This window comes from Ekhidna sp. ABH4_415, assembly GCF_056161305.1.
Map to the genome: position 1 here is coordinate 342,881 of NZ_JBSWYW010000002.1, position 115,343 is coordinate 458,223.

Here is a 115,343-nt window from a genome sequence, read left to right on the forward strand (position 1 = left end):
GTCTGGCTATAGAGACAGTTCTCTCTGACTTTATGGGTATTTCCAATGGAGACACCCTTCACATGGAATGGGTTGATACCCTAACCAGCAGATTGTCAAATGTATTTCCTTCAACCGAAGAGGCACGGCTCGATATCAATCTTTTTGAGGGTACTTACACCTTCAATCCAGCTGATACTTCATGGATCAGAACTGCAGATCAGAATGCAACTATTGTTTTAGCATTTGCAACTAGTCCGGATCTCACGTCTAATAATGCAACACTTACAATTGGAAATTACTCAGATACTGAGGTAACCATCGATGCGAGTACATTGTACCTTCCTACATCTGTTGATGTTTCACTTGTGGTTGATGGCCAGGATGTGATAGGTGTTAATTTAAATAGTATAGAATATGCAAGTAATGCTAGTTTTCAAATTCCGATAGCAATTGACTTGGGTGTATACGTGAATCCATATTCATTGTCATTGGTGGTAGAAAATAATGGACCAACAGCGTTTGTTCTTGATATAGATTTTGCGGATGATTCAGATATTTGCGCAACAGGCGTCCATGCCGAAGTAGAATTAGCAAGTAGTGATTATCAAAATCTAACTGAACAAGATCTTCTTAAAGCGACTTTTGCTCTAACTACGAATGACATGACTATGCAATCCGATGGTGGACTAGCTGAAATACTACAAATCACAGATCCAACTATTGCCCAGATAAATGCATTTCTAAATCTGGAAGTACACATGGATGATATTAAGATAGCTGATGTGCTCTTTGATGAAGATGAAATGCAAAACACGATCATTTTGCTTGAGTTTAAAGACGGAACTTCAGAAGATGCTGCTAATTACTATGACAGTTTTGTCACTGAGGTAGAAGCTCTATTTAACTCCTACTTCGGCACAGGTAATTAGTAAGTAAGATGAATCAATAAAAAAGCCTCATTTCAATATTGAAATGAGGCTTTTTAAATGTTCTACGCCTTAATATTTAGCAGAACTCTGCATACACCTGCTCCAGATGGTCAGCAATCATCTCTGCTGATCGTCCTTCAATGTGGTGTCGCTCCACCATGTGCACCAACTCCCCATCTTTAAACAATGCGATAGATGGTGAAGAAGGAGGGAACGGAAGTGTAAACTCTCTTGCTTTTTGTGTCGCCTCTGTATCAAAACCTGCGAATACCGTAGTAAGGTTATCAGGTTTTTTCTCAGACTTTTCCAATGAAAGAAGAACACCTGGTCTACATGTTCCAGCTGCACATCCACACACTGAGTTGATTACCATCAGGGAAGTGCCTTTATGGTTTTTTAAATGATCCTCAACCTCGCTTGCTGAAGTGAATTCTTGGAATCCATTTTCAGTAAGCTGTGCTTTCATCGGCGCTACTAATTCCGGTGGGTACATATTCGTTTATATTTATTTAGTTATTTAAAATCAATTACATAAAGCCAAGCTCCAACTTTGCCTCCTCAGACATCATGTCTGTAGCATAAGGCGGATCGAATGTAAGCTCTAAATTCACTTCATTGACGCCCGGTACTGCTTTCACATTAGCCTCTACCTCACCAGGTAAACTCTCGGCTGCAGGGCAGGAGGGAGAGGTCAGTGTCATTATGATCTCTACATTATTTACCGGCAGGATATTAATCTCATAGATCAATCCGAGCTCATACACGTCCACTGGAATTTCAGGGTCATACACATTTTTGATTGCGCGGATGATATCCTCTTTCAGTGCCAGGGTATCGTTATTTGTTTTTGTTTCGCTCATGACTCTTGTTTTGCTGTTAATGCCAGCGCGTACATTTTCATTTGCTTTATCATCGCTGCAAATCCATTGGATCTTTGAGTGCCAATGAACCGATCCATCCCAATTTGTTTTGGGAAGTAGATTTCTGCATTCATAACATCTTGTGGTGCCGATTGATTCAATACACGTACCAACAAGCTGACAAGACCTTTCGTAATAGCTGTATTGGAATCAGCTTTAAAATGAATGCGATCGTTTTCCAAACCAGCAGTCATCCAAACTTTGGACTGGCAACCCTTCACTATATTGTCTTCAATACGATCTTCTTCAGGAAAGGCACCTAGTTCGGCACCCAACTCCATGATGTAATCAAGCGTCATTTCCATGTCGCCATCCAACATGGAGAATTCTTCGATGATTTCCTCCTGTCTTTGCTTGATTAGGTCCATCAGTTAAATTTTTTTACAATGCTCTCCAATGCCTCAGAAAACACATCGATCTCTTCTTTGGTGTTGTAAACCGCAAAAGAGGCGCGTACAGTTCCATCGATTCCTAAATGATCCATCAGTGGCTGTGTACAATGATGGCCTGTGCGAACGGCCACTCCTCGAACATCTAAAAGCTGTCCAAGATCATACTGGTGTACATTTTCAATGAGGAAAGAGATTACACTGGTCTTTTGGTCAGCAGTACCTATTGCCTTAAATCCCGGTATACTTTCGAGTCTATTATTTGCGTACTCAAGTAGCTCGTGTTCGTAGGCCTGAATGTTTTCGTGCCCAAGTTCATCGATGAAATCCATCGCATATTTGAAAGCGATCACATCTCCAATGTTGGGTGTCCCAGCTTCAAACTTGTAAGGAATGTCGTTATAAGTGGTTCCTCTAAATGATACATCTTTGATCATCTCACCACCACCCTGGTAGGGGGGCATAGCCTCCAATAAATCTCTTCTGCCATACAAAACGCCTACACCGGTTGGTCCATACATTTTGTGACTGGAAAAGGCAAGAAAATCACAGTTGAGTTCCTGAACATCAATTTGAATATGAGGAGCAGCTTGTGCTGCATCAATAAGTATGATGGCTCCCACATTCTGAGCTGCCTCTATGATCTCCTTAACCGGATTAATTGTTCCTAGCGAATTAGAGATATAATTGACTGCTACTAGTTTAGTTTTACTGCTGAGCAGCTTTTTATACTCGTCTAGCAATATTTCACCCTTATCATTGATTGGGATCACTTTGATCACCGCGCCTGATCGCTCTGCTGCTAGCTGCCATGGCACAATATTGGAGTGATGCTCCAACTGAGAGATAAGTATTTCATCTCCTTCGCTTAAAAATTTAGATCCCCATGATTGCGCGACCAGATTTATGCTTTCAGTAGTGCCTTTGGTAAAGATGATTTCATCAGCTTCTCCTGCATTAATGAACTCACTAACTCTTTCACGGGTCTCCTCATAGGCTTTTGTAGACCGCTCTGCCAGGGTATGAATCCCACGGTGAATATTCGCATGGTCCTTCTCATAAAAATGAGTCAATGCATCAACCACTGACTTTACTGTTTGAGAAGAAGCCGCATTGTCGAAGTAAATCAACGGTTTTCCATTTACCTCCTGCTCAAGAACCGGGAACAGGCTCCTGATTTTTTGGATATCAATACTGGAAGTTACCGTTGGCATTTATACTAGTTTTTGATCAATCAATCCTTGAATCTCCTCTTTTACGGATGAAACTTTTACATGCTCCATGGTCTCAGCAGCAAACGCATTCAGAATCATCGCCTTTGCATTTTTCTCATTGATGCCTCTTGTCCTCAGATAAAAAATGGCATCCTCATCCAGCTGACCCGAGGTACATCCGTGAGAGCATTTTACATCATCTGCCCAAATTTCCAATTGGGGCTTGGTGTGAAGAGTAGCATCCTCAGAAAGAAGAATGTTGTTGTTTGATTGGAATGCATTGGTTTTCTGCGCATCCTGTCTCACATAGATTTTACCGTTAAATACACCTGTTGATTTCTCATCAAGTATTCCTTTGTAAAGCTCATTGCTAAATGAGTTTGGTTTCAGGTGATCAACGGATGTGTTGTTGTCCACATGCGACTTTTTATCCAATAGAAAAAGTCCATACATGTGTCCCTCACAGTGTTCAGCGTTCAGATTAATGGTTAGATTATTTCTAACCATTGCTCCCTCAAATGAGAAAGTGTTATTGTAAAACTGCCCATCCTTATCCACATGCGCAAACACTGTTTCATGACTGTATGTATGGTCATTGTAGTTCTGAACTTTTGTGTGGTATCCAAAAGCATTTTTCCCCACAGTAAACTCGACATATGAGTTCGTAAATGTTTTAGCATCTACCGGAGTGATCAGTTTTTCTACTACACGGAATGTGTGACCGTCTTTTACATTGACCTTGATTCTTGGATTTGTAAATCCGTTTGAATTGAAGTGGTAAATAAAGACTGGTTCTTCATAACCGGACTCAATTCTCAACTCTTCTTTAGCATAAGCAGCGTTAAGTAAACTGAATGGGTCATGCTTTCCTTCGGAAATTTCTGCAACCTCTAGTTTTAGACTATCAGAAATAGACGAATGCTCTTTAGCAAGCTCTCCATTGATAAACACTAAGTGGCTTCCTTCCTCTTTATACAAAAGGGAAGAGTCGACGGTATTCTCACCTTTGGTTTTAAAATCAATGTTTTTTTCAAGGAGCGAAGTGACAGGAGTAAACTTGTATGCTTCTGATTTACGATGAGGAAGCCCCACTTCATTCAGCATATCAAGTGCTTTTTTTTGCACTTCATTACCCTTAAAAGTACTTTCGATATTTTCTAATATGGCAGGTGCACTCATAATCATACGGCAGCTACTTCTTCTTTGATCCAGTCGTATCCTTTTTCCTCCAATTCTAAAGCCAGGCTCTTATCACCAGACTTAACAATCTGGCCATTGTAAAGCACATGTACAAAATCAGGTACGATATAATCCAGCAATCGCTGATAGTGTGTTACCACGATCGTCGCAGTTTTATCGCTTTTCAGTTTGTTGACGCCATCAGCGACAATTCTTAAAGCATCAATATCAAGGCCAGAATCTGTTTCATCCAGAATTGAAAGCTTAGGCTCAAGCATCGCCATCTGGAAAATTTCATTTCTTTTTTTCTCTCCTCCGGAGAATCCTTCGTTCAGTGATCGGCTCAATAATGCCTGATCCATATCAACCAGCTTCATCTTCTCTTTCATGAGCTTGAGAAAGTGAACAGCATCAAGCGCTTTTTCGCCACGAGCTTCTCTCACCTGATTGATGGCAGTCTTAAGGAAATTGGTAGTTGATACTCCGGGGATTTCTACTGGATATTGGAATGCCAGGAAAATTCCTTTTTGAGCGCGTTCTTCCGGACCTAGCTCAAGCAAATCTTCATTTTCATATGTAATAGAGCCATCAGTTACTTCATAGTCCTCTCGTCCTGCAAGCACTGAAGCTAATGTACTCTTACCGGAACCATTCGGTCCCATGATCGCATGTACTTCGCCTGCCTTTACATCCAGGTTTATGCCTTTTAGTATCTCTTTGTCCTCAATTGAGGCGTGTAGATTCTTAATTGAAATCATTATTTCAGTTCGGTCTTTGTTATCTAAAAATTTCTTAATTCTTACCCTACGCTTCCTTCTAGAGTAAGGGCCAATAGCTTTTGAGCTTCCACTGCAAACTCCATCGGGAGTTTGTTCATCACCTCTTTTGCAAATCCATTTACAATCAGTGCAACCGCTGTTTCTTCGTCTATTCCTCGTTGCTGACAGTAAAAGATTTGGTCTTCTCCAATCTTAGAGGTGGTAGCTTCGTGCTCTACCTGAGCCGATTTGTTTTTAATGTCTATGTATGGGAAGGTGTGAGCACCACATTTATCTCCCATCAGGAGTGAGTCACACTGTGAGAAGTTTCTGGCATTTTCTGCACGCTTCATGATCTCCACCTGACCTCTGTAGCTGTTTTGCGATTTTCCAGCAGAAATTCCTTTGGAAACGATTCGCGATCGGGTGTTTTTACCCAAATGAATCATTTTCGTTCCGGTATCAGCCTGTTGGTGATTGTTAGTAACTGCTACTGAGTAAAATTCACCAACCGAGTTGTCTCCTTTAAGAATACATGATGGATACTTCCATGTAACTGCAGATCCGGTTTCTACCTGTGTCCAGGAGATTTTAGCATGGTCTCCTGCGCAGATCCCTCGCTTGGTAACAAAGTTGTAGATACCACCTTTTCCATTTTTATCGCCTGGGTACCAGTTTTGTACCGTTGAATATTTTACTTCTGCATTTTTTGCAGCATATATTTCCACCACCGCTGCGTGAAGTTGATTTTCGTCTCGCATTGGAGCCGTACAACCTTCCAGGTAGCTGACATAGCTATCATCTTCTGCCACGATCAGGGTTCTTTCGAACTGTCCTGTATTTGCCGCGTTGATACGGAAATAGGTAGATAGCTCCATAGGGCATCTGACTCCTTTAGGAATGTAGCAGAAAGACCCATCAGAGAAAACCGCAGAATTGAGTGCAGCAAAGTAGTTGTCATTAGCAGGAACAACCGACCCTAAATACTTTTTTACTAATTCCGGATGCTCATGAACAGCCTCACTGAATGAACAGAAGATAACGCCCAATTCAGATAGCTTTTCCTTAAAAGTGGTAGCTACTGAAACCGAATCGATCACAGCATCTACAGCTACACCTGTAAGTCTTTTTTGCTCTTGGAGTGAAATCCCCAATCTTTCAAAGGTTTTCAAAAGCTCAGGATCTACTTCATCCAGACTTTTTGGTTTCTTATCCTGCTTGGGGGCAGAATAGTATCGAATGGATTGATAATCTATTTTTGGGTACTTGACGTTGGCCCAATTTGGCTCTGTCATTTTCTGCCATTGGCGGAAAGCTTTCAGCCTCCACTCAAGCAACCATTTCGGCTCCTCTTTTTTAGCAGAAATGAAATGAATAATATCTTCATTGATCCCCAAAGGAGCCTCGTCAGCCTCGAAATCTACCGACCAGCCATGCTCATATTCTTTGGAGGTGAATTCTTCTAATATTTGTTCGTCAGTACTCATTTAGTCGCCTTCAATTCAAAGTGCAAAGGTACACCTTATTTATAGTAATTCTAAATAAGAACAATGAAGTTATTAGAAGGTTCAGGATAAGTATAAGAATTCCTTATTTCACTATTAATTTTTTAAATATCTATGTCTTATCCCTTGAGAAGGGGTTTAAAAGGTTAGGTGCTTATTCACACTTTCTTCTAGCGAGATGAAGGTCTCTGTGCTTTCAATCCCATCTACTTTCTGGATTTTATCGTGTAAGACATCTCGTAAATGTTGCGTGTCTTTGCAATAGATTTTACAGAAAATATTGTAGTTACCTGTAGTATATCTGATTGTAGCTATCTCACTGATCTCTTTTAGTTTGGCCACCACCTCATCATACATTGAGCTTTTTTCCAGATAAATACCGAGAAAACATGTGATGTCATATCCAAGTTTCCCATAATCAATTTTTAAGGTTGTACCTTTCACTATGCCCATTTCTTCGAGTTTCTTCATACGCACGTGTACGGTACCGCCAGAAACAAAGACTTTTTTTGCTACTTCCGTGTACGGCATTTTGGCATCCTCCGATAGGATATTCAATATCTTCAGATCCACATTATCAATTTCATAATTTTTACTCATATCTTGCTGTTATATTTAATAATTTACTATTTAAAACGTTATAAATTGAATTATATGTAAATATTATTCTAAATTATTGAAATTATTTTAATAAAACTATGATTCTGTTAAATTTGAATCATCAAGCACACTGTAGAGTGGTGAAACTGGCAGACATGCCCTCCTCTCTCGGGGGTGGAGATAAGGGATAAATCCCTGTATGTTCTCTCGCGGACAAGAATCGGGAGAGAACGCACGGGACTAACTGCTCCGTGGAGGTTCGAATCCTCCCTCTACAGCTTTGGGTTAATGTTGTTTATTTTGAGGTCTTGGTAGGGGTGCCAAGGCCTTTTTTTTTTGGTCTATTCTTTTTCAGTAAAGTGCATACCTTATCTTTATCAGCTTTAAAAAATAACCCAGCCCAAAATATGAAAAATCACGCCTGGCATGCCAGTTATCCTGATGGAGTACGTAAAGAGATTAACCCCGATACGTATAGATCATTATCTGAAATGGTCGATGAACGGATAGAGCAATATAAAGATCTGGTAGCATTTGAAAATATGGGTAAGGAAATGACCTTTTCTGAATTAGGTCAGGCCGTAGATCAGTTTGCCTCCTATCTGCAAAATCATACGAACCTAAAACAAGGTGATCGTGTAGCTATCCAGATGCCAAATCTTCTACAGTATCCTGTAGCACTTTACGGAGTTTTAAAGGCTGGAATGGTCGTGGTAAACACTAATCCACTCTATACCCCGAGTGAGATGCTCCATCAGTTTAATGATTCAGGAGCGAAAGCTATTGTGATAGTTGAAAATTTTGCCAGCAATCTGGAAGAGATTCTGAAGGAAACACAGATTGAGACAGTTTTAGTAACAAAGATTGGTGATCTGATAGGGGGACTGAAAGGGAGTATCGTCAACTTTGTGGTGAAAAGCATCAAAAAGATGGTGCCTTCATACAACCTTCCCGAGTCTGTGAAATTCAAAGACGCTTTGAAGCTAGGAAATGAAAAACCAGCTACGAAAGTAGCATTGGAAAGTTCAGAGCTCGCTTTTCTTCAGTATACTGGAGGCACCACAGGTGTATCTAAAGGGGCCATGCTGACACATCGCAATGTAATTGCCAATATTGAGCAGGTTTGTGAGTGGATGCTTCATGGCGGACTGGAAGAACGAAAAGAAATATTCATTACCGCATTACCAATGTACCACATTTTCGCATTGACATGTAATGCATTAATGACAGTTAGGATAGGAGCAAGAAATGTACTTGTGACCAATCCTCGCGATATGAAAGCATTCCTGAAGGACCTGGCAAGACATCAGTGGTCTATTCTCACAGGAGTTAATACCCTTTTCAATGGACTCCTGAATCAACCAAAGTTTAAGGATTTAGATTTTTCAAAAGTGAAATTTTCCTTTGCCGGGGGGATGGCCTTGCAGAAGTATGTGGCTGATAAATGGTCTGAGGTGACTGGCACCCCGGTTTCAGAAGGATATGGGCTGACAGAGACGTCACCAGTGCTTACTGCCAATCCGCTTCGAAAGGATGCCGAAACCGGATTCATAGGGATGCCGATTCCGAGCACAGAGGTGGTTATTTTAGATGATGATGGGAAAGAAGTAAAAACAGGTGAGCGCGGAGAACTATGTGCAAGGGGTCCGCAGGTATTTCAGGGGTATTGGAACAGACCAGAAGAAACAAAGAACTGTTTTCATGAAGATTGGTTTAAAACCGGAGATATTGCTGTCATGAATGAACAAGGATTCTTCAAGATTGTTGATAGGAAGAAAGAAATGATTTTGGTTTCCGGTTTTAATGTGTACCCAAACGAAATCGAAGATTGTATTGCGCTTCATGATAAGGTTCTGGAAGTGGGAGCTATTGGTGTTCCGGATAAAAAGTCAACCGAGGCAGTCAAGGTTTATATAGTTAAAGCTGATGAAAGTCTGACTGAAGATGAAGTTAGGGCTCACTGCGAAGAGCATCTAACGGGGTACAAAAGACCTAAGTATGTTGCATTTATAGATGAGCTACCAAAATCAAATGTTGGAAAAATTTTAAGAAGAATACTTAAGGAAAACGATCTAAAAACAAATTCATACGATTAAGAATGAAATTAAAAATTACCGCACTTTTAGTAACGCTATCTATTTCATCATTTGCTCAAGACACTAATCCTACTGATACCACCTATTGGAGAAAAGGCGGAACCGGCTCAATAACCTTTTCGCAAGTTTCGCTTACCAATTGGGCAGCAGGGGGACAAAATTCAGTGGCTATTAACTCCAACCTGAGCCTTTTTGCTAACCGGGTGAAGGGAAGAGGTAAATGGGAAAATTCATTGGATCTTGCTTATGGATTGATCCGGCAAGGTGATGCAAGCTTTACTAAGTCTGACGACCTAATAAATATTGTAACCAAGTATAGCTACCGAATGAATAGGGAAAGTGGTAAGTGGTTTTTTAGTGCACTCATGGATTTTAAAACCCAGTTTTACGAAGGGGTAGATGAGGAAGGTAATTTCATTTCTGATTTTATGGCACCAGGCTACTTAACAGTTGGGTTGGGGGTTTCTTATGATCCCACGGATCAGTTAAGTTTTTCATATAAACCCGTTACTGGAAAATTCACCTTTGTAAGGAATCAAGGGTTGGCTAATCAAGGTGCGTACGGAGTAGATCCGGCTGAGTTTGCTAGTGATGGCACTACAGTAATTACACCTGGTAAAAAATCAAGAGCTGAGATAGGTTCGTTTTTCAGAGCCAAATTCAAGAATGATATTTTTGAAAGTAGACTTGAGTTGTTCACAAACTATATTGAGAATTTTGGCACCATAGATGTGAATTGGCAGAATGCATTAGTGATGCAACTTACTAAGGTGCTTTCAATGAATGCATTCGCTCAACTGATTTATGACAGAGATATTAAAATTGCTGCAGACGATAACGGAGATGGGATGATAGATGAGTCCACTGAGCTCAAAGACAGGGTTCAATTCAAAAGTGTGATTGGAGTTGGGCTTACGTACAAATTCGGTAAACAAAAATCTGAATAATCATTTAACATATAATTCAAGATTACCTATCATTTTTGATGTAATCTTGTCAGTTCAAATAAATATTAAAGTACAAATTTTAGAAATATGCCAGAGTTTAATGTAGGAGATAACATGATCTACATATTCCCAATTCTACTAGCCTTCATGGTGGTAGAGTTTCTAGTTGCAAGACATGATTATGAATTGAAAGATTCATTGGCTGGGTTTGGGATCGCGGCAGGTGCGGCATTGATTTCATTCTTCACTAAAGCATTTACTGTTGTTGTAATCTTTCAGGGCGTTTTTAATTTCTTTGAACCACTACGAGCTGAATATTTGGGATATGCCACTATTGGTTGGGCTTGGTGGGCATGGGTCCTTGCCATTTTAGCTGACGATTTCAACTTTTATTGGCATCACCGTTGGAGTCATACGGTAAGACTACTTTGGGCAGCACATGTACCTCATCATTCATCAAAGAACTTTAATTTGGCGGTGAGTATTAGAAACGGATGGTTCATTACGCTTTATAAGCCTATTTTTTGGCTTTGGATGGCTGCTGTTGGATTTGAACCAATCATGATTGGGTCGGCATTAATCATCAATGCGACTTATCAGTATTTTCTTCATACCAAGTTGATTGGTTCTTTGGGATTTTTTGGAAAAATATTCAACAACCCACATGTGCATGCGGTACATCATTCAAGTAACATTCAATATCTAGATAAAAATCACGGAGGAATTCTTCTCATTTGGGATCATCTTTTTGGGACGTGGCAAAATACAATCAAGGGAGTACAACCACACTACGGTATTTTGAAGAGCCCGGATACGTATAATCCAATAAAGCTTAATACGCACATTTTTGTAGATATTTTTAATGATGTAAGAAAGGCAAAGAGCTTTAAGGAAGCCTTTATGTACATCTTTGGCCCTCCTGGATGGAGTCCGGATCATAGCTCTCTTACAGCAAAACAAATACAAGAACTGTATTATGCAGGTAAAATCAGCGCTGACATGCAGTTTGAAGGTGTAAGTCTTGAAAAAGAACTCAGCTCCATCAAAGAAGAAAGCAGCAACAAAAAAGAAGGTGCTGAAAAAGCTGCTTAATTAAATTCTAACAACATTTAAGAAAAGGGGTATGCGAATACCCCTTTTTTTGTTATCATACTGAATGAATGGGTAGACTAAATTTGAGAGTGCCCAACGCTATTAATTATTGAGTGACAAATACCTTACTCTTCCAGCTTCGCAATTACTGGCTGAGTCTTGACATGTATATCTCTTTGAGGGAATGGAATTTCTATTCCCTTTTCTTTGAACTTATTGAAGATCTCAAAGTACAATTCTGTCTTGAGTCGTCGAGGTTTATCCGTATGGGTGGATGTCCAGATAGCGAGTGTGAAGTTGAGTGAACTGTCGCCGAATTCATCAAAAAATACATGAGGGGCAGGGTGTTTAAGTACATGGTCATTTTCCTCAGCTACTTTAATGAGGACATCCCTGACTTCTGCCGGGTCCTCTGCATAACTCACGCCAACAGGGATGTCAAACCGAATGTTTCGGTCATTGTGACTCCAATTGATCACACGTGAAGAAATAAATTCTGAGTTCGGTACAATGATGGAAACATTTTCATTGGTCAGGATCGTAGTGGCTCTCACAGAGATGTTAATTACATCACCTTCCGTATCACCAACGACAATTCTATCTCCAACCTTGATGGGCTTTTCGAACAAAATAATGATGCCTGAAATGAAATTGTCAGTAATGTTTTGAAGACCAAAACCAATACCCACTCCAAGAGCTCCTGCCAACAGGCTCAATGAGCTCATATCTATACCTGCACTCTGAATAATAAAGATCGCTCCAACAAAAATCAGCATGACTTTGGCGATCAACCCTATGGAGTTTCTTGCGCCCTGTTCCATTCCTGCCCTTGCCAGAACCTTGTGTACCAATAGATTTCTAAATCGTTTGGATAACCAAATTAAGACGATGAAACTTAGGATGAAATACAGGATGGTTCCCATACTTATGTCGCTCTTACCCAGGCTGAAGAGTGTGGTTGTGAATATCTCCCCAACTTTGGTAAGAAATTCAAAAATGCTTTCCCAAATTGATTTTACAGATTCCATTTAATGATGTTCTTGAATCAAATATGAATATAGAGAAATATTATGGAAGCAACAGTTTAGAATTTTATTCGAAGCATTGCCTTCACCTCTGATGAATTACTACCATCGGATTCATTCAGTCCTGAACCAACTGAGTTACGATCTCTAAATGTGAAAAGAGCATATCTAAGCCACATTGAGATATCCCTAGCAGGGTCAAATCGCACCATCGCATAGGTTCTCGCTCCCGTTCCATTATATGCCGGAATTGAAAAAGCGTAAAGCACGTCACTTTCATAAACATATTGGGCATTGTCAAAATCATCTGTTTCAAAGAGCGCCATCCGTGTGTTGAATTTGAGTTTCCACCATGAAAAATTCACATCCTGTACAATAGCAAATCCTTTGGTTAATTCAGCTCCTTCATCTTGGGTACTGCTTTGAACTTTGGTTTTCAATTTCAACCAAGGTAGCAATTCATAGTCTACGTTGAACATATAATTCCTTTTTACCTGATCCACGAGTTGATTCAGGTTTTCATTGGGTACAGTCACCTGCCGTGTTTGCTGTCTGGCCTGGGCGTAGAGTGTTACCTGCCTGGATGGAAAATGTGAATAACGTACCAACCACTCACTGCCTACAGAGGGCGCCTCAGTTCTGTACTTGAGCCATGGAAACTTGAATCTATCATAATAGACATTCAGCTTATGTCTTCGATTAGGTTTGATAGAAAGTCCCCAATAGGTACCGCTCTCATTGATATTTCGTGAGTTTTCAGAAAAAGCATTCCCATAAAATGAATGAAAATCACGGTCATAGTTTCTAAAGACCATGGCCATATCAACCATACGAGACAGGCTTGTTACAAGTCCTCCAACGGCTCCAATTCCCCCACTTTTGGATCGGGCTGCCTCGCCAAAAAAGGTAAAATTCTGCCAGGTATAATGTGCGTATGCCGAAGTGATGAAGTTGTGATCTCCCTTGAATTCAAACTGATTATAGTTATTTGGTCTTCGTTGAAGCGGCCTACTGTATTGACTGTTCAGCCCTGAAATGCCTACAGTAAACCTCCGGTGAGGAGAATACACTACGACTGCTCCAATAGACACCTCTTCAATTTGATCTTTGGACGCCAGCTCGGTGGGTGTTCGGTGAAATCCGGTGATTTGGATGGAATTGACAAACTCCTCAAATTCAGAAAAGGTAGTATCAGACTGAATGTTTCCATCTTGTTTCAACTTCGAATAAAAGACAGTTAGTTCAAAATCTGAGAACGATTTGGTGATGCCTGCTCCTCGAAAAAAACCTGATTCGAGTACGGAGGTATATGGTCGCATTCCTAAACTGTTTCGCTTGGTGGTGTTGACGGTCTCAGCACCTTTACCGGCATTGAATCCCGCACCAAATACGATCCCCTGTCCAATCTGAAGCTGAAAATCGCCTAACATGATTTTATCAAACCCCCACTTGTTTTCTAACATGAGATGATAAGAGTAAAAGTCAAATCCTTTTTGTCCATCCTCAAAAGAGAAAGCTTCTCCATTATCCTTTTCAAACGTAAATCCCAGGCTGAAATCATCCCGATGGCTAGTCCGAAACCGACCATATATTTTATCAGGTGATCCAGCATAACGAGATGGTTCTGTGGTGACTGTATCAGTGATGTTGTTACTTTCATCACGCACGAAAGTGGTATCAAGAGGAAGGGCAGTAGTATAGCCTTTTTGCTCTTCGAGTCGTCTGGAATATCGCAGCAGAAAGTAATTGTTTTCTTCCTGAATAATGCGTTGAAGCAATGGACGGGTATCCGTAACTGACTCTTCTACTGCTATGAAGGGTTGTAATAAACGGATGGTTTCAAGATCCATCTCAGGAATGGCTTGAAGCTCATTGATGGACAGAAAATCCCCAAATTGATCACGATAAATAAAGAAATTAGAAAGCTGAGCTGGGTTGAGGATATAAAGGGAAGCCAGTTCCTCAGGCTCTACTTTATTAAGATTGAGTTTGTTGGTGTAATAAAGAAGCAGTGACTCGTAGATGTCCTCATAAGCTACATTCTCATCCTGAATCTGAAAGAGTCGTTCCGCAAAAACTTCCAGATCTATCTCGTCATTCTGCGCGAAGGAGCAAAATCCCACCGAAATACATATTATGGTGAGGCATCTTTTCATTGAAAGGAGTAAGCCACTGAAATTTCATGAATGCTTCCCAGGCGTGAATCGTTAGAAAAAGCATAGTCGAATTTGAGGTTTTTTGGATGGAATCCAACACCGAAAGCACCCAGGAAAGGCTCTGTGCTTATACCCGTTCTTAAATATACGCTTTCAATGATCTGATACTCAATCCCAGCTTTAAATACCTCATCAAAATCAAGGTCTTTTTCTACTTCTGCATTCAGTATCAGTTCCTCAGATGGCAAGAATGAAATTCCTGCTTTCATAACCGTAGGTGCTTTTTCGCCTGTCTCTGCGTTGATCTCTGCTTGGTTGAGATTAAAGATATGCGCTCCAAATCGGAGCTGAGGCGTTATTTCGGCAATCCCTCCAAACTGGATAGCCAATGCCCTGTTGGTGCCCACTGTTGATACATTGTATTGGAGCAGATCCAGTCCAATTCCCAGGCTAACCATCTGTATTTTGTTCCCAAATGCCAGGTGTAGTCTTTGCTCACTGTAGAGGTCATCTCCAAATTTGTAGAATCCTACACCTGCATTTCCAATATCGGCGGAATAAACAGCACCAGCACCAACCACCTGAAATTCACTTACACCATAACGATTTTGATAGGCAGCAAAAGCGGAATGATTTGCTACCCTGCCCAAGCCTCCAATATTGTTGAACAAGCTGTACTCGTCACCTAGGGTAAGTGATGCACCAGCCATTCCGGCACTTCGTCCTCCCAGATTGAATGATCCGGTCTGTGCCTGAGTAGCAAAACAGATCAGCAAGGTGATTAGGCGTGCGATTTGCTTCATATATGCAAAGTATGCATTTGGTAGCTTTAAGTCAATAATTGTAAATTATGTAGCGATGAAATTAGCGATCGTCATCTTTGGGTTTTTGCTTATACACCACCTGGCTGGACAAGGCTATGATACACTACATTTTACAGATGGCGGAGTGAAGGCTGTTGGTAAAGTGACTAATGGATCAAAGCATGGAGTTTGGAAATATCATTATCCCAGCGGAGAGTTAAATGCGCTATTAACCTACAAGCATGGATTGATGAACGGGACTCAGAAATATTATTCTTTCAATGGGGTACTAATTGCCAGGGAATTTTGGGAAGAAGGTCTATTAGAAGATACTGCAAACTATTTCTATCCATCCGGTCAGCTGGAGAAGGCAGGGAGGTATGAAAAGGGCTTGTATGAAGGAAGGTGGATTTTCTTTTATGAAAACGGGAAGTTGAAACGAGCGGGGTATTATGAGCAGGGAAGCCCTGAGGGTCAATGGGAGTTTTATTTCGAAAATGGACATCTCAACCAAAAAGGGGTGCTAAAAAACGGACTTGAAGATGGTCTGTGGGTTTACTACGATGAGGATGGAAGCCTATTGTACGAAGGGAATTGGGACGAAGGAAAAAAGGTGGGACAGTGGTATTACTTCAAAAAGGGCAAGCCTAAAAAATGGAAGGATTTTGACTAAAATACTTGACTTTGGTAGAGTCATGAATAAACAAAGTAATGCCTAAAATCTTCTCCTTGGAGGAGAAAAAGAGGGTGGGTTCTAAAGGATCCTATTTGAGTTATTCTGAAACAGAGTTATAAATTTTGTTATAACCCACCCCAACCCCTCCCAGGAGGGGAATCAAGATTTTTATTTTTCCTGTCTAATTAGAAAAGAGAGAGGATATTGATAAAGAAGTTTGTTTCATCCTCTCCATTTCGTGAGAACTCAAATCGAAAAGTAACATCATTAACCAGCACCAAATCGATTCCGGTACCGATACTGTATAGATATTTATCAGTGAGCAACTCACTTCCTTCATAATTTGGGAAGCCTACCGCATAACCCTGATCAAAGAATACCTTACCATAGATGGTGATCGGGAATGTTTGAAACTGCCGAAGAGGCATCACTTTGCTGATGTCATATTTCCGTCCGAATAGTTGATGCTTTAACTCATTTCGTTGCAAGACATAAGAGCTAGCTTCGATGATGCGCAGGTCGTACCCTCTGATGACTTCTTTTAGAAAACCAATAGAGTTATAATTAAAGTAAGCACGATCTTTTACTGGATAAGTGCTAAGCACTGAAAGATTATTGACGAGAAACCAGTTATCTTTAAATGCCGTGTATTTTGTGAGTCGAGCCCTGGCTCGCCAGTAATCAACTCCGTCATCGTAAAGTCCTAAACCCACCTTTGTTAGACCCAGCCGGTGAAAGGAACCTTTAGTAGGATAATTTACATTATTTCTTTTATCCCAAACGTACGTGTAGCCCAACGTTAAGTATTGCTGTTGCGTTTGTCCATCCCCTAAATAATTTTCGTTTATGCGGGCCACCGTATCGGCTATGTCTACACGAATATGACCAATGCCCGTGCTATGATAGGAGTAAAAGGAGCTTCGATAGGAGTGAGAGATTGTGTTTGTATATGCGCGTCTTAGCACCTCCTCTTGTGAAGAAGTAAATCGTCTAACATTTTCCCGAGTGATCACAGGGACGTTTTTCGCTTCAAAATAACTGGAGCTGATGAGTAGCCCATTGTTTTGCTTTTTGTCGATGTAAGGAACCTGGTAGTAGAGATTAATTACAGTCTCAAAACCCGTTTGCAGCCATAATCGTAAAACTTCACCTCGCCCACGAAAATTGAATTGAGTGACCTTGAGACCATAATTAACGCGACTCAAGTCACGGTCGCGGTTTACCCACCAGTCGTTGAAATTCCTATCAATTAATCGAAAGATAGGGAAGGGGTAAATGTACCAGCGTTCATCAACAGTAATTTTTACATCTACCCGACCACCCTGCTTATTGACCAAGTCAATCGAAACAGCATTGAAGAGGTTAGTGTTATAAATTCGGTTTCGATTCCAGACAAACATGCTATCGAGCTGGTAACGCATGTATGAGCTATCAGTAGAAAAACTCAGCTCTCTGGTGATGATGTGAGGTTTTGTTTTGAAATTCCCCTCGATGAAAATTCGATCGATGGTGAGTATCTCCGTAGAATCAGTTTGGGCACTTGCCAGCAGGACAAATCCGTAAAGAACGAAGAATACCTGAAATTTTTTCACTCACTTAAATGATCTACTCGTCTAACTCGATGTAAGAAAAAAGAAAACACTATAAATCCCCTCCTCGGAGGGGTAGGGGTGGGTACCCAAAATCGTTTTCTTTTTAGTCAATTTTTAAAAAATGACAGTTTGGTGAAGACCCACCTCTAGCTCCTCCCAAGAGGAGACTATTGGAGTCATTTTTTAATAAAATTGACTTTCTTACACAGAACTGGTTTTAGCTTAATGGCTAACGCACAAACAGAATGAATTTTTGGTGAGCGTCCAAATTTTGGATGGTACTTTTGTTTAAGTGAATCGCATCTTAAAGAAAATCCTCATTTTTCCGGTATTGATCTATCAATATTCGATTTCACCTCTGTTTCCTAATAGTTGCAGGTACACGCCCACCTGCTCTCAATACACAAAGGAGGCCATCCAAAAGCACGGACTAAAAGGGGTGTGGATGGGAATCAAACGAATCAGCAGATGTCATCCATGGGGTGGGAGTGGCTATGATCCGGTGGAGTGAGGTTCATGCAAATATATTACGGTGAAGTGGAAAATTTATAGACATAAGTCAAGCATCTAAAGCAATATATTCGCCGGATTTGATGATTGGCTATTCATCAATTAAAGCTCCTCCAACTCATCTCTATACCCACCACTCAAAATAGGGAAGCGATACCATGAGCGAGGGTCGATGTTAAAATCGTCAAAATGGAAACTTGGGGCATAGCGTTCCCGTTTCCACTGGTTTCTTGTCCAGAGCCTGTAGAATTTTTTAATCCAATCTTTGAGTATATCGGGATCGTATTCACTTTTCAGCGCTTCAAAAACCTGCTTTGGAGAATTACCATTTAAAATAGCTTCTCGTTCTATTTTCATTAAGACCTCATACGGCATCAAGTCTTCTTCATCTGTTTGGTTCTGTTCTTCCGGTCTTAGCTCTGCAGTAGGAGTTAGTGCGTTTACATCTTTCAGTCCGGTAAAACCCAGCTCATATTCCGCATATTTTAACCATTGTAGAATAAAGTGTTTGTCCACCCCAGCGATGGGAGAGATGCTACCGCTTGTGTCACCATCCATGGTGGCATAACCAACATCTCCTTCGCTTCGGTTGGATGTAGCCATGAGCAGCTTGTTTTCCAGGTTGGCCAGCATCCAAATAATTGGTGCGCGCGAACGGGCCTGGATATTTTGCAGGGTGATGTCGTCCCGCTCCCAGGTTAGTTTCCTTCCTATGGCGCTTTCGATGGTGGATTGGTAATGATCTACTCCCTCATCGATTTGCCAATTGTAGAACGTTGCTCCCAGGCTTTCAGCAAGGTTTTTGGCAGAATTAAATGTTGCAGATGAGGAATTTTTGGTAGCCTGATATGCAGTGGTTAATAACTGATTGGTGATGGCCTCTGGTGTATCACCATCTAATTTAAATCCGAGCTTGGCCTCCAAACCATCTTTACCTCGCTGCTCAAGGGCTGTGCGTACCGCAAAGGCAATCAGCGTAGCAATGGTGCTGGAGTCTGCTCCCCCGCTGAGTGACAAGACAAAACCTTTGCTTCTGCTTTTCCTGCAATAATCGAATAGCGCCAATCCGGCAGCATGAGCAAACTCTTCTTTTTGATCACTGTAGTGAGGCTTGATGTTTTCTGTGGCGGTATCATTTCCAAAATCAACCGCTACGGTCAGCAGACGATAATCATTGTACCACAAGCGATGATTGCGACCAATAAGCTTTCCTTTTTGAGCGATGAGCACATCACCATCGTAGATCATTCGGCCTGCCTCATTACCAAGGAGGTTGGCATATAAATACACGCAATCAAATTTTTTAGAGCTCTCTTTGACGATCACATTTTCTCTGAAAATGGATTTGCCAAAAGCAAAGTGAGAGGCACTTGGGTTAAGCACCAGATCTACTTTGCGATCCAGGTGCTCAATCGGGCGATCAGGTTGCCAGGCATCTTCGCAGATTTCAAAGCCTATTGTAAGATTTTTATGAGTAACAGTTACATGCCCTATCGGGATTTGAACACTGTCTATTTCAAAAATTTCAACTACTCCTGAGGGCCATGGAGCGAACCAGCGAGGTTCGTAATGCACACCATCGTTAGCTAGCTTTTGTTTGGCATAGATGCACTTAATTTCACCATCCGAGATAAAAGCAGTGGTATTGTAATTCTTTCCTTCTATTCGAATGGGCAACCCTACACAAACTGCGATTCCCTTTGTATGAGGGATGATTTCCAACAGCTTTTCCATGGCTGTTTGTGGTAGCCACTGACTTAAAAAGAGGTCTTCGCATCCATAGCCGGTGATGCAGAGTTCAGGCAGACAAAGGACATCTACACCTTCCTTTTTGGCATCATCGATTGCATTTTTGATGTTACCAATGTTGTTTTCCCAATCAATGGGGGTTTGATTGAGGCATGCTCCGGCAAGTTTTAGCTTTTGACTCATTCGTCTAAGTTAAGTTGCTCATAGGTCTTTCTGGCTGCATCCTGCTCAGCTTTCTTTTTACTAAAACCAAAGCCCTGAGACATAGGTGAATCATTCAAAAATACCTGAGCGGTAAACTTTCTATCTTCCTCATCTATAATCTCAAAACGGAGCTCTTTGTTCTCTTTTTGCGACCATTCCAGCAACCGGCTTTTAAAATTGGTGGTTCTTGAAATCAATTCCTCCAGATCGTAGTGAGGTTTAATCAGTTTACGAATGACAAATTTTTTACAGTATGGAAATCCATGATCCAGGTATACAGCTCCTATAAGCGCTTCCATACAGTCACCATATACTGAGCGATGGGCACGGGACCCTTGATGATATTGTACGAGTTCTTTTAGTCCGATCTTTTGTCCCAAACGATTGAGAGATTCACGATTTACAATCTTCGCACGAATTTCAGTAAGAAATCCTTCCTCCTTAAAGGGATAAGTCCGGTACAGGTATTCCGCAATGATCATTCCCAGAATGGCATCACCCAGATACTCCAATCGTTCATAGGAGTTTTTAATGCCTTGCTCATTCGTAGAAGCCACGCTGCTGTGGCGCATGGCTTGTTTGTAGAGTGCAAGGTTTATGGGAGCACGTCCCGTGATCAACCGGAAAGACTGTCGGAGTTTTTTTTCTGATTTAAGAGAATTAAGAAGACGGCCCGATAATCTTTTCGGAAACGATGACACTAGCCGTTGTATTTGCCTATAATAATGGAGGTGTTATGTCCTCCAAACCCAAAGGTATTGCTCATTGCGATGTTGACTTCACGTTTTTGGGCCTCATTGAATGTTAAATTTAGGTTCGGATCTATATCTGGATCATCCGTAAAGTGATTAATCGTAGGAGGGACAATGCCTTTCTCCAGTGCCATCAGGCAGGCGATAAATTCAACAGCACCTGCAGCACCCAGTAGGTGACCTGTCATGGACTTTGTTGAACTGATGTTCATTTTTTCAGCATTTGCTCCGAATACTCGCTGAGCTGCTCTGATTTCTCCCACATCGCCTAGTGGGGTAGATGTACCATGTGTATTCAGGTAGTCAATTTTGTCAGGTGTCAACCCTGCGTCCTCCAACGCATTTCTCATCACAAGCTCAATACCTGTACCATCCGGGTGAGGTTGAGTAATGTGATATGCATCAGCAGACATGCCGCTACCCAGTATTTCCGCATAAATTTTGGCTCCACGAGCCTTCGCATGCTCCAGTTCTTCCAGCATGATTGCGCCGGCACCTTCACCAAGAACAAATCCATCTCTGTCTTTGTCGTACGGGCGGGATGCGGTTTCAGGCGAGTCATTTCGCTCAGAAAGTGCTTTCATAGCATTGAATCCCCCAATGCCTGATTCAATAACGCCTGCTTCTGATCCACCGGTAAGAATAGCGTTGGCTTTTCCTAACTGAATGTAAGCATAAGCATCAGTAATGGCATTGTTAGAAGATGCACACGCAGAAACGGTTGCGAAGTTTGGTCCCATAAATCCATACTTGATGGATAATAGCCCAGGTGTAATATCCGCAATCATCTTTGGTACAAAGAATGGGTTGAATCTTGGGGTGCCGTCTCCCTGGGCAAAGCTCATCACTTCGTCCTGGAACGTACTAAACCCACCGATTCCTGACCCCCAGATCACACCGATTTTGGACTTATCTACACTGTCGAGATCCATTCCTGAATCAACGATAGCCTGCTCCCCAGTAACCATTCCGTACTGGGTATTAGGGTCCATTTTCCGTGCTTCCTTGCGGTCCAGATGGTCAGTAGCGTTGAAGCCTTTAACCTCACATGCGAACTTTGTGCGGAATTTTTCAGTATCAAAACGAGTGATAGGAGCCGCGCCACTTACTCCTTTGGCCAAAGAATCCCAATATTCATCTTTAGTGTTACCCAAAGGGGTAAGTGCACCAATTCCGGTTACTACGACTCGCTTTAATTCCATAGATATCTAAGCTAAGTTGGTTGTTTACTTAACGTTTTCTTCAAGGTAAGAGATAGCATGACCTACAGTGGCAATATTTTCAGCCTGGTCATCTGGGATAGAGATGTTGAATTCTTTTTCGAACTCCATGATCAGCTCTACAGTATCAAGTGAGTCAGCTCCTAGATCGTTGGTGAAGCTTGCCTCTGGAGTTACCTCAGACTCTTCTACACCTAGTTTGTCAATTATGATTGACGTTACTTTTTGTGCTATTTCAGACATTTTTGTAATGTTTGGTTAAAAATGAGATGCAAAGAAATATATTCTCAAACTAAAATCAAATTAGTCGTTGAACACATATCTCTTGCGAATTTAGGACTTAGCTTGCACATTCTATGAAGAAAAATAAATTAGATGGTGGGTATGCCATTGATTTTGAATTATTCGGGCTTGTTTGCAATAAAAAAGAATACAAGCTGGCATGGCATTTAAATGAAGCTATGGACATTTCTCTGGCTAAACAGGATGATATTAAAATTGAATATGCTGATAATACCTCTATTCTGATTTCAAATTACTTGTACGAGACAGACTATCTGATAATAGAGTTGCTTCAAAATAAACTGGTAGGTAGTGGCAATCTTTCAAAACAGCTGCTAATGCCTGAATTAAAGCAGTTTGACTACTTATTGAAGTTTAAAGACGAAACCGATGAACTATCTTCCGAAAACGTTAACGCAATTATCAAAGAGATTCCTATCATTGAGTACGCTGTGAAGCTTAATTTTGAAACGTTGAAATCCAAAGAGAATTTACTCTACTAGAAAACACTGAAACCTCCAATAAATGACTTCATCTACAAAGCGTACGAAAATAGTAGCCACATTAGGTCCGGCAAGCAATAGCAAAGAAGTAATCACCAAACTAGCAGAAGCAGGCGCAAATGTTTTTCGTCTAAATTTTTCGCATGGCACGCATGACGATCACAAGAAAGTGATCCAGATGATTCGTGAAGTCTGTGAAGAGAAAGATTATCGAATCGGGATGCTGCAGGATTTGCAGGGGCCAAAGATCCGAATTGGCCTAATGAAAGATGGGGGTGTCGAGATCAAAGAAGGACAGAAGCTGATCATCACCACAGAAGAAGTAGAAGGGGATGCGGACAGGGTGAGTACCGTTTATAAAGAGATCGTGAATGATGTAGAGGTAGGTGATACGATCCTGATTGATGATGGCAACCTGGAGTTGAAGACCATCGAAGTGAAGGATAAAGAAGTGGTGACAGAGGTTGTTTATGGAGGAGTGCTTAAGTCAAGAAAGGGAATAAACCTGCCAGATACGGTTGTTTCCGCACCGTCGCTGACTGAAAAAGACCTTGAGGATCTGAAGTTTGGACTATCTCAAGATATTGACTGGGTGGCCCTTTCATTTGTTAGAAAGCCAGAGGATATCATCCAGCTTAAAGATATCATTAAGGAAGCTGGAAAGAATACAAAGGTGGTGGCAAAGATCGAGAAGCCTGAGGCACTTAGGAATATTGACGCCATTATAGAAGAGACTGACGGGGTGATGGTAGCTCGTGGGGATCTTGGAGTGGAGATACCGATGCATGAGGTACCGATTTGGCAAAAGAAAATTGTGCAAAAATGTAATGAGCTGGCTAAGCCTGTGATTATTGCTACTCAGATGATGGAAAGTATGATCGAGAATCCAAGACCAACACGTGCAGAAACCAATGACATTGCTAATGCGGTGATGGATGGAGCTGATGCATTGATGCTGTCTGCAGAGTCTGCGGCCGGAAAGTACCCGGTGGAAGCTGTGCAGAAAATGTCTGAAACAATCAGAGCTGTGGAGACAGAGGCTGAATCTATCTACAATAAATATTACGATAAGCAATTTGAGTCCAGCACCCGAATGAACGATCTGTTGATCCGGGCGGCTTGTCGATTGGCGGAAAATACCAATGCCAGAGCACTTGTCTGCATGACGAAATCAGGATATACAGGTTTTCGTACAGCAATGCACCGATCGAAATCGGAGATTTACCTGTTTACCAACAACCATCAGTTGCTGAATCAGATGTGTTTGGTATGGGGTGTGAAAACATTCTATTACGACTCTCAGGAAAATATTGACAAAACCCTGGAGCAGATGGAAAAACGGTTAGTAGATACAGGCAACCTGGGTAAAGGTGACATTTTCATCAATACGGCTTCCATGCCACAGCACTGGCAGGGTCACACGAACATGTTGAAGATTCACGTGGTAGAGTAGTGCTTTTACGATGCTTTTTCGGTTATTTCTTAACTTCCTTCTGTCAATACGTGGTGCTGATTTGTCTCAGGGTTCAGATACTTATCTATTTGACCGGATGGCCACTCCACAATAAGGGAGTCGATTGTTGTTTCGTCACCTATCCCAAAATGCAATTCATAATCATTTTGGCTTCCATAGCCGGTTATGGTGTACATCCACCGATGCATTTCTTTCTTTGGAGTATGAATTCTTAAATGTGCACCGATAGCAAATGCATTTGATTTTGTTCCTTTAAGCCTGAAGGCTACCCAGTTTTTTCCTGTGGTTTGATTGATATAAAAACGATTGATCTGATCTGCTGACCCCCAATTTGCTATGAATAAATCTAAATCTCCATCCCGATCGAAATCTGCGTGGGCAACACCAGCGGTTGTGTCTGCATGCTGGCTGATCACTCCTTCTTCGTAGGAAGTAAACTCACCATCTCCTTCATTTAAGTAGAGAAAGTTGTGCATATCAGGGCCGTAGGTGCCATTTCCAATGAAAATATCCAAGTCACCATCATTGTCATAGTCGCCCCATGAATGACCTTTCGATGCACCTCCTTTTTCTGTTACTATGATGCTCCCGATCATCGGATTAAGGGTTCCTTTTCCATCATTTGCAAAGAGTAGGTTTTCCTTATCGAAATTGGCAACAAATAGATCCAGGTCGCCATCATCATCAAAATCTGCCCAGGAAGAACCGTATGCGTACCCTTCGTCTTCAATGATTGGTCCTGTGCTATCTTGTGCAAACTGCAGGTTCCCAAGATTTCGATAATACAGGTTGGGCTCCCTTGCATTTCCAATGAATATTTCCGGAAGCCCATCGCCATTTGCATCGGCGCAGGCGCATGTTCGGGCTGTACCATTGCCACTGATGAGTAGGTGGTCAGATAGGCGTCTGAATGCACCTTTTCCCTCGTTTTCATAGAATAGGTTTCCATTTAACCGATACCCAACCAATAACACATCCAGGTCGCCATCCAGGTCATAGTCTGCCCAGCAGGCCATTGAGGTGCTAATGCTGTCCCTGGTTAAGGCATGGTCAGTAATCTTGGTGAAACGTTTGAGGCTATCATTACGAAACAGCTGATTGGGCTCTTTGCCCCGGCTGCATAGGTAAAGGTCCAGGTCACCATCATTGTCATAATCCACCCAACTAACGCCTTCCGAAGTGCCGCCCTCTCTGATCAATTCAGCAAACACATTACCCAATCTGATTTTTTTGAGTCCTCCCTGGCCATTGTTGCTATACATGGCATTCCATTGACCGGCTGAGTTAGCAGTGTATAATTCAGGAGCGCCATCCTGATTGACATCTCCCCAGGCCACTCCTCGGGTAAACCCTCCGTCTGTGGCAATCCTTCCATTCTCATTAAGAATGAAAAGCGGTACGTCCTTATTAGAAGCAGATTGCTTGCATGAATAGCATAATATTAACGTGAGGATAAAGTAAGGAAGGAAGGAAGGTTTGAGCATAATAGTGAGGTTGCGGGTATTTTCAACGCAGCAGGTGATGAATAGGTTTTAAAAAGCGAGTTGCACTCAGGCTTTGCTGTTTCTAGTATTCCTCGCTCAATAAATGACTTTACGGCGATGTTCTCATTAATGCTATTTCTATACCAAGGGACTTGCTCCACACCCATCTTAATGAAGATGGGTTGACTAAGTGGCCAATTTTTTAGTGCATACCAATTAGTACGAATGGGAACCAATCAGACAGGATGTCATATTTCTTGTTTTTTATCACTTTGAGTCTTGCTTTTTGAAAACCTTTATAAATGTCCTGTTTCTTCTTTTTCGCATAGCGGCTGTAGAAGTTTACAGCCATCTCGGCAGTGGATTCGTCACCCACCTCCCACAAGCTTACAATAATGAATTTTGAACCAGAAAAGAAAAAACCACGACTAAACCCAACAAGGCCCTCACCTCGAAGCAGCTGGCCTAGCCCGGTTTCGCATGCACTGAGTATTACCAGCTCTGCCTTTGTGTTAAATCCGTAAATTTCACCTAAGGTTAACAATTCAGATTTGGCCGAATCAGTGAAGACAATTCCTGAGAATTGTGGTCTATGTTCGTCTAATATTCCGTGTGTTGCAAAATGTAAAAATCGACTGTTTAGTGACGTGCTATCGAACAAACTATTTTTCGAAGCTGAGTTGAAAAAGTATGCATTTGATTGAAATTTTCTGGCTGATACTTTTTTGTAGATGCTTGCAAGTTCCTGTTCGGATGCAAGCAGAGTTTTGTAATTGTTGGAATGGTTTGTAGAGTCGACCAAAACGTATTCAATCGAACGCTGTTTGTCATTGGATAATACCTTGTATTCCTTTCTATTATTAAAGACGGGGGCAAATCCTGTAAATGAGTTGTTATTCGCACTATAGTCATAAGGAGTTTTTGCCATTTCTACAGAAAGCGTAAGTGAGTAGCTATAGGAGACACTCGCATGATTAATTAAATACTTCTGTTTTCGAAGCGGCTTTCCATTATACTCCGGGAGCAAAGACTCAAAAGGAATGTAGCTAAGCAAGCCATCGGGAACTATCATTAAATGCATCTTTTTCTCAATAGGAATTGGAATTAAAAGATCAAATAGTTCCTGGGAAGAACTGATGAATACTTCCTCAGAATTATAGAGGATCGAATTTCGAAGACCTTTTATCAATCGGTCGAAATTTTCGGGTTTTTTATTGATAAAAAGCTGAAAGGTATCTTTATCAATATGGAAAATATAAAGTGATTCCTGCCCGATGAAATATTCCAGAATATGATATTGTTTTTTATCCTTTTTATTGACTGGGTTAAGAATGTTTTTCTGAATATCCTTTACAGATGCAGAATAGCTATCATATTTCAATTGGAAATAGTTGTGATATTCTTTTTCAAGAAATAAGATAAAATCAGAGTACGAATTCTTAAGGTTGAAAAGCTGGTTTTGGTATGTCTCTACCACCGAGCGACGAGCTCTGGTACCCTTATTTAGCTCATCAAATAATTCAATTTCTTTGTCTGCAATTAATTGAATCAATTCTTTTTCTCTCGTCAAAAGGGAATCTGGTACTCCTGCTACCTTTTTTGCATTGGCATCTTTGATTCCTGACAGCAATATACCCGCTCTGCTTTTTTCGGAAAAGAAGAAGGCATTTTCTACGTAGCTCGCAGATCCGCTAATTTCAGCCATTCGCATACATAGTTGCATGGCATGTTCGTAGAGGTAAGAGGTCTTTTCTCCTAAGAATCGTTTTGACTCCTCGGAAACATAGCCTGTTCTTAATTTATCAATAAGATTAGCAATTAAGTTATAAGTGTCCAGAGCGGCAGTGAGTAGTTCAAAGTCCAGAGTTTGATCGTAATAATTTTCTAACGCTTCAACTTTTCCAGTCAGGGATTGCAAAAGAATGAAGTCTGAAACAGTATTATCTAGTTGCGGATTCGATAAAATGGTGGTATCTGTGAATCCGAAAATATTACTTACCAGGGATATTTGGTAATTTTTTAGAGCATTATAATAATCTCCATTTTTAGCATACAAGGTTCCAACATTGTAGTATCCTGTTCCCAAATGTGGGTGTACCGTTCCAAGCAGGTTTCGATAAATCCTTAAGCTCCTCAGGTAGTCGCGTATAGAGTTTTGATCAATTTCTTGATACTGATACACCTTGCCCAGATCATTAAAAACTTTAGCCAAGTAGATATGCTGCTTGTTGGGAAGTTTACGATCCAAAATCTTCCAGGCTTTTTGTAAGTATGTCACCGCAGAATCCATCTGGTCCATATGAAAGAATAATACTCCTTTCTGGTTATAGCATCTGGCAAGAAAGATTCCCTCTTCCTCTCTATACTGCAGTGTGATATTAATAGCTGTATCTAAGCTGGTATAACTCTGGTCATAGGATTCCAGAGCAGATAAAAGTCTGGAGTATTCATAATATGATTCTGCCTTTAGTGGGTGACCTTTGTCGAGAAGTCTATCCATTCCATAGATGGATTTTTCAATAAATTCTCTGGCGGCACCATAATCGCTCTTTTCGTAATAGATTCGGCATATTAGTTTATGATAACCTGCTGAAATAGGATGACTTACAGGGTAGTTTTTCTGAACCAGCGGTAAGTACTTTTTAGCGATTGCCAGACTTTCATCGAACTCACCTTTTTCCAATAGCAATAAACTATTAACATAGTTGTATTTCAATATGACCGCAGCAGAGGTCGTGCTATCTGATTTGAATTCTATGCTGCTAAATTGTTTGAGAGCCTGTTCCAGTTGGCCACCACTATATGTTTGAAGAGTGGCGAATACATCTAGAATTACTTTTTTTTCGGGAAAATTTCTTCTGAATTTATTTAGTTCATTCAGTATGGTTTGATCATTCAGTAATAGACCGTATTCTAGATATTCAATCCACATTTCGCCCATTTTGCTCTCAGACGAATTAGTTTCTATGGATAACCTCATCCATTTAGCTGCTTCGGAAATCTTACCATCAAAGAAATCGATCAATGACTGCATGCGATATAGCTCAGAATTTTGAGATGATCTCCTGCCATAATTTCTTATGACAGCCGGTAAAACATTGTTTATTACAGATTTGGTGCTGTCAATGTTTTTCTTGTTGAAATAGTACTTAGCTAATGATTTCTTCAGGTCGAGTATAAGTTTATTGTTTCTATACCTAGATATAGTTTTGGTAGAATCAAAAACAACCCGCATGTAGTAATGTGTAGAGTCAACATATCCACTATCGGATAGGTACTTCTCCATAGGCCGATATGCAATGGTGGCGGATGCATAGTGCTTTTGTATGACATACTGGTGAAAGGCAGAGTCATAATAGATCATACCGCTATCAAATTGTTGTTTTTGATCATATTGTATGGCCATTGATCTAAAGGCGGAACCCGATTTTTGGGCGTTTAAAGATCCAGTAAGTAGAAGTAGGCCAATAACCAGGGGTATGAACTTAATCGAGAAATAATGTTCAAAAATTAAGAATTGGTGGTTGATAGTCATGAGGGTTTAGCTTTAGGTAACTGTAATGTTATGTATTTAATAGCAAGAGTATCATCGAAATAACTAATAGGATAGCTATCCATTTGTGGCTAGTCTTGGTCTCAGCAAACTCATACTTACAGATTGGGCATGTTTTTGAGGTGATGTCTACTTCCATTGCACAGGATGGGCATTCTTTTGTTTTCATCACAGTGACTTTAATGCAGTGACCAACAAAAACAACCACCCGGCGATAAATAGTAAACCTCCAATCGGTGTGATGGCTCCCAGCCATTTCATTCCTGTGAAGCATAGGACATACAATGATCCCGAAAAAATCAGGATGCCAAATGCCATACTATACCCGGCATAGTTGAGCCACTGGCTCTCATATTTAGTCATCAATAAAGCGATGGCTAACAGCGCAAATGTGTGATAAAACTGATACTGAACAGCAGTCTGGTAGGTGGCCAGTGTACCTTCAGACTGAAGTTTGTCTTTGAGAGCATGAGCACCAAAAGCGCCTAAAGCAACGGATAGTATACCGGAAATGGAGGAGATGATGAGAAAGAGTTTATGCATTACTTCTGTTCGTTATAGTATTCGGGCAAAGTAAATAGGATGGGGTTGGGTGATACATCCAGTTTGATATTCGTAGCGGTGGTCACTATCTGCTTGTCACCTAGTTTGGCTTTTCTTTTCAAAACCACACCATTCCATACCCATAACTCCTGAATTGCCTTTCCTTCAAAGGTCCAGACCTGGCATTTTTTATCCATCAACAGAGAGTCACCTTGCTGGGTACCACCGATCGCAAATAGGATAGCTTCAGATAGCTGGGCAGGAGTTTTATAGCTGGCCTGCTGGCTCCACTTCAAATCTTTTCTTACCTTATACGTCGAGTCTTCCAGGTTCAATCGATATACAAAATCACCATCTGTGATTTCGTGAATATCCTGCGTACGAGTGATCCCATATAATTCAAATGTCATGGTTTGCTGACGTAGGCTGGTCCAGCCGTAATCAGTGAAAACCATCACTTCCTCTCCTTCGGCATCTCCAGTGATCGTGTAGTTGATTTCAGCACTTTTTAGCGAATATTTTTTTAGATCTTGAGCACGTAATTCCTCGGCCGTTTGGGCCTGAGAAAAGGTCAGAAATGGAATCAGAAAGAGGAAATGAATGAATGTTTTCATGCAAATAGAATTTGCTTTAAAGATATAAATAAAAAGCCCCCAGACGTATCGTCTGGGGGGTCAACCAGCAATCAACTTATCCTGAGTGATTTTTGGACAAACAGATTCAGGATAGATGATTGATTTTCTTATGAAAATGTTTTTGGAATAGAATTATTAATGGATTGGCTGAGCGTTGTGCTTATTCATTTCATCTACAAGTTGATCCATGATGTGATTGGGAATATCTCTAAGTTCCTCTACTTTAACAAGTTCACCGGGAATGAGTGAAGTTTGGCATATATTTTCAAATTCATTTTTGGATGAGTAGCCATACTCATTAGATATTGTGCTAAACCAAATTACTTTCATAATTCAAATATTTTTCTTTAAATCAAAAGTGAAATACATGCACTTTAAAATCCTGCACGAATACTTTCAATTTCTGCATATCAAGTGATAAGTAACCCCCTAGGCAAATCATTCAGGTTTGCCAACTAGCTCGTGTGAAAATAATATGGCTTTAACCTGAAAAAGAGATCATAGGAATATCTGCCATTGTTCTAAGCCCCGGATTACTTTTTAATAAGCTTCTCACCGCATTAATGGTAATAGCACAGGTAGCAATATCTCCATTTACCCCATCATTGATTTTGGACTTAATGGAAGGGCATCCTTGTATCAGGACTTCATCATATGATTCTTCTTCACCGATTGTAGCCTGAAACACCAGTTCGATTTTTACTGTACCATTGACATAGCCAGAACCTATCTGGCAAACACCTCTGGCATTTCCTTTTGTAACAGAAATTCCGTTATTGTTAAAGTCTGTTTCGGCAATGACCGGGGAGATTTCATCGGTGACTTTATCAAGTTTCCAACCAAGTGAATTGGCAATCAGCTGAATGGATTCAGTAAGTCCCACGTGTCTCAAGGTTCCTGCCTGTTTTTTAGCCTCAAAATCATCAACCGTAAGTCCGGCACCTATTTTTTTTTGAAAGGGAATTCTTCTGTACGACGCATTCTGAAATCTTGAAACCTTAACAGAGGTAACATTTTGACAAATTCCGGTCAGGAAAGAAGGTAATGCATCCATCAAAAACCCAGGGTTAACTCCTGTTCCTAATACAGCTACATTATTTGCTGAGGCGGCTGCATCAAGCTTTTTAGCCAGCTCCGGATTGGCTTCCCACGGAAAGCTAAGTTCTTCACAAGTCGACACTACCGGGATGCTATGTTCGATGATGTCCATTATTTGTGGAAAGATTCCATTCATGCTTGATACAGTTGTGAGAATGACTGCATCGGGTTTTTGATCTCTCAATACTTCGTCAATGCTTCCTTGTATGATTACTGCTGACGAAAGGTTTTCATTCAACTCTCCGAGCGATTTGCCAATTAGCTCTGGATCCTTATCCACCGCCGAAACAGTCTTTATACCTTTCCTAGACTGTATAAACTCAGCTATCTTAACACCAAGTGGGCCTAGGCCCACCTGACAAACCTTGATTTCCTGCATTTGCGTTTACTTTGCTTTACGTAAAGTTATTCATAGAATTCAGCTACTTCTTCAAGTGGTTTCCTTTCCAGGTCAGGTACGTACACTTCATCTTTTGGGTAGCCAATTGGTAAAAGGAGATACGGTCTTTCATTATCCGGTCGCTTCAGAATTTTAGTCAGAAAATTCATAGGAGAAGGAGTATGAGTCAAAGTAACCAGCCCAGCTTTATGAATAGCCGAGATGATCATACCGCAGGCTATTCCCACAGATTCATTGACATAGTAGTTGTTGCTTTTCTCCCCGTCCACCATTTCAAACACTCGCTTAAAAATAACGATCAGCCAAGGAGCTTCTTCCAGAAAGGGTTTGTTCCAATCCGTGCCAATTGGTGCCAGATCTTTCAGCCACCGCTCACTCATTCGTCCATGGTAGCTATCATATTCTTCCTTTTCTGCTGCCTCACGGATGGCCTTCTTAATTCCAGGGTTGGAAATAGCACAGAAAGTCCAGGGCTGCTTATGAGCCCCGGATGGTGCCGTAGATCCTGCCATGATCAGGCTTTCGATTAGTGCTTTGCTAACCGGTTTATCAGAAATATCACGAACGGTCCTACGTGTATCTAGCCACTCATAGTATTTCTGAGCGCGTGATTCAGCTTCGGTTAAATCGTAAACATCCCGTGTATAAGCAATATGAGGATGGCCATTAATTTCTTTTTTATCCATTACAATCCTAAAACTTCTACTCCTTGCTCAAATACAATATCTACAGGGATATTTTGCTCAGAAAGGCGATCCAGTTCTGTCTGAAGTACCTCTCCAATTTTACCTTTTTCTTCAACCAACTTAGCCACGCCTTTATAGTCTCCATTGCCTTGTAGAGTTAGGATTTTTTCAGAAAGAGCGTTCATTGCTTCTTTCATCTTGTCAAAATCCACCATGTAGGTGCCTGTTTCTTCGTCTTTAGCAAATGCTCCGTACTCATTAAAGAAGTTGAATCGGATCATATTGGCTTTTCCGTGTGAGCTGGCCGCTCCGAATCGGACGGAACGGAAGATGCCCGCCATAAAAGTCACGTAGTAGTCGTTCAGGTTTCCTTCAATTTCTCCTTTCTCATGCAGCTGTGTGATCATATAAAGACCAAGGATATCTGCTTTTCCTTCTTCCAGTGCAGAGGAGTGCTCTTTCAAAGCGTTTCTCACCGTCCCTTTATCATTGATGGTGTTTTTGATACCTAGTCCATGAGCTACTTCATGGAACATGGTATTTGCGAAAAATGCATCAAAAGTGATATGCTTGCGCTGATCCGGGTGAATCAAAACCTCTGAAATTGGGAGAAGAATATGATCAAACTTGGCCTGCATGGCATTCTTAAGTTGCAGTCTGCGAGAGCCTTTTGCTAATTGCACTTCCTCATCATTTGGCAGATTGATGGCAATCGTTTTTGATCCGGCATTGCAGTCTCCGGCATAGTACACCACATCATAGGCATTCAAATCTGCATCCGTTCCCGGTGTTTCTGCTTTGTATTCATCAGCTACAGGTAGTCCGCGCTGAAGCTCAGGTAGAAACTCAGCGTACTTGGCCAGGCGTTCACTCCAGCTTTTGTCTTTTACCAGCACATATGCTTCATGAGCAGCTTTGTAGTTATATAGTTTGTCTTCATAGTTTTCAATCGGCCCTACTACGAAATCCAGGCCATTCGTTTTCATGTCCATCCAGGCCATGTCAGACGGTTGGTAATTGTCCGTAACCAAGGCTTCTGCTCTTAATGTTAAATAGTTTTTCAAGCCTTCATCTTCTGCGAGTTCAGCACATTGCAACATCAGTTCTGAAGCACGTTGCACTTGCTCAGCAAACATCTCCTTGTAAGGCACAATGATGAGGTCGCCAGCATCATTTCTTCGAATGAAGGTGTACAAACTGGTTTTTCCTTCCAGATCAGCGGCTTCAAACTCTTCCCTGGTCATATCTGTAGGATAGAAATTAGCTCCCTCAGGTTTTGGACCTATTCCATCAATAAACGGTTTATTGTCATCCAGCCGATCCCATGGACCGTAGTTGATGTAAATATATTTTTTAGTTGCAGGATCCGTAAGTGAGGCAAGTAACGAGTCTTTTTTTCCGTATGCTTCATACCAAAAAAGCTCATCCATAATCTTGGATACCTCGATCATTAGAGGGATCATTTGTTTTTCATTTTCACTCAACTTGCTGATATCTGTGGTGAGTTTCACGCTTTTGTAGATATCCACCTTCTCCTTCATTGGAGACGTTTCCGATAAAGCATCTTCCTGAGATGACTTTTCGGGAGTAGAACATTGACTTAGAAAAAGTCCAATGAGGCTTATAGTTAAGATTCTTTTCATCATGGTATTTATTACTTCTGGTTAGTAACTCCGAAGTTAAGAAGATTCTCGTGTTCTTGAATTTGAATTAAATTGGCAGGCTAGAAAAATACCCAACTATGAAGAAAAATTTTATTCCATTACTACTTGGAGCAATTGTGTTGTCTTGTCAAACAACAGAAAACATCAAAGATTCTATTTCCGAAGAATCATTAAAGGCACACATTCAGGTGCTGTCTTCAGATGATTTTCAGGGTAGAAAGCCATTTACAGAAGGGGAGACGAAAACAGTAAACTACCTGATTGATCAATTCCAAGATTACGGTCTGGAACCCGGAAACGGTGATTCGTATACGCAGGAAGTCCCTTTGGTTGAGCTTACTGCCATTCCATCAGAGACGATGACCATTGAAGGGAATGGGCAAAAGATTGAGCTGAATGTGCTGGATGATTTTGTTGCCTATACGGAGAAAGTAGTTGAGCAAACTTCACTTGATGCCTCGCAACTTGTATTTGCAGGATATGGAGTGGTTGCGCCGGAATATGGATGGAATGATTATGAAGGTTTAGATGTGGAAGGCAAAACAGTAGTGGTGTTAGTAAACGATCCGGGATTTGCCTCAGGAGACTCAACATTCTTTAAGGGAGAAACGATGACCTACTACGGACGCTGGACATATAAATACGAAGAAGCAGCAAGACAAGGGGCAGCCGGATGTCTGATTATTCATGAAACAGTTCCAGCTGGCTATCCCTGGTTAGTCGTGAGAAATTCCTGGTCAGGCGCAAGCTTGTATCTGGATCAGTCGGGAGGAAATTACCAACCCGATGTACTGGGATGGATCACACGTGATGCGGCTATTAAAATATTTGAAGCTTCCGGCCAGGACATGAAAAACTATGCTGAAATGTCAAGAAGCGATGACTTTAAGCCATTCAGTTTGGGGCTCAATGCCTCTGTAACTGTGAGAAATGAAATTAAGCGAGATCAATCTCAAAATGTGATTGCAAAGATTACTGGTTCTGAAAAACCTGATGAATATATTATTTACTCTGCGCACTGGGATCACCTGGGCGTGGGTCAGGAGATAGATGGCGATAGTATTTACAATGGAGCACACGACAATGCATCCGGGACTGCTACGATGTTAGGAATTGCTGAGGCGATGGCAAAAATGGAGCAGAAGCCAAAACGTACTGTTGTATTTTTAGCTGTAACCGCTGAGGAGCAAGGTTTGCTTGGATCTAAACATTATGCGCAGAATCCAATTTATCCACCGGCACAAACTGTCGCTAACATCAACATGGATGGCATCACGGCCTGGGGTCCGATGAAAGATCTGACAGTTGTTGGTTATGGACAATCGGAGCTTGAAGATATCGCCGAAGAGGTTGCTAAAGATCAGGGAAGATACATCCTTGCCGATCCTGATCCGGGTAAGGGCTACTTCTTTCGGTCGGATCATTTCCAGTTTGCAAAAGTGGGAATTCCAGCATTATACGCATCTGGAGGATATGAGCATATGACCAAAGGTGTCGATTATGTAGATAGCTTAAATCAAGTTTACCTTACTTCACAATACCACCGACCACAAGATGAGTATAACGCTGACTACTGGACCTTTGACGGAATGGTATTGGATGGTGAGTTATTGATGGAAGTAGGATTAAGGGTTGCTAATTCCAAAGAATGGCCATCATGGAAAAAGGGTTCGGAGTTCAAGGCCATTAGAGAGAGTAGTAAGAATTAATTGTCACTTTGTCATCCTGAGTGAAACGAAGGAACTCATAATTTAAATAGATCCTTCACTGCGTTCAGGATGACACTCCTTAAAATCAATACACAATGAAAAACCTAATCTTAACCCTTGTGCTTTCCGCACTTTTCTTTGGATGTCAACCTGTTCATGATCATCCCCATGAAGATCAGCCGAAAGAGCAAGAAGAGCTTTACAACTATAATGTAGAGGAGAAAATCACTTCTATGGGTATTGAGCTTGTGGAGCCTTCAGCGCCTGTGGCCAACTATGTGAATGCAGTGCGAACTGGAAACCTGGTTTTTATGGCTGGTAAGGGCCCTAATCTACCTGAAGGAGGATATGTTACGGGAAAGGTAGGGGTGGACCTGACTGTGGAAGAGGGCTATGAGGCAGCCAAATTAGTAGCTGCTGCACAGCTTTCAGCACTCAAAGCAGAGATTGGTGATTTGAACAAAGTAGTTCGAGTTGTGAAAGTATTGGGAATGGTCAATTGCACGCCTGAATTTGGAAATCAGCCGGAAGTAATCAATGGTTTTTCTGACACGATGGTGGAGGTTTTTGGAGAGCGAGGTAAGCATGCGCGAGCTGCAGTTGGTATGGGTTCCCTTCCTCGAAATATAGCTGTAGAGATTGAAATGATTGTTGAGGTGCAGGAATAGGTAATGAAGAAGGGGTTATTTTCAATTTTCCTGCTTGGTCTATTTCTTTCACAAGCGCAAGAGTCAGATACTATTGGTAAGAAAAACTCTTTTGTTGTTTTTCCTGCTATTAGCTACGCTCCGGAGACTGATCTTCAGCTGGGTGCTGTAGGAATCTGGGTGCTGAACAATGAGGATAACTTTCAGTCTGGTTTTCAGAGACAGTCTACACTCACACCATACTTTGTGTATACGTTGAAGAAACAATCCATAGCAGTCGCTAATCTCGATTACTATTTCCCTGAGGGACAAAATCTGAATACATCAGTCAGGTACTACAACTTCCCGGATTCCTACTTTGGAATCGGGAATGATAATGATCCGGATATTTCAGAGAAATACACCAATCGATTTTTTCAGATTGATGGTCAATACCTAATCCCAGTTAATGATAAGATATTCCTTGGCGGAGCTTTCGACTTGCACCTTACTAGCATTGTGAACGTCCAAGGAGCAGGCCTGCTTGATAGCCAGAGTCCTGTAGGAATTGATGGTGGAAATCTGTTTGGAGTGGGACCTGCATTTCGATATGATACGCGTGATTATACCGTTTACCCGACCACAGGATATTTCATTTCCAGCCGCATTGTCTTTAATGCGTTAGGTGATTTTGACTATACTACATACGTTACTGATGTTCGTAAATTCATCAACCTCAAAGACAAAAAGCACATTTTAGGCTTTCAATTCAGGGCACAGTTCACTTCAGGAACAAATGTGCCTTTCTACAAACTACCGCAGTTGGGAGGAGATGAACGATTACGTGGAATTGCAAATGCCAGTCTTTACCGAGATAGGCAAATGATGTATACTCAGGTTGAGTATCGTCGACCACTTTTCTGGCGTTTCGGGATGACGGTGTTTGCCGGTGTTGGGGATGTCGCTTATAGTCCTGGTGATTTTACTATTTCTGAATTTAAGTACATAGCCGGGGTAGGCGGACGCCTATCTCTTATTCCAGATAAACAACTCAATGCACGATTGGATATCGGTATCGGAAGAGGTGGACAGAAGGGTATTTACATCGGGGTGAGTGAGGCGTTTTAGTTACTTCATCAAGTATTATTTAAGTGCTGGAGAATTACTTCTTCAATTCCACCGGAAGGCCTTTTTGCATTCTTGTCAATTATTTTTCCTTCCTTATCGAGCAGTATATAATGTGGAATACCCATCACAACGAAATGTTCTATGATTTCAGATTCCCAGTCTCCTTTTGCATAAAGATGAGTGCCAGCAAGATTGTTCTCTTCAACCATTTTTTTCCAGGGTTCTATTGAAGAATCGATTGAGATGCTGACAAATTCAATAGGTTCTTCTTTATACTTATGAATTAAGGTCTCCATCATTGGTTGTTCGGCAATGCAGGGCTTGCACCAGGTAGCCCATAGATCTATATAGACCAATTTTCCCCTGAAGGCTTCAAATGAAGTACTATCTCCATTCATGGTATAAAAGATTAGATCAGGAACCTGAGATCCAGGTTGAAGATTTTTCAACCTTTCTATATCTTTCTCTAGTGAACTTATGAAAGGAGTGGGAAGTATCGTTTTATACCTATTCAAATGGTATTCTAAGTCCGAAACTTTCATGTTTAGTTTTGCTCCATTTAAATGATACTGAACGACTTCAGACAATACTGATTTGTTCTCAATCATTGTATCAGCAATAGCTAAAAAGTCATTGCTAAAGTTTGGGTAGTTGTTATAGACTTTGTAACTGTAATTCCCATCCTTCGCAATTGTTGATATTTCTCTGTAGAGCAGGTCAATATATGCGTAGAATGAGATTAAATCTTCTCTGTTGAAATCAATGTTTTTATTGAAATCATAAAAGTTGTCTGGGATTTCCTCATCACCATATTCATCATAGAAAAGGTATATTCCCATGAAAGCTTTCCTTTCATATTTTAGCTTGTCTCTTTCAATTTTTTTGAATTCTATTGGGAGATTTTCATATTTATCTAATAATGTGGTTTTGGCACTAATTACCGAATCAAGTTTGGAGATAAATTTATCTGGAGGAAGATTGGTGTGATCAAAGAGTGCGGGTAAGTTTTCATCCAGTAGGTATTGATCAAGTAAATAGTTGGAAGGTTCTGAATTGGTACCGGTTAATGCAATTGTTTCATCGAACTCCTTCGTGTCAATTGTCAGGTTTAATTTACTATCAGGCATCAAGTAGATCAATGAAGATTCATTACCATGGCTGAATCTTACAAACTCAGGTGATTCAATTGAAAGCTCGAGATTGAATGTGTTACTACTATCCAGAGAGGCTGTGTAGGTGGTGTCTGGGAATATGAGTCGAACTTCCCGTTCTTTAGGATTTGTAATTATCCCTTTTAAGTTAACGTTTGTCGATAGCGAACCGCATGAATAAAATACGATTGCAATACATCCGAAAAGGAAGCTTTTAAAATTCATTATATGCATTATTGATGAAGATTAGACTAAACTATGTAAAACATTACCTGCAATATAGATAGTTGATCTGTAAAGATTAATGCCTATAATTGAATGTTAACTTATTAAGTTCTTTGAGCTATTGCGATTATTAAAAAAATAAGCCCAACAGCAATCAGTCCGTACGCCAGGATATGAAAGTAAATGATTGATGTGACTAGTGAAGCAGTGACGAAAAAGATCAGCGTTGTTAACATGGCGCCATCAAACCTTTTCGCATGGAGTAAAAGAAACATTCCTAAAGTGATCATGAATAGCCCTGTCATGATACTGAATCCAAGATGGAATGAAAGAAGCGTATGCGTGCCGAATAATTCTATTTGATATTCCTTCATTTGCAGGATTACTTCCGGTACACGCTCACTACCTGAGCCCATAAAGTGTGCAAGTAGGTGAAGAACACCAAGAAGAGCAAACGAGATTCCTGCCGCTTTGATCCATTTAGTAGTGCCAGGCTTCATAGTAATTTTTTTATGAAATTACCGAATACTGGATTTATTCAAACCAATTCCTTCACTTTTTCTTTAATGACATGGAGCAGTAGATCAATCTTGTCTTTGTGAGTTCTGAATACCACAATTGCCACACGTATCCAGAACTTTCCATTTATAGTTGTTGATGAGAGAAATATTCTTCCATCATCCTGAATTGCTTTGATTAGTCGTTCATTAAAGGCATTGGCATCTCCATGAGCAGGTACATATCGAAACATGGTTATGGATAAATCAGGGACAGGAGCCACTTCAAATCCCTCTTCCTTTTTGATCTGTTCACGAAAATATTGAGCCAATAGCATCTTTTCTTCCAGTGCCGCTCTGAATGGCTTCAAGCCAAACAGTTTGAGCGGGAGCCACATGCGCAATCCTCTAAAATGTTTAGTGAGCTCAGGAGATACATCCGCAGCATTCACTTCGCTTTCAGAATCAACTAAATCCTGTAGGTAATCTGCAGTATAACGATGCGCTTTGTAAAGCGATTTTAGGTCCTTGATCAGTACGGCACCAGTTCCAAATGGCAGGAATAAGCTTTTATGAGGGTCTAATGTGACAGAGTCTGCTTTTTCAACCCCATTGGTTTTTTCCTGAACTTCCGGAAGCATACGAAAGAATCCGCCATAGGCAGCATCTACATGAAACCAAACCTTGTGCTTTTGTGCGATTACAGCCATGTCATCTATGGGATCGATGGTGCCGGTATTGGTGGTTCCCAGAGAGGCATTAATGAAGAATGGGATCAATCCGGAAGCTTGATCTTCTTCGATTGTATGTTCTAATGTGGAAATATCGAGACGAAAATCATCGTCTATTGGTAGGTATCTAATCTTGGCTTCACCCAATCCGGCAATCCGAAAGGCCTTTTGAAGCGAATGATGCGCCTGATCTGATAGGTATACGACCAGTTTGTTAAAATCCTTCGCTTTTACTTCGGCCGCCTCTCTTGCGGTAACCACCGCAATGAGATTTGAAATGGATCCACCCGAGGTTAGATTTCCGGTAGCATCTGATGGAAAGCCCATAAGTTCATTCATCCAGCGTATGAGCATGTTTTCCATGCGCGCAGCACCCGGTGCAGGAAAATAGATCCCTGCGTATTTGTTGCTTACTGCAGCCAGAAAATCACCAAGTGCTGAAGGATAAAGCCCTCCGCCTGGCACATAGCCCATGTGCCCACCTGATGCTGCATTGATACCATCATGCTCCACTCGGGTACGGAGAAACGCTAGTAGCTCATTGATTTTGGTAGGTGTCTCTGAAAGCTGATCTTGATTTCCAGGTTCAGGATTTTGGAAGTAGGCATTATCGCCTGGTAGATTGGAAAGAAAATCATCCACATGGTCAATGACCTTTTTAGTAAGCTCCTGCTGCTCTTTTTTGTCAGGCTCAAGTTGACGAGCGATTTTTTCTAAGACTTTGATTTTTTCGATCATAGGTGATTCAAATCTAATGAGAAGCGTGTGGTTATGACCCCAATTATTGGATGAATGAATGAAGGCTAATTTGAGTCCGTAAGCAGTTTTTAAGCATTACTCAAACTTATGCATTGGAATACGTATCTTAACAATGATTTCAATCTGCTATGTCTTCACTACGTGTTTATTCATCTCTAAAGTTATTGGTCCTGATCATATCATTCTTAATGGTGCTTAGGTTTCCATCATTGGCTGCTCAGCTGCCACATCCTGTGGTTATTGTTGATGGTATGAATCTGGTCTTGGAAGAGGATCACTTAATTGAATTTACCGGAGCAGATACCTTGCATTATTCTTCATTCCGAATAGATAGTCTAATCCGAACAACGGGATTAAATCTGGATCAAACCTACCACACAGATCCGATTTGGATGATTTTTTCAATCAGAAATCCATATAGTGAATCCAGGGAGTTGGTCATCCGATTTACCAATGATCATGCAAAATTGATTGCAATTGACTCAGTGGATCAATCCAAAGTGATTACTTCTGGCATTTATCCTGCCCCTTATGAATTGTCATCCATGCAGCAGCTCAAACCTGTCTTTGATCAAGCCAGCATGCATGTTTCAATAGGTGCTAATGAAACACAAATCTTTGCCTTGTGGGCGGGTGGAACTGCACTGGTGGGAGCCAAGGGAAGTATTGAGATACTGGATGATCAAACGTATGTTGCGAGGGTACATGATCTGAATAGAACGCATCATTTTCAGTTAGTACTCAATGGAATGTTTCTACTGCTTGCCGTCTTTAACTTTCTAATTTTCCTCGGTAACAGGGATAAAACCTATCTGTTTTATTGTCTTTATGTGTTGGCAATAGGCAGTTATTTTCTTTCATCATATGGATTGGATCGGCTATTACTAAGCCCCAATAGTTCATTCAGCTTATTGAAACTAAATATCGATTGTTATGGGATTATCATTTTTTACCCACTGTTTTGTTGGTACTTTCTTCATAAGAATGGTTGGAAACCTGGCATTCGAAAAGCGTATCAAATTCTGTCAGTTGCTAGCAGTATTTTTTGCCTTGTATCCTCCCTTTTTCTCATATTTATTCCATCATGGAGATATGAAGGAGCTTTTTACCTGAATATGATTTACACTCCTATTGCCATAGTGGCTATGGGAATTTTCATCTATACCTTCTTCACCTATATTTTCAGCAAGAGAATCCTCGCAAGGTATATAGGATGGGGTGCTTCTGTGATGGTGCTCTTTGGGCTTTTGCAGATTACGAATGCCATGCTTACTTCATTTGGGATTTTGGAAGAAGGGTTTCTAAATACATTGGATTATGTGTCCTGGCTACAAATCGCCTGTTTTATTGAGGCTTTCGTATTTGCATTAGCGCTGAGCTACCGAAGCAGGAAGATTGAAATGGAGAGCAAGGCACTTGCAGAAATTGATCAAACAAAAACCCGTTTTTTTTCCAATATCTCTCATGAGTTTAAGACCCCTCTTACACTCATTCTGGGTCCTGCTCATGAACTGATGCAGAAAGTATCTGATGCAGCTAGCAAGAAGTTGCTTACCAATATTTCACATAATGCCAATCGATTGCTTGGTCTGATTAATGAAATTTTGGACTTGTCCAAAATAGAAGCAGGCCATCTAAAACTTAACGATTCAGCTGTGGAGCTGAATCAATTTGTGCGAATCATACTTGAGCAGTTCAGATCTTTCGCAGAAAGCAAAAATCAACATCTCACTTTTGATTGTGACTTTGAAAATGCATGGGTCTATCTGGATAAGGATAAGTTGGAAAAAGTTATGGTCAATATCATTTCAAATGCTTGCAAATACACGCCAGAACGTGGTGAGATTCAAGTGCATTTGTCATCAGATAAATCTCATATTCAATTCGAAATAATAGATACGGGTATAGGGATAGCAAAAGAAGATGTTCCGAAAGTTTTTGATAGATTTTTTCACACCACCTCAGTTTTAGATAATAACCAGACTTCAACCGGTATTGGGCTAGCACTTACGAAAGAGTTGGTTGAACTGATGGGAGGTAGCATAACGCTCGCAAGTGAGGAACAAGTTGGGACACAGGTATTTGTCCGTTTGCCATTTGTACCTATTAAACCGGAAACGGATGATGGTAAAAGAATGATTGAACCTACACACGCTGACAATGGGGAGGGACCAACGGTTTTAATCATTGAGGATAATCATGAACTTCGATCGTTTATCAAATCTTGTTTTAGTAATGATATTTATATCATAGAAGCAGCCGATGGAGCGGAGGGGTTAACACAGGCGTTGACACATGTTCCTGATTTGATTATCACAGATGTGATGATGCCTAAGAAAAACGGTCTGGAAGTATGCAGAGCTGTGAAGAGTAATCACGCAACGAATCATATTCCGGTGCTGGTGCTCACGGGAAAATCTTCTCAGCGGAGTAGGATAGAAGGTTTGGAAGCTAATGCCGATGCATATCTCTCAAAACCTTTTGATCCAAACGAGCTTAGGCTTACCGTGCGTAATCTTTTAGCAACGAAGGAACAGCTTCGAAAACACTATAGCCAGACGCTAATGCTGGAGGCATCTAAAGTGGAAGTTGACTCTCGTCAGGAAGTATTTATAAAACAAGCGATTGAAGCAGTCGAAAAGAATATATCGAACGATGATTTTACGGTGGAGGATCTAAGTGATCAGGTGGCGATGGACCGGACGCAATTATTCAGAAAACTTAAGGCTTTAACAGGACACAGTCCGAGTGTTTTCATCCGCAATATTCGATTGCGTAGAGCCAGGCAACTGCTTGAGTCTGATGCAGCTTCTATTAGTGAGGTGGCTTATAGTGTTGGGTTTAATAGTCCCAGCTATTTCATTAAATGCTACAAAGAATTGTATGGTTTCAGCCCTGGTGATGCTATCAAAAAAGAAGTTGAAAAGTAGCTCTAAGTGTGTTAAAAGAGTGCTTACAACATATGTGCTACCTATTGCAACATGTGTTTTATCCTTAGAGAAGGGATTGCGATAAGCTTGCATGGTAATCAAACATTTATCTCATGAAAGTCCACGCAAATTTCTGTCGTCTGATTTTACTGCTAATCGTAATTGGTACTACTTCATGTAAGGAAGATGAGCCAACCTCTGCATGCAAGAAAGAAAACACTGGAACAGTTATAATAACGAATAACTACGAAGCAACTGCCAGTTCAAGTCGATCCATTATCATTTTTATAAATAGGGATCCTCTCAGCTCTAATTCATCCGGAGATCTTAGTGTTGCAGCTGGTGAAACAGGAAGTATTACTCTTCCGTCGGGCATACATGCCTTTAAAGTCTATTTAAATACAGGCTCCTGTTCAGGAAACCGGTGCTCTGTGAGTAGAGAATATTTAGGAGAACGTGAAGTTGACCTGGACCAATGTGAGGAATTGAATTTGGCTTATGGTGGTTGAGACCATCCTTAGATATAATAAGGGAGAAGCGTATATGCTACTCCCTTGTTAATCGATAAATCAAAAGGGCTGCTCTTTGAGTAAGTTCTTCGACTGTTCTTAAGTCTAAATATTCTTCAGGAGTATGTGCGCCACGACCCATCGTGCCCAAGCCATCTATTCCATCAACATACTCAGCCACAAATGAGATGTCAGCTGCGCCTCTTCTTCCAGGATCCCATGCTTCTACTGGACCATGGCCCATATCCTGGCTTACTTCGCTCAACGCCTCCAATACCTTCATGTTACCACTGGTTGGAGGCATAGCTGGGTAGCTATCAATGAAGGAAATCTCTGCGCTGGTTTGAGGTAGATTGTTTTTAACAATCTCACTCATTTTGGCACGGGCATTTTCTTTTTGTTCTTCGGTAATGAAACGTAAACCTCCTGTTACAATCACTTCCTGAGCTACTACATTCGACTTACCAAAAGCTGTACCTCTTTCTAAAAGTTTATCAAAATCTACTTTTGTCCCTCCTAATATTACCCCCGGATTGAAGGTTAGATACTCTTCTCCTTTTACTTCTTTATAGAATTGATGTAGGATTCTTGCAGTTTCAAAGATTGCACCTGCGCCCACTCGTTCACTAAAGATTCCTGAAGAATGAGCTCTTTTGCCTGTTACTTTCAATTCCCAGCCACTGGACCCTCTACGAGCGACAGTGGCATAGTTAAATCCGGTGGACGTTTCAAATCCCAATGCAATGTCACTGCGTTGTGCTGCTTCACGGATGTGTTTTCTACTCTCACTGATTGGCTTACCGCTAGCTTCTTCATCTCCATGTAGTGCTACAATGATTTGTCGATCTTTTAACGCTCCTGCTTCATGTAATGCTTTTAGTGCATAAAGGATGATTACATTTCCACCTTTCATGTCATTGGCGCCTGGCCCCCATGCGATGCTGTCTCCTTGTTCTATCCAGGTTTGAAATGGACTGTCTTTAGGAAAAACAGTATCGAGGTGGCCGATCAAAAGTAATCGCTTCCCTTTTGTGCCTTTGTTTTCTACAAATAGATGACCTGCTCTATTTACTTCCTCCGGCATGCTATACCAGGTAGTAGTCATGCCTATCTCCTTAAATTTCTCCTCAAAGGGAATTGCTGCTGCCCTAACTCCTTCGAAGTTCATGGTTCCGCTATTGATGTTGACATTTTCTTGAAGAAACTTCATCGCTTCAGTGTGGTTGTCTGAAACGATCTTCATGATTTTCTTTTCTGTTTTACTAAGCTGAGCATTGCTCAAAAAGCCAATAGTGAATAGTAATACTCCTATTAATGAAGTGTAAAACAATCGATTCTTCATAGTTGATAGATTTTGGATTCTGTTAAAAATAACAAACCCGAACCAACTGGTCCGGGCTTGATTCTTTACTATTCTAGAATAAGTTTTAAGATTACTCCTCTCCAGGTAAGCTCATGCTATCCGGTCCATCTTTCACCCAGTAGAAATCTGGAGCTTTCTTTTGTCTTGGATACACTTCATCTAATGTGTTTCCATCATAGAGTCTGCCATTTTTCATTACATGTGTGATCGAGTTGGAATTGCGAATGTTATCCAAAGGATTTTTATCCATAATCACCAGATCGGCAAGCTTGCCTGCTTGGATAGATCCAACATCCTTGCTAAGGCCAATCGCCTTGGCGCCAAGAATAGTTGCTACTTTCAATGCATCAAGTTCTGGCATACCACCCGATTGAGTAGCCCATAATTCCCAGTGATAGCCAAGTCCTTGTAGCTGGCCGTGAGAACCTACACCGGCAATTCCCCCGGCTTTAACAAGGTCTCCAACGAACTCACTGTGTCGAGGGAAAATATGCTCTTCCTCAATGAACCAGGCTCTTCTCCTCCTGGACTTACCGTCTAACTCTCGCTTCGGAGTAAAGAAGTTGATCTTAGCATCTCCTTGTACATCTTCTGTTGAGTAGTAGTACTCTTCTGCCCATGGCCCTCCATAGGAAACCAATAGAGTAGGTGTATAAGCCATTTGTGCCTCAGCTGTTAATGAAAGCACATCATTATATATCGGATAGATAGGGAAGGAGTGCTCATGTCCCGGATACCCGTCAATCAGCTGAGTCATGTTGAGCTTCATATCCAATGCACCCTCAGTAGTAGGCATCAATTTTTGTTCCTTGGCCGCCTGAATGATCCACTGTCTGTGCTGCCTGTTACCTGTGATGTACATTTTAATGGTCTTGGTATTGAAATACTCAGAGTATTGCTTCAGTATATTCTGCGCATGTTCCAGGCTTTTGATATTGTAATACCAGAAGCCTACGCCAGGACCTGTTGAGTATACTCTTGGTCCAAGTATGTCTCCGGTCTCAACCATGTCAGAGTAGGTAAGCACATCTGTAGTTGCAGTTTGTGGATCACGCGTTGTAGTCACGCCATATGCAAGGTTGGCAGCATATACCCATACCTGATTTTTATGCAATCCCCAGTTGGGCCACATGTGTGCGTGCGTGTCTACAAACCCGGGTGTAATAGTCTTGCCACTCATGTCCAAAACCTGTGCATTGCCAGCATCAATAGTACCTGAAGCTCCGACTGCTTTTATTCGAGCATCTTCAATCAGGATGTCTCCATTCTCGATTACCTCATCGCCGTTCATGGTAATGATGCGCGCACCTTTTAATAAAACTGTACCTTCAGGAATATCCTTCTTCACTTCAACTTTGATTCGGATTTCGTTTGGTTTGTATCCTTCATCTTCCTCCTTTTCTTCTTTGTCTTCGTCTTTTGAATCTTCAGCTACCGTTTCATTGTCGTCTTGCTCATCATCAGTATCTCCCTCTTCCTCATCGTCATTACCCTCGTCTCCATTTTCATCTTCGTCAGATTCTTCTTTCTTCTTCTTTTCCTCTTCTTCTTTTTTCTTTTTCTCTTCCAGTTCTTTTGCCACACGTTTGGCCTCTTCCAGGTCATAAGCGAAATAGGCATTGCCTAACGTGAAATTCACTGTATTTCCATCTTCATTCCAATGGGCAAATTCACCACCGAAGGTGGTAAGTTTCCAACTTGGGAAAGCTGCATTGTCCGGATTAGATACTGAAATTTTCACTGTTTCCGCACCAACAGGAGGCACGGTTACCACATATACGTCATTGTTGATTTTGGCCAGTGCTTTGTCGCCTTTTGGTGCCATGATCACATATTCAGCATTACTTGGTTTTCGCTGTGGTTCGGTAGGTCCACCGTTCATTAGCATGCTGTGATCGTGATCATGTATCAGGGCAGGGTAAGTCATGATACCGGATACTTTCAAGTGTTCTTTTTCATCCGATCCATCCCATCGCATCGAGATTAACCCTTTCCCTCCGTGGTACATGTAGATTCGGTCATCCTTTTCTACAAAATGAGGGAGATTCCTACCACTGGCTGCTTTGATCTTATTTACATTGCCACCATCAGCGCTGATCCATCCAATGTTTTCCTGAGCTCTAAATGCCCAGGGGCCAATTGCCTCTTCATATGCTTTTGCAGTACCATAGAGGAAAGCAATACGATTTGTCTTTTTATCCCATGCCATTCGGCTGTAAACACCTCCTAGGTTTGTGAGTTTTGATTGGCGGCCACCTGAAGCTCGCACTTTGTAAATGTGTCCTTCAGTGCCCTCCCATGATGAGAAGACGATGCTGCTTCCATCTGGTGACCATGTAGGCCATGCCTCTGTGAAGTTATTATTCGTTACACGTTTTGGAGTGCCATTTGGGTAGTCCATCACATACAAGCGATTGAGTACTGTGAATGCAATTTTAGATCCATCAGGAGAGCGCTGTGCATCTCTTATCTGATTAGCAATCATTTTGGTGCTGTCATAGATGGGGTAATCGAACTGTACCATTGGACCAAAATCCAGTTCTTCGTCTACTTCGAATGGAATTTCAGTAGCTTCTCCACCATTAATAGGAATGCGCCAGATTTTGCCCCCATAAGATGCAATTACTGACTGGCTATCAGGTGTAAATGACATAGCAGGATAAACGCCCATCCTCGCTCTGGACTCCTGATCGTCTCTTCTCACGGGATAGGCTAACCAGCTTTCCTCCCCGGTTTGAAGGTTTCTTTTTCTCAGTCCGGTTTCAGTATTGTATCTGGAAGCATACACCAGCCACTTCCCGTCAGGGGAGAGGGTAGGAGCGAATGCTGACCCATATTGATTGGTTTGTGTAGCAATCTCACCTGTTTCCCGATCATATGTTGCAATTTGGTATTGTGGCATCTGAGCATTGTAATTCCAGGCGCCATTTCTTCGAGAGAACCAAAGGTATCGATCATCTTTTCCGAATGCAGGTTCAATGGTTTGTAACCCGTCTGGCTCCTTAATGAGCTGGATGCCTCCACCACCATCTTTGTGGTACATATGCATTTTTAATGTTCGGATGCCTTTTGCAGCGAAGATGTAATTTCCGTCGTTCGACCATTCAGCTGCCTGGTAGTACTTGTCTTTGTCTTTGGTGATCTGATTAGGTTCTGCTTCTTCATCCGTCAAGTCCAGCGTCCAGATGTTCTCTGAGCCGCTTCGGTCTGATGAAAAGACGATATAATTCCCATCTGGGCTATAGCGAGGATGGTCATCAAAAGCCATTCCTTTCGTGATTCGTGTAGCTTTACCACCGGTGATTGGAAGGGTGTAAAGGTCACCCATCATATCAAAGATGATCTTCTGTCCGTTTGGGTGTACATCAAGTGAAATCCAGGTTCCCTCGGTTGTTTTTAGTCTTAAAGAACGCTCAGGTTCCAAAGGAAGCTCTTTTGTGGCTTTCTTTTCTTCAGTTGAGTCTGATTCAGATTTCTTTTCGTCCTGCGCAAAGAGGATTGTTCCTCCAAGAACGAGTAGGGTTATTAGTAAATTTCGCATCTAATTAAAATTGGATTAAGACTCCAATTTATCGTAAAAATTGAGATGACTGGAAATAAGTTACATGAATGGTCGTCTTTGGACACTGTTAAAACCTGTCGAGATAGGAGACAAGGTTAACATCTCTATTTATTCCCAGCTTTTTTCTGAGTCGGTACCTGGCTAGTTCTACGCCCCGAACTGTAATGTTCATCAGGTTAGCTATGTCCTTAGTGCTCATATTCATTTTTAGGTATGCACAAAGCTTCGTTTCTTGTGGCGTTAAACTTATTTCTTCTTTGAGCCTTTGTAGAAATTTTCCGTGCACCTGGTCGAAGTGATGAACGAATGTCTCCCAAGCCTCATCTTCATCAATATTCTTATCAATCGATTTTACAATTTTTTGTAAGGAATCATTATCAGTCTTAGTGTTAGATGCTACTTCATATAGTTTTTTCCTGATGGACATGACAAACTCATTTTTGCTGAGCAAGTGCATGGTTACAGATGCGAGCTGACTGTTTTTGTGGTCGATTTCCTTTTTAAGATTTTCGTTTTTTAGTTGCTGAATTTGTTGGCTTGTTTTTTCAGAAAACTCAGATATTTCACGTTCCTTCGATCGAATTTCTTCTTCTTTACTTTGATGGATGATTTCTTTTTCAGACTTATGTTTTTTCTCTCGAGTGTAAAGAACCGAAGTAAATACCAAAAGCACAACAAGGGTATATATGGCAACAGCCGTACTTGATTCATACCATCTTGGATTTACTGAAAAAGCGTATTGGCTTATTTCACTTTCAACACCGTATATATTTATTGCTTTTATCTCAAAGGTGTATTCACCAGAGGAGAGATTCGTATACTCTTTCCAGTTGGTGGCACTCCAATCAGACCAGTTATCTTCATATGGTAACAATCTGTATGCGAAGCGAATGTTATTTAGTCCATCATAATAAGGAGCCGAATATTCAAGCCGTATCCGTTTTGGTCTTTTTATGTTGACAGACTGAAAAAATGGACCAGATATCACAATGCTTTGATTCGAGTGATCAGTAACAGATGCCTGCTTCAAATAAGTTTTAAAGGATTCTTCAAACTGATTGTCGTGAAGAGGTTGGTAATGAATAAATCCTTCTTTGGCACCTACAAGAATATCTCCATCATTGCTTAAACTTATATTCTCAAGGTCATCACTGATGTAACTGTTGATTTTTTTAAACTGCTTTTCTTTAGGCTCATAGACACCAATAGATACTTTTTTGAGGAATCCTAACTGTCCGTCGGCGATGTAGAAAATATCACCGTTATCGAGCTCCTTTATTTTACTAACATGCCTACTTCCAAACCATCGATTAAGAAATGGATGTCGTTCAAAACGATCCGTTTTATCATTGTATTGATAAATACCCGTTTCTGCTGTAAAGATTAACTGTCCACTAACTTTATAGACACTAATCAAGATATCTGAAGGGAAGCCTTTATCTGCTCCATAGTGATTAACGCTGTAAATGCTATCATTTCTTAGACGCACCTTGAATACTCCTTTATAACCATGAGTCATCCATAAAGTGCTATCATTAATGAACTCAAATACACGTGATGATTCATTGAATTGGTTTGGGCTTTTATCTGTCCATGGCAAACCAGAATGTTGATTAAATAGTCGAAATCCTTCATAAGTTCCACCTAGTAGCTTATTATCAGATAACTTTTTAAAGGCCCAAACACCAGTTTTATCAAAAAATTGCCTAAATCCATTAGATGTTAGTATGAATGCGCCCTCATGATGACTCAATAAGATCTTGTTATCTATTGATTGAACGTTGTTGACGAGTCCCTCACTCCCAGATATCAATTTGTACCCTGCGATTCTATCTGTTTGCGTGATTGAACCGTGCGCTTCAAAAAGTCCACTGCTCGTACCTAAATAAGTTTTTCCATTCTGAAAAGCTGCTGCATAACCTGTCCCTTCCAATCCTATATCTTCATTTATCAGTGAAAATGGAGTGCCCAGCTCAACAACGCAAATCCCGTTATTTAATCCTACCCATAAATTCTTAAAATCATCCTCATATAATGCCGTAACAGTCCGGTGATTCAGCCCTTTATTTTTAGTCAAGTGAAGAATGGACTCCATCTGCTGATTAACAATTAGTAAGCCATTATTTTGAGTTCCGATAACAATATTGTTGTTCTTCAGTGTGAGTACCTTATTGATTTTGGCATCTCTGAGAAATACTTCAAATGGAGTGGTAATCCTCTTTAATTGATTGTTTTCGTAGGTAAGAACGTCTCCATCGTAAGTAAAAAACAAAAAGGAATCCGAGCTACTCTTTGAAACTCCTCTGAAGTTATAACCTTCACTGTTTTTTAATGCGATTAGTTTTTGATTGGATAAACGAAATAATCCCTCCTCAGACCCTGCTAGCAACTCATCATCATAGATGGTAATAAAATCAGTTGAATTCATACCTGGAAGAGGAATCAATTGTTCCTGATCTAATCGTGCAAGTGTTCCGTCAATATTGGCATAAATAGTGTCCTTGAACATGACAATGTCCCAAACTTCATCATAGCTAATGGAGTCTGGTATTAAATGCACAAGGCTTTTGTATGTGATTCCTGATTGAATTCTTTCGAAAACACCCAATTGCTTTTGCCCTCCAACAAAAATGCGGTTAGTCCGGTTGTCTACTAATACAGATCTTGTTTTAGTGGAACCTTCGATTGGGTAGTTATTCCAGCTAGCTCCGTCAAACTCTAGTAAACCATAATTATTGGCTATGTAAAAATAGCCGGAAGTGTCTTGAGTGATTGACCAATTCTGTATACCTGCGTTGTAGTCGGATGGCTTATATGTAGTAATTAAAGGGACAGAATTTAATTGAGTCTTCGAATTGTTTATGTGCTGAGATAAACTAGACTCTATTGAAAGATTTAATAAAATCAATATAAATGACAACCTCATAGTAGAGTTTTCATTTTTTAAGTAAGAAATTTTTGAGAAATTAAAAATAGCCCTAATTATTCAAAAACAAATATTTACTAAACCATTGATGTATTGAATAGTTTCTCATGATGAGTTTTTGATGTGGTAGATAAATTAGATTTTGGACTCTATACCTGTAGATTAGTCTAACCGATCTGCGGAAATAAGAAATCACGGATTGTAATCATACATTTAAATAATTAACCAAATGAAAAATTTAAAACATTTAAAAATGCTAAGTGTCATTGTGGCTTTTTCCACATTGGCAATTTTGATGTCGTGTTCTAGTGATGATGATGCCGCTCCTCTAGAACCAATCGCTAGTTTCCAATTTGAAATAAGTGAAGAAAACTTTTCAGAAGTTACGTTTACTAACTTCTCTACCAATGCTGTTGCCTATGCCTGGGCATTCGGAGACGGTGCAACCAGTATAGAAGTAAATCCTGTTCATACATATGCAGAGGCTGGTACATACACCGTTACTTTGATTGCTTCTAATGAGTCAGGTATTACTTCTGAGTTTTCAACCGATATTACAATTACCGATCCACTGGCGGCTCAGCGTGCATTGATTGGTGATAATGGTAAAGTATGGCAGCTTGTTGCTGACAATTCTACTGGTGTTAATCCAATTGAAGTGGGTCCAACAGATCGATCTGCTGTTTGGTTTGCTATTGCAGATTTATGTTCAAGAGAGTGTATTTTCGATGATACCTGGACATTTAATACTGATGGCACATTTACATATGAAAACAATGGTGATTACTGGTATGAGGGAGGTCTTTTTGCCAATGGATCAGAAGAGTGTTTTGCTGCTACAGATGCCGAATATGTTGGTCCTGCTGGCGAAGACCTTACAGACTGGAATTCAGGGACTCATGCATTTACGTACGATCCAAGTACTTCAACACTTACTATAGAAGGCGGTTTTATCGGGCTTACAAAAGCAGGAACTGACAAAGAATACACAGAACCACAACCTACCGTAACATATACTGTGGCGAAACTAGTTGAAGTTGAAGGTGCCGCTGATACCTTGGTATTAGAAACTAACCTCACAGATGATGCTGGTGCGGTATTTGGTTATTGGGGTTTCACGCTCGTTAGTTACGAAAATGCATCAGATGCAATCGTAGTTGATGAGTGCCCTCCAGTAGAGAAAACACTTATTGATGTTGTAGATATTGATTTTGAAACAACCTCTGCTACTTTTAGTCCATTTGGAGGAACTGATGATGCAGGAGGAGGAATGACTTTTGCAGAAATCACAAATCCAGATCAATCGGGAATCAATACCAGTGCAACGGTAGGAGAACTTGTGGAACCTGACGCAAGTAAATTTTACTCTGGAGCTTCTACGCAGCTAAGTGGATACATAGACTTTTCAGTCAAGAAAACCATTAAGTTTAAAGTTCGGTCTCCAATAGCAGGTGCTACGGTTAAGTTTAAGCTTGAGGATAGTGCAGACTCAAATGTAGCTACTGAAACAGACTTTACTGTAACTGCAGCAGACACATGGGAAGAGTTTGAGGTGCTTTACACAAGCAATGATCAGGCTTTATATGATGTGATTGCAGTCTTCTTTGACTTTGATCCAAATGGGGATCAATCAGACAAATCAGGAGCACGAACTCACTACTTCGATGATATCGTATTAGTAGAGTAATTTTAGGTTAATGAAATCGCGTCATGATGAAAATCTGACGCGATTTTTTTATACATAACAAAATGAAAACTAAATTTATCTCTCTGCTTTTCCTTGTAATATTCAACGTTTTTTCATGCAATGATTCATCTCCAACCAAATCCAATGATGAGCCAGCAAATCTCCAGGTAGAGGTTACTGTATCTGAGGATTCCAGAGCTATTTCTATTGTTGCAACAGCAGAGAACATCGTTGACTATGAGTTCGATCTGGGCGATGGAAGCGATATAATTTCAAATACGACAGGTCTTTTAGATTATACTTATTCAGATGATGGCACTTATAATATAGAAGTGAAAGCAATAGGTGCCTCAGGGAAATTCCTACGGGAAGAAAAATCGGTCTCAATCGGGCTGAATACAGGTCTCGGACCAATAGATGATACTGGGTATTCAACACCGACATCATATAGTGGTATGACATTGATCTGGAGTGATGAATTTGATGATACACTGTTAAATGAGGAAGATTGGAATTACGAAATTGGCACAGGAAATAATGGCTGGGGTAATAATGAACTTCAATATTATCAAGAGGATAATACTACATTAACAGAAGGATATTTAGTTATTGCGGCTCGAAGAGAATCAATCAGCAATAGCTCATATACATCTTCGAGATTGACCACAGAAAATAAATTTGAATTTCAGTACGGGAGGGTTGATATCCGTGCTAAGTTACCAAAAGGACAGGGAATATGGCCAGCATTATGGATGTTAGGCGCAAACTTCAGACAAGTCGGATGGCCAGCTTGCGGAGAAATTGATATTATGGAATTGGTGGGACAAAATCCTGACGAGGTATTTGGTACTTTACATTGGGCAGGGCCAGACGGAAATCGACAATGTACATGCGGGGATTCAAATTCCTATTATTCTTTATCCAACAATACATTCAATGATCAATTTCATGTTTTTACCCTGATTTGGGAGGCTGATCAAATTAGATGGTTAGTCGATGATCAACAATTTTATGTCATAGACATTACACCAGAAAATTTATCAGAATTTAGAAATCAATTCTTCTTCATATTTAATGTGGCAGTTGGAGGAAACTTACCAGGAAACCCTGATTCTACAACGGTATTCCCACAGCATATGATAGTAGATTATGTACGTGTGTTTCAAGATAATCAGTGACAAATAAATACTAAAATTTAAAAACACCTTCCAAATGATCAATAGATTAAAAATATTTTTAGCCACTGGATTGATGCTATTATTCTCTTTGATAGTTCAAGCCCAAGTTACCGTTTCTGGAACCGTTACAGATCCGAACGGCGAAACTTTACCAGGAGTTACTGTACTAGAGGTCGGAACTTCCAATGGAGCCATAACGGATATAGATGGAAATTACACGCTTAATGTCTCATCAACTGAAGCTGTTGTTTCATTTACCTATATCGGTTTTGAAAAACAGGAAGTATTAGTTGGTCAACGATCTGTTATTGATGTTACGCTTTCGGAGGATATGGATGAATTGGAAGAGGTTGTTGTTATTGGATATGGAACAAGGAAAAAGAAAGTATTAACAGGAGCGATTAGCAGCGTAAACTCTGAAGAACTTAACAAGCAGCCAGTAGCTCGAATAGATCAAGCGATACAGGGTAGAGTATCCGGTGTACAAATCTTAAATCAATCTGGACAACCGGGGGAAGCGCCTCAAATTCGAATAAGAGGAATTGGTACGAACGGCGACAATAGCCCGCTTATTTTGGTTGATGGAATCGCTGTTAACAGTATTGATAACCTGAATGCAGGTGATATTAAATCAGTTGAAGTATTAAAGGATGCTGCATCTTCTTCCATTTATGGAGCTCGAGCTGCAAATGGAGTAATTCTGATTACTACTAAATCTGGGACACCAGGTCAAACATCGATCACTTACTCAGGTTACATTGGAGTTCAGAATGTGGCAAAAACAGTAGATGTTTTGAATGCCTCCCAATATCAGCAATTAATGGCGGATGGGGGTGCCACCAACCTCAATGGGGTACCATTTGATGAAAATGAGATACCTCAAAACAATACTGATTGGCAAAAAGAACTTTACAGCAGTAACGTACCCATTGAATCGCATGAAATTTCCTTGTCAGGAGGTAATGAGAAGGCAACTTTTGCGGCAAGCGCATCTTACTTCAATCAGGAGGGAGTGATTGGAGGAGATAAATCGAAATTGGAGCGTTACGTTGGAAGACTGAAAGGATCGTCTAAACTAAATGATTATGTCAAAATAGGGGCGAGCGTGAATTACACTCACCTGAAAACCAGAGGCGTCACTAGTAATGGATCTTTCAATAGTGAACTAGGAAGCGCACTGAATCTGGATCCACTTACTGCAGTATTTGAAACTGATGCAGACGTACTAAACGATCCTACCAGGTTTTACTTAAATAATCCAGTCGTTAGGGATGAGTTCGGTAGGGTTTATGCTATTTCAAACAATGTTGGGCAAGAGGTAGTGAATCCGCTTGCCCAGTTGGAGTTGCAAAATGGAAGCTTCAGTAAAGACCAGATTCTTGGTCGAATGTATGCAGAAGTGTATCCCATTGAAGGATTGACATTCAAAACGGATGGAGGGATTGATTTAAGCTTGTTAGAAAATAATAATTTCAATGATACGTACTTCCTGTCGGCTACCAATAACAGGCCTTTCACGCAATTGTCGAAAAGCTTTGCAAGAAATATAACTGTTCAGTGGGAGAATACGCTAATGTACGAAAAGGAGGTAGGTGATCACAGGTTTAATGGCCTTGTAGGAACTACGGCAGTCGAAAGACGCTTTGAAGACCTCTTTGGTTCAACTCAGGGGGCCCCTGTTGAGAATCCAAATCTGAGATATTTAAGTTTAGGAGTTGATTCCACCTTTATAGCGGGTAGTGGAGCATTCAATAGCTCATTATTTTCCTATTTTGGCCGAATATTATATGATTATAAGGATCGAGTTTCTCTTTCGGCTACTTACAGAAGAGATGGTTCTTCAAACTTTGGTGCAAATAATCAATTCGGTAATTTTTGGTCTTTTGGTGCTAGTTGGGTGATTAATGAAGAACCTTTCTTTCCAGAGATTAACAACTTAAGCTTCTTAAAAATTAGGGCATCATGGGGACAAAACGGGAACGACCGAATTCCAGGGTTTGCATTTGAGTCGCCTGTGGATTTTAACATAGCCTACAACCTGCAAGGAGCGCCATTTCAAGGAGCCACTCCACAATTCTTTGCTAACCAAGATATAAGGTGGGAGTCGTCGAATCAACTTGATATAGCCATTGAAACCGGATTGTTTGATAACCGACTTACTGCGACATTAGACTATTATAAAAGAGTTACAGAAGGATTACTGCAATTTGAACGACTGCCGGGGACTTTAGGAATTCCAGGTACATTCAATAATGTAGGAGAAATGCAAAATGAGGGATTTGAGATTGAATTGGGCTGGAGAAACACCTCTGGAGATTTTAATTATTCGGTTTCAGTCAATGCTACCTATAATAAAAACACTATGACTAAAATTGCCGATGAGTCAGGATTCATTCCAGGGGCCACTTGGGCTTTGGCCGGGGAAGTGACCCGAATCATTGAAGGGCAACCGGTGACTAGTTTCTTTGGATACAAGACAGATGGTATTTTCCGAAATCAAAGTGAGATCTTTTCTTACATTGGAAGTACAGGAAATCCGATACAACCAAATGCTCAACCGGGTGATATAAGATACGTTGACGTTAATGGAGATGGTACAATTACAGATGATGACCGAACGGTGATTGGAAGTCCGCTACCGGATTGGATTCTAGGTTCTAATTTATCTGTTAATTACAAGAATTTTGACTTTAGTGCTTTATTGGCTGGTTCATTCGGTCTAGAAGTGTTCAACGGAATGGGTCGACCAGATATTCCAACTTCTAACCGTCACACAAACATTCTTGATCGTTGGTCAACTGACAACCCGACCGGAAGTTACCCAAGGTTTGCTGTTAGTGATCCTAATCGGAATTACACGCGTGTGACCGATATGATAAATATCAGAGATGGATCCTTTGTGAGGGTAAGAAATGTACAAGTCGGATACACTTTTTCTTCTGACTTGATTAATCGGTTTGGAGCTACTAACTGGAGAGTGTATTTCTCGGTAGAAAACTTAGTAACAATAACTGGGTATGAAGGGGCTGATCCTGAAGTTGGTGGACCAACTGTAGTGGATACAGGAATAGATCGTGGAATCTATCCACAACCGAGAATATTTAGGGTTGGAACAAGTATCTCGTTTTAATTAATCTGAAGTAAAAAGCTATGAAAATTTTAAATATGATAATCAACAAGAGATTAGCAATATTGCTCTTGGCAATCAATGCTATAGGCTGCAGTAGTGACATTTTGGATGTTGAGCCGCAGGGTTCTGTATTTGCAAGTAATTATTTTACTACACCGGAGAGAGTTGAGGAATCTCTTATATCAGCTTATGATGTTTTAGGTCATCAAAAGGGGAGAGACCTTCCATGGTCGCCATATCTGGTCATCTCGGAAGTTCTCTCGGATGATGCTTATGCGGGTGGTCAGGATGCCGGGGATGGTGCAGATGAAGATGAATTTAATCTATTCCAAATCGGTACTGCTAATGGAATTGTTCAGTCAATTTGGACAAGGAACTACACAGGTATATACAGAGCAAATTTTACTATTGAGAAAGCTGAGGAACTGGATGATATTTCTGATGATGAGAGAAATCAATTAATTGCCGAAGCACGATTTTTAAGAGCTTATTTCAATTTTGAACTTGTAAGGTTCTTTGAGAATATCGTACTATTGGATTTTACACCGACAAGTGCATCTGATGTAAAAATCCCTCAATCTGACCCTGAAGAAGTTTATGATTTTATCGCGGCTGATTTGGTATTTGCACTCAATAACTTACCACAATCTTACAGTTCAGGATTAACTGGTAGAGCTACGCGCTGGGCTGCAAAAGCACTGTTGGGCAGGGTTTTCTTGTTTGAGCAAGGCGTTTATGGGAATGGCATGAATGCAGATGGTACTGCAATCGATGATTCTTATGTTCTCACTCAGCTGGAAGATGTAATCAATAATAGCGGACATGCTCTGGAACCCAACTTTGGGGATTTGTTTCTTTCGTCTACAGAATTTGGAGTTGAGAGTGTTTTTGAAATTTCATATGCAGGTGAGCCTGTTGGTGGAGACTGGGGCACTGAACAATATGTTGAAGGTAATCTGGCAGCACAAATGATGGGTCCAAGAATTACCAATTCTGCCATTTATTATAGAGGTTGGTCTTTTGCTGTTCCTTCACATAAATTATTTTCTGATATGAGCGGTGATCCAAGAAGACCATTGACAATTCTTCAACAGTCAGATCTTGAAAGTGAAGCAGGTATAACATTAAATACTGGAGCTTATCAGCATACCGGATATTACAACGCAAAATATACAACGAGATTGGTTGACAGAGGAGGTCAAGGAACACCAGAACTACATAACATGAGTAACTATCGGGCTATAAGATTTGCTGATGTCTTGTTAATGGCCGCCGAGATTGGGAGTAACGTCTCATATATTAATCTTGTTAGACAAAGGGTTGGATTATCAGATCTTGGTAGCTACTCGGAAGATGCGCTTTTTGATGAACGGAGAATGGAATTGGCTGGAGAGGGAATACGGTATTGGGATCTTCTAAGAAGAGGACAGTCTGTTGCAGCTCAAGAGCTAACAGTTACAGGGGTTATCGGTCCAAATTACACAGGACCAGCACAAGTTTACGATCATTCGTTTAATTCTGCTACGAGAGGTTTTATCCCAATTCCTCAAACAGAGATTGATTTGTCTAATGGAGTTTTAGTCCAAAACGAAGGGTATTAAATAGTCCGATGTGTTGGGAAAAGTGTTTTGCCGGTGTTTTTGTCGGCATCACTGTACTAACTGTGCCCTAACCTGGATGAACAATAGATTAATACGTAGAAAAATTTGAAACTAACCGACCCAAAAGATATAGTCCCCTTTGGTCAGAAAATGGCATATGGTACAGGTAATTTGGTATTAAACCTTTTACCTGCATCATTGCAAATTTTCATGTTCTTTCTGGTTACAGCCTTTGGAATGGATCCATTGATGGCTGGTTTACTTGGTGGTCTTCCACGATTATTTGATGCGATAACCGATCCCATCATGGGCTTCATCTCAGATAATACGAAATCAAAATGGGGTAGAAGAAGACCATACATCGTAATAGGAGCAATATTAAGTGGTGTCATTTTCGCCCTTCTGTGGCAGTTAAATGTTGCCAATTCACAGGATTACAACTTCTGGTACTTTCTAATATTCTCATTGATTTTCACCCTTGGAAATACCATGTACGCTACGCCATTTGTTGGATTAGGGTACGAAATGACAACCGATTATAATGAACGTACACGCCTGATGGCATTCGCTCAGACGATGGGACAAATCGCCTGGATGGTGGTACCATGGTTTTGGGTAGTAGTAGCAGACCCTGACCTCTTCGCAACACAGGATGAGGGTGTACGAAAGATGTCAATTATCGTAGGTGGGACTTGCATTTTACTTGGCATTCTACCAGGCTTGTTTTGTAAAGGTCTCGATGCAAGTGAGATGAAGAACCGAGCAGAACTGAATTTTGCCAATATTTTCAAGAATTTAGCTAAGCTCTGGAAAAGTATCATAGAGATATCGAATAATGGACCTTTTCTCAGATTGTGTGGTGCCACATTTCTGGTTTTCAATGGCTTTCAGCTAATAGCAGGATTTGCCTACTTCATCATTGTCTTCCACATGTTTAATGGTGACTATGGGCTCACGGGCACATGGCCTGCCTGGTTTGCAACCATGAGTGCAGTAGCTACAGCGTTTTTGGTAATACCTATTATCTCGTTCCTGTCAGATAAGTTTGGAAAACGCAACGCCTTCATCATTGCAACGATTATTTCAATCGTTGGCTATTCTCTCAAATGGTGGGGTTTCAATCCATCGAATCCTTGGCTATTATTCATGCCAATTCCTTTGATGTCCTTTGGTATTGGAGGCCTCTTTACCTTGATGATGAGCATGACTGCCGATGTGTGTGATTTAGATGAATTGAGAAATGGCATGCCTCGGAAAGAGGGAACTTTTGGTGCCATTTATTGGCTCATGGTCAAAATAGGTCAGGCAATCGCTCTGATCCTCGCTGGTTTAGTTCTTAAACTGGTTGGATTTGAGTCAGGTGCGCCTACTCAAACGGTGGAAGCAATGACCAATTTAAGACTTGCGGATATTATTATACCTGCGTCCACAGCAGCACTGGCTATATGGGTAATGTGGGGGTATGATTTAAATGAAACGCGTGTCGAGGAAATAAAGGCTGAGTTAATAGAAAGAAGAGGGGATATTCATGAATAAATATTTGATATGGAAAAGCTCCTTAAGTATGTACTGGTTCTATTTATTTCAATCGTAATAGTGAGTTGTACTGATAATAAATCTATGAAGGCATCAAAATCGGCATCTGAAATATTAGGAAATCCGGATTATCCAGGCATGTGTTTTGGCGGTTTTCGAGAATTGACCCGGGATTCAGTGCCTTCGGTTGCTGACCTGAAGGAAGACCTGAATATACTCTCAGCAATGGGAGTGAAGATACTGCGTACATATAATACCACGGGAGATGAGCAGGTTGCTAATCTGTTGCAGGCCATTCGGGAGAAGAAAAACGAAGATGCTGATTTTGAAATGTATGTGATGCTCGGCGCATGGGTTGCCTGTGATATTGTAGATGATACTGCTGTGCATAATCAAGGAAACCTTAAGTGGATCAAATCAGAAATTGATGAAGCCATTCGGCTTACCAATGAGTATCCTGACATTGTCAAAATAATTGCTGTTGGAAACGAAGCAATGGTTCATTGGCAGGGATACCACGTAGCACCGAATGTTATTCTTAGGTGGGTGAACCTGCTTCAGGAATTAAAGAAAGAGGGCAAGTTGCCAAAAGATCTTTGGATTACCAGCTCAGATAATTTTGCTTCCTGGGGTGGTGGAGATCATGTGTACCACAAAAGAAATCTTGAGAAGTTGGTGAGTGCGGTTGATTTCATCGCCATGCACACTTACCCATTCCATGATACCCATTACAATCCACATTTTTGGTTGCGTCCAAATATTGATTCGCTATCTGCAGCAGAGAAAAGCGAATTAGCTATTCAGCGTTCAGTGGATTATGCTATGGCTCAATATCAGAGTGTAAAGAATTATGTCACCAACATTGGTTTTCCTGATAAGCCGATTCATATCACAGAAACAGGATGGTCCAGTAAAACCAATGATTGGTACGGGCCTAAGGGCTCAAAGGCTGCAGATGAATACAAACAAAAGCTATACTACGAAGGCATTCTAAAAAAGTGCGAAGAGCAAAATATTACCTGCTTTTATTTTGAAATTTTTGATGAATCGTGGAAGGATGATAGAAACCCCATGGGATCTGAAAACCACTTTGGTTTGATCACACTCCAAGGTGAAGCGAAGTATGCATTATGGGATCTGGTAGATCAAGGAGCTTTTGAAGGTATTACCAGAAATGGCTATCCAATCACCAACTCCTTTAATGGAGATAAGAATGCTTTGATGAAAACGGTGTTGCCACCACAAACTTTAAAAACTGTAGAAAGCGAGTAAAGATGCGACTTTTGAACCATATCGTAAGTGCTTTCTTAATTATCATGGCAATCTCATGCAATCAAAATAATAATGAAGATTTAATGGGTGAGGGGCCAATAAAAGTTGAGATAAAAAAAGAAAATGATGGGTATGTGTTATATCGTGGAGGCCAACCCTATAAGTTTAATGGTGCCGGACTAACTGGTGATATCAATTCATTACAAGTGCATGGTGGTACTTCTATTCGCACCTGGGCAGAAAATGCTGAAATACTGGATGAAGCATACGAGCATGATATGACTGTTTTAATGGGGCTGTGGATTTATCCCGAAAGGCATGGAATGGATTACGGAGATGAAGGTCGAGTAAATAAGCAGTTTGAAAGAGTCAAAAAGTTTGTATTAGAAAACAAAGATCACCCTGCATTATTGGCCTGGTGCATTGGTAATGAGCTTAATCTAAACTATTCAGATCCTAGCGTCTATGATGAAGTCAATCGTATTTCAGAGTGGATTCAGGAGGTAGATCCTAATCACCCTACCACTACAACCATTTCATCTGTTAATCCAGACGTGGTAAAAAACATCAAGGAACGGGCACCAAGCTTAGATTTTCTAAGTGTTCAGGTATATGGTGATTTGTTTGTGCTTCAGGATATGATTGAAGAGTCTAATTGGACAAAACCATACATGGTCACAGAATGGGGTGCTATCGGTCACTGGGAAATGCCGTCAACCCAATGGGGTGCTCCTTTAGAGCAAAATAGCACACAAAAAGCAGCGAACTATCTCAAAGGATACCGTAAGTCGATTGAACCATTTGCTGATCAATGCATAGGAAACTATGTCTTTTTGTGGGGACAGAAGCAAGAGAGAACACCTACTTGGTACGGTTTATTTCTTAAAGAAGGCGAAGAGACGGAGGTCATAGATGTCATGCACTATATCTGGAACGATGAATGGCCCGAAAATCGAACTCCTAGATTGGAATCTATGCTTCTGGATGGTAAGAAAGCAAATGAAAACGTTTACCTAAGTGCTGGACAAAGCTACAAAGCTACAGTAACTACAAAAGATTTTGAGAATGACACCTTAAACTATAAGTGGGTGATCATGAAAGAAAGTAGTGAAACCAAGGAGGGGGGAGATAAAGAAGAAGTTCCTGAGAGCTTGGGTGTTATTGAAAGCATGGCTAATTCGGAGACTGCAATCATAGCACCCACAGAAGCAGGTGCTTACCGTCTCTTTGTATATGTGTATGACGGAAAAGGTCATGCGGCTCATGCGAATATTCCATTTTTTGTTATACAACACTGATTAAAGATGAAACATATGTTTTCGAGATATGTAATCTTACTTATAGCTCTATTTATTGGATGTATTCACGAAGAGAATAATATGAAGATTGAGGTGTACGAAACAGCTGCTAGTGGCAATAAGCACACAAAACTGGAAGCTTACAGTTCAGAAAGTCCGACCGCTCATATGATCATTGATACCACTGAAACATTTCAGGTGATTACCGGGATAGGGGGGTCCTTTACAGAATCTTCTGCTTACCTTTTGAATCAACTTAGTGATGAAAACAGGCAAAAAATATTAGATGCCTATTTTGGCGATGAGGGTGCACGGTATTCCCTTACTCGAACCCACATCAATTCGTGTGATTTTTCTTTAAGCAATTATGCCTATGTGGAAGATGGAGATACTTCATTAAGTACATTTTCTGTAGATGAAGATCGCGATGATATCATTCCGATGATAAAAGATTCTCAGTCCATTTCGACAGATGGCTTTAAGATTATCTCTTCTCCCTGGACTGCACCTCCCTGGATGAAGGACAATAACAGCTGGGTGGGTGGCAAGCTACTGGAAGAGCACTATCCAACCTGGGCCAGTTATTTTTCAAAGTACATTGAAGCTTATAGAGAGGAAAGCATTGACATATGGGGTGTGACCTTCGAAAATGAACCGCTTGGGAATGGTAACAACTGGGAAAGCATGCATTATACTCCTGAAGAAATGGTGGACTTTGTACAGAATCATCTTGGACCGCAATTGGAGAAAGACGGACATGAAACCAAGATTCTTGGATATGATCAGAATCGGGATGAGCTCCTTGAATGGGCTAAAGAAATGTATGCAGATGAAGCTACATCAAAGTATTTCGATGGAACAGCCATCCACTGGTATGCAAGTACATTTAAATGGTATGGCGATACGCTTCAAAAGGTACACGAAATGGCGCCCGATAAATACCTGATTGAAACGGAAGGATGTGTTGATGCGGAAGTGCCAAGATGGAAAGACGATGATTGGTATTGGTCAAAAGAAGCTACTGATTGGGGATGGACCTGGGCACCTGAAGACAAAAAGAAAGATCACCCAAAATATGTTCCGGTATACCGATACGCTCGTGACATCATCGGATGTTTAAATAATTGGGTAGATGGATGGATAGACTGGAACATGGTTTTGGATCGCCAGGGTGGACCAAATTGGTTTAAAAACTGGTGTGTCGCACCTGTCATTGTAGATCCGGATGCAGATGAAGTTTATTTCACGCCTTTATTCTATACGATGATGCACTTCAGTAAGCACATTCGTCCCGGAGCGGTTAAAGTCGGATTGGAAAATTCTGATCCCTACCTCATGGCTACCGCTGTTAAGAATCCAGATGGAACTATTGCCCTGGTAGTCTTGAACATGGGATTAGAACCCAAAGGATTCACTGTAGCACTCAATGATGATGAAGCTTCCATAGAGATCCAAGCCAAAGCATTACAGACTATTTTAATAAAACCTTAATAAGAATTTAAATCAGCTAATGAATAAGAAAACTACCTTTTTAAATGAGCTTCAGCTCGCAGATTCACCTGGGGCTATAGAAGGTGAATATGTGCAAATTGGTGGAGAAGAATATTATAAAATCCATAATTACGACAAGATGCGACCATTCTTTATGAGTTTGGTTAGTCATTCTGATCATTGGATGTTTATCTCTACTACAGGCGGCTTAACAGCAGGTAGGAAAAATTCTGAATCAGCCTTATTTCCATATTACACCGATGATCGGGTACGTGATAATTATGAATCAACCGGGAGTAAAACCATTTTCCGAGTGCATAAAGAGGGAAAAGAATTAATATGGGAACCTTTCTCCATGCGTTATGAAGGGGGGTATAGAAAGCAAAGAAACTTCTATAAGAACCGGGTTGGAAATAAGATCATTTTTGAAGAAATCAATCATGACCTTGAGTTAAACTTTCAATACTCCTGGTCATTTTCTGAGACCTACGGATTTATCAGGGAATCCAGATTGACCAACATGGGAGCTGCTGATTCCAGAATTGAATTACTGGATGGTATCCAAAATATTCTTCCTTACGGCGTAGGTTCCGCCCTGCAGGCAAGCGCTAGCAACCTGGTCAATGCTTACAAGAAAAATGAGCTCCATGATGCATCAGGATTGGGGCTTTTTATGCTTAGCGCCATCATCGTGGATAAAGCTGAGCCCAGCGAAGCACTAAAAACAACAACTGTTTGGGGTGCCGGACTGAAAAAAGATCGGATTCTGTTATCAAGTCTTCAGTTAGACAAGTTTAGAAGGGGAGAGGAGCTTATTTCTGAAGATGACGTGAGAGCCGAAAGAGGTGCATACTTCATCAATACCGAAGTGATGATCTCTCAAAGCGAGACCAAAACCTGGGTCATAGTCGCTGAAGTCAATCAAGACCATGCCGATGTTGTGGAATTGATCGAAGAGCTATCCAATGAACGTTCGATCACTGAAGAGCTTAAGAAGGATCAGCAGGAGGCTACAACCAAATTACTCCGACTGGTTGCAAAAGCAGACGGTCTTCAATTGACCGGTGATAAGCTTAGTGTTGGAAGGCATTATTCCAATGTTCTGTACAACATTATGCGCGGTGGCATTTTTGATGAGGATTATTCTGTAGAGAAACGTGATTTTTTAAACTACGTTCAGGTGATTAACGCTCATGTATTTCAATCCAAAGAAAAATTCTTTGACCAGTTGGATGATACATTTAATTACATTGATCTTCTGGAAAAAGCAGAAAGAACCAATGACACGGACTTGATAAGAATCAGCCATGAATATCTTCCGCTCACCTTCAGTAGAAGACATGGAGATCCGAGTCGCCCCTGGAATAAGTTTACTATTGCGACCAAAGATGAGGACGGAAATAAGCTGAGGGAGTACGAAGGAAACTGGAGAGACATCTTCCAAAATTGGGAGGCATTAGCCATCTCCTTTCCAAATTATATCCTATCGATGATTACTAAGTTCGTCAATGCATCGACCATTGATGGATATAACCCTTATCGAATCACTCGAGAAGGTATTGATTGGGAAACCATAGAGCCGGATAATCCTTGGTCGTATATTGGCTACTGGGGAGATCATCAAATCATTTACCTGCAGAAGCTTCTTGAGATTGCTAATTCTCATCAAGGAAATGATCTAAAACAATTATTATCAAACTCGCAGTTTGTATATGCAAATGTGCCATACCGAATTAAGGCATTCGAGCAAATTGCTAATGATCCTCAAAATACAATTGATTACGATCACCATGCTGAGGAGGTTATTGAAAAGCGAGTAGAAGAAATAGGTTCGGATGGCAAGTTGGTTTTCAAAGATGAGGAACTTCTTAAAGCAAATCTGACTGAGAAATTATTGGTCACATTTCTGGCAAAGATGACCAATTATGTTCCGGAGGGTGGAATTTGGCTTAATACCCAACGACCGGAGTGGAATGACGCCAACAACGCACTGGTAGGTAATGGGGTGAGCATGGTTACGCTTTACTACATGAGACGTTTTGCCGCTTCAATGATCCCATTATTTGATGGCGTGACCGAAGAAATTACCATCAACCATTCAGTTGCGAGTCTTTTTAAAGGTATTAACAACTTGTTAGAGTCTAAGCTTGATGTTTTAGAAGGCCCAATTGATAATGAAGAACGCAGAGTCATTATTGATGGACTGGGTAAGCTAGGTGAAACGTACCGGACGTCTGCATACAAAGGATTCATCTCCACTGCCAACCAACTTAAGCCACATGAAATACAATCCTTTTTTAAGACGGTATTAGCACATATTGACCATAGCATAAGAGCAAACAAGCGCGATGATGGCTTGTATCATGCGTATAATCTTTTGACGCTCGATGGAAAAGAGGCCAGCATTGATTACTTATATGAAATGCTGGAAGGGCAAGTCGCAGTTCTTTCTGCTGGACTTCTTGATTTAAAGGAGTCCCTGTCAGTTCTGGATGCTTTGAAAAGAAGCGAAATTTTTAGAGAGGATCAGTACAGCTATATGCTCTATCCTAATCGAACATTACCTAAGTTTCTGGAAAAAAACATCATCCCACAATCGTTCATTGAGTCATCTAAACTAACTAAACAGCTTCTGAAGGATGGCAATAGGTCTGTCGTTTACAGCGATGTAAAAGGCAATTACCATTTCAATGGATCTTTCAATAATGCCAATAGCCTTAAAAAGGCTTTGGACAAACTAAAAAAGACGGATTACAAAGCACTAGTGGAAGCTGAATACGATCAGTTCCTTCATGTTTTCGAGCAGATATTTAATCATAAGGCGTTCACCGGGCGCTCCGGAACATTCTATGGTTACGAAGGTCTGGGTAGCATCTATTGGCACATGGTATCTAAGTTATTGGTAGCTGTTCAGGAGAACATCTATTGGGGATGGGAGACTCATAAAGGATCCACTGAAATGGGCCGTATGATTGATCATTATTATGAAATCAGGGCAGGTATCGGTATTAATAAAGATCCTGAATTGTATGGCTCCATTCCTACTGATCCTTATTCGCATACTCCAGGTGGAAGAGGTGCCCAGCAGCCGGGTATGACCGGCCAGGTAAAAGAGGATATTCTTAATAGGTGGGCTGAATTAGGAATCGTTGTGAAGGACTCGAAAATTCATTTTGATCCAATTTTTCTTCATAGCGAAGAGTATTTATCTGACCCTGGCGTCTTTGTATATTTTGATCTAAACGGAGAAAAGAGATCGATACAGATTGAGCCAGGTAGTTTGGCTTTCACTTATTGTCAGGTACCCGTGGTGTACCGTGGGGGAACAACCAATGAGATTGAGGTGATCACCAAAAGTGGCAAGGCAGAGAAAGTATCAGGAAGAATACTAGGTGAAAAGCACTCGAAAGCAATTTTTGACCGAACAGGAAAGATAGAAAAGATAAACGTGACATTTTCTTAATAAATATATATGGCAGCACGCTACGAAATATTATCCTTAGCAGGGGAAGACCTTAGTGGTAAATCAACCAAAGAATTATCTGAGCTGTATAATGAACTTCTTAACGACGGTATGCATGGACTCTGCTTTAGTCCGTATGAAGAAGGACAGGAGCCAGGTGATCAATTGAGTGAAGCACAGATCAGAAGGCGTATGGAAATCATCAAACCCTATACGAAGTGGGTACGATCATTTTCATGTACGGAGGGTAATGAAATGATTCCAAAGATTGCCAAAGAAAATGGTTTACAAACACTTGTAGGTGCCTGGCTGGGCAAGGACGATGAAATCAACCAAAAGGAAATAGAGGGAGTGATTGAAGTAGCCAAGGCTGGATACGCTGACATAGTAGCTGTAGGAAATGAAGTCCTTTACCGCAAGGATTTAACTGAAGAAGAGTTACTTGAATTTATCTACAAAGTGAAGGAAGCCATCCCTGACATTCCTGTTGGGTATGTAGATGCTTACTATGAGTTTGGCTTCAAACCAAAAATCACGGAAGCGTGCGATGTAATTCTGGCGAACTGCTATCCCTATTGGGAAGGATGCGCCTTGGAGTATTCATTGCTCTACATGAAGGATATGTTTCGAAGAGCCATGATGGCCGGAGAGGGCAAACGCGTGATCATCACCGAAACAGGATGGCCGGATCAAGGGCAGGTATTTCACGGGTCGGTTCCTTCTCATGATAATGCCATGAAATACTTCATAAACACACAACTGTGGTCAAAACAAGAAGACATAGAAATATTCTATTTCTCTTCTTTTGATGAGTCCTGGAAGACGGGAGATGAGGGAGATGTAGGGGCTTATTGGGGCATCTGGGACAAAGATGAAAAACCAAAATTCTAACTCAAGGCTGTTATGCTAAATACACTACATACTTATTCCAGAGGATTGATTGCCCTTTTCATCGTCTCAGTCTTGAGCTCGTGCGATACAAGCAATATATCAGGCAATTCCAAGACAGAAATTGATCAAAAAGTAGACAGCATTTTAGCATTGATGACCATTGATGAGAAAATCGGTCAAACGATTATGTACAATGGTACCTGGGAGTTTACCGGGCCAACTTCTGGTAGCAACCAGTGGAAGGCTGAAAAGATCAAGAATGGCGGAGTTGGGGCGATGCTGAACGTACTGACTGCTGATGAGATTCGTAGAACTCAGGAGTTGGCAGTGAATAACAGCCGGCTGGGGATACCCATGCTCTTTGCTTACGATGTAATACACGGATACAAAACCATGTTGCCGGTTCCCTTGGGACAGGCTGCCTCATGGGACCCTGAGGTTGCCAGGTTAGGTTCCGAGGTGGCGGCAAGAGAAGCCTCAGCAGCAGGTCTGCACTGGACGTTTGCGCCAATGATTGACATCAGCAGAGATGCTCGGTGGGGCAGGATCATGGAAAGTCCTGGTGAGGATCCATACCTTGCGTCGGTTATGGCTGAAGCCTGGGTGGAAGGATATCAAGGTGAGGATTTGTCGGCACCAAATACGATTGCTGCTTGCGCGAAGCACTTTGCAGGATATGGATTTGCCGAAGCAGGGAGAGATTACAATACCGTGGAGGTGTCTATGCAGACGCTATATAACGTGATATTACCGCCCTTCAAAGCAGCTTCAGATGCTGGAGTAGCGACTTTTATGAACGCTTTTAACGACTTAAACGGGGTGCCTGCCACGGGGAGTGAGTTCCTTCAAAGAGATATCTTGAAAGGCAAATGGAACTACGATGGGATGATGGTGTCCGACTGGGGATCAATACCAGAAATGATCTTTCATGGGCATGCCAGCGATACTGCTCAAGCTGCAGCCATGGCACTGAATGCAGGAAGTGACATGGATATGGAGGGAAGAGTGTATGAGAAAGGACTGAAGGATAAGATTACATCAGGAGAAGTTAATGAAGATTTGTTAGATGACGCAGTTCGAAGAGTGCTCAGGCTGAAATATCGACTTGGCCTGTTTGAAGATCCATACCGCTATTCTGATCCTCAAAGAGAAAAGGAAGAACTATTGTCTGCTGAGAATTTAGCTGCTGCGAGAGAGGCAGGTAGAAAGTCGATCGTTCTATTAAAAAATGAATCTAATTTATTACCCATTTCCAAAGAAGCTAAGTCCATTGCAGTAATTGGTCAACTGGCAGCAGATAAAGACATTCCATTGGGCAGCTGGCGGGCACAGGCCGTTCCTAACTCGGCAGTTTCATTGCTTGAAGGCATTAAAGGAGCAGTTACAAAAGACACTGAAGTAGCGTTTGCGAAAGGATACACATTGACAACCGGTCATCGAAGCTTTGGGAAAGAGCTTACTATAGTAGAAGAAGATAAAAGTGGATTTGCAGAGGCTATTAATCTTGCCAAAAGCAGTGATGTGGTGGTTTTAGCCATGGGAGAGGATTGCTACCAGTCAGGAGAGGGTAGAAGCCAAATAGATGTGGGATTAAAAGGCAGTCAGATTGATTTATTCAATGAACTGAAGAAAGTGAATGATAACATTGTTGTAGTGCTGATGACAGGTCGTCCGGTAGCTATTCCGGAAATTGCCTCTGATGCTAATGCTATTGTTGAAGCCTGGTTTGGAGGCTCAGAGGCCGGAAATGCAATAGCCGATGTACTTTTTGGAGACTACAACCCCTCCGGAAAGTTGCCTGTTTCATTCCCCTTTCATACAGGACAGGAGCCACTCTATTACAGTCAGAAAAGTACCGGCCGACCCATTAACCGAGCGGAAAATGTTTTTTGGACGCACTACACGGACGGACCTAACGATGCATTGTTCCCATTTGGTTACGGTCTAAGCTATACTACGTTTAATTACGAAAACTTCAAGGTATCAAAAGAGGAAGAAACGGTTAATATTTCTGTGGATGTGACCAATAGTGGAGATTTGGCTGGTGAAGAAGTTGTTCAATTATACATCCAAGATGTGGCTGCATCTCTGGTCCGACCAATCAAGGAGCTAAAAGGGTTTGAAAAAGTATTGTTAGATGCTGGAGAGACCAAGACAATTGAATTCACGCTATCAAAAGATGATCTATCATTTTATAATGAAATGGGACAACAGGTATTTGAACCCGGCGAGTTCCGAATTTCAGTAGGTTCAAATTCCAGAGATTTGACTACCCAATCAATCACAATCAACTAACTATGAAAAAGCAAAACTTACTTCTAATCACCGTTGTGTCTTCTCTTGGGGGATTACTGTTTGGGTATGATACGGGCGTGATCAACGGTACCCAGTTTTACTTCAGTAAATACTTCGAACTGGACGCCATGATGAAGGGGTGGGTTGTAAGTAGCGCCCTGGTAGGCTGCTTTTTTGGAGCACTTTTTTCGGGGTTGATTAGTAAAGCATATGGTCGAAAGAATTCACTTATTCTATCTGCTATTTTATTCACGATTTCAGCGTGGGGATCAGGATTGCCTTCATTCTTACCTCAATCCATTCCATTATTGGTGTTCTTTCGAATTATCGGCGGCTTAGGAATTGGTATCGCTTCGATGAATGCTCCGACGTACATTGCAGAACTTTCACCTGCTGCCATTCGCGGGAAAATGGTTACCTATTACCAGCTAGCCATTGTTGTAGGCTTTTTTGTCGTGTTTTTAGCTACTTATGCCATAGGCAACTCCGGCGATTATGAATACAATCTCAATCAAGGATGGCGCTTAATGTTCTGGTCAGAACTATTGCCATGTCTGATATTCTTATTCTTACTTTTTGTGGTGCCAAAGAGCCCACGATGGCTGATACTTAAAGGCAGAGATGATGAAGCGAAAATGATACTTGCCCAACTTCATGGGGAATCCATGGCAGAAAAAGAGTTCAGTGAGATTTGCCTTTCCATAGATAAAACAGTTAAGCCGAGCATTGGTGAATTGTTTGCCAAAGGAATTCTGCCAATTGTTCTGATTGGGTCAGCATTATCTGCCTTGCAGCAATTGACGGGAATCAATGCGGTCTTGTACTACGGTGCGGATATTTTTGAAAAAGCGCTAGGATTCGGGCAGGAAGATGTTTTAAAACAACAGCTTTTGCTGGCTGGAGTGAACCTGCTCTGTACGTTCATTGCCATGGGCACTGTGGACAAATTTGGACGAAAGCCGCTGATTTATTTGGGTTGTTTTGGTATGACCATTGGGTTTTTGATGTTGGGACTCACACTCATGAACAATCAGGTAGGGCTGGTCTCTTTGATCGGCATCTTAGTGTTTATTGGATCCTTTGCCCTTTCCATGGGACCGGTGGTTTGGGTATTGCTCTCTGAAATGTTCCCTAATCGAATTCGATCATTGGCTATGTCAGTAGCCGTAGCAGCTCAGTGGGGAATGAATTACATCGTATCGCAATCTTTTCCGGTAATCGTAGAGAGTGAGGCCAATCAGGGCCCTTTTTGGAATCAATCCTTGCCTTATTTTATCTTCATTGGATTCATTCTGTTGACACTGATCCTTACCTACAAGTTCATTCCTGAGACTAAAGGGAAGTCATTGGAAGAGGTAGAGCAGTTTTGGGAGAATAAGAAATAGTGCTGAGCAATAGTCACAAAAAAAGGCAAGTTGAATTTTAACTTGCCTTTTTGATTTTAAATGTTAGGTGACCAAATACTATAGCTATTTGGCGGACATTGGATTTCAACCCAACCGCCACTTTGCGTTGTTGGGTACCACCCGGAGTGCCCTGTAAAGTCCTTGATCTGTGTACTGTACCAGTTGGTTGGCACCCATCTTGTTTTCCATGAACTGGAATTATTGATGTAAACAATAAGCCCCGGATTGCCATTGTAGCCATTTCTTCGGGCTACATATTCATCATTATCTACATGGAGGATACTTGTATTTCCTGTGGCTTTGTTGTTGTGAATCCAAATCAGGTTATTGAGCTTATCCTTATCCAGCCATTCTTCATAATCTCTGTAGAAAATAGTAGGATACCCTTCGTGGGTTAGGATGTACGCATAGGCCAGCATCTTGTTCCAGATTTCATCTGTATCATGATTGGTTACAAATGTTACAGCCTTATATGGATTACGTTTCCACATCATGTCGTCATTGAGAATGTTGAGATTGTTGCCGTCAAATGCATCGTTCATTTTGTAGTAGCAGGCAAAATCAAATACGCTGCTATTTGCATCATTGGCCCAGGACTCCAGCCAGTTTACATCTGAATCCCACAATTCTCCCACAGAAAATCCACCCACTGCATTATTCCATGCAGCAACCACCCACGGGTCAAATCCTTTAACATAATCAAACCTCCAGCCATCAAAACCCATAGTGTTTTTATAGTACTTTGCCACTCCATCTGAGCGGTTCCACAACCAGTCCTGTACATAAGGTACATCATGGCATAAATCCGGAAACCCGCCAAAATATCCGGCATCATTTCCATGCACCCAGTTTGGATGAAAGTCATGCTGCGAGCGTAAAAATTTACCCGATGCTACACCAGAAAAATCTGTCCAGGTATTAGTACCTGTGTACTGGTTGGCTTCCAACTGACCGCCACTATTGTGGTTCAATACGATATCAGCATATACCTCCATGTTTTCAGCATGTGCAGTATTGATAAGGGAAATCAATTCGGTTTTAGATCCAAAGCGTGTTTCTACCGTACCATTTTGGTTGTAGTCCCCAAAGTCAAAGTAGTCTGTGGGATCATATCCCATGGAGTATGGACCATTTTGAGCTTTAGATACAGGTGGTAACCACACAGCCTGAATTCCGGCACTCGACCATGAACTTAGCTTTCCTTTTACGGTATTCCACCAGGTGCCACCGGCAGGTACATCCCAGTAGAAGCCCTGCATCATCACGCCTCCACCCGGACCGGGAGTAAAGCGACCTTTTTGACCTTCGGGCTGTGTACTGAATGGCTTGCCATCGTGAGTAGTGACCTGGATGATTTCAGTGGCTTTTTGAGCCTGATCCAGATCGTTGATAGCCTGATCTTCATCACAGCTAAATAGGAACATCATAAGTCCCGTTCCCAATAGGACTTTAGTGAGTCTTCTCATAACAATTTAATAGGTTGTTTATTTATTTAATATAAATAGTAATGAGAGAAATTTTATAAAAAATACAAGTTAAATGACTGATAATCAGTCATTTTTACATTTCATCTAATACGTAAACGTTTGCGGGTTGAGAGATTTGCAATAAAATGGCCACCTCAAAATCACTTCAAATGATTGAGCCGTAATTAGTTTGATAAGCCAGTTTATTTCGCATAATCTTGAGTACACTTAGTTTGTAGAACTATGAAAAAATGTGGAATAATTCTGATTGCTCTCTTGCTTCATGGATGTGGCATTCAGCGAGACTCAGGTTTTAAATCGAGAGGTGTACCCGAATGGTCTCGAAATATTGTCTGGTATCAGATATTTCCTGAACGTTTTCGGAATGGAGATATAAGTAATGATCCGAGACCCCAGGATATGCTAAAGACCTATCCTGAATCAATTCCTGAAGAGTGGAGGGTGTCCGACTGGACCACAGATTGGTACAAAGAAGATGAATGGATGCAGTCATTGGATATGGGCTTCCATGACAAAGTTCAGTTAAGAAGGTATGGAGGTGATCTTCAGGGTGTATTGGATAAGCTTGACTATTTACAAGGTCTTGGAGTTACGGGGGTTTATTTCAATCCCTTGAATGATGCGCCATCTCTTCATAAATATGACCCAAGACACTGGAGGCATATAGATCGAAATTTTGGGCCGGATCCAGATAGAGACCAACGATTAATTAATCAGGAGAACCCAATTGACCCCTCAACATGGATTTGGACATCTGCTGACAGTCTCTTCCTGAAAGTGGTGGAAGAGCTTCATGAAAGGAATATTAGGGTTATTATGGATTTTTCCTGGAATCATACAGGGCATGATTTCTGGGCGGTTAATGACATCAGGCAAAACAGAGAAAAATCTGCATTTAAAGATTGGTATGAAGTAGAGCAATTTGATGACGCTACTACAAATGAAGATGAAACTAAAATCGCCGGATGGTGGGGGTTTAAGTATTTGCCTTTGATTAAAGAAGATCTGGTAGATGAGCAAAGCCAACTGCCTCACGAAGGAAATGTTGCTTCAGAAAGTTTCAAGCAACACGTTTTTAATGTTTCTAAGCGCTGGCTGGATCCAAACGCAGATGGCAACTTTTCTGATGGGGTTGATGGTTTTCGGATGGATGTAGCAACAGAGATGACCTTAGGTTGGTGGAGAGAGTTTTCGACATTTGTGAAATCAGTAAATCCTGATGCATTACTGATAGCAGAGGCGTGGTGGTTTGATTGGCCGGATCTAAGAGGCCCTGAAAAAATGCTAACGAGAGGAGGATTTGATGGACTTATGAATTACCGTTGGTTTGTACTCTCAAGTGGATTATTTAAACAGGCAAATCCTGATATTAAACCATCTGAGTTTGTTGCCTGGTATGACAGCTTAGTTCGAGATATCCCTTTTGAAAAACAGCAGTCGATGATGAACATTGTTGCCACGCATGATACACCCCGATTGAGTACCAGTCTCTTCAACACCAATCGATTTGATCAGGGCTCAAAACTTCATGAGAACCCCAATTATAAAGTTCAGCGGCCGGATGAACAAACCTGGCAATTGTTGAAAAGTTATCTGCTGCATCAGTTTACATTCATAGGTTCTCCTCATATCTGGAATGGGGATGAATTAGGGATGTGGGGAGCCAACGATCCGGACTGCAGAAAGCCCATCTGGTGGGATGATCTGATTTTTGAGTTAGAATCTGCCCACCCTTACAAGGAAAGAAATGTGACTCCTGATACTGTAGTGCAGGATAAAGAGCTACTGGCCTTTTACCGTAGACTTATTCAACTCAGGACTGAGAATCCGGTATTTGCTTTTGGAAGTATTGAGTATACACTAATTGATGATGAGCAATTACTTTTCGGATATACCCGAAGGTTTCAAGGCAAGGAAGCCATTGCTGTTTTCAATTTATCTGATTCCAGCCAGGAAGTAGTACTAGAAGTGCAAAATGGTAGGTATAAAAATCCTATGACCAGTGAATCCCTCAGTTCGTCTAATGGAAAAATAAAGATCCACTTACAGCCGAAAGAAGGACGAATACTTTTGAGTAATTAATTACCTTTTCAGCTCAAAAATAGCAGTCTGCTTTGGACCAACTTTAAAATTGGTAGTTACATCAATGGCCTCATCGTTAATTACATTAATACCTTGAGAGTAACCGTCCAACATTTCGGCAAAACGATCCCGGTTCATTTCCACTTCCACTTCATTTCGGTTCATTACTACCATCACTGTCTCATTTTCTGTATGCCTGAAATAGACATAGGTATTATTCTCCGGTATAAAGTGAGTCAGTTTTCCATCATGGATTGCTTTAGCACCTTTTCTCCAATTAGTGAGCTTTGTCACATAATTAAATGCTTCATTCTCCTGTTCAGTCCTACCTTCTGCAGTAAAAACCGATCGTTCATCTTCTGACCATCCACCCATCATATCTTCCCGCTTCCTGCCGTCACCCTCTACCGGAGCATTTGCTTTCATAAGCTCAATACCATAGTAGACTTGTGGAATGCCTCGCATCGTCATCAGGTAAGCATACCCCATTTTAAATAGCTCAGGGTCTTCGCCCATTTTCGTGAAGAATCGCTCGGTATCATGATTATCGATGAATATGACATTCTTCATCGGATCTGAATACAGCCGGTCTTGCGACAGTACATAGTACAGCTTTGAGAGCCCGTTTTTCCAACCAAAATCTTCGGTTAACGCTTGATCCAATGCAAACATGATCTGAAAATCAGTGACGCTAGGTAACTTAGAATCATATCCATCATCTTGTCCGGCTTCATCTTCTTGCCAGTACGCTTCATGACCAACCTGCTCCACCCACGCTTCACCTACGATATTAAAGTTTGGGTAGGAGGTAAGCACTTCGTCCACCCAGTCTGCCAGGTAATCCTTGTAGGGATAAACATACGTATCCATTCGAATGCCATCCACGCCGGAATATTCAATCCACCAAATGGAGTTTTGAATAAGGTACTTAGCAAGAATGGGGTTACGTTGATCCAAGTCCGGCATTTCGGGCACAAACCAGCCTTTTTGAAGCTTGTTCAGATCGTATTGTGAGGCGTAGGGATCAGATTGCACCTCACCTCTAAAATTCGTGGTGCCATATTGCGCTATATCATGAAACCAATCGTCTGATGGGACATCTTTCATCCACCAGTGTTGATCCCCAACATGATTGTGGATCATATCCATGATCACCTTGATGTCATTGTTGTGGCATTTCTCGACAAATGCTTTGAATTCTTCATTGGAGCCGAATCGTCGATCTACTTTGTAAAGATCTGTTGCAGCATAACCGTGATATGCGCCATAGGATGGTTTCATGTCATTTTCAAAAGTAGGAGTTAGCCAAACAGCTGTCATCCCTAATTCTTTGATGTAATCCAGGTGATCTGATACTCCTTTGATGTCACCTCCATGTCGTCCATTTGGGTTGCTCCGGTCAGCTGCTTCCAGCATGCCTGCTATTGCATCATTGGATGGATCGCCATTGGCAAACCGATCCGGCATGAGGAGGTAGATCACATCGCTCGCATCGAAACCTAAGTTACGATTGGTGTCTTTGGTTCGCTCCTTCAGTTCGTAATTGATTCGTTTTTTCGTCTTCTTTCCATCTTTAAGTTCTATCTGGAAGGAGCCAGGTTCGTCATTCTCATTGATAACGAGATTCAAAACAAGGTAATTGGAATTAGGCAGCTCACTCACCGACTTGAGTTCAACACCATCATAATCAATGAATGGGTCGTATTCCCCAATGTTTTCACCATGAAGCATGATTTGAAGTTCATCGGTGGGCATATCAGTCCACCAGAATGGGGGATCGATGTGATTGATTTCCTGACCGAATAAATGGAAGGAAAAGAAAAGTAGAATGAATGAACAGTTTTTCATGGTCTCAGTCTTTCGATAATAAAAATGTTAATGGTACATACAATCGATTCTTCCAGGCATTTTCGTCATGGGCATCACCCTCAAACTTCATTGTTTTAAAGTTGTCCGTGTCATAGCCTGCATGTAGCACGATCGAATCAGCAGTCGGTTGTAATGTTTGATATAAAGCATCTAAAGTAGCTGTACCATAATCAAAGTATAGTTTATGCTTCTTAGGGTCCGGTAAGTTTTCTTTTAGATAGGTGAAGAAGGCATCTGGTATGGGATTGTTTTCAACCGTAAAAACACCCGGCCAGTGGGTGCTCAGACATGCTGCTCCTCCAAATACCTGAGGATATTCACAAATCGCATACATGGAAATTAATCCGCCCATGCTGGATCCGGCAATGAATGTATTCGACCGATCCGGTAACGTTCGATAGGTCGAGTCAATAAATGGTTTAAGTTCTTTGGTAATAAACTTCAAATAGTTGTCAGACTGGACGGCTGTTGCAAACAGAAGTATACCATCCCCACGACCCAGTTGATAAAGAGAATCCTGAACATCCTTTGGAAGACTTTCAAATGGTTTTTGTGGGAAGTATTCAGGGTGTCTTAGAAGTGTTCCTCCATTGGGTATAGCTACAACTATTGCTTCCCTGATCTTGTTTGCTTTTGACAGCTTTGCTATCGTTTCATCAACACCCCATTCCTGACCGTTCCAGGTAGAGGTAGAATCAAATAACATTTGACCGTCATGCATATAGAGTACCGGATACCTTCTCTCAGATTCATTGTAAGAGGCAGGAAGAAGTACTTCAATGGTGCGATCTTCAATGTAGTCACTCTGGATTTCATGGAGAACAGTCAATGTTTCATTGTCACCACTGCAGCTAGTGATATTGAAGATAATAAGCAGATATAGGAGATTTCTTTTCATAAATAAAAAAAGCGACCCCTTGAAAGGTCGCTTAAATTTCAAATAATTAACCAATTAACTACCGTATCCATCGTTTTGCTCAAGTTTTGGATTAGCAATCAAATCTGATGATGGAATAGGAAAAATATCCAGATGAGCAGGTGTGGAAGTACCCTCTTGAACGCCTCCTTTCCATGGCCAGATGTAATCACCACCTGTGAACTTTCCATGTCTTATTAGGTCCGTTCTTCGAGTTGCTTCCAAATAAAGCTCTCTTGCCCGCTCATCGAGAATCCAATCCAGTGTAACATCACCAATTGTAACATCGCCACTATTATCACCATATGCTCTTGTTCTCAGACTATTCAAATAACCTAAAGTTGTACCGCTTATAGAACCATTTTCGTGGATTTCGGCTTCTGCTAACATCAAATAAGCTTCGGCAAGACGGAAAACCGGATAGTCGGTACTTACCCATTCTGTGCCGGGTGCTCTCACACCTGTAGATGCCTCGATGTTATTGAATTTAGGCACGGCCCATCCATTAGTGAAGTTGGTGAAATCGGCAATTTCAAGGGTTTGTCCTTCAGTAAAGAATATGGCTCTTCCGTCTGGACTGTTACCATCAGGGTCTGTTGCCGCACCAGGGAATAAATTCACGAGTGCACTGGTGGTACGGTAGCCAGCCCACCCGTTTGGTACACCATAATTTGCTTCAGCCTCTCCATCACCATCGGACATGGCTCCACCGATTCCTCCACGAATAATGGTGGTAGTCCCTCCCCAGGTTTGAGCCACCAGTCCATCATGCACAATCGGCCAGATGATTTCGTCGGTTCTAAGATGATTATCACCCATAAATAGTTCCTGATAATTTGGAGCCAAAGAGTAAACTCCAGAATTAATGACTTTATTTACTTCAGTGATTACATCCGAATAACGATCCTCTCCAATGTATACCTCTGCATTAAGGTAGAGCTTTGCCTTTAACATCCATGCCACCGCTTGGTCTACTCGTCCATATTCATGAGTTCCCTGACCTGGAGGCAAGAGGTCTCCATCAATTTCATTAAGCTCTGATTCAATGAATTCAAAAATTGTTTTTGGGTCTTCTTGTGTTGGTAATTCAGCAGTAATAGAAGTTATCAGAGCAATATTCCTATAGTGGTCCAGCGCATGCCAGTAACTAAACGCTCTAATCAATCTAGCCTCTGCAATATATTGATCTATTGTTGAACGTTCTTCATCTGTTAAATTATCGGGCAGAGTACTGGCTGCACGAATGAAATCATTTGCTAATGAAATAGTGAAAAATATGCGATAGTATAGTACTCGCACAAATTGATTATCTGCTCCCCATGAATGATTATGTAAATCTCTAATTCCTGAATCAGACCATGCAATAATCGCTTCATCTGTGGTGAGTTCTTGGGCTTTCCACCACACCCGTAGGTAGCTGGAAAAACCTTCATCATTGATAATGGTAAGATCTGCATTCCCAGCAGGACCTTGTTGGCCAGTTAGGGTTAATGAAGCGTAAACTTTTGCTATATAGCTCTTATAGCCTTCAAAATCCTGAAATGTGACTGATCCTGTATTTCCAAATTTAGGATCCAACTCAAGGTCAGTACACCCAATTAGGAGTATTGCTAATACGGTTATTATACTTTTTACTTTCATTTTCTGTGTTGTTTAGAATGTCAGATTGAGTCCTAAAACATATGTCCGTGAACGTGGGTACGGATTATTATCAATACCTCCTAAACCCCCTGCTTCTGGATCAATTCCTCTGTAACCCGACATAGCGAGCAAATTGCTTGCTGTGAAATATATACGCCCGTCAAACAACTCATTTGCTTTGAAAGAGTAACCCAGTGTGATATTATCTAACTTGATGAATGACGCATCTTCTACATAAATATCAGAAAGCAGCTGTTTCTCATCCCTTTCTGTAAAGTCATAGGTGTATGCAATGGTGTGAATATTGTTAGGTGAGAAAATGTTATTGGTGCCATCATAGGTGCCATATTGAGAAAATACATTGTTGTATACATGGTTTCCTATAGACGCTCTCCATGTCATTGCGAGATCAAACTTTTTGTAAGTTATATTGGACGTTAAACCAAAAGTCCAGTCCGGCAAAGGGCTTTTGTATGCGATCAGATCCGATTCATTAATGGTGCTGTCTCCATTTTGATCGACATAGAGATCAAGATCATTTGCTGAACCGTCATTATTAAAATCATCACCATCAGGTATGGGATTTCCATTATCATCCCTTCTGCGTTGATAGACCAAAAAGGCTGGATTAGCTTGTCCTACTCTTAATATTTGAATGGTTTGACCAACATCACCGGAAATTCCACCATCCTGTATTCCAAATCCATCTGATTGAGCTGATTTGTTCAGTTTTAGAATTTTATTTTGATTGTAAGCGGCATTGAATGATACATCAACCCTTAGATCACTCTTATCTAAAACGACCGAATTGAGCATCAATTCAAAACCTTTGCTTTCAAATTCAGCCACATTTGTAACTGCTCTATCACCTGGAAGTTGACCGATTGGGAATGTTATTTCTAAGAGTAGGTCTGATGTAACTTTTTTGTATAGATCAATTGAGCCATTTAATCTCCCGTCCATAAATCCAAAATCTAACCCAACATTCCAGGATTCTGTTTCTTCCCATTTGATATCAGGATCCACGGCGAGAGGCCTAACAGTATTGATAGTATCATTACCGAAAATATACTGGGCCCTGTCATCACCAAATTCATAGATTGGTTCATATAAGAAATTACCAATTTCCTGATTTCCTGTAATTCCGTATCCCACACGCATTTTTAGATTGGAGAATACGTTAGTCATTTCATTCATGAATGGTTCATCGATGATTCTCCATCCAACCGCTGCAGAAGGAAACAAACCCCATCTGTTCGATGGGCCAAATCGACTGCTACCATCTCTCCTGAGAGTCGCGGTAACTAAATACCTATCCTTGATTGATAAATTCACTCTCCCCCAGAATGAAATGAGTCTGTTATCAGTGTCGAGCCTGTTTTGAGGGACTATTAGTTGGTTGCCGTAAGCGTCCAGTTCTCCTCTTGAAAGGAATGCCAATGGATCTGAAATATTAAGGTCGTCTATAAGAAGTGTGTCAGGTTTCTGGTAGGCTACTTTACGCCTTCGATCAAAATCCTGAAATGAGTATCCACCCATTACATCTAGTTTTCCCACTGAGATTTCTTTTACATATTTAATGTAACCTTCAATGAGGTTACTTTCGGCATAATCTTCAAAGTATCCAAAGAACCCATTGTCACTGCTAGATCGTTGGAGTGAAAAATTGGTTTGCTGACTTAAGCCATCAGATCTGTCTAGAGCATAATTTAAATTGACCGACAAGCCTTCAATAAATGGAAGCTGATAATCCAAATTGATCCCTATTAAATTTCGGGTAGATCTCCCTATATTATGTGTGCTTTCAATGACACTTACGGGATTTGATGGGGCAAGAGGATTAGTCCATTGAAAGAAGCTTCCATCGTCAATCCGTATAGGTTGTGTTGGTGCATAAATAAGTGCTGATCCAACTACATTTGGAGCAAACCTGTTGTTGATCAAGGAATGTTTAGTGTTGAGTTTTATGGTTAGGTCATCATTGAGCATTTTATGAGATATGTTGACCGATCCAGCAATTCTTTCTGTGTTGGATGTCTTTAAAATACCATCGAGGTTTTGGTAGTTTACTGATACTCTTGCAGATGTATTTTCTTTAATACCGAATGATGCACCAATATTATGATTATGTCCAATAGCGGTTTGTAATACCTCATCTAGCCAATCGGTATCATACAATTGATTGTTGTATCCAAGCAGGGGGAGGTTTCGTGGACCTTTTCGTTCAACGGTAAAGACAAACTCTTCTGTTGAGAGCATGTCAACCCGATCTACGATACTACTCACCGATACTGAGCCATCATAAGTAAATTGAGGCTTGCCGGACTGACCGGATTTCGTTGTGATTATGACAACTCCACTTGCAGCTCTGGAACCATAAATGGCAGCTGCAGAAGCATCCTTAAGAATGGTTATATCTGCTATGTCTGCTGGATTGATAAAACTTAAAGGGTTTCTGGATCCTGAAACTCCATCTGGATTTAATGGAATCCCGTCAACCACATAAAGTGGTGAATTACCACCACTTAATGATGAACCACCTCGTATTCTGACTGAAATACCTCCACCAGGCTCACCACTATTCTGAGTCACTTGAACCCCTGCTACTTTTCCAGCTATTAATTGCTCTGGAGAGGTGAGCATTCCTTTATTGAATTGTTTTTCATCTACCTTGTTCACCACTCCTGTCACATCTCCTTTTTCTACCTGACCATAGCCGATTACCACAATTTCAGATAATTCTTGAATTTCGGTTTCAAGAAGTACATCAATTGTTGTTCGATTGCCAACATTGCGTTCTGTGGTTTTATATCCTATGTAAGTAAAAACGAGTACATCTTCGGATGAAACGGATATTGTGTATCTTCCGTCTATATCTGTTGCAACTCCGTTTTGTGTTCCTTTTACCTGAACTGTGACACCTGGTAATGCTGTTCCGTCACTGGCATCTGTGACTAACCCTGTGACTGTTTGCTGGCCTGCTGCTGAAAGCATGCTTCCGAGTAGCATAAGAAACAGAAAACCCTTTAGTCTCCATCGACTGTTGATAATCCTATTGCTCTTCATTGATTTACTATGGTTATGATAGTGGAATGGCTGGATGAAATCCAACTAATCCTTGTTGATTTCAATTATCAATTTTACCAAATTAGAAATCTAAATCCATGATTTTCAGGGGTTTTTGACTTTTTTTTCTACGCAAACGTTTGCGAATTAAGAAGATTTAATCGCACCGATTTTATGCGGATTAGTCGCAAACGTTTACGGTGAATAGCTAGTTTATTAGGACCTTTGATTTAACCGTACCTTTTGTTGTTTCAAGGGTAAGATGATATATCCCTGAAGGGACGTTCTGAATGCTAATTTTATTGTCATTATCAACAGCTCCTTTTTGAATTGTTCTACCTAACAAGTCAGTTAAATAGTAAGAAGTAGCCTGAATAGTAACGTTGAGGTGATTGCTAGCAGGATTAGGATAAATGACCGATTCGTTGCTTTCAATCGAATGACCCAAGGTAATTTGCTGATCATCAATATAATTTTCTATAAGGGTAGAGGTGAATATATGCCATTCACCTGGCCCTAATGTCACCTCTTCATTTGCATTGGTTACCTCAAATGATTCACCGGTAAAATAATTATACCATGTTCCTGTCTTTGTAAACGAATGATTAGCTGTTTTAGCCTCATCATCAAAGTTTCCAAGGATGTAAATATCTACATCCGGGTGAGTAATGTTGATTGTTTTAACATGCCCCAAAGTGTTCCATTCAAAATATTCTGGCTGGATATAGTCAGTTTTTGTTCGCAGATTTATTAATGATTTGTACAGGTCAAATAATTTTTTTCTGTTTACATCTTCCAGATACTCCCAATGCGTGGGTTTGATCCCTAAGCGATCATTATTCAATTCTTCGGCGTATCCAAATTCTCCAAATTGCCAAATCATCTTAGGACCAGGGACAGAGAGGAAAAATGCTGTAGCTAATTTTGCACGCTCGATTGACTCATTTTCACCTCTACTTTTTTTCAAGTCCCACATCAGTCGTTCTTCATCATGACTTTCCATGTAGGTGATCAAGTTTGGGTTGGCCCATCCTCGACTATCAAAATAGGCCCAATTTAGAGAGGTAGAGCCTCCTTTGGCGGCTGTTCGATAGGTATGGTTTAGATTACCCCAAAGCATCATTCCGTAATCTGATAATTCTTCTTCTTCATTATTATCCGCAAAATGCTCCAGAATGATGTATGCGTCCGGATCATTGGCCCAAATAACGTCAGCGATCCGTTTCCAAATGGCAACTCGGCTAGCGTCGTAATTGCCCCATCCACTTACGTTACCCAACGTATTTCTTTGGGTGAATCCCTTGGATAGATCAAACCGATAGCCATCAATGTTGTATTCATCTAACCAATAAGTGACTACCCTGTCCACATAATCTTTGGTGTACTGACTTTCATGATTCATGTCGTATCCAACATTAAAGTCGTGCTTAGCTGATGTGTTGAACCAGGGATTCTCTGATGTAGGGTTTCCATATAATCCTTCGTTATATAAACGCACTAATGAATTTCTTCCAAAGTGATGATTTAGCACAATATCGAGGATTACTGCAATCCCTCGCTTGTGAGCCTCATCGATCAAGGTTTTAAGGTCTAGTTCTGTACCATAATATTTATCAATGGCGAACATGAAAGCTGGATTGTATCCCCAACTAAGATTACCTTCAAATTCCTGAACGGGCATTAGTTCGATTGCATTGACACCTAAATCTGATAAATAATCCAGTTTTTCAGTAACTGCATCGTACGTACGTTCTTCAGTAAAGTCTCTAATCAGTAATTCATAGATTATCAGGTCTTCTTTGGAAGGTCGTGTAAATTCTGACCAGGAAAAAGTGGGTTTATTCGTTTGGATATATCCGGCGGCCTCAGAAGTTTCATTCGAAGGATAGGGTTTGAGGTTTGGATATCGATTATCGGCAATTATTTCAGAATCATCAAAAGCAGAGGAAATTTTCTCAGAATAAGGATCTGCTATTTTGATTTCCCCGTCCACCAGGTATTGAAAAATATACTCAGTGCCTGGAGTTAGATCATTTATTTCTAACCAAAACACTTCACCATCTTTGTTCATTAAGTACTCGTTACTTAATGTCCAGCTATTAAAGTCGCCAATTACAAACACATGTGCTTTGTTTGGTGCGCGTAATGCCAGTGTAACACTGGTGTCGTCAGTTCCATAATTGATTCCATCTACTATGTCTGAAGGTAAAGTGACAGAAGGCGGTGTAGGTGTTAGCGTGTATGAGTAGGTTGTTTCTATAGTTTCTGTTGCATTGGTGGCCCTTGCTGTAATGATATGTACATTTCCATCATCAATGATGGTATGAGTAGTGCTGATTTGTGTATCATTCGCCACACTTGCAATAGGTGTATCATCTACGAGTATTTCTATGTTGGCACTTTCTGAAGTGCGCGCGTCCACATTGATAGTTGTGGATGAGCTGTAAAATCCATAATTCCCTGAAGGATTGTCCATCACAATGGTGAAGCCGTCGGAGATTTCGGCAATAAAATCTGTCGATTGTCCGTCACTCCAATCATTGCCTTTTAAGAGCATACCTATGCTCTCGATATTTTCTGCTGAGGTATTTAGAAAGTCGGTAGGGGTGAGTGTCAAAGTGAAGTAGACTTCTCCTGAGGATCCGGTGGAACGAGCGAATTTCGCAGGATTTGTTGCTGAACTATTGGAGTTTGCAGGGTTGACATTAGAAGGTGCATCTATTCCTTCACCTGGAATCCACATCCAAATCCATGCTTCATTTAAATTTTGTAAGGAGGTACCTGTTACCTCATAGGTAATAGTGATTTCTTCATCAGCGGCAAAAAAACCGGGCTCGATAGAAGGATCAATACTGGTTTGACCAATTGAATAAATAGATAAGAAGCAAAAAAATAGAGTGAGAATCCGGTTCATATAGAGAAAATGAAAGTTAAAAAAAAGCTGCCCCTTGGGGCAGCTTTTCTATTGTTTATTATGAAAGAATTAGTTGATTGTTCCAGTACCATTTACAAAATCTAAAGAAACAGACTGACCAGAAGTTACCGCAGCACGAGCTTGGTCTCCACCAGTTCCTCTATATTCAATTAATCCATCAAGCACGATAAACTCTGCTTGCCACCAGTCGATATCAGGATCTGATCCTACTGGAGTAAATGTTGAAGATGTTACATACATTCTTAAATCACCATCAGCGGAAAATGTTGGTGAGACAAGGAGTTTATTTTGCGTGTCTTCAGTAAATAGATTTGCGGCGGTTTCTGCATCCCAGGTTCCAAATGCATCTCCAATACCATACACGGTTGCTGGATTTACCTCAATAGTTTCTGCTCCCTCCTCAAGATTAACTACTACAGTGTAATATCCAGAGGTCGTTGGTGAAGGAACGTTATTTGTACCCTTACTATAAATACCATCACTCTCTAGAGCAGTTTCGGCCACTCCAAAATCACCAGTCCAATCAGCCTGAGGCGCAAATTTGATTCCAGGATCAGTTGCATCTGCATCTATCCACACAATACGCCAGAATAAATGAGGGTTACTGTGAACTGGAATCATCTGAACACCGTTATCGGCCCAACTCCATCCACCAATAGATGCGCCAACCATCCATACTTCCTCTAAATATTCAGGAAGAGGAGCTAAATCTCCGGTTTTAGTAGCTTCTGCACTAAATCCAGAAACAGGATTCCATGTCATCACGACTGTATACTCACCTCTTACGGTATTTTGAATGTTTGAGCCTTCATTTCCTGGCTCTAAAGCGGCAAGTGTACCACCAAAGTTGGTGAACATCGAGTATCCATTTGCATTATCAAATGCCATGGTTGCATCAATTCTTCTATCTATCGCCCAGCGACAATTAAATCTAAATTTCCACTCCCCTTCTTCAAGAGCTAATCCATCTACAGTCCATACTCCTCCAGTTGATGACACTGACCCAGTAAGTTCTGTATCTGATCCCCATCCACCTGGAGTTGCTCCTCCGATTACACCAACGGATACTAATTGGTCAAATACGATTTCAGAAGTTGTTTCATCATAGGCTATGACGTATAGTCCGTCTGCAGGGATGTTGAAAGAAGCCCCATCTACGCTAGCATCTACAACATTGAATGAAGAGCTGCTTTCATCACATTCCATGTTTCGCGTGACACCATCTGATCCAGTCCCATCTTCACCTTGCACCTCGCTGGCGGATCCACCTAATGTTTGAGTGATTTCTCCATCCTTAACTTCAACAATGTTGTAGCTACCGGCAGTCAGGTAAGCGTATGCTTGATAGAATCCTTCTCTCTCCATTGCTGAGAAGTCAGGACCATCTACTGTTGCAGATGTCATTTGTTGTACAGCGATAGGATCTTCTCCATCTTTTGCAGGATAAAATCCATCAGCAACAAGCAACCCTCCATCATCATCCAAATTAATTCCTCCACCGTCATCGCTACCGCACGATGTGATGAAAACCAGTGCCCCTAACACCATCAAAAAACCAAGGGATTTTAGTACATTCTTCATCTTAATTAGTTGTTAATTTTTAAGTAATTTTTCTCGAGTTTTTAGGCTAAAAAATTGATTATTTCTTAACACTCACTTACCGAATTTTATGAAATCATAAATTCCAAACAACACTTTTCCGAAGTTTTTACGGACTTTTTTTTCTGCAAACGTTTGCGTTTCAGACTTTTATAATGCCAGTGAGCAACATTTGCCCTATTTGAGTAATTTTCTTGCATGAAAAGGCAGACTACAACCATCAAAGACATAGCCAGAGAACTGGGTATATCACCTTCAACGGTATCACGCGCTTTAAAGGACCATTTTGAGATCAGTGAAGAAACAAAGAAAGCCGTTAGGCGTGTTGCTGAGGAAATGAACTACCAGCCAAACTCACTCGCACTGAGTTTGAGGTATAGTAAATCCAACACCATTGGGGTGATCGTGCCGGAGATTGTGCACTTCTTTTTTTCTACAGTGATAAGTGGTATCGAAGACATTGCTCAAAGCAAAGGATACAATGTGATTATCACCCAATCTAACGAGTCAGTAGAACGAGAGATGATGAACCTCCAGACACTGTTCAATAATCGGGTGGATGGCATTCTGGTATCCTTGTCAAGAGAGTCATTCGATTATACGCACTTTGAGGTAATGATGCAGAAAGGTTTGCCTATTGTATTCTTCGACCGTGTAGCAGATACACTTGAAACAAGTAAGGTGACAGTAGATGATTTTCTTGGCGGTTATCAGGCCACCGAACATTTAATCAAACAAGGATATAAACGAATCGGACATTTGGCTGGTCCAGAAAATCTTGACATCACCAACCAACGTTTAAATGGTTTTCGGAAAGCACATGAAGATGCTGGAGTTACAGTCAATGAGGATTTGATAGTTTTTAATCAGGCTTCAGATGAAAGTGATGCTTATAATGCTACTTATGAGATGCTAAAATCAAAAAATCCGGATGCTCTGTTCGCATCCAATGATTTGGCTGCCATGGGAGCAATCAAGGCTGCTCAAAAATACGGGAAGAACGTTCCTCAGGATTTTGGGGTGGTTGGATTTAGCAATTGGCAATTCACGGCACTTACTAACCCCTCCATCAGTACGATTGAGCAACCAGGCTTTGAAATGGGACAACATGCGGCCGAACTCTTAATCAAACAGATTGATGGTGGGGAGGAGGACGTGGAATTCGAATCCATGAAATTACCAACCAACCTTTTGGTAAGGGATTCCTCTCAAAAGGTATGATTTTTACAAAATCTTCATAATCAAGGCGTTCCGCAACCGTTTGCGTTATTTTTTTTGAAATAACAGTGCTATGCCCTGTCATAATATTCATTAATTTGACCCTGACACGCAACTTAACTCAGTGGAAAAATTATGTTGAATATCGCCAACAGAGAGACAAATAAGCGGATAGAGCTGGGCGGAGATTTTGGATCTTTCACAGAGACTGATCATGGTCTTGATATAAAATCTGATAGATATACCTACGAACTCAAATTCTATTCTAGCACCATTGTAAGAATTCATCAGGTTGGAGAAAACAAAGATGAAAATCCTTACTCAGTAGTTCAGGAACCCCAAAAGATTTCATTTTCTATAGAAGAACATGATGCATCGATCATAGCCAGCTCGGACTCACTGGATGTGGTTATTAATAAATCCCCTATATCATTCACTTTTCTAAATAAAGACGGAAAGGTGATCAATGAAGATGATGCAGGCCTGGGCATTCAAACGCAGGGGGAACAGGTGACGGTTTATAAGAAACTACAGGAAGGTGAACGATTCGTGGGTCTCGGTGAAAAGACAGGCCCATTAGATCGAAGAGGAAAAGGGTATCAAAACTGGAATACCGATCACTTTGCATACGATATAGAAGCGGATCCACTTTATGCTTCTATTCCATTTTACATTGGTATCCATGGAGATCTTAGCTACGGCATCTTCCTTGATAACACCTACAAGAGTCATTTCAATTTCGGTGCTTCAAATAACCGATTTTCGAGCTTCTCGGTGGATTCGGGAGACATGAACTATTATTTCTTTGCTGGTTCAGTCGCTGATATCATTCAATCATATACCTGGCTCACTGGCCGGATGTCCATGCCACCCATGTGGAGTATCGGTTATCAGCAGTGCCGCTATAGCTACTACCCAGACACTGAAGTACTTGATGTTGCTAAGAAGTTTAGAGACAAAGATATTCCTGCGGATGTGATCGTGCTTGATATCCACTACATGGATCAGTACAAGATATTTAGTTGGGACAAAGAGCGCTTTCCTAATCCTGGTCAGATGCTTGATTCTTTGAAAGAAATGGGTTTTGAGGTGGTTGTGATCTGTGATCCTGGAATCAAAATCGAAGATGGCTACAAACCCTACATTTCCGGGAAAGAAAAAGATGTTTTCTTAAAATATTCTGATGGCTTATACTATGAAGGAGAAGTGTGGCCGGGGTGGTGTCACTTCCCTGATTTCACCAATGAAGAAACGAGAAAGTGGTGGAAAGAAATGATGAAATCCTACACCGATATCGGAATAAAGGGATTTTGGAATGACATGAATGAAATTGCTACCTGGGGACAAATGCTTCCGGAAAATATTGAGTTTGCGTTTGAAGGAGAGGGAGGCACGTCCAGAAAGGGAAGAAATATTTACGGCCATCAAATGACCAGAAGTGCTTATGAAAGTGCTTTAGCTAACTTAAAAGGAGAACGACCTTTCATTCTGACCCGAGCAGGTTTTGCCGGAGTACAGCGATACAGCGCGTTATGGACCGGGGATAATGTGGCTAATGATGAGCATATGCTTTTAGGTGTGAGAATGGTCAACAGTCTTGGACTTTCGGGAGTGCCTTTTTCCGGTTATGATGTAGGCGGTTTTGCCGGTAATGGTCAGAGCAATCTTTTTGCCAGATGGATTCAGATTGGAGCGTTCTCACCTTTCTTTAGGGGACACTCCATGATCAACTCGCATGATTCAGAACCATGGTCCTACGGAGAAGAGGTAGAGGAGATATCCGCTAACTATATCAAGCTTCGCTATAAGCTGCTCCCTTACATCTATTACACGTTTTTGCAAGCATCAGAGCAAGGATTGCCAGTGGCAAGAAGCCTGTGCATTGATCATGCATCGGACGATAAAATCTATGAAACTGATTTTGAAAATCAGTACCTCTTCGGAGACAATATCCTGGTTGCTCCTTTAGCCAGCGATCAGAGATATGGGAAAGTGTATTTGCCTGAAGGTCAATGGTATGAGTTTTTTACCGATGAAAAATTCGATGGAACTCAGGAAATGATCCGTGAATACTCAATTGAGCATCTTCCGCTCTTTATCAAAGCATCAGCAATCATTCCGGTATACGGTGATGTATCCCATAATTCTAAGAATGTTGGCAGTACACTTGAACTCCATTTTTATAATGGAGAAGAAAGAAATCAAACAGAGTACTATGAGGATGATGGAATCTCTTATGAAAATCAAAAAGGTGTTTTTCATCGTCGATCCATCCAGTTCAATCCAGAGAAAAAAACCATTAGAATCGCAAAAGCATCAGGAGATTTTATCTCTAAAATTGAAAAACTAAAAATCATTTTACATGGATTTGAGTCCTCTGATATCAAGAACTGGAATGGTGGAAAACTAGGAAATGGTGAATACACATACGTTCGTCCTATTTCCAATTTTGATCCTTTCGAAAAAGACCGAAGAGATAGTCTAAAAGCAGAAAATGTATTTATAACCGAAATGGATTATTCCAATGAGGAAATCACTTTTAATTGGTAGTTTGGTAGCTCTTTTTAGTTGCGGATCAGACCGCAACCTATCTACATTGGAGCAGCCTCTCATCATTGGACAGGCTACACCCATTGCGCTTGACCTTCAAAACACAGCAGTTGTTTTGGAGGATTACTTATTGGAGCCCCAAAGATTAGACTCTGTGACAACAGATGGTCCATTTAACCTGCAGATAGATAATTCAGTTTTAAAAATCAGCGGTCGACCAAAGCAAGCGCTTTATAACCTAACCTTCTGGTCTGAAGGAGTAGGTGAAAGCGTGCTAATGATTAGGACTAAAAAGACCTTGTTTTCATTTTTATATCAGCCCAAGGGGAATGAAAAAAAGGTGATGATCAAGGGTGAGTTTAATGCCTGGAATCCCAATAATACCGTGCTTGAAAAGAAAGGAAACTCATTTTCCACATATGAACTTCTTACACCAGGTGCGTATCAGTACCTCTATGTGGTGGATGGTGACGAAATGCGAGACCCGAGCAATCCCGATTCTATTTCAAATGGAATGGGCGGTTGGAATTCAGTGATCAATATTGCAGGGCCGAATCCAGCAAAGGTGCCAACGATTACAACGGAAAGTTATGGCCGTTCCTCCATTCATCTGACAAGCAATAATCCTGTCGACGGAATATACGCCTATTGGGAAAATACGTTGATTCCAAGTGAACTGATCACCGTCGAAGGAACAAACATTAAAATCAACATTCCTGCAAATGCCAAAGAGGTCAAGCGATCCAAGATTCGTTTATGGGCATATAATGATGAGGGCATGAGCAATGATGTGCTTGTACCATTGAATCATGGAGAAGTAATTTCATCACCTGATCAGTTGGATCGAAATGACTATGAAGCAATGGTCATGTACTTCCTCATGGTTGATCGGTTTAATAATGGGAATCCTGCTAACGATAAACCACTTAATATCCCGGAAGTACACCCAAAAGCAGATTATTTTGGAGGGGATCTGACCGGAATCACACAAAAAATCAAGGATGGCTATTTTCAGGATTTAGGTACCAATTCAATCTGGTTATCTCCAATCACTCAAAACCCAGAAGGGGCATTCGGAAAATACCCTGAGCCGGAGACCAGTTTTTCAGCTTATCATGGATACTGGCCTATCTCCAATGTGCGAGTAGATTATCGGTTTGGTACGAGCGAAGATTTTCAGAATTTGGTGAATGCGGCACATGAAGCTAACATGAATGTATTGCTTGATTATGTCGCTAACCATGTGCATGAGCAGCACCCAATTTATCAGGAAAACCCGGACTGGGCTACCAATCTTTATCTGCCGGACGGATCATTAAATACAGAACGATGGGACGATCACCGACTGACTACCTGGTTCGATACGTTTATGCCTACGCTGGATCTTTCCAAAATGGAAACAGTTGATCCGATGACCGACTCAGCGATTTTCTGGCTCAAGGAATATGGAATCGATGGGTTCAGGCATGATGCCACCAAACACATTCCTGAGATATTCTGGAGAGTGCTTACTAAAAAGATCAAACAGCAGGTGGTCGCTGAGACAAGCAAGCCGGTTTTTCAAATTGGAGAAACGTATGGTAGCCATGAACTAATAAAAAGCTATATCTCCACAGGTATGCTGGATGCCCAGTTTGACTTCAATATGTATGATCGGGCGGTTTCTGCTTTTGCTGGAGCTGGTTCTTTGCAAGACCTGGCAAACTCATTGAAAGAAAGCATCAAATACTACGGTGATCATAACCTGATGGGATATATCACCGGCAATCAGGATCGTCCACGCTTCATTTCATATGCGGATGGTTCATTGGAATTTGGTGAGGATACCAAATATGCAGGCTGGAACCGAGAAATAACCATGCAGGATACGCTGGCTTACAGAAAGCTTTCTTCGATGACAGCATACATGATAAGCATACCAGGGATTCCATGTATTTATTACGGAGATGAATATGGCTCTGTGGGAGGTAACGATCCAGACAACAGGCGTCAGATGCAATTTGAAAACCTGGATAAACATCAGCTTGCAACACGGAACAGGGCAAAGAAAATGATTGGGATCAGAAATAATAACCTGGCATTGATTTACGGTGATACGGAGATTGTAGAGGCAGGAGCTGACTATATGGTTCTGTCCAGGAAGTATTTTGATAATCAGGTTGTATCTGTATTCAACACAAGCGATCGACTCCTTGAAATTGAAGTGCCAATGAATGGAAGGACGAATTTCTTCGGCACATTAGACGGAGAAATGCTAAGTCTGCCTGCAAACTCATTCGAAATGATTACTTATAACTAAATATGAAGATCATAACCAACCTAACTTTTTTGTTAATACTCATTGCTTCCTGCTCTCAACCCAAAAATGAGGAGAAGCAACCTGATACCACTAGGGGCTTTCCGGAACGAGCCAAAGACATGGTGATCTATGAGGTGAACGTACGTCAGTATACGCCTGAAGGCACATTCAATGCTTTTGCTGAGCACTTTCCACGGCTGGAAGAATTAGGTGTTGACATTCTTTGGATTATGCCGATTCAGCCAATCGGAGAGAAAAACAGAAAGGGAGGATTGGGGAGCTACTATTCTATCAAAGATTACACTGCAGTAAATCCTGAGTTCGGTAGCATGGATGATTTTAAAAGATTGGTCGCGGAGGCTCACAAAAGAGGGATGTCGGTGATTCTGGATTGGGTAGCCAATCATACCGCATTTGATCATGCCTGGACGGAGATAGAGGGGTATCACAATACGGATTCTTTGGGTAATGTGACCTGGCCGGAGGGAACAGACTGGACAGACGTTGCAGATCTGAATTATGATAACATGGACATGCAAGATGATATGATCGAAGCACTTCGGTTTTGGGTGAAAGAAGCCGATATCGATGGATATCGATGTGATGTGGCCGGTTTTGTTCCGATGGAATTTTGGAACAGGGCAAAGGATTCGCTGGACCTGGATAAAGATCTATTCATGCTAGCTGAGTGGGACGAACCTAAAATGCATGAAGATGCATTTCATATGACTTATGGTTGGGGGCTTCATCATTACATGAATGAGTTAGCAAAAGGAGAGAAGAATGCAGATTCGCTAGTCTCCTTTATCAAAAAAGACCTTGATCGGTACCCTTCAGATGCCATCAGAATGAACTTTACCACCAACCATGATGAAAATTCATGGAACGGGACTGTGTTTGAACGATTCGGCGATGGGCATAAAGCGTTTGCGGTTTTTGCTTTTACGGTTCAAGGCATGCCATTGATTTACAGTGGACAGGAGGCCGGCCTGAATAAGCGATTGGCATTTTTTGAAAAGGATACCATCGAGTGGGGTGATGTAAAGTATCAGGACTTTTATGCTTCTCTTGTAGATATCAAGAAGTCCAACCCTGCACTTTTCAACGGTGATTATGGAGGAAATCCTGAATTTGTTGATGTTTCAAATCCAATGGTGATTGCATATTCCAGAGTAAAGGATGATAACTGTGTCAATGTAATCATCAATTTATCAGGAGAAAATCAACCTGTCAAGATTCCTGCCACATGGAATTTTTCAGACATCTTTTCAAGTCAGCAGGTTGATTCTTCAATAACCGAACTGCAACCCTATCAATATTTTGTTGGATCAAAATCAACCAGATAATGAGTAATGTTTCGTTGAACTCCGATAAACCAAAGCTTAGCTTCTGGCAGATTTGGAACATGAGTTTTGGCTTTTTGGGAATTCAGTTTGGCTTTGCCTTACAGGGTGGATTTATGTCCAGGATATTTCAAACGCTAGGAGCCAGTAAAGATGAGATTCCCATACTATGGATAGCAGCACCGCTTACAGGACTTATCGTTCAGCCAATTATTGGGTATATGAGTGATCGAACCTGGAATCCCAGGTTAGGCAGACGAAGACCTTTTTTCCTGATCGGGGCTATTCTTAGCTCAATTACATTGATTTTCATGCCATATTCATCCGCGTTGTGGATGGCAGCTGGGTTTTTATGGATACTGGACGCCAGTATTAATATATCCATGGAACCTTTCAGAGCACTTGTTGCAGATAAACTGCCTGATTCTCAACGATCTTATGGATTTGTGGTTCAAACCTTGATCATTGGTGTTGGTACCTGGATTGCAAGCAACCTTCCTGCTTTTGTTACGAAGCTTGGAGTTGCAAATGAAGCGCCTGAGGGGATGGTGCCTCCCAGTGTTAAACTTGCCTTCTTGATAGGTGCAATTGTTTTTATTGGGACCATACTATATACCATCCTTACAACGAAAGAATATCCACCAGAAGACCTGGATGCCTTTAAGAAAGCCAATGAAGAAAGCAAAGGTTTAATAAATGGCGTCAAGGAGATATTTAGCAATATTTCGGGTATGCCACTGGTAATGAAAAAGCTAGGTGTAGTACAGTTTTTTTCATGGTTTGCTTTTTTCACGATGTGGAGTTTTGCTACACCAGCGTTAACAGAGCATGTTTTTAATGCAGGGGATCCTAAAACAGCAGCATACAATGATGCGGCCAATCAGGTAGGTTCCTATATGGGTACTTATGGGCTTTCTTCGATGGTATATGCCCTGCTTCTGGCATTCATTACTAGCAAGTACTCCATTAACAGGAAGTATTTACATATGATAAGTTTACTTATTGGTGGTCTGGGGTTTATGTCAATGCTCATCATTTCAGAGCCATGGATGCTTCACTTATCCTTCATCGCAATCGGTGTTGCCTGGGCCAGTATTCTGTCTATGCCTTACGCCATGCTATCGAGTGCCATTGACCCTAAAAAGATGGGAATTTTCATGGGGCTATTCAACATGTTCATTGTAATTCCCCAGATTGTAGCAGCCATTGGGGGAATTAATTTCACCTATAAATTACTCTTCGGTGAAGCCACAATAAATACCATGCTTTTAGCAGGATGTTCTTTAGTTTTGGCTGGACTAGCAAACCTGATTATTGTAAATAAGAAAGCCATTAGCGGATGACCAAACTAGCGGTAGGAATTGATATTGGAGGGACCAACTCCAAGTTTGGATTAGCAGATCGAGAAGGGAATATTGTAGCCCAATCACGTATTAAGACTCAACAATACGGCGATTATCATAAATTCATAAGAACCTTAAAGGAAGAGATTGAAAAACTACATCCGCTGGATGATGTGATTGGAGTAGGTGTAGGAGCACCGAATGCCAACTATTATGAAGGCACGATCGTGGATCCACCCAACTTGCCATGGAAAGGTGTTTCCAGGTTTGCGGCAGAGGTTGAGAAAGAGTTTGGACTGAAGTGTGTACTCACAAATGATGCGAATGCAGCGGCGTTGGGGGAAATGGTATATGGCAAGGCCAAAAATATGAAGGACTTTGTTGTTCTTACTGTGGGTACCGGTCTTGGTAGCGGAATCGTAATCAATGGGGATTTGGTGTATGGAAAACACGGTTTTGCAGGTGAATTAGGCCACACCTTAGTAAACGCCAATGGAAGGTTTTGTGGATGTGGAAAAAGAGGATGTTTGGAAACGTACGTGAGTGCAACAGGAATCCGTAGAACGGTCTACAAACTTTTGGCAGACTACACAGAACCAAGTATGCTACGCTCTATAAGTTTTGATGACTTAAGTACGAGAACCATCACTGAAGCGGCAGAAAAAGGAGATAAAATTGCTATCGAAGCTTTTAAGTATACCGGCAGAGTATTAGGAATGAAATTATCGGATTTTATTGTTCATACTGATCCTGAAGCCATATTTTTGTTAGGAGGATTATCCAAGGCCGGTGATCACATTTTTACCCCAGCTCAGGAAAACATGGAGCATTTTTTAATGCCTCTTTTCCTAGACAAAAAAATACAACTACAACCCTCAGGTCTTAAGGATGATGATGCCCCTATTTTAGGTGCTTCTAGTCTTGTTTGGAAATATTTAGCCGGCTAAGCCGGAGTGATTTAACAGATAATTAGAATGAAAAATATTGGAGTATTTACTTCAGGAGGAGATGCACCCGGCATGAATGCTTGTGTGAGGGCTGTAGTTCGATCCGGCTTAAGTCTGGGGCTCAATGTCTATGGAATTAGGTATGGGTACAATGGTATTATCAATGGTGACATGTACCTAATGAAGTCCTATTCTGTAAGCAATATCCTACAAAAGGGAGGTACGATTTTAAAATCTGCCAGAAGTGAAGAGTTTAGGACAAAGGAAGGTAGAAAAAAAGCTTATGAACAGCTGAAAGCGAAAGGCATAGAAGGACTTGTAGCAATAGGTGGAGATGGCACATTCACAGGTGCGAATATCTTCTATGAAGAATATGGAATTCCAACTGTCGGTGCACCGGGCACCATAGACAATGACCTTTATGGTTCAGACTACACTATTGGATTTGATACTGCTGTAAACACCGCGCTAGAAGCGATTGACAAAATCAGAGATACAGCAAACTCTCACGACCGGGTATTCTTCATCGAAGTTATGGGACGTCATTCAGGCTACATCGCCATTCATTGCGGAATTGGTGGTGGAGCAGAATTAGTTATGGTACCAGAAACTTCTACAACGATCCAGGACGTGATAGATACCCTGAACCAGGGACGTGATAAAGAAAAGACCTCTGCCATCGTGATAGTGGCCGAAGGAGATGAACAGGGAAACGCTCATGAGATTGCCAATAAGGTAATGAAAAAGCTTCCAAAGTTGGATATTCGTGTATCCACATTAGGTCACTTACAGCGTGGAGGCTCACCTACCTCACTAGATCGTATTTTAGCCTCAAGGCTTGGTTTAGCTGCCGTTGAGGGTCTCATCGATGGAAAAACCAATGTGATGGCTGGGATCATCGATGATGAAGTAGTTTACACCAGTTTCAAACTGGCAATAAGTAAAACCAAGCCAATCAACAACGAATTAATGCGGTTAGTTGAAGTGATGAATATTTAGTTTGGTATATAGGCTGACTCATATTTGTTAAATTGGCTGAAAAACAACTTAGCCGATGAAATTACTTTTATTCTCAGCTCCTGTGCTGTGTTTGGCGTTTTTGGCCATTCTTTTTTTACAGTCCGGACTCGATAAGGTTTTCAATTATAGAGACAATAAAGAATGGCTTTCCGGTCATTTTGAAAAGAGTCTTTTAAGCAAACTGGTCCCGGTGATCGTACCCACCATCACAATTTTAGAGGTATTCTCCGGTTTGTTTTGCGCCCTTGGGATTATTCAATTGCTGGTCGATGGGAGTGCTCAAATGGGATTAATCGGAGCGCAACTCTCCACCTTGTCCATTTTAGCCTTATTCTTTGGTCAGCGCATGGCACAAGACTATGTAGGAGCTGCAACCCTCACTACCTATTTCATTATCTGTATCATGACCATTTATTTGCTCTGGCCACAGGTTTTGTAGATGCGTGAGACTCAGGATGTACTTATCCCGATAGCGATCGCTATCATCATGTGGGGGATTGGTCTCAATCTCACATTCAATAGCTTCAAACGGGTATTCATTGAGCCAAAAGCAATCCTGACCGGTTTGACTTTACAGTTGATTATGTTACCTGCTGTGGGTTTATTGATTGCCTGGCTTTGGAATCTTGATCCTGCATTTAAAGTTGGCATTGTCCTGATTGCTGCATGTCCGGGGGGCACATCCTCTAATCTGGTCACTCACATGCTGAATGGCCGAGTGGCACTTTCTATCTCACTTACTGCCTTCAATAGTTTTTTAATTCTTTTCACCATTCCAGTGATTATCGGTGGTGCAATGGAGTTATTTATGAATAGCAGTCAGGAGGTACAGCTCTCTTTCTGGCAAACTTTTCAGAATATTGGACTAACTGTGATCTTGCCGGTGCTGGCAGGGTTACTTATTCGGAATTATGCTACTGAATTTGCAGAGCAATTAAAACCGTATTTGAGATATGTGCTTCCTGCTATTTTGCTGATAGTTTTCTTAGTTGTTGGGATAGATTCACTGGGGAAGGAGAGCTCCGGTTCATTGGGTGAAAAGTTAGCAATTGCGATTCCACTACTATTACTCAACCTAACCACCATTTTCATGGGTTTTATCATCGCAGGACGCCTACGTATCAATCACGATGGAAGATACACCATTGCGATTGAGATGGGACTGCAAAACAGCGCCCTGGCCATCTTTATTGGATCACAGATTATCCAGAATTCACAAGTGGTTTTGGTAGCGATCATCTACAGCAGTTTTTCGTTTTTTACAACGCTGCTTGCAGGTTGGGTGCTGGGAAAGAGGTTTGCACCAGAGTGAGAATTTTCAATCATGATTGTGATACTGAGCCGGCCTTGGCAGGCAGGCCTATTGAAAGGTAGGCAAGCATAAACTCATATGAATGAGGCATTGGCCAACTCCCCCTTTGAAGGGGGGAGTGATGGATGTGGAGAGGGAGGGGGATGTAAGACTTGAGGTAGTAAGTTTGATCGTATTGCCCCTCATTTTGAAGTCATCCCTTTCAATTTTCCGTTTTCCATTTTTTTGAATAAAATTAATCATCCATGTCAGTCACCATTTCACAAGCACACCCCAAAGATTATGAAGCCATCGGTCGGCTGATGGTAGAAGTATACTCCAACCTGGAGGGCTTTCCGTCACCCGAAGAACAGCCGGCATATTATGACATGCTCGCCAATATTGGTGAGTTCACGAAGAAAGAGAGCGTGGAATTGTTGGTGGCTAAAAAGGAGGATGAGATAGTGGGTGCGGTGGTGTACGTGGGAGATATGAAAGACTATGGATCCGGAGGTACGGCCACCCAGGAAAAGAATGCAGCTGGTTTCCGACTGCTGGCGGTTAGTTCCAAAGCCCGAGGGTTGGGAGTAGGGAAGAAGCTTACGGAAGCATGCCTTGAGAAAGCACGTAAAGAGCAGCGGGAACAGATGGTGATCCATACCACTGAGTCAATGAAAGTGGCATGGAGCATGTATGAGAAGATGGGGTTCAAGCGCTCGGTGGACCTGGATTTTCTGCAAAGCGGATTGCCGGTATTTGGGTTTCGGTTGAGGTTGTGATGTATTCATGCTCACCTACTCGACCCGTTTACAAACGGGGATGAGAAAGGGTAATCATTGTTGCTTTTTCTTTTCTATCCACCTAAAAATTACCCGCTCTAAATGGGTAAGAGGTATATTGCCATGACGCAAACACTCCCTATGAAATTCCTTAATATCAAAATCATCACCCAGGATGTTTTCAGCATGTATTCTTAGTCTACGAATAAATGAGTTGCCTATGCCATAGTTTAATTGATAGCCCAATAACGTTGAGCTAGATACAAAATGGTTGTTGGTCAATTGTTTATTCAAATTATATTTCTTTTCGAATATTTCGTAAAGCAGGTCAATCTCATTCTCTCTATATACAAGGAAATTGTTAAGAAATACATTTTCATTGAAGGTATAGAAATATTGTGTTAGTACACTTTTCGGTGAACTATACCAACCAAGTTCTTCAGCCACAGTTTGAACATACACGGCCCATCCTTCCCCATAGCCTGCATTCCAAATCAATTTGTTTATAGGATGAATACTGTCTAATTGATTCAAATAGGCATGTTGAAAATGGTGACCTGGAATCCCTTCGTGAAATACAGTGGCTTCTAAATAACCTTTAGGTGCAAAACTGTGCATCAAATAATCAAAATACATGGTTGCCGTATCTCCCTCTTGTTTTGCGGATGTGTAGTATGCATTGGCATCAATTCCCTCTTTGTGTTTCGGAATTCGCTTTACCTTAAGCGGTTCCGATGGAGGGTCAACTATGAAGTGGGCTTCTTCACGCTTTGATAAATTAAATGAAGACTTAAGCTGTTGCTCAAGTTCATTGTAATCTTTAAAATAGTTTTCAGGATCATTATAAAAAGCGTTCAAAATAGCTTCCTGATCGCCAACTCCGTAAATCTTTTCCCCCAGCTTCAATAGCTTTTGCTCATTGCTTTGGATGAGACTATCTCCAATACCTATTAGCTCATTTTTAGACATTTTCAAGGAGGTGTAGTATCTGGCATAGGCCAGATAGCATTCCGATCCGTTAGGAATATTTGTTACAGAATAGTTTTTTCTGGCTTTAGGAAGGTAGTCATCGGTGAGATAGGCTTTGAGCTTTGAAAATGCCGGGTAGATTGAGTCTATAATTATTGCTTTTAGCTCCTCTTGAAAAATAGAGTCATTGCTGCCAATTGCTGGTTGGTAAAATATACTTTCCTCTATAGGAGAATCGAGGTAATATTCTATCTGATCAATCAGGATTTCAATAGCTGGACCGGGTAGGACATACCCTTGCTCAAGCCCTTTGGAGTTATTAGCAATTTCAGTATTTATCAGCTCCGGTACTTGACTCCATCGGCCTAAGAGAGCCCTTTTTTCTGGTTCATTCTCTGCCTTTTGTTTATTTGACAAACGTTCCAATTCGACCTGAAACCCTTCCATATAGTTAAAACTCCACAAGTGTTGATTACAAACGCGTAGTTGCTTTGAGGCCTCCAGTCGTTCCCGTAAATTATAGTAAGTGGTTTGATCTAACTCATTTAGATGATCAGGTTCAATCAACATTAATTGCTCGTATAATGAATCCTCAGCAGCTTGTTCTTCCATTATCCTGCTCTCATAGGGTATCCAAAGCCTATTGTTATTTGCTTCTGGAAGAGCTTCCAAAGTGCCTTTTTCAGGGTGGAATCTGATGTAATGATTATACAAATAGATGTCGGCCAGGTCATTAACCGTGGGTGCGGAAGTTTGCTCATCCGTTGTATGGCTGCACGCGAGCACGGCAAGGAGAAGCCACAGGGATAAAATGGTTTTATTCGTTTTTCTCATGACAAATGTATTCTAGGTCCATTCTAGAAAGAATACTGTTAATGGAAGCTGCTAGTGATCCAGTCCATGCTTTAAGTCTTAATCTATTTCGTTTCCAATGTGTTTCTTAATTGAATTCCTTAGATTCCAATCAAGTGCTTTACATAAAACATTCAGTTTCTCATCATCATTGAATAATACACTCGTGTAACCTTTTACTATTGCATTAATCACTAAGGTAGGATTGTCTTTAAAAATATAGTGTCCGCTTCCCTTTGCGATAATTCCTACACGATTAGGTACTGCTTTGACGAAATTTTCATGTGTTTCTATAAGTAATTTCCATTCTTCGTCAGTATGATGTCTTTGAATAGGTGACCAAATATCAGTTACAGGAACAGTTGATGGAAATTCAACATTTCTCATATACCGTATGGTGTTTGTATAATTCTTCACCAGGTAGTAAATCCCAAGATTTTCATCTGTTTTTGGTGGGACATTTTCACTTTCAATTTTTTCAAGAATTTCATCAGTAAACCAACCTGCCAAATTTGAATCTATTCGAATGTTGTATTTTACTTTACTTGGATTTCGTTTGGTAAAAAGAGTCGCATAAAAACCACCATAGGAATGTGAAACGATGATTATATCATTGAAATACCCTAATTTCTTTAAGGCCTTTTCCAGTTCTTCAATTCCATTTAAAATGCTGTGACCATCTTCGGACCTTATTTCAGGATTAATTTGACTCTTACCAAACCCTGCTCTATCGTAAGTAATAATAGTTGCTCCTGTTATTTCATGTATTGGCTTTATTAAATCCTTCCACACTGTTCCATCATCACCAGCACCTGATTCGAATAGGATTGGAGTTCCATTACCTTTTATAATGTTGCAATGGATTTTATATCCTCCAATATCAACTAAAGTATCTATCTCAATAGATTGAGCGTTTGTTATGCAATAATTAAAGACTAAGGTGAGGAAAATCAATGTTTTCATATAGCGTTTAATAGCCTAATCAAATATAGGTCTAAATAGCGCTCATCTTGCTATGTTGGTGTTAAGCGAACACGTTTTACCCCTCCGTACTTTTCGAATTCATCTCCCTCACCGCTCGTTCTATGCCATGGGGAGTGAGTGGAAACATCGGCACGATCTGTTTCATGGCCTGAATGGTATAGGTACCCGGCCAGTACCTTAGGGGTTCGGGATTCAGCCAGACAGACTTTTTAAATTTTTTCACAATGGCCTGAATGTTTCGGATACTCAATGCACTGAGCTCATAGGGCGCCATCGCAGAATCTCCGATAAAGAATACCCGGTAGTCTTTGTTGTATTTCAAGAGCTTTTCTACGGACATATAGGTGGATCTACGCTCATCTATCCATACCCGATCATAGATGGTGTTATGGAAGTAAAATACCTCCAGATCATGTGCAAAGCGTGTTTTCATCTTTCGAAAAAGCTGCTGAACCGTCCGCACGTAGGGAGCCATGGAATAGCCTCCATTGTCTATCAGCACGATGATTTTGAGCTCCTCATTTTTCTCACTGGTGAGTTCGGGAATAAAAAGTCCTCCTCGCTTCAGTCCGGATTTGATCGTATGTGGCACGTCCAGCTTTTCGATGGCGCTTTCTTCTATCACCCCTTTGATGGAGGCGAGTGCCGCATCTACATTGTTGTCATTCAGGATTGCATCCCGATCAATCGGAAAGTAATTTTTATCACCCATCACTTTTCGGGCCATGCGTCCGCCTCCCTGTCCACCAACACGGATTCCGTTTTTAGCTGCACCCCCATGTCCATAGGGGGAGATACCTCCGGTACCGATCCAGTGGCTGCCACCGCTGTGATTTGTCCGTTGCTGGTCTCTCACTTTTTCCATCCGCTCAAGCAGCTCCTCCAGGGTCAGATCGGAATAGTCGGCCATTTTATCCAGCACGCGCTCTGCCGGCTGTCCATCTATTTCCTGCGGGTCCTCATCTTCCAGATCGGGGTTGTCTTTGTCCCAGATCTCTTTACCATTGATGACTTCTTTAATATCGTAAGAGGTCAGGTGCACCTGATCCAAAAATGTGTTGACCAAATCTTCCTCGGTCAGGTCAATGTCTTTATCAGCCTCATCGATGTATTGGGTCTTCCATTTTTTAAATGTTTCGGACCTCAGAATGGCATCTTCCAATGTCTGCCCCGGAGCGATGGGTACATGCAGGAAATATTCGTAGTACGCTTTAGTAAACGGCCCGATATCTGCCGGCTCTTTGACAATGATGCCTTTGAGCACATTATGCAGGTCTCCCAATGTCTTTACCAGTCCTTTCATCATCACCTTTCTCAAGGTGAGCAAGGTGCGCACATCGGCCTGGAGGCCGTGTTTTCTAAAGGATTCTGGTAATGAGCTTAGCATATTAATTCCACGAAGGTCCGCCAAAGTTGTTGTCGGCACCAATCATCCGATTGACACGCTCCAAATCTGTTTGCGTTTTGATGAGGGCACCAATTCCCTCTAACCCTTCAATTTTTTTGACTGCCTCCTTCGGCGTAACATCACTCATGTATTTCAGCCAATTCAGGATTTCCCGAGTAGTCGGAGATCGTTCTAATCCAAGTCTGCGTAGGTGGTAGAACACATCCAGAGCTACTTTAACTACGGTTTCATCTAATCCCGGATGATGCTTCTCCACAATCTTTTCCATTACCTCTTTATCTGGAAAATCAATGTAGTGATAAATACATCTGCCTTTGAAAGCCGTTGGTAACTCCTGTTCCCGGTTTGAAGTAATCACAATAGCAGGCATATCCTCTTCGGACACCTCAATCACCTCACCGGATTCCGGCATGATGAATTTCCGGTGACTCAACGCATAGAGTAGATCGTTTGGAAACTCTCTCGGAGCTTTATCTATCTCATCGATCAGTAATACAGAATTAGGCTTGCTATAAGCGATAGCAGCAGGACCTTTCACCACATAATCGCCCAGGTTTTCCGGGTTTCGATCGCTTGTCATTCGTGCTTCCAATCCTTTTTCTTCCCTTTGAGCATTGAGTATCTCAATCTGTGAGTCTCGGAGATACTTTACATGATCAAATCTTGCTACAAACTGTTCAACATTACTTTTTGAACCAACGGGATAGACTTCAATATCTAACCCTCTATCTTTTGCATAGTGGATAGGAAGCTCCGTTTTGCCTGTGCCTGGTTCACCTTCGATGAGTAAGGGCATCCCTAAGGTTCGAGCCATGTGGAATGCCTGTGCCAACTCTGGGTCACATAAGTATTTGTCAGATCCTTTCCAGTGTGTGGTTTCTGCCATGTTTTTTCTTTAAAGTAAGAATGAGTTTTCTTTTAGGTTTCGATTTATCTCAATCCTAAAAAATTTATTCCTTTCATTCAACTATGAAATCCTTCACTTCGTTCAGGATGACACTTCGGAATTTGTTGTCATGCTGAGGTAACGAAGCATCTCAGGCTACAATTTTAGTTCACCTGCCTCATTCAAAAGACTCTCCAGCTTTGGATAATTCTCTTTCATGTTTTGCTCAATGAATTCCAGCGGAACATCTGAAAATGATCCGTAATCATCGATGTATTCCATGAATTCTTTTCCTTCGACATTGAATTCCTGAAAAATAGAATCATCTTCCCCATTGAATTCTAAAGGTTCTACACCTGTTTTGATGCACAACTCCTTATTAAAAGCAGGGGTGGCCTTCACCCATTTTCCGTTCAAATAAACATCTACCATTCCATGAGGGGTCAACTCGTTGGTGCCAAATTTTTCTGTGAGTCTATCTACCGCAATGTGATTTTTCACCTTCGCCAGATGGAGCTTAGCCGGGATGCCCATAGCCCTCAGTCCAGATATATACAGAATCGACTTATCGATGCAATGACCGTGATCTTTTTGAGCAATGGTGCTGGACTTTAAGGCTTCTTTTCGAAAGCTAATATCGTACGGGTTGTACCTCCAACCATCTCTAACTTTTAGATATAGTTGGTTTGCTTTTTCAATTTCCGACTGGTTTGGATTCTTAAACTCAGCCACAAGTTCTTGGATGGCTGGGTGCTCATAATCAAAATAATACGTGCTTTCTAAATTTTCCTCTAACATCAATACTCAATAATAATCTTCTTGTTATAAGTCAACTCCCCTTCCTTGGAGTGGTTCGATGCACCGAAGGTAGGGACGTACTCAGTCCCCTCCTGGGAGGGGTAGGGGTGGGTTAAATCAAACTTTTTCAAAAATGACTACTCCTTAAGACCCACCTCTTTCTCTCTCCTCCCCAGAGGAGAATAATGTGTCATTTTTGAATCAACCCTTTAACCTTAATAATCGTTCTGCTGCAGCCTGAATGGTTTCTTCTTTTTTAGCAAAGCACAAACGGATCACCTTATCTCCCGGAGGATTGGTATAAAATGGAGACATAGGGATCGCTGCTACACCAATTTCCGACGTTAGATATTTGGCAAACTCCAGATCATCCATGTCACTCACATCAGAATAGTCGTAAGCTTGGAAATAGGTCCCTTTTGCCACTTTAGGAAGTAGAGGTACATCCTTAAAAAAGTTATTCATCGCATCTCTTTTCTCCTGAAAGAAGGAGGGCAGGTATTCATAGTTTTCAGGTTCAGCCAAATAGTCTGCAACTGCAAACTGCACAAACGAATTGGTGCAAAACACATTCCATTGATGAATTGCCTTGAACTCTTTGATCAGGTACTCGGGTCCTACGATGTAACCCAATTTCCATCCGGTAGCATGAAGGGTTTTACCAAAAGAGAATACGGCCATCGACTGCTCAAAAAGCTTTGGCAAACGCATGATGCTTTGATGAGCCTCACCATCGAAGATCAGGTGCTCATATACTTCATCACTTAAGACAATGATGTTGGTGCCGGATACGATTTCCTCCAGCGCCTGCATGTCTGTCTGACTAAGCACTGTCCCACTTGGATTGTGTGGCGTATTGATAACGATCATTCTTGTTTTTTCACTGACCATGTCTTTCACCTTATTCCAGTCAATTCCATAATCCGGATAGGTCATGTTATACGGCTTTACAGTACCACCTGCCAACTGGATTTGTGGCTTATAACAGTCATATGCAGGCTCAAAGATGATTACTTCATCTCCCGGACTCACAAATGCCATGATTGCGGTGTATAATGCCTGGGTAGCTCCGGCCGTCACGCAGATTTGCGTGTTGGGATCAATGGACATATCGTAGACATGCTCCATTTTTTTGCTTAAGGTCTCGTTTAGCTTTGGCAAGCCAGCCAGAGGAGCATATTGGTTTTTTCCACCTTTCACATGCTTGGCTACCAGGTCTTTGAGTTTCTCATCACATTCAAAATCAGGGAAGCCCTGCCCCAGGTTGATGGCCTTATGCTCAGTGGCCAGCTTGGACATGATGGTAAAAATGTTGGTGCCTCCTGATGGAAGCTTCGGGTTAATAGCTACTTGATTTGGCATGTTTCAAAATTAATTGATGTGAGGAACTCCTGGTTGGTATTTATACCTCAGAATTATATAGGGTTAATTAGCTTGAACGCAAGGTTTTATTCTATCTAGAAGCACTTTTTGTCTGAAAATTTAACAATCCCTTTACTTTAGAATCTTTGAAATTTATTTGACAACAGATTCATTTGCTTAAATTTAGACCCGTAACAACCCTCAACCTAACAAAACAATTATGAGAAGATTTCTTGGCATTTTATTGCTTATTGGCACCAGTGTGTCGATGGCGCAGATTCCTGCAGGCTATTATGATGCAGCGCAGGGCAAAAATGGAGCTGAACTAAAAACAGCTCTTTACAATATCATTAAGGGACATACCGAATATCCATATTCTGCATCCACCACAGATACCTGGGATATTTTGAAAGAAACAGATGTAGATCCGAATAATTCCAATAACGTAATTGGTTTATATTCCGCATTTTCCATGAATGCTGCAGCTGAATATGATGGCGGTAATGGATGGACCCGAGAACATGTTTGGGCAAAGTCTCGTGGTGATTTTGGGACATCACCAGGGGCAGGGACAGATGTTCATCATCTACGAGCGGAGGATGCTTCGACTAATTCAGCGAGAAGCAATCGAAATTTTGATGAAGCTACAGATCAATACATCGATGCGAGTGGCCAATATTCAGGCCCGACACCTTCATTCACTGGTGGCTCCACTTCATTCACCTGGGAACCACGGGATGCGGTAAAAGGAGATGTTGCTCGAATGCTTTTCTACATGGCAACACGGTATGAAGGAGAAGCTGGAGAGCCCGACTTAGAATTAACAGAAACATTACTTACTTCTTCAGATAAATCGCCACTCCATGCTAAACTATCCGTGTTATTAACATGGCATGAGCAGGATCCGGTCGATGCATATGAGCAGGCTAGAAATGACATCATCTTTGGATATCAGGGCAATAGGAACCCATTCATTGATCATCCGGAATATGTGACCTCAATTTGGGGCAGTGGAACTCCAACAACCCCAGGCTTTACTTCAACTCCGGTGACAATAGCAACAGAAAACGTATCGTACACATACAATATTACAGCTTCCGGTGGAAGCGGAACATTGACATTTTCGGCACCCGTATTGCCATCATGGTTGACACTGAACGATGCTGGTAATGGAACAGGCTCTCTTTCCGGAACACCGGCCACCTCAGAAGTGGGTTCGCACTCCGTAACCCTCGAGGTAACTGATGGAACGGATGTTGATATGCAAAGCTTCACTATTACGGTAAATACAGCTTCTTCAGGAGGAGGAAGTGCTACCGACTTATTATTCTCGGAGTATATCGAAGGCTCATCTTACAATAAGGCAATCGAGATAGCTAACTTCACTGGAGCGAACGTTGATCTTTCCTCGTATGTGGTAAAAAAGCAAACAAACGGATCGGGCAGCTGGTCAGGTGGAATAACGCTTTCTGGTACGTTGGCTGATGGTGACGTCTATGTGCTTGCTCACTCATCCGCATCAGCTGCGATCTTAGCAGAAGCTGATTATACCGGTACTTCTACCGAGTTGACCTTCAATGGCAATGATGCCTTATCGCTTCATAAATCTGGGGTACTTATTGATGCAATAGGAGTGTTTAATAGTACAGCTACTTATGGTCAAAATGTGACCTTGGTGAGAAATGCAGACGTAACCAGTCCTAACACAGCCTATACTACCTCTGAATGGACTTCCTATGCTACGGATGATTTCAGTCACCTGGGTTCACATACAATGAATGTCGCACCTCCAAACCAGGCACCTACTGTCAGCATCACTGCGCCTGCAAATGGATCGACAGTAACATCCGGTGATCTTGTAACTGTTACTGCAGATGCAAGTGACTCAGATGGGATGGTGACGTCTGTGGAATTCTTTGTAAACGGCAGCTCTGTTGGCGTGGATACTTCTGCACCTTACAGCAGCTCTTTTACTGCTATTGAAGGAAGCATGAACATTACAGCAACAGCCACAGACGATGGAAGCGCTACAACCAATTCTGTGACTGTTAACATCACTGGGGAGGCGCCTGCCGCTACTGGTGTGCTTTACTTTTCTGAATACATCGAAGGAAGCTCATACAACAAAGCATTGGAAGTCGCTAACACTTCAGGTTCAGCTGTTAGTATGGCTGGTTATGAAATTAAAAAGCAGACGAATGGTTCCGGGAGCTGGTCTGGAGGAATTGCATTAAGCGGAACGTTAAATGATGGTGAAGTTTATGTTCTTGCAAATGCTTCTGCTAATTCTGATATTCTTTCTAAAGCAGATTATACCGGAGGAAACTCAGAACTGACCTTTAACGGAAATGATGCGGTAGGGCTTTTTAAAGATGGGACACTTATCGATATCCTCGGAACGTTTAATAGCGCTGCAACCTATGCCCAGGATGTTACTCTTCGTAGAAACGATGCGATCAATGCTCCAAATGATACATATACGACTTCTGAGTGGACTTCTTTTGGAACAGATAATGCTGCTGGTCTAGGATTAAGGTATGGGGAGGATGTTCCAAATACAGCTCCCACTGTATCCATTACTTCACCTGCTGATGGAACCACCTACAATGATGGTGATAATGTGGTCATTACTGCCAGTGCCAGCGATGCAGATGGTTCAGTTACATCTGTCGAGTTTTTTGTAGATGGTGTTTCAATCGGTGTGGACGCATCATCCCCATACTCGATGAACTGGACGGTAGGAGTAGGCACCTACTCGCTTACTGCCAATGCTACTGACAATGAGGGTGCGGTGAACACATCTTCAGTTGTATCAATTACGGGAGAAGCAGTCACTTCCGGAGAGACAGTTCTTTCTTATGATGGCTTTGAGTCTGGATGGGGCAATTTTTCTGATGGAGGCAAGGATGCCTATCGCTCAACAGATGCATCCAGGGCCTTTGCAGGCACTGCATCTGCTGGTATTCAGGATAATACCAGCTCCTCTGTTATAACATACACAAATGGCATTGATATTACTGCGTTTGATCAGGTACGTATAGATTTCAATTTCCTGGCTATTTCTATGGAAAATGGCGAGGACTTCTGGGTTCAGATGTATGATGGATCATCCTATGTGACTGTAGCAACCTTTGCCAGAGGTACGGATTTTAATAATAATACGTTCTACGCTGCAACGGTAGTTGTAGATCCTTCCAGTGTGAATTTTGCTAATAATATGAAAATTAGATTTAGATGTGATGCATCAGGAAATGGGGACGATATATACTTGGATGAAATCACTGTTACCGGGATCAACACGGGTGGTGCACGTTCGGCAGGTTCTATTACCGAACTTATAGCATTAGGACAAGCTGAAGTGGATCAGGCACAACATGCTGAAATCATTGAAGAGCTGATGTTCTTCCCTAATCCGGTGGTTGATGTCTTAAATGTGCGACTGGAGGATTCTGAAACTGAAACCATGCTGAAGCTGACAGATATGAGCGGAAAAGTGTTGCTTCTAAAGCATTTGAGTAAAGCTAAGGCAGCTGTTGATATAAAATTGGATTTGAGTGTTCTCAAAAATGGAATATATCTGCTTCATGTATTGCAAGGAGATCAAGAGGTTACTCAGCGAGTTTTTAAGAAATAGTCGTAAGCCTTTTAATGTTAGAAAAGGTACACCTAATCAAGTGTACCTTTTTTAGTTCTTAATCTGCGCATACATTCGAATTAATAGGATTTCACTTTGCTAATTCTTGTGATTCAAATCATTAAAAGAATGGATGAAAGGCATTCTATGAGTGAAGTTTAGTAACTTTTCTTCATATCATTATATGAATTATGCCTAAAACGATCATCGTTTCCAATCGTCTTCCTGTAAAGATTCAACGTGAGAATCAGTTATTTGAGTACAAGCCGAGTGAGGGAGGTCTGGCGACTGGATTAGGATCTGTATACAAAGAAGGAGATAATATTTGGTTAGGGTGGCCGGGATTGCCCGTAAATAAGGCGGAAGAGCGTGAGGAGGTAACGAGACACCTCAATGAACTTAATATGCACCCGGTATTCTTAACGAAAGCTGACATAGAAGAATATTATGAGGGTTTTAGTAATGAGACGCTGTGGCCAAATTTTCATTATTTCAATCAGTATATCATTTATGATGATGTTTTTTGGAATGCCTATCAGCGGGTAAACCGAAAGTTTGCGAAAGAACTGGAGAGATTGATTGAGGAGGGTGATACTGTCTGGGTTCATGATTATCAGCTGTTACTCCTGCCTTCGATGATTCGTGAATTGTATCCCAATATCAGCATAGGATTCTTCCTTCATATCCCATTTCCATCATTCGAATCTTTTAGACTCTTGCCGTGGAGGCGTGAGCTTTTGGAGGGTATGCTTGGATCTGACTTTATTGGATTTCATACTTATGATGATATGCGTCACTTTCTTTCATCAGTTAATCGACTGGCAGGGATAGGCAATACCAACGGGCAGATGAAAGTGGGAAACCGATTGGTTATGGCTGATGCCTTACCTATGGGTATCGATTATGACAAATATGCTGAAGTAGCGTCCCATCCGGATACGCTGGCGAGAGAGGTTCGGTACCGCACTTCCCTTGGGGATGTAAGGGTGGTATTGTCCATAGATCGGCTGGATTACTCGAAAGGGATTCCGGAGCGCCTAAAGGCCTTCGAAATGTTCCTAACGGAGAATGAAGAATTTCTTGGCAAAGTTTCTTTGCTCATGGTGGTAGTGCCTTCTCGTGATACGGTTCCTATGTATGCAAACCTGAAATCGGAAATAGAACTTCTGGTGGGACGAATAAACGGGAAATTCGGTAGAATAAATTGGGCACCTATTCACTATTTCTATAGAAGTTTTCCGTTACATGCACTGAGTGCTTTTTACAGGATGGCTAATGTGGCGCTCGTCACACCGATGCGTGATGGTATGAACCTGGTTTGTAAGGAATACATTGCGAGTAAGCTCGATAAGAAAGGAGTTTTGATCCTTAGTGAGATGGCGGGATCTTCGAAAGAGCTCTCTGATGCTATTTTGATTAACCCGAATGATGAGGGGCAGCATGTAAAAGCTTTAAAAGAGGCACTTACCATGCCTGAGTCTGAACAGGTTTCTAGAATGGAGATCATGCAGAAATCACTCCAGCGATACAACATACATGCGTGGGTGAAGCTTTTTATGCAGCGCTTGAACCATGTGAAAGAGGAGCAGGAAAACCTACAAACCAAGCCTTTAACAGAATCAGTAAAAGAAGAATTGCTGGCTAGCTATAACAAAACCAAAAAGCGGGTGCTCTTCCTGGACTATGACGGCACATTGGTTGGTTTCAATGCCAATCCGCTAGACTCTAAACCAGACAAGGAGCTAAAGAAAATCATTGCCGGTTTATGTGCAGATGAAAAGAATAGAGTGGTCATCATTAGTGGAAGAGACAAGGAGATATTATATAAATGGCTTTCTGAATTTCCTGTGGATTTTATTGCTGAGCATGGGGTTTGGCACAAAAAACATCAGGGAAAGTGGAAGAAGTTTGTAGAAGTGGATAACAGTTGGCAGGATGAAATACACAGCATTCTTGAAAATTATGTGAACCGAACACCGGGATCCTTCATCGAGAAGAAGGATTACTCATTGGTTTGGCATTATCGAAAAGTAGAAACTGGACTTGGAGAGTTGAGGTCCAGGGAGCTTACCAGTCATTTG

Annotated in this window: 81 protein-coding genes (2 of these 81 running past the window's edge); 38 read left to right on the forward strand and 43 right to left on the reverse strand. The window is 41.2% G+C overall.

The window, feature by feature from the left end:
• Nucleotides 1-911, forward strand: the 3' portion of a protein-coding gene (locus ACXAH9_RS04610; protein ID WP_474893690.1) for a thrombospondin type 3 repeat-containing protein. 526 nt of this gene lie to the left of the window's left edge; 911 of the gene's 1,437 nt are visible here — the last part of the coding sequence; its start codon lies beyond the left edge, outside the window; it ends in the stop codon at nt 909-911.
• A 76-nt stretch (nt 912-987) separates the two neighbouring features.
• Here the strand turns inward: ACXAH9_RS04610 and ACXAH9_RS04615 are convergent, their stop codons facing one another.
• The 8 genes from ACXAH9_RS04615 to ACXAH9_RS04650 form a co-directional block, all read right to left on the reverse strand.
• Nucleotides 988-1,404 (reverse strand): BrxA/BrxB family bacilliredoxin, encoded by a 417-nt coding sequence (locus tag ACXAH9_RS04615; protein ID WP_474893691.1) that lies wholly within the window; start codon nt 1,402-1,404, stop codon nt 988-990.
• Between the two features lie 34 nt (nt 1,405-1,438).
• Nucleotides 1,439-1,771, reverse strand: a complete 333-nt coding sequence (locus ACXAH9_RS04620) for a DUF59 domain-containing protein (protein ID WP_349562599.1) — start codon at nt 1,769-1,771, stop codon at nt 1,439-1,441.
• Nucleotides 1,768-2,199: a SufE family protein gene (locus tag ACXAH9_RS04625; protein ID WP_474893692.1), complete on the reverse strand. Its 432-nt coding sequence runs from the start codon at nt 2,197-2,199 to the stop codon at nt 1,768-1,770. Before ACXAH9_RS04625 ends, ACXAH9_RS04620 begins: the two co-directional genes overlap by 4 nt.
• On the reverse strand, nt 2,199-3,434 hold the full coding sequence (locus ACXAH9_RS04630; protein WP_474893693.1) for an aminotransferase class V-fold PLP-dependent enzyme: 1,236 nt from the start codon (nt 3,432-3,434) through the stop codon (nt 2,199-2,201). Before ACXAH9_RS04630 ends, ACXAH9_RS04625 begins: the two co-directional genes overlap by 1 nt.
• A complete protein-coding gene (gene sufD, locus ACXAH9_RS04635; RefSeq protein ID WP_474893694.1) occupies nt 3,435-4,613 on the reverse strand; it encodes a Fe-S cluster assembly protein SufD in 1,179 nt (392 codons plus the stop codon).
• 2 nt (nt 4,614-4,615) lie between these two features.
• Nucleotides 4,616-5,371, reverse strand: coding sequence for a Fe-S cluster assembly ATPase SufC (gene sufC, locus ACXAH9_RS04640; RefSeq protein ID WP_474893695.1), 756 nt, complete (start codon nt 5,369-5,371; stop codon nt 4,616-4,618).
• 41 nt (nt 5,372-5,412) lie between these two features.
• Nucleotides 5,413-6,858: a Fe-S cluster assembly protein SufB gene (gene sufB / locus ACXAH9_RS04645; protein ID WP_350205839.1), complete on the reverse strand. Its 1,446-nt coding sequence runs from the start codon at nt 6,856-6,858 to the stop codon at nt 5,413-5,415.
• Between the two features lie 156 nt (nt 6,859-7,014).
• A complete protein-coding gene (locus tag ACXAH9_RS04650; protein WP_349562593.1) occupies nt 7,015-7,476 on the reverse strand; it encodes an Lrp/AsnC ligand binding domain-containing protein in 462 nt (153 codons plus the stop codon).
• A 407-nt stretch (nt 7,477-7,883) separates the two neighbouring features.
• Between ACXAH9_RS04650 and ACXAH9_RS04655 the strand changes: the two genes are divergently transcribed.
• The 3 genes from ACXAH9_RS04655 (at nt 7,884) to ACXAH9_RS04665 (ending at nt 11,611) form a co-directional block, all read left to right on the forward strand.
• Nucleotides 7,884-9,572, forward strand: coding sequence for an AMP-binding protein (locus ACXAH9_RS04655; RefSeq protein WP_474893696.1), 1,689 nt, complete (start codon nt 7,884-7,886; stop codon nt 9,570-9,572).
• Between the two features lie 2 nt (nt 9,573-9,574).
• Nucleotides 9,575-10,519 carry a DUF3078 domain-containing protein gene (locus ACXAH9_RS04660; protein WP_474893697.1) on the forward strand — a complete coding sequence of 315 codons (945 nt, stop codon included), beginning with the start codon at nt 9,575-9,577 and terminating at the stop codon, nt 10,517-10,519.
• Between the two features lie 87 nt (nt 10,520-10,606).
• Nucleotides 10,607-11,611 (forward strand): sterol desaturase family protein, encoded by a 1,005-nt coding sequence (locus ACXAH9_RS04665; protein ID WP_474893698.1) that lies wholly within the window; start codon nt 10,607-10,609, stop codon nt 11,609-11,611.
• Between the two features lie 125 nt (nt 11,612-11,736).
• Here the strand turns inward: ACXAH9_RS04665 and ACXAH9_RS04670 are convergent, their stop codons facing one another.
• From ACXAH9_RS04670 to ACXAH9_RS04680, 3 genes are read right to left on the reverse strand one after another with little or no spacing between them, the layout of a single operon-like run.
• Complete coding sequence (locus tag ACXAH9_RS04670; RefSeq protein WP_474893699.1) at nt 11,737-12,639, reverse strand: mechanosensitive ion channel family protein; 903 nt, start codon at nt 12,637-12,639, stop codon at nt 11,737-11,739.
• A 56-nt stretch (nt 12,640-12,695) separates the two neighbouring features.
• Nucleotides 12,696-14,792, reverse strand: coding sequence for a helix-hairpin-helix domain-containing protein (locus ACXAH9_RS04675; RefSeq protein ID WP_474893700.1), 2,097 nt, complete (start codon nt 14,790-14,792; stop codon nt 12,696-12,698).
• Complete coding sequence (locus tag ACXAH9_RS04680) at nt 14,789-15,595, reverse strand: PorV/PorQ family protein (protein WP_474893701.1); 807 nt, start codon at nt 15,593-15,595, stop codon at nt 14,789-14,791. Before ACXAH9_RS04680 ends, ACXAH9_RS04675 begins: the two co-directional genes overlap by 4 nt.
• A gap of 55 nt (nt 15,596-15,650) precedes the next feature.
• Between ACXAH9_RS04680 and ACXAH9_RS04685 the strand changes: the two genes are divergently transcribed.
• Nucleotides 15,651-16,268: a toxin-antitoxin system YwqK family antitoxin gene (locus ACXAH9_RS04685; protein ID WP_474893702.1), complete on the forward strand. Its 618-nt coding sequence runs from the start codon at nt 15,651-15,653 to the stop codon at nt 16,266-16,268.
• Nucleotides 16,269-16,456: 188 nt separating this feature from the next.
• On the opposite strand, the gene ACXAH9_RS04690 is transcribed toward ACXAH9_RS04685, so the two are convergent.
• Nucleotides 16,457-17,863: a BamA/TamA family outer membrane protein gene (locus ACXAH9_RS04690; protein ID WP_474893703.1), complete on the reverse strand. Its 1,407-nt coding sequence runs from the start codon at nt 17,861-17,863 to the stop codon at nt 16,457-16,459.
• A 292-nt stretch (nt 17,864-18,155) separates the two neighbouring features.
• On the opposite strand from ACXAH9_RS04690, the gene yidD reads away from it, so the two are divergent.
• On the forward strand, nt 18,156-18,374 hold the full coding sequence (yidD, locus tag ACXAH9_RS04695; RefSeq protein WP_474893704.1) for a membrane protein insertion efficiency factor YidD: 219 nt from the start codon (nt 18,156-18,158) through the stop codon (nt 18,372-18,374).
• Between the two features lie 101 nt (nt 18,375-18,475).
• On the opposite strand, the gene nadE is transcribed toward yidD, so the two are convergent.
• Genes nadE through ACXAH9_RS04715 form a run of 4 tightly spaced genes read right to left on the reverse strand, consistent with a single transcriptional unit; the run spans nt 18,476 to nt 22,541 of the window.
• Nucleotides 18,476-20,305, reverse strand: a complete 1,830-nt coding sequence (gene nadE / locus ACXAH9_RS04700; RefSeq protein ID WP_474893705.1) for an NAD(+) synthase — start codon at nt 20,303-20,305, stop codon at nt 18,476-18,478.
• The gene (gene rnc / locus ACXAH9_RS04705) at nt 20,302-21,027 is read right to left on the reverse strand and encodes a ribonuclease III (RefSeq protein WP_349562581.1); all 726 of its coding nucleotides are present in this window, start codon (nt 21,025-21,027) and stop codon (nt 20,302-20,304) included. The genes nadE and rnc overlap by 4 nt, the downstream gene beginning before the upstream one ends.
• Nucleotides 21,027-22,280, reverse strand: a complete 1,254-nt coding sequence (gene fabF / locus ACXAH9_RS04710; protein ID WP_474893706.1) for a beta-ketoacyl-ACP synthase II — start codon at nt 22,278-22,280, stop codon at nt 21,027-21,029. Before fabF ends, rnc begins: the two co-directional genes overlap by 1 nt.
• A gap of 24 nt (nt 22,281-22,304) precedes the next feature.
• Nucleotides 22,305-22,541 (reverse strand): acyl carrier protein, encoded by a 237-nt coding sequence (locus tag ACXAH9_RS04715; protein WP_089358163.1) that lies wholly within the window; start codon nt 22,539-22,541, stop codon nt 22,305-22,307.
• Between the two features lie 113 nt (nt 22,542-22,654).
• Between ACXAH9_RS04715 and ACXAH9_RS04720 the strand changes: the two genes are divergently transcribed.
• Together ACXAH9_RS04720 and pyk are read left to right on the forward strand one after the other, a co-directional pair.
• Nucleotides 22,655-23,083, forward strand: a complete 429-nt coding sequence (locus ACXAH9_RS04720) for an IPExxxVDY family protein (protein ID WP_474893707.1) — start codon at nt 22,655-22,657, stop codon at nt 23,081-23,083.
• A 22-nt stretch (nt 23,084-23,105) separates the two neighbouring features.
• The gene (gene pyk, locus ACXAH9_RS04725; RefSeq protein WP_474893708.1) at nt 23,106-24,536 is read left to right on the forward strand and encodes a pyruvate kinase; all 1,431 of its coding nucleotides are present in this window, start codon (nt 23,106-23,108) and stop codon (nt 24,534-24,536) included.
• A 29-nt stretch (nt 24,537-24,565) separates the two neighbouring features.
• Here pyk and ACXAH9_RS04730 read toward each other — a convergent pair whose 3' ends face one another.
• The 8 genes from ACXAH9_RS04730 to ACXAH9_RS04765 all read right to left on the reverse strand — a co-directional run bounded on the left by ACXAH9_RS04730 (nt 24,566) and on the right by ACXAH9_RS04765 (nt 34,599).
• Nucleotides 24,566-26,041, reverse strand: a complete 1,476-nt coding sequence (locus ACXAH9_RS04730; protein ID WP_474893709.1) for a CRTAC1 family protein — start codon at nt 26,039-26,041, stop codon at nt 24,566-24,568.
• Between the two features lie 202 nt (nt 26,042-26,243).
• Nucleotides 26,244-29,447 carry a CHAT domain-containing protein gene (locus tag ACXAH9_RS04735; RefSeq protein WP_474893710.1) on the reverse strand — a complete coding sequence of 1,068 codons (3,204 nt, stop codon included), beginning with the start codon at nt 29,445-29,447 and terminating at the stop codon, nt 26,244-26,246.
• A 315-nt stretch (nt 29,448-29,762) separates the two neighbouring features.
• Nucleotides 29,763-30,137: a DUF423 domain-containing protein gene (locus ACXAH9_RS04740; RefSeq protein ID WP_474893711.1), complete on the reverse strand. Its 375-nt coding sequence runs from the start codon at nt 30,135-30,137 to the stop codon at nt 29,763-29,765.
• Nucleotides 30,137-30,751: a hypothetical protein gene (locus ACXAH9_RS04745; protein WP_474893712.1), complete on the reverse strand. Its 615-nt coding sequence runs from the start codon at nt 30,749-30,751 to the stop codon at nt 30,137-30,139. The genes ACXAH9_RS04740 and ACXAH9_RS04745 overlap by 1 nt, the downstream gene beginning before the upstream one ends.
• A gap of 156 nt (nt 30,752-30,907) precedes the next feature.
• The gene (locus tag ACXAH9_RS04750) at nt 30,908-31,102 is read right to left on the reverse strand and encodes a hypothetical protein (protein WP_474893713.1); all 195 of its coding nucleotides are present in this window, start codon (nt 31,100-31,102) and stop codon (nt 30,908-30,910) included.
• A 151-nt stretch (nt 31,103-31,253) separates the two neighbouring features.
• The gene (locus ACXAH9_RS04755; protein ID WP_474893714.1) at nt 31,254-32,249 is read right to left on the reverse strand and encodes an NAD(P)H-dependent amine dehydrogenase family protein; all 996 of its coding nucleotides are present in this window, start codon (nt 32,247-32,249) and stop codon (nt 31,254-31,256) included.
• A 26-nt stretch (nt 32,250-32,275) separates the two neighbouring features.
• On the reverse strand, nt 32,276-32,956 hold the full coding sequence (locus ACXAH9_RS04760; RefSeq protein WP_474893715.1) for a nitroreductase family protein: 681 nt from the start codon (nt 32,954-32,956) through the stop codon (nt 32,276-32,278).
• The gene (locus ACXAH9_RS04765; protein WP_474893716.1) at nt 32,956-34,599 is read right to left on the reverse strand and encodes a dipeptidyl-peptidase 3 family protein; all 1,644 of its coding nucleotides are present in this window, start codon (nt 34,597-34,599) and stop codon (nt 32,956-32,958) included. Before ACXAH9_RS04765 ends, ACXAH9_RS04760 begins: the two co-directional genes overlap by 1 nt.
• A gap of 98 nt (nt 34,600-34,697) precedes the next feature.
• On the opposite strand from ACXAH9_RS04765, the gene ACXAH9_RS04770 reads away from it, so the two are divergent.
• The 3 genes from ACXAH9_RS04770 (at nt 34,698) to ACXAH9_RS04780 (ending at nt 38,083) form a co-directional block, all read left to right on the forward strand.
• Nucleotides 34,698-36,329 (forward strand): M28 family metallopeptidase, encoded by a 1,632-nt coding sequence (locus tag ACXAH9_RS04770; protein WP_474893717.1) that lies wholly within the window; start codon nt 34,698-34,700, stop codon nt 36,327-36,329.
• 95 nt (nt 36,330-36,424) lie between these two features.
• Nucleotides 36,425-36,997 carry a RidA family protein gene (locus ACXAH9_RS04775; protein WP_474893718.1) on the forward strand — a complete coding sequence of 191 codons (573 nt, stop codon included), beginning with the start codon at nt 36,425-36,427 and terminating at the stop codon, nt 36,995-36,997.
• A 3-nt stretch (nt 36,998-37,000) separates the two neighbouring features.
• Nucleotides 37,001-38,083, forward strand: a complete 1,083-nt coding sequence (locus tag ACXAH9_RS04780) for a BamA/TamA family outer membrane protein (protein WP_474893719.1) — start codon at nt 37,001-37,003, stop codon at nt 38,081-38,083.
• Nucleotides 38,084-38,091: 8 nt separating this feature from the next.
• On the opposite strand, the gene ACXAH9_RS04785 is transcribed toward ACXAH9_RS04780, so the two are convergent.
• The 3 genes from ACXAH9_RS04785 to ACXAH9_RS04795 form a co-directional block, all read right to left on the reverse strand.
• A complete protein-coding gene (locus tag ACXAH9_RS04785) occupies nt 38,092-39,468 on the reverse strand; it encodes a TlpA family protein disulfide reductase (RefSeq protein WP_474893720.1) in 1,377 nt (458 codons plus the stop codon).
• Between the two features lie 95 nt (nt 39,469-39,563).
• Entirely contained in the window at nt 39,564-39,959 is a 396-nt protein-coding gene (locus ACXAH9_RS04790; RefSeq protein ID WP_474893721.1) for an LIC_13387 family protein, read from the reverse strand.
• A gap of 38 nt (nt 39,960-39,997) precedes the next feature.
• The gene (locus ACXAH9_RS04795) at nt 39,998-41,425 is read right to left on the reverse strand and encodes a pyridoxal phosphate-dependent decarboxylase family protein (RefSeq protein ID WP_474893722.1); all 1,428 of its coding nucleotides are present in this window, start codon (nt 41,423-41,425) and stop codon (nt 39,998-40,000) included.
• Nucleotides 41,426-41,574: 149 nt separating this feature from the next.
• Here ACXAH9_RS04795 and ACXAH9_RS04800 point away from each other — a divergent pair, with 149 nt between their 5' ends.
• Nucleotides 41,575-44,376, forward strand: coding sequence for an ATP-binding protein (locus tag ACXAH9_RS04800; RefSeq protein WP_474893723.1), 2,802 nt, complete (start codon nt 41,575-41,577; stop codon nt 44,374-44,376).
• 113 nt (nt 44,377-44,489) lie between these two features.
• Nucleotides 44,490-44,885, forward strand: coding sequence for a hypothetical protein (locus ACXAH9_RS04805; RefSeq protein ID WP_474893724.1), 396 nt, complete (start codon nt 44,490-44,492; stop codon nt 44,883-44,885).
• Between the two features lie 37 nt (nt 44,886-44,922).
• On the opposite strand, the gene ACXAH9_RS04810 is transcribed toward ACXAH9_RS04805, so the two are convergent.
• The 3 genes from ACXAH9_RS04810 to ACXAH9_RS04820 form a co-directional block, all read right to left on the reverse strand.
• Nucleotides 44,923-46,227, reverse strand: a complete 1,305-nt coding sequence (locus ACXAH9_RS04810) for a M20/M25/M40 family metallo-hydrolase (protein ID WP_474893725.1) — start codon at nt 46,225-46,227, stop codon at nt 44,923-44,925.
• 91 nt (nt 46,228-46,318) lie between these two features.
• Complete coding sequence (locus ACXAH9_RS04815; RefSeq protein WP_474893726.1) at nt 46,319-49,789, reverse strand: amidohydrolase family protein; 3,471 nt, start codon at nt 49,787-49,789, stop codon at nt 46,319-46,321.
• An 88-nt stretch (nt 49,790-49,877) separates the two neighbouring features.
• Nucleotides 49,878-52,736: a helix-turn-helix and ligand-binding sensor domain-containing protein gene (locus tag ACXAH9_RS04820; RefSeq protein ID WP_474893727.1), complete on the reverse strand. Its 2,859-nt coding sequence runs from the start codon at nt 52,734-52,736 to the stop codon at nt 49,878-49,880.
• 229 nt (nt 52,737-52,965) lie between these two features.
• Between ACXAH9_RS04820 and ACXAH9_RS04825 the strand changes: the two genes are divergently transcribed.
• The 12 genes from ACXAH9_RS04825 (at nt 52,966) to ACXAH9_RS04880 (ending at nt 73,963) form a co-directional block, all read left to right on the forward strand.
• The gene (locus ACXAH9_RS04825; protein WP_474893728.1) at nt 52,966-54,423 is read left to right on the forward strand and encodes a PKD domain-containing protein; all 1,458 of its coding nucleotides are present in this window, start codon (nt 52,966-52,968) and stop codon (nt 54,421-54,423) included.
• A 62-nt stretch (nt 54,424-54,485) separates the two neighbouring features.
• On the forward strand, nt 54,486-55,601 hold the full coding sequence (locus tag ACXAH9_RS04830) for a family 16 glycosylhydrolase (RefSeq protein WP_474893729.1): 1,116 nt from the start codon (nt 54,486-54,488) through the stop codon (nt 55,599-55,601).
• A gap of 34 nt (nt 55,602-55,635) precedes the next feature.
• Nucleotides 55,636-58,731: a SusC/RagA family TonB-linked outer membrane protein gene (locus ACXAH9_RS04835; RefSeq protein ID WP_474893730.1), complete on the forward strand. Its 3,096-nt coding sequence runs from the start codon at nt 55,636-55,638 to the stop codon at nt 58,729-58,731.
• 35 nt (nt 58,732-58,766) lie between these two features.
• Nucleotides 58,767-60,332: a RagB/SusD family nutrient uptake outer membrane protein gene (locus ACXAH9_RS04840; protein ID WP_474893731.1), complete on the forward strand. Its 1,566-nt coding sequence runs from the start codon at nt 58,767-58,769 to the stop codon at nt 60,330-60,332.
• A gap of 105 nt (nt 60,333-60,437) precedes the next feature.
• The gene (locus ACXAH9_RS04845) at nt 60,438-61,868 is read left to right on the forward strand and encodes an MFS transporter (RefSeq protein ID WP_474893732.1); all 1,431 of its coding nucleotides are present in this window, start codon (nt 60,438-60,440) and stop codon (nt 61,866-61,868) included.
• Between the two features lie 9 nt (nt 61,869-61,877).
• On the forward strand, nt 61,878-63,140 hold the full coding sequence (locus ACXAH9_RS04850; RefSeq protein WP_474893733.1) for a glycosyl hydrolase family 17 protein: 1,263 nt from the start codon (nt 61,878-61,880) through the stop codon (nt 63,138-63,140).
• Nucleotides 63,141-63,142: 2 nt separating this feature from the next.
• Nucleotides 63,143-64,438, forward strand: coding sequence for a glycoside hydrolase family 2 TIM barrel-domain containing protein (locus ACXAH9_RS04855; RefSeq protein WP_474893734.1), 1,296 nt, complete (start codon nt 63,143-63,145; stop codon nt 64,436-64,438).
• Nucleotides 64,439-64,444: 6 nt separating this feature from the next.
• Nucleotides 64,445-65,929, forward strand: a complete 1,485-nt coding sequence (locus ACXAH9_RS04860) for a glycoside hydrolase family 30 protein (protein ID WP_474893735.1) — start codon at nt 64,445-64,447, stop codon at nt 65,927-65,929.
• Nucleotides 65,930-65,948: 19 nt separating this feature from the next.
• Nucleotides 65,949-69,392, forward strand: coding sequence for a hypothetical protein (locus ACXAH9_RS04865; protein ID WP_474893736.1), 3,444 nt, complete (start codon nt 65,949-65,951; stop codon nt 69,390-69,392).
• A gap of 9 nt (nt 69,393-69,401) precedes the next feature.
• A complete protein-coding gene (locus ACXAH9_RS04870) occupies nt 69,402-70,283 on the forward strand; it encodes a glycoside hydrolase family 17 protein (protein ID WP_474893737.1) in 882 nt (293 codons plus the stop codon).
• Between the two features lie 12 nt (nt 70,284-70,295).
• Nucleotides 70,296-72,578 carry a beta-glucosidase BglX gene (gene bglX / locus ACXAH9_RS04875; protein ID WP_474893738.1) on the forward strand — a complete coding sequence of 761 codons (2,283 nt, stop codon included), beginning with the start codon at nt 70,296-70,298 and terminating at the stop codon, nt 72,576-72,578.
• Between the two features lie 2 nt (nt 72,579-72,580).
• Nucleotides 72,581-73,963, forward strand: coding sequence for a sugar porter family MFS transporter (locus ACXAH9_RS04880; RefSeq protein ID WP_474893739.1), 1,383 nt, complete (start codon nt 72,581-72,583; stop codon nt 73,961-73,963).
• A 56-nt stretch (nt 73,964-74,019) separates the two neighbouring features.
• On the opposite strand, the gene ACXAH9_RS04885 is transcribed toward ACXAH9_RS04880, so the two are convergent.
• Nucleotides 74,020-75,450, reverse strand: coding sequence for an alpha-amylase (locus tag ACXAH9_RS04885; RefSeq protein WP_474893740.1), 1,431 nt, complete (start codon nt 75,448-75,450; stop codon nt 74,020-74,022).
• Nucleotides 75,451-75,693: 243 nt separating this feature from the next.
• Here ACXAH9_RS04885 and ACXAH9_RS04890 point away from each other — a divergent pair, with 243 nt between their 5' ends.
• Nucleotides 75,694-77,553: an alpha-amylase family glycosyl hydrolase gene (locus tag ACXAH9_RS04890; RefSeq protein WP_474893741.1), complete on the forward strand. Its 1,860-nt coding sequence runs from the start codon at nt 75,694-75,696 to the stop codon at nt 77,551-77,553.
• On the opposite strand, the gene ACXAH9_RS04895 is transcribed toward ACXAH9_RS04890, so the two are convergent.
• The 6 genes from ACXAH9_RS04895 to ACXAH9_RS04920 form a co-directional block, all read right to left on the reverse strand.
• Nucleotides 77,554-79,401 (reverse strand): glycoside hydrolase family 13 protein, encoded by a 1,848-nt coding sequence (locus ACXAH9_RS04895; RefSeq protein WP_474893742.1) that lies wholly within the window; start codon nt 79,399-79,401, stop codon nt 77,554-77,556.
• Nucleotides 79,402-79,405: 4 nt separating this feature from the next.
• Nucleotides 79,406-80,320, reverse strand: a complete 915-nt coding sequence (locus tag ACXAH9_RS04900; RefSeq protein ID WP_474893743.1) for an alpha/beta hydrolase — start codon at nt 80,318-80,320, stop codon at nt 79,406-79,408.
• Between the two features lie 54 nt (nt 80,321-80,374).
• Nucleotides 80,375-81,979, reverse strand: a complete 1,605-nt coding sequence (locus ACXAH9_RS04905) for a RagB/SusD family nutrient uptake outer membrane protein (protein ID WP_474893744.1) — start codon at nt 81,977-81,979, stop codon at nt 80,375-80,377.
• A gap of 12 nt (nt 81,980-81,991) precedes the next feature.
• Nucleotides 81,992-85,045, reverse strand: a complete 3,054-nt coding sequence (locus ACXAH9_RS04910) for a SusC/RagA family TonB-linked outer membrane protein (protein ID WP_474893745.1) — start codon at nt 85,043-85,045, stop codon at nt 81,992-81,994.
• Between the two features lie 208 nt (nt 85,046-85,253).
• The gene (locus ACXAH9_RS04915; RefSeq protein ID WP_474893746.1) at nt 85,254-87,959 is read right to left on the reverse strand and encodes an alpha-amylase family glycosyl hydrolase; all 2,706 of its coding nucleotides are present in this window, start codon (nt 87,957-87,959) and stop codon (nt 85,254-85,256) included.
• Between the two features lie 69 nt (nt 87,960-88,028).
• Nucleotides 88,029-89,561 (reverse strand): SusF/SusE family carbohydrate-binding protein, encoded by a 1,533-nt coding sequence (locus tag ACXAH9_RS04920; protein ID WP_474893747.1) that lies wholly within the window; start codon nt 89,559-89,561, stop codon nt 88,029-88,031.
• Nucleotides 89,562-89,777: 216 nt separating this feature from the next.
• On the opposite strand from ACXAH9_RS04920, the gene ACXAH9_RS04925 reads away from it, so the two are divergent.
• The 10 genes from ACXAH9_RS04925 to ACXAH9_RS04970 all read left to right on the forward strand — a co-directional run bounded on the left by ACXAH9_RS04925 (nt 89,778) and on the right by ACXAH9_RS04970 (nt 102,369).
• Complete coding sequence (locus ACXAH9_RS04925; RefSeq protein ID WP_474893748.1) at nt 89,778-90,800, forward strand: LacI family DNA-binding transcriptional regulator; 1,023 nt, start codon at nt 89,778-89,780, stop codon at nt 90,798-90,800.
• Nucleotides 90,801-90,932: 132 nt separating this feature from the next.
• A complete protein-coding gene (locus ACXAH9_RS04930) occupies nt 90,933-93,347 on the forward strand; it encodes a glycoside hydrolase family 31 protein (RefSeq protein WP_474893749.1) in 2,415 nt (804 codons plus the stop codon).
• On the forward strand, nt 93,322-95,646 hold the full coding sequence (locus tag ACXAH9_RS04935) for an alpha-amylase family glycosyl hydrolase (RefSeq protein WP_474893750.1): 2,325 nt from the start codon (nt 93,322-93,324) through the stop codon (nt 95,644-95,646). The genes ACXAH9_RS04930 and ACXAH9_RS04935 overlap by 26 nt, the downstream gene beginning before the upstream one ends.
• 2 nt (nt 95,647-95,648) lie before the next feature.
• Nucleotides 95,649-96,992, forward strand: coding sequence for an alpha-amylase family glycosyl hydrolase (locus tag ACXAH9_RS04940; RefSeq protein ID WP_474893751.1), 1,344 nt, complete (start codon nt 95,649-95,651; stop codon nt 96,990-96,992).
• Nucleotides 96,992-98,332, forward strand: coding sequence for an MFS transporter (locus tag ACXAH9_RS04945; protein WP_474893752.1), 1,341 nt, complete (start codon nt 96,992-96,994; stop codon nt 98,330-98,332). The genes ACXAH9_RS04940 and ACXAH9_RS04945 overlap by 1 nt, the downstream gene beginning before the upstream one ends.
• Nucleotides 98,329-99,279 carry an ROK family protein gene (locus ACXAH9_RS04950; protein ID WP_474893753.1) on the forward strand — a complete coding sequence of 317 codons (951 nt, stop codon included), beginning with the start codon at nt 98,329-98,331 and terminating at the stop codon, nt 99,277-99,279. The genes ACXAH9_RS04945 and ACXAH9_RS04950 overlap by 4 nt, the downstream gene beginning before the upstream one ends.
• 27 nt (nt 99,280-99,306) lie before the next feature.
• On the forward strand, nt 99,307-100,278 hold the full coding sequence (pfkA, locus tag ACXAH9_RS04955; protein ID WP_474893754.1) for a 6-phosphofructokinase: 972 nt from the start codon (nt 99,307-99,309) through the stop codon (nt 100,276-100,278).
• 55 nt (nt 100,279-100,333) lie between these two features.
• Entirely contained in the window at nt 100,334-100,738 is a 405-nt protein-coding gene (locus ACXAH9_RS04960; RefSeq protein WP_474893755.1) for a DoxX family protein, read from the forward strand.
• Nucleotides 100,739-101,611, forward strand: coding sequence for a bile acid:sodium symporter family protein (locus ACXAH9_RS04965; RefSeq protein WP_474893756.1), 873 nt, complete (start codon nt 100,739-100,741; stop codon nt 101,609-101,611). It abuts the gene before it with no gap.
• 245 nt (nt 101,612-101,856) lie between these two features.
• Entirely contained in the window at nt 101,857-102,369 is a 513-nt protein-coding gene (locus ACXAH9_RS04970; protein ID WP_474893757.1) for a GNAT family N-acetyltransferase, read from the forward strand.
• Nucleotides 102,370-102,423: 54 nt separating this feature from the next.
• Here ACXAH9_RS04970 and ACXAH9_RS04975 read toward each other — a convergent pair whose 3' ends face one another.
• The 6 genes from ACXAH9_RS04975 to ACXAH9_RS05000 form a co-directional block, all read right to left on the reverse strand.
• A complete protein-coding gene (locus ACXAH9_RS04975) occupies nt 102,424-104,172 on the reverse strand; it encodes a DUF885 domain-containing protein (RefSeq protein WP_474893758.1) in 1,749 nt (582 codons plus the stop codon).
• A gap of 78 nt (nt 104,173-104,250) precedes the next feature.
• Nucleotides 104,251-105,153: an alpha/beta fold hydrolase gene (locus tag ACXAH9_RS04980; protein WP_474893759.1), complete on the reverse strand. Its 903-nt coding sequence runs from the start codon at nt 105,151-105,153 to the stop codon at nt 104,251-104,253.
• A gap of 76 nt (nt 105,154-105,229) precedes the next feature.
• Nucleotides 105,230-106,561, reverse strand: a complete 1,332-nt coding sequence (locus tag ACXAH9_RS04985; protein WP_474893760.1) for a hypothetical protein — start codon at nt 106,559-106,561, stop codon at nt 105,230-105,232.
• Nucleotide 106,562: 1 nt separating this feature from the next.
• Entirely contained in the window at nt 106,563-107,468 is a 906-nt protein-coding gene (locus ACXAH9_RS04990) for an AAA family ATPase (protein WP_474893761.1), read from the reverse strand.
• Nucleotides 107,469-107,624: 156 nt separating this feature from the next.
• Nucleotides 107,625-108,266 carry a transglutaminase-like domain-containing protein gene (locus ACXAH9_RS04995; RefSeq protein WP_474893762.1) on the reverse strand — a complete coding sequence of 214 codons (642 nt, stop codon included), beginning with the start codon at nt 108,264-108,266 and terminating at the stop codon, nt 107,625-107,627.
• A 201-nt stretch (nt 108,267-108,467) separates the two neighbouring features.
• Nucleotides 108,468-109,628: a methionine aminotransferase gene (locus tag ACXAH9_RS05000; RefSeq protein ID WP_474893763.1), complete on the reverse strand. Its 1,161-nt coding sequence runs from the start codon at nt 109,626-109,628 to the stop codon at nt 108,468-108,470.
• Between the two features lie 220 nt (nt 109,629-109,848).
• On the opposite strand from ACXAH9_RS05000, the gene ACXAH9_RS05005 reads away from it, so the two are divergent.
• Both ACXAH9_RS05005 and ACXAH9_RS05010 read left to right on the forward strand, forming a co-directional pair.
• Nucleotides 109,849-113,262, forward strand: coding sequence for an endonuclease (locus ACXAH9_RS05005; protein ID WP_474893764.1), 3,414 nt, complete (start codon nt 109,849-109,851; stop codon nt 113,260-113,262).
• A 191-nt stretch (nt 113,263-113,453) separates the two neighbouring features.
• Nucleotides 113,454-115,343, forward strand: partial view of a bifunctional alpha,alpha-trehalose-phosphate synthase (UDP-forming)/trehalose-phosphatase gene (locus ACXAH9_RS05010; RefSeq protein WP_474893765.1) — the 5' portion only. 288 nt of this gene lie beyond the right edge of the window; only the first 1,890 of its 2,178 coding nucleotides appear in the window; it begins with the start codon at nt 113,454-113,456; its stop codon lies beyond the right edge, outside the window.

Excerpts from the sequence above, each read along its gene's own strand:
- ACXAH9_RS04670 (WP_474893699.1), bottom strand. The coding sequence starts at position 12,639 with ATGGAATCTGTAAAATCAATTTGGGAAAGCATTTTTGAATTTCTTACC.
- ACXAH9_RS04620 (WP_349562599.1), bottom strand. The coding sequence starts at position 1,771 with ATGAGCGAAACAAAAACAAATAACGATACCCTGGCACTGAAAGAGGAT.
- ACXAH9_RS04770 (WP_474893717.1), top strand. The coding sequence starts at position 34,698 with ATGAAGAAAAATTTTATTCCATTACTACTTGGAGCAATTGTGTTGTCT.
- ACXAH9_RS04740 (WP_474893711.1), bottom strand. The coding sequence starts at position 30,137 with ATGCATAAACTCTTTCTCATCATCTCCTCCATTTCCGGTATACTATCC.
- ACXAH9_RS04630 (WP_474893693.1), bottom strand. The coding sequence starts at position 3,434 with ATGCCAACGGTAACTTCCAGTATTGATATCCAAAAAATCAGGAGCCTG.
- ACXAH9_RS05005 (WP_474893764.1), top strand. The coding sequence starts at position 109,849 with ATGAGAAGATTTCTTGGCATTTTATTGCTTATTGGCACCAGTGTGTCG.
- ACXAH9_RS04820 (WP_474893727.1), bottom strand. The coding sequence starts at position 52,736 with ATGAGGTTGTCATTTATATTGATTTTATTAAATCTTTCAATAGAGTCT.
- ACXAH9_RS04895 (WP_474893742.1), bottom strand. The coding sequence starts at position 79,401 with ATGAAAAACTGTTCATTCATTCTACTTTTCTTTTCCTTCCATTTATTC.
- ACXAH9_RS04650 (WP_349562593.1), bottom strand. The coding sequence starts at position 7,476 with ATGAGTAAAAATTATGAAATTGATAATGTGGATCTGAAGATATTGAAT.
- ACXAH9_RS04765 (WP_474893716.1), bottom strand. The coding sequence starts at position 34,599 with ATGAAAAGAATCTTAACTATAAGCCTCATTGGACTTTTTCTAAGTCAA.
- ACXAH9_RS04890 (WP_474893741.1), top strand. The coding sequence starts at position 75,694 with ATGAAAAAATGTGGAATAATTCTGATTGCTCTCTTGCTTCATGGATGT.
- ACXAH9_RS04900 (WP_474893743.1), bottom strand. The coding sequence starts at position 80,320 with ATGAAAAGAAATCTCCTATATCTGCTTATTATCTTCAATATCACTAGC.
- ACXAH9_RS04870 (WP_474893737.1), top strand. The coding sequence starts at position 69,402 with ATGGCAGCACGCTACGAAATATTATCCTTAGCAGGGGAAGACCTTAGT.
- fabF (WP_474893706.1), bottom strand. The coding sequence starts at position 22,280 with ATGGAATTAAAGCGAGTCGTAGTAACCGGAATTGGTGCACTTACCCCT.
- ACXAH9_RS04965 (WP_474893756.1), top strand. The coding sequence starts at position 100,739 with ATGCGTGAGACTCAGGATGTACTTATCCCGATAGCGATCGCTATCATC.
- ACXAH9_RS04665 (WP_474893698.1), top strand. The coding sequence starts at position 10,607 with ATGCCAGAGTTTAATGTAGGAGATAACATGATCTACATATTCCCAATT.
- ACXAH9_RS04840 (WP_474893731.1), top strand. The coding sequence starts at position 58,767 with ATGATAATCAACAAGAGATTAGCAATATTGCTCTTGGCAATCAATGCT.
- ACXAH9_RS04935 (WP_474893750.1), top strand. The coding sequence starts at position 93,322 with ATGAGGAAATCACTTTTAATTGGTAGTTTGGTAGCTCTTTTTAGTTGC.
- ACXAH9_RS04800 (WP_474893723.1), top strand. The coding sequence starts at position 41,575 with ATGTCTTCACTACGTGTTTATTCATCTCTAAAGTTATTGGTCCTGATC.
- ACXAH9_RS04775 (WP_474893718.1), top strand. The coding sequence starts at position 36,425 with ATGAAAAACCTAATCTTAACCCTTGTGCTTTCCGCACTTTTCTTTGGA.
- bglX (WP_474893738.1), top strand. The coding sequence starts at position 70,296 with ATGCTAAATACACTACATACTTATTCCAGAGGATTGATTGCCCTTTTC.
- ACXAH9_RS04990 (WP_474893761.1), bottom strand. The coding sequence starts at position 107,468 with ATGGCAGAAACCACACACTGGAAAGGATCTGACAAATACTTATGTGAC.
- ACXAH9_RS04945 (WP_474893752.1), top strand. The coding sequence starts at position 96,992 with ATGAGTAATGTTTCGTTGAACTCCGATAAACCAAAGCTTAGCTTCTGG.
- ACXAH9_RS04995 (WP_474893762.1), bottom strand. The coding sequence starts at position 108,266 with ATGTTAGAGGAAAATTTAGAAAGCACGTATTATTTTGATTATGAGCAC.
- ACXAH9_RS05000 (WP_474893763.1), bottom strand. The coding sequence starts at position 109,628 with ATGCCAAATCAAGTAGCTATTAACCCGAAGCTTCCATCAGGAGGCACC.
- ACXAH9_RS04970 (WP_474893757.1), top strand. The coding sequence starts at position 101,857 with ATGTCAGTCACCATTTCACAAGCACACCCCAAAGATTATGAAGCCATC.
- ACXAH9_RS04835 (WP_474893730.1), top strand. The coding sequence starts at position 55,636 with ATGATCAATAGATTAAAAATATTTTTAGCCACTGGATTGATGCTATTA.
- ACXAH9_RS04720 (WP_474893707.1), top strand. The coding sequence starts at position 22,655 with ATGAAGAAAAATAAATTAGATGGTGGGTATGCCATTGATTTTGAATTA.
- ACXAH9_RS04980 (WP_474893759.1), bottom strand. The coding sequence starts at position 105,153 with ATGAAAACATTGATTTTCCTCACCTTAGTCTTTAATTATTGCATAACA.
- ACXAH9_RS04735 (WP_474893710.1), bottom strand. The coding sequence starts at position 29,447 with ATGGCCATACAATATGATCAAAAACAACAATTTGATAGCGGTATGATC.
- ACXAH9_RS04755 (WP_474893714.1), bottom strand. The coding sequence starts at position 32,249 with ATGCAGGAAATCAAGGTTTGTCAGGTGGGCCTAGGCCCACTTGGTGTT.
- ACXAH9_RS04685 (WP_474893702.1), top strand. The coding sequence starts at position 15,651 with ATGAAATTAGCGATCGTCATCTTTGGGTTTTTGCTTATACACCACCTG.
- ACXAH9_RS04905 (WP_474893744.1), bottom strand. The coding sequence starts at position 81,979 with ATGAAAGTAAAAAGTATAATAACCGTATTAGCAATACTCCTAATTGGG.
- ACXAH9_RS04675 (WP_474893700.1), bottom strand. The coding sequence starts at position 14,792 with ATGAAAAGATGCCTCACCATAATATGTATTTCGGTGGGATTTTGCTCC.
- ACXAH9_RS04745 (WP_474893712.1), bottom strand. The coding sequence starts at position 30,751 with ATGAAAACATTCATTCATTTCCTCTTTCTGATTCCATTTCTGACCTTT.
- ACXAH9_RS04785 (WP_474893720.1), bottom strand. The coding sequence starts at position 39,468 with ATGCATATAATGAATTTTAAAAGCTTCCTTTTCGGATGTATTGCAATC.
- ACXAH9_RS04985 (WP_474893760.1), bottom strand. The coding sequence starts at position 106,561 with ATGCTAAGCTCATTACCAGAATCCTTTAGAAAACACGGCCTCCAGGCC.
- ACXAH9_RS04880 (WP_474893739.1), top strand. The coding sequence starts at position 72,581 with ATGAAAAAGCAAAACTTACTTCTAATCACCGTTGTGTCTTCTCTTGGG.
- ACXAH9_RS04950 (WP_474893753.1), top strand. The coding sequence starts at position 98,329 with ATGACCAAACTAGCGGTAGGAATTGATATTGGAGGGACCAACTCCAAG.
- ACXAH9_RS04865 (WP_474893736.1), top strand. The coding sequence starts at position 65,949 with ATGAATAAGAAAACTACCTTTTTAAATGAGCTTCAGCTCGCAGATTCA.
- ACXAH9_RS04810 (WP_474893725.1), bottom strand. The coding sequence starts at position 46,227 with ATGAAGAATCGATTGTTTTACACTTCATTAATAGGAGTATTACTATTC.
- ACXAH9_RS04920 (WP_474893747.1), bottom strand. The coding sequence starts at position 89,561 with ATGAAGAATGTACTAAAATCCCTTGGTTTTTTGATGGTGTTAGGGGCA.
- ACXAH9_RS04860 (WP_474893735.1), top strand. The coding sequence starts at position 64,445 with ATGAAACATATGTTTTCGAGATATGTAATCTTACTTATAGCTCTATTT.
- sufB (WP_350205839.1), bottom strand. The coding sequence starts at position 6,858 with ATGAGTACTGACGAACAAATATTAGAAGAATTCACCTCCAAAGAATAT.
- nadE (WP_474893705.1), bottom strand. The coding sequence starts at position 20,305 with ATGAGTCAAAAGCTAAAACTTGCCGGAGCATGCCTCAATCAAACCCCC.
- ACXAH9_RS04660 (WP_474893697.1), top strand. The coding sequence starts at position 9,575 with ATGAAATTAAAAATTACCGCACTTTTAGTAACGCTATCTATTTCATCA.
- ACXAH9_RS04930 (WP_474893749.1), top strand. The coding sequence starts at position 90,933 with ATGTTGAATATCGCCAACAGAGAGACAAATAAGCGGATAGAGCTGGGC.
- sufD (WP_474893694.1), bottom strand. The coding sequence starts at position 4,613 with ATGAGTGCACCTGCCATATTAGAAAATATCGAAAGTACTTTTAAGGGT.
- ACXAH9_RS04730 (WP_474893709.1), bottom strand. The coding sequence starts at position 26,041 with ATGCTCAAACCTTCCTTCCTTCCTTACTTTATCCTCACGTTAATATTA.
- ACXAH9_RS04960 (WP_474893755.1), top strand. The coding sequence starts at position 100,334 with ATGAAATTACTTTTATTCTCAGCTCCTGTGCTGTGTTTGGCGTTTTTG.
- ACXAH9_RS04975 (WP_474893758.1), bottom strand. The coding sequence starts at position 104,172 with ATGAGAAAAACGAATAAAACCATTTTATCCCTGTGGCTTCTCCTTGCC.
- ACXAH9_RS04940 (WP_474893751.1), top strand. The coding sequence starts at position 95,649 with ATGAAGATCATAACCAACCTAACTTTTTTGTTAATACTCATTGCTTCC.
- ACXAH9_RS04885 (WP_474893740.1), bottom strand. The coding sequence starts at position 75,450 with ATGAGAAGACTCACTAAAGTCCTATTGGGAACGGGACTTATGATGTTC.
- sufC (WP_474893695.1), bottom strand. The coding sequence starts at position 5,371 with ATGATTTCAATTAAGAATCTACACGCCTCAATTGAGGACAAAGAGATA.
- ACXAH9_RS04850 (WP_474893733.1), top strand. The coding sequence starts at position 61,878 with ATGGAAAAGCTCCTTAAGTATGTACTGGTTCTATTTATTTCAATCGTA.
- ACXAH9_RS04750 (WP_474893713.1), bottom strand. The coding sequence starts at position 31,102 with ATGAAAGTAATTTGGTTTAGCACAATATCTAATGAGTATGGCTACTCA.
- ACXAH9_RS04830 (WP_474893729.1), top strand. The coding sequence starts at position 54,486 with ATGAAAACTAAATTTATCTCTCTGCTTTTCCTTGTAATATTCAACGTT.
- ACXAH9_RS04915 (WP_474893746.1), bottom strand. The coding sequence starts at position 87,959 with ATGAACCGGATTCTCACTCTATTTTTTTGCTTCTTATCTATTTATTCA.
- ACXAH9_RS04680 (WP_474893701.1), bottom strand. The coding sequence starts at position 15,595 with ATGAAGCAAATCGCACGCCTAATCACCTTGCTGATCTGTTTTGCTACT.
- pfkA (WP_474893754.1), top strand. The coding sequence starts at position 99,307 with ATGAAAAATATTGGAGTATTTACTTCAGGAGGAGATGCACCCGGCATG.
- ACXAH9_RS04805 (WP_474893724.1), top strand. The coding sequence starts at position 44,490 with ATGAAAGTCCACGCAAATTTCTGTCGTCTGATTTTACTGCTAATCGTA.
- ACXAH9_RS04855 (WP_474893734.1), top strand. The coding sequence starts at position 63,143 with ATGCGACTTTTGAACCATATCGTAAGTGCTTTCTTAATTATCATGGCA.
- ACXAH9_RS04795 (WP_474893722.1), bottom strand. The coding sequence starts at position 41,425 with ATGATCGAAAAAATCAAAGTCTTAGAAAAAATCGCTCGTCAACTTGAG.
- ACXAH9_RS04655 (WP_474893696.1), top strand. The coding sequence starts at position 7,884 with ATGAAAAATCACGCCTGGCATGCCAGTTATCCTGATGGAGTACGTAAA.
- ACXAH9_RS04790 (WP_474893721.1), bottom strand. The coding sequence starts at position 39,959 with ATGAAGCCTGGCACTACTAAATGGATCAAAGCGGCAGGAATCTCGTTT.
- pyk (WP_474893708.1), top strand. The coding sequence starts at position 23,106 with ATGACTTCATCTACAAAGCGTACGAAAATAGTAGCCACATTAGGTCCG.
- ACXAH9_RS04925 (WP_474893748.1), top strand. The coding sequence starts at position 89,778 with ATGAAAAGGCAGACTACAACCATCAAAGACATAGCCAGAGAACTGGGT.
- ACXAH9_RS04910 (WP_474893745.1), bottom strand. The coding sequence starts at position 85,045 with ATGAAGAGCAATAGGATTATCAACAGTCGATGGAGACTAAAGGGTTTT.
- ACXAH9_RS04815 (WP_474893726.1), bottom strand. The coding sequence starts at position 49,789 with ATGCGAAATTTACTAATAACCCTACTCGTTCTTGGAGGAACAATCCTC.
- ACXAH9_RS04625 (WP_474893692.1), bottom strand. The coding sequence starts at position 2,199 with ATGGACCTAATCAAGCAAAGACAGGAGGAAATCATCGAAGAATTCTCC.
- ACXAH9_RS04825 (WP_474893728.1), top strand. The coding sequence starts at position 52,966 with ATGAAAAATTTAAAACATTTAAAAATGCTAAGTGTCATTGTGGCTTTT.
- ACXAH9_RS04715 (WP_089358163.1), bottom strand. The coding sequence starts at position 22,541 with ATGTCTGAAATAGCACAAAAAGTAACGTCAATCATAATTGACAAACTA.
- ACXAH9_RS04760 (WP_474893715.1), bottom strand. The coding sequence starts at position 32,956 with ATGGATAAAAAAGAAATTAATGGCCATCCTCATATTGCTTATACACGG.
- ACXAH9_RS04615 (WP_474893691.1), bottom strand. The coding sequence starts at position 1,404 with ATGTACCCACCGGAATTAGTAGCGCCGATGAAAGCACAGCTTACTGAA.
- ACXAH9_RS04780 (WP_474893719.1), top strand. The coding sequence starts at position 37,001 with ATGAAGAAGGGGTTATTTTCAATTTTCCTGCTTGGTCTATTTCTTTCA.